This window comes from Arthrobacter sp. UYEF21, from assembly GCF_040546085.1.
GTDB lineage: Bacteria > Actinomycetota > Actinomycetes > Actinomycetales > Micrococcaceae > Arthrobacter.
This window is the reverse complement of record NZ_JBEPNF010000016.1, coordinates 1-90,112: the sequence shown is the minus strand read 5'-3', so window position 1 is coordinate 90,112 and position 90,112 is coordinate 1. Positions and strand designations below refer to the sequence as shown.

At 63.3% G+C, this 90,112-nt stretch carries 85 protein-coding genes, 6 pseudogenes and 2 riboswitches; of the genes and pseudogenes, 36 read left to right on the top strand and 55 right to left on the bottom strand.

Annotation, left to right across the window (positions count from 1 at the left end):
• Nucleotides 1–45 precede the first annotated feature (45 nt).
• Nucleotides 46–822: an IS110 family transposase gene (locus ABIB27_RS15845; protein ID WP_354254235.1), complete on the bottom strand. Its 777-nt coding sequence runs from the start codon at nucleotides 820–822 to the stop codon at nucleotides 46–48.
• A 387-nt stretch (nucleotides 823–1,209) separates the two neighbouring features.
• On the opposite strand from ABIB27_RS15845, the gene ABIB27_RS15840 reads away from it, so the two are divergent.
• Complete coding sequence (locus ABIB27_RS15840) at nucleotides 1,210–1,425, top strand: hypothetical protein (RefSeq protein WP_354217984.1); 216 nt, start codon at nucleotides 1,210–1,212, stop codon at nucleotides 1,423–1,425.
• Between the two features lie 882 nt (nucleotides 1,426–2,307).
• Nucleotides 2,308–2,847 carry an NADPH-dependent FMN reductase gene (locus ABIB27_RS15835; protein ID WP_354254234.1) on the top strand — a complete coding sequence of 180 codons (540 nt, stop codon included), beginning with the start codon at nucleotides 2,308–2,310 and terminating at the stop codon, nucleotides 2,845–2,847.
• Nucleotides 2,848–3,121: 274 nt separating this feature from the next.
• Here the strand turns inward: ABIB27_RS15835 and ABIB27_RS15830 are convergent, their stop codons facing one another.
• A complete protein-coding gene (locus ABIB27_RS15830) occupies nucleotides 3,122–3,682 on the bottom strand; it encodes a flavin reductase family protein (protein WP_354254233.1) in 561 nt (186 codons plus the stop codon).
• A gap of 29 nt (nucleotides 3,683–3,711) precedes the next feature.
• Between ABIB27_RS15830 and ABIB27_RS19490 the strand changes: the two are divergent.
• Nucleotides 3,712–3,801, top strand: a pseudogene (locus ABIB27_RS19490) (DUF8370 family protein); the annotation flags it as partial.
• A 103-nt stretch (nucleotides 3,802–3,904) separates the two neighbouring features.
• On the opposite strand, the gene ABIB27_RS15825 reads toward ABIB27_RS19490, so the two are convergent.
• Nucleotides 3,905–4,039, bottom strand: coding sequence for a hypothetical protein (locus ABIB27_RS15825; RefSeq protein WP_354254232.1), 135 nt, complete (start codon nucleotides 4,037–4,039; stop codon nucleotides 3,905–3,907).
• A 285-nt stretch (nucleotides 4,040–4,324) separates the two neighbouring features.
• Between ABIB27_RS15825 and ABIB27_RS15820 the strand changes: the two genes are divergently transcribed.
• The 3 genes from ABIB27_RS15820 (at nucleotide 4,325) to ABIB27_RS15810 (ending at nucleotide 7,261) form a co-directional block, all read left to right on the top strand.
• A complete protein-coding gene (locus ABIB27_RS15820; RefSeq protein ID WP_502909236.1) occupies nucleotides 4,325–5,299 on the top strand; it encodes a site-specific integrase in 975 nt (324 codons plus the stop codon).
• The gene (locus ABIB27_RS15815) at nucleotides 5,296–6,174 is read left to right on the top strand and encodes a tyrosine-type recombinase/integrase (RefSeq protein ID WP_354217988.1); all 879 of its coding nucleotides are present in this window, start codon (nucleotides 5,296–5,298) and stop codon (nucleotides 6,172–6,174) included. Before ABIB27_RS15820 ends, ABIB27_RS15815 begins: the two co-directional genes overlap by 4 nt.
• A 79-nt stretch (nucleotides 6,175–6,253) precedes the next feature.
• Complete coding sequence (locus ABIB27_RS15810; RefSeq protein WP_354217989.1) at nucleotides 6,254–7,261, top strand: tyrosine-type recombinase/integrase; 1,008 nt, start codon at nucleotides 6,254–6,256, stop codon at nucleotides 7,259–7,261.
• 273 nt (nucleotides 7,262–7,534) lie between these two features.
• On the opposite strand, the gene ABIB27_RS15805 is transcribed toward ABIB27_RS15810, so the two are convergent.
• The 3 genes from ABIB27_RS15805 to ABIB27_RS15795 all read right to left on the bottom strand — a co-directional run bounded on the left by ABIB27_RS15805 (nucleotide 7,535) and on the right by ABIB27_RS15795 (nucleotide 9,925).
• Entirely contained in the window at nucleotides 7,535–8,929 is a 1,395-nt protein-coding gene (locus tag ABIB27_RS15805) for an IS1380 family transposase (protein WP_354254231.1), read from the bottom strand.
• A 115-nt stretch (nucleotides 8,930–9,044) separates the two neighbouring features.
• Complete coding sequence (locus ABIB27_RS15800; protein WP_354217410.1) at nucleotides 9,045–9,260, bottom strand: DnaJ domain-containing protein; 216 nt, start codon at nucleotides 9,258–9,260, stop codon at nucleotides 9,045–9,047.
• A 239-nt stretch (nucleotides 9,261–9,499) separates the two neighbouring features.
• Entirely contained in the window at nucleotides 9,500–9,925 is a 426-nt protein-coding gene (locus ABIB27_RS15795; protein WP_354217409.1) for an Hsp20/alpha crystallin family protein, read from the bottom strand.
• A 133-nt stretch (nucleotides 9,926–10,058) separates the two neighbouring features.
• Between ABIB27_RS15795 and ABIB27_RS15790 the strand changes: the two genes are divergently transcribed.
• From ABIB27_RS15790 to ABIB27_RS15765, 6 genes are all read left to right on the top strand, one after another.
• A complete protein-coding gene (locus tag ABIB27_RS15790) occupies nucleotides 10,059–10,355 on the top strand; it encodes a MerR family transcriptional regulator (protein ID WP_354217408.1) in 297 nt (98 codons plus the stop codon).
• Nucleotides 10,356–10,715: 360 nt separating this feature from the next.
• On the top strand, nucleotides 10,716–10,985 hold the full coding sequence (locus ABIB27_RS15785; RefSeq protein WP_354254230.1) for a hypothetical protein: 270 nt from the start codon (nucleotides 10,716–10,718) through the stop codon (nucleotides 10,983–10,985).
• A 1,544-nt stretch (nucleotides 10,986–12,529) separates the two neighbouring features.
• The gene (locus ABIB27_RS15780) at nucleotides 12,530–13,189 is read left to right on the top strand and encodes a GntR family transcriptional regulator (protein WP_354217405.1); all 660 of its coding nucleotides are present in this window, start codon (nucleotides 12,530–12,532) and stop codon (nucleotides 13,187–13,189) included.
• A 42-nt stretch (nucleotides 13,190–13,231) separates the two neighbouring features.
• Entirely contained in the window at nucleotides 13,232–14,860 is a 1,629-nt protein-coding gene (locus ABIB27_RS15775) for a BCCT family transporter (RefSeq protein ID WP_354217404.1), read from the top strand.
• Nucleotides 14,861–14,862: 2 nt separating this feature from the next.
• Nucleotides 14,863–16,002, top strand: coding sequence for a mandelate racemase/muconate lactonizing enzyme family protein (locus ABIB27_RS15770; protein WP_354217403.1), 1,140 nt, complete (start codon nucleotides 14,863–14,865; stop codon nucleotides 16,000–16,002).
• Entirely contained in the window at nucleotides 15,999–17,114 is a 1,116-nt protein-coding gene (locus ABIB27_RS15765; RefSeq protein ID WP_354217402.1) for an enolase C-terminal domain-like protein, read from the top strand. Before ABIB27_RS15770 ends, ABIB27_RS15765 begins: the two co-directional genes overlap by 4 nt.
• 1,203 nt (nucleotides 17,115–18,317) lie before the next feature.
• Here the strand turns inward: ABIB27_RS15765 and ABIB27_RS15760 are convergent.
• Entirely contained in the window at nucleotides 18,318–19,397 is a 1,080-nt protein-coding gene (locus ABIB27_RS15760; RefSeq protein ID WP_354217400.1) for an ABC transporter permease, read from the bottom strand.
• A gap of 95 nt (nucleotides 19,398–19,492) precedes the next feature.
• Here ABIB27_RS15760 and ABIB27_RS15755 point away from each other — a divergent pair, with 95 nt between their 5' ends.
• Nucleotides 19,493–20,086 (top strand): TetR/AcrR family transcriptional regulator, encoded by a 594-nt coding sequence (locus ABIB27_RS15755; protein ID WP_354217399.1) that lies wholly within the window; start codon nucleotides 19,493–19,495, stop codon nucleotides 20,084–20,086.
• A gap of 232 nt (nucleotides 20,087–20,318) precedes the next feature.
• Nucleotides 20,319–20,894 (top strand): recombinase family protein, encoded by a 576-nt coding sequence (locus tag ABIB27_RS15750; RefSeq protein WP_354217398.1) that lies wholly within the window; start codon nucleotides 20,319–20,321, stop codon nucleotides 20,892–20,894.
• A gap of 381 nt (nucleotides 20,895–21,275) precedes the next feature.
• Here the strand turns inward: ABIB27_RS15750 and ABIB27_RS15745 are convergent, their stop codons facing one another.
• From ABIB27_RS15745 to ABIB27_RS15675, 15 genes are all read right to left on the bottom strand, one after another.
• The gene (locus ABIB27_RS15745; RefSeq protein ID WP_354217397.1) at nucleotides 21,276–22,751 is read right to left on the bottom strand and encodes an NCS1 family nucleobase:cation symporter-1; all 1,476 of its coding nucleotides are present in this window, start codon (nucleotides 22,749–22,751) and stop codon (nucleotides 21,276–21,278) included.
• A gap of 54 nt (nucleotides 22,752–22,805) precedes the next feature.
• Nucleotides 22,806–24,236: a dihydroorotase gene (locus ABIB27_RS15740; protein WP_354217396.1), complete on the bottom strand. Its 1,431-nt coding sequence runs from the start codon at nucleotides 24,234–24,236 to the stop codon at nucleotides 22,806–22,808.
• Between the two features lie 106 nt (nucleotides 24,237–24,342).
• Nucleotides 24,343–24,987, bottom strand: a complete 645-nt coding sequence (locus ABIB27_RS15735) for a GntR family transcriptional regulator (protein ID WP_354217395.1) — start codon at nucleotides 24,985–24,987, stop codon at nucleotides 24,343–24,345.
• Nucleotides 24,988–25,633: 646 nt separating this feature from the next.
• Entirely contained in the window at nucleotides 25,634–25,816 is a 183-nt protein-coding gene (locus ABIB27_RS15730; RefSeq protein WP_354217394.1) for a transposase, read from the bottom strand.
• Between the two features lie 46 nt (nucleotides 25,817–25,862).
• Complete coding sequence (locus ABIB27_RS15725; protein ID WP_354217393.1) at nucleotides 25,863–26,357, bottom strand: peroxiredoxin; 495 nt, start codon at nucleotides 26,355–26,357, stop codon at nucleotides 25,863–25,865.
• Nucleotides 26,358–26,405: 48 nt separating this feature from the next.
• The gene (locus ABIB27_RS15720; protein ID WP_354254229.1) at nucleotides 26,406–26,981 is read right to left on the bottom strand and encodes a winged helix-turn-helix domain-containing protein; all 576 of its coding nucleotides are present in this window, start codon (nucleotides 26,979–26,981) and stop codon (nucleotides 26,406–26,408) included.
• 73 nt (nucleotides 26,982–27,054) lie between these two features.
• Complete coding sequence (allB, locus tag ABIB27_RS15715) at nucleotides 27,055–28,398, bottom strand: allantoinase AllB (RefSeq protein WP_354217391.1); 1,344 nt, start codon at nucleotides 28,396–28,398, stop codon at nucleotides 27,055–27,057.
• Nucleotides 28,391–29,587 (bottom strand): glycerate kinase, encoded by a 1,197-nt coding sequence (locus ABIB27_RS15710; RefSeq protein WP_354217390.1) that lies wholly within the window; start codon nucleotides 29,585–29,587, stop codon nucleotides 28,391–28,393. The genes allB (ABIB27_RS15715) and ABIB27_RS15710 overlap by 8 nt, the downstream gene beginning before the upstream one ends.
• 60 nt (nucleotides 29,588–29,647) lie before the next feature.
• A complete protein-coding gene (gcl, locus tag ABIB27_RS15705; RefSeq protein WP_354217389.1) occupies nucleotides 29,648–31,426 on the bottom strand; it encodes a glyoxylate carboligase in 1,779 nt (592 codons plus the stop codon).
• 55 nt (nucleotides 31,427–31,481) lie between these two features.
• Complete coding sequence (locus ABIB27_RS15700) at nucleotides 31,482–32,513, bottom strand: 2-hydroxy-3-oxopropionate reductase (RefSeq protein ID WP_502909234.1); 1,032 nt, start codon at nucleotides 32,511–32,513, stop codon at nucleotides 31,482–31,484.
• On the bottom strand, nucleotides 32,402–33,202 hold the full coding sequence (locus ABIB27_RS15695) for a hydroxypyruvate isomerase family protein (protein ID WP_354217387.1): 801 nt from the start codon (nucleotides 33,200–33,202) through the stop codon (nucleotides 32,402–32,404). Before ABIB27_RS15695 ends, ABIB27_RS15700 begins: the two co-directional genes overlap by 112 nt.
• 197 nt (nucleotides 33,203–33,399) lie before the next feature.
• Nucleotides 33,400–34,212, bottom strand: coding sequence for a bifunctional allantoicase/(S)-ureidoglycine aminohydrolase (locus ABIB27_RS15690; protein ID WP_354217386.1), 813 nt, complete (start codon nucleotides 34,210–34,212; stop codon nucleotides 33,400–33,402).
• A 15-nt stretch (nucleotides 34,213–34,227) separates the two neighbouring features.
• Nucleotides 34,228–35,499 (bottom strand): DUF6986 family protein, encoded by a 1,272-nt coding sequence (locus ABIB27_RS15685; protein ID WP_354217385.1) that lies wholly within the window; start codon nucleotides 35,497–35,499, stop codon nucleotides 34,228–34,230.
• Nucleotides 35,500–35,502: 3 nt separating this feature from the next.
• Entirely contained in the window at nucleotides 35,503–37,101 is a 1,599-nt protein-coding gene (gene aceB, locus ABIB27_RS15680) for a malate synthase A (RefSeq protein ID WP_354217384.1), read from the bottom strand.
• A gap of 26 nt (nucleotides 37,102–37,127) precedes the next feature.
• Nucleotides 37,128–38,537: an NAD-dependent malic enzyme gene (locus ABIB27_RS15675; protein WP_354217383.1), complete on the bottom strand. Its 1,410-nt coding sequence runs from the start codon at nucleotides 38,535–38,537 to the stop codon at nucleotides 37,128–37,130.
• Between the two features lie 204 nt (nucleotides 38,538–38,741).
• Here ABIB27_RS15675 and ABIB27_RS15670 point away from each other — a divergent pair, with 204 nt between their 5' ends.
• On the top strand, nucleotides 38,742–39,497 hold the full coding sequence (locus ABIB27_RS15670) for an IclR family transcriptional regulator (protein ID WP_354217382.1): 756 nt from the start codon (nucleotides 38,742–38,744) through the stop codon (nucleotides 39,495–39,497).
• A 132-nt stretch (nucleotides 39,498–39,629) separates the two neighbouring features.
• On the opposite strand, the gene ABIB27_RS15665 is transcribed toward ABIB27_RS15670, so the two are convergent.
• From ABIB27_RS15665 to aceE, 3 genes are all read right to left on the bottom strand, one after another.
• The gene (locus tag ABIB27_RS15665) at nucleotides 39,630–41,138 is read right to left on the bottom strand and encodes a nucleobase:cation symporter-2 family protein (RefSeq protein ID WP_354217381.1); all 1,509 of its coding nucleotides are present in this window, start codon (nucleotides 41,136–41,138) and stop codon (nucleotides 39,630–39,632) included.
• A gap of 167 nt (nucleotides 41,139–41,305) precedes the next feature.
• The gene (gene pucL, locus ABIB27_RS15660) at nucleotides 41,306–42,214 is read right to left on the bottom strand and encodes a factor-independent urate hydroxylase (RefSeq protein ID WP_354217379.1); all 909 of its coding nucleotides are present in this window, start codon (nucleotides 42,212–42,214) and stop codon (nucleotides 41,306–41,308) included.
• A gap of 1,009 nt (nucleotides 42,215–43,223) precedes the next feature.
• On the bottom strand, nucleotides 43,224–45,965 hold the full coding sequence (gene aceE / locus ABIB27_RS15655) for a pyruvate dehydrogenase (acetyl-transferring), homodimeric type (protein ID WP_354217378.1): 2,742 nt from the start codon (nucleotides 45,963–45,965) through the stop codon (nucleotides 43,224–43,226).
• 269 nt (nucleotides 45,966–46,234) lie between these two features.
• Here aceE and ABIB27_RS15650 point away from each other — a divergent pair.
• Nucleotides 46,235–46,699 (top strand): annotated as a pseudogene (locus tag ABIB27_RS15650) (SDR family oxidoreductase); the annotation flags it as partial.
• 1 nt (nucleotide 46,700) lies between these two features.
• Here ABIB27_RS15650 and ABIB27_RS19485 read toward each other — a convergent pair.
• A pseudogene (locus tag ABIB27_RS19485) lies at nucleotides 46,701–47,782 on the bottom strand (IS630 family transposase).
• A gap of 291 nt (nucleotides 47,783–48,073) precedes the next feature.
• Nucleotides 48,074–48,769 carry a maleylpyruvate isomerase family mycothiol-dependent enzyme gene (locus ABIB27_RS15635; protein ID WP_354217376.1) on the bottom strand — a complete coding sequence of 232 codons (696 nt, stop codon included), beginning with the start codon at nucleotides 48,767–48,769 and terminating at the stop codon, nucleotides 48,074–48,076.
• Between the two features lie 180 nt (nucleotides 48,770–48,949).
• Between ABIB27_RS15635 and ABIB27_RS15630 the strand changes: the two genes are divergently transcribed.
• The gene (locus tag ABIB27_RS15630; protein ID WP_354217413.1) at nucleotides 48,950–50,113 is read left to right on the top strand and encodes a LysR substrate-binding domain-containing protein; all 1,164 of its coding nucleotides are present in this window, start codon (nucleotides 48,950–48,952) and stop codon (nucleotides 50,111–50,113) included.
• Between the two features lie 193 nt (nucleotides 50,114–50,306).
• Here the strand turns inward: ABIB27_RS15630 and ABIB27_RS15625 are convergent, their stop codons facing one another.
• Entirely contained in the window at nucleotides 50,307–50,483 is a 177-nt protein-coding gene (locus ABIB27_RS15625; protein ID WP_234754158.1) for a CsbD family protein, read from the bottom strand.
• Between the two features lie 609 nt (nucleotides 50,484–51,092).
• Here ABIB27_RS15625 and ABIB27_RS15620 point away from each other — a divergent pair.
• Complete coding sequence (locus ABIB27_RS15620) at nucleotides 51,093–51,278, top strand: hypothetical protein (RefSeq protein ID WP_354217375.1); 186 nt, start codon at nucleotides 51,093–51,095, stop codon at nucleotides 51,276–51,278.
• A gap of 266 nt (nucleotides 51,279–51,544) precedes the next feature.
• On the opposite strand, the gene ABIB27_RS15615 is transcribed toward ABIB27_RS15620, so the two are convergent.
• The 4 genes from ABIB27_RS15615 to ABIB27_RS15600 form a co-directional block, all read right to left on the bottom strand.
• Entirely contained in the window at nucleotides 51,545–52,153 is a 609-nt protein-coding gene (locus tag ABIB27_RS15615) for a recombinase family protein (RefSeq protein ID WP_354254228.1), read from the bottom strand.
• A gap of 589 nt (nucleotides 52,154–52,742) precedes the next feature.
• On the bottom strand, nucleotides 52,743–53,516 hold the full coding sequence (locus ABIB27_RS15610) for an alpha/beta fold hydrolase (protein WP_354217373.1): 774 nt from the start codon (nucleotides 53,514–53,516) through the stop codon (nucleotides 52,743–52,745).
• 128 nt (nucleotides 53,517–53,644) lie between these two features.
• Nucleotides 53,645–54,472: an enoyl-CoA hydratase/isomerase family protein gene (locus ABIB27_RS15605; protein WP_354217372.1), complete on the bottom strand. Its 828-nt coding sequence runs from the start codon at nucleotides 54,470–54,472 to the stop codon at nucleotides 53,645–53,647.
• Nucleotides 54,473–54,482: 10 nt separating this feature from the next.
• Nucleotides 54,483–55,319, bottom strand: a complete 837-nt coding sequence (locus tag ABIB27_RS15600; protein WP_354217371.1) for an SDR family NAD(P)-dependent oxidoreductase — start codon at nucleotides 55,317–55,319, stop codon at nucleotides 54,483–54,485.
• Between the two features lie 72 nt (nucleotides 55,320–55,391).
• On the opposite strand from ABIB27_RS15600, the gene ABIB27_RS15595 reads away from it, so the two are divergent.
• The 4 genes from ABIB27_RS15595 (at nucleotide 55,392) to ABIB27_RS15580 (ending at nucleotide 58,440) form a co-directional block, all read left to right on the top strand.
• A complete protein-coding gene (locus tag ABIB27_RS15595) occupies nucleotides 55,392–55,976 on the top strand; it encodes a TetR/AcrR family transcriptional regulator (protein ID WP_354217370.1) in 585 nt (194 codons plus the stop codon).
• Nucleotides 55,977–56,058: 82 nt separating this feature from the next.
• Nucleotides 56,059–56,862, top strand: a complete 804-nt coding sequence (locus ABIB27_RS15590) for a maleylpyruvate isomerase N-terminal domain-containing protein (RefSeq protein WP_354217369.1) — start codon at nucleotides 56,059–56,061, stop codon at nucleotides 56,860–56,862.
• A gap of 65 nt (nucleotides 56,863–56,927) precedes the next feature.
• Entirely contained in the window at nucleotides 56,928–57,506 is a 579-nt protein-coding gene (locus tag ABIB27_RS15585; protein ID WP_354217368.1) for a TetR/AcrR family transcriptional regulator, read from the top strand.
• 82 nt (nucleotides 57,507–57,588) lie between these two features.
• Nucleotides 57,589–58,440, top strand: coding sequence for an MBL fold metallo-hydrolase (locus ABIB27_RS15580; RefSeq protein WP_354217366.1), 852 nt, complete (start codon nucleotides 57,589–57,591; stop codon nucleotides 58,438–58,440).
• 317 nt (nucleotides 58,441–58,757) lie between these two features.
• Here ABIB27_RS15580 and ABIB27_RS15575 read toward each other — a convergent pair whose 3' ends face one another.
• The 3 genes from ABIB27_RS15575 to ABIB27_RS15560 form a co-directional block, all read right to left on the bottom strand.
• Nucleotides 58,758–59,648, bottom strand: coding sequence for an AAA family ATPase (locus tag ABIB27_RS15575; RefSeq protein ID WP_354217365.1), 891 nt, complete (start codon nucleotides 59,646–59,648; stop codon nucleotides 58,758–58,760).
• Nucleotides 59,649–59,667: 19 nt separating this feature from the next.
• On the bottom strand, nucleotides 59,668–60,633 hold the full coding sequence (locus ABIB27_RS19480; protein ID WP_502909237.1) for a transposase: 966 nt from the start codon (nucleotides 60,631–60,633) through the stop codon (nucleotides 59,668–59,670).
• 478 nt (nucleotides 60,634–61,111) lie between these two features.
• Nucleotides 61,112–61,693 (bottom strand): recombinase family protein, encoded by a 582-nt coding sequence (locus tag ABIB27_RS15560; protein WP_354217363.1) that lies wholly within the window; start codon nucleotides 61,691–61,693, stop codon nucleotides 61,112–61,114.
• Nucleotides 61,694–62,161: 468 nt separating this feature from the next.
• Here ABIB27_RS15560 and ABIB27_RS15555 point away from each other — a divergent pair, with 468 nt between their 5' ends.
• Nucleotides 62,162–63,658, top strand: coding sequence for an NCS1 family nucleobase:cation symporter-1 (locus ABIB27_RS15555; protein WP_354217362.1), 1,497 nt, complete (start codon nucleotides 62,162–62,164; stop codon nucleotides 63,656–63,658).
• Between the two features lie 292 nt (nucleotides 63,659–63,950).
• On the opposite strand, the pseudogene allB (ABIB27_RS15550) reads toward ABIB27_RS15555, so the two are convergent.
• The 6 genes and pseudogenes from allB (ABIB27_RS15550) to ABIB27_RS15525 all read right to left on the bottom strand — a co-directional run bounded on the left by allB (ABIB27_RS15550) (nucleotide 63,951) and on the right by ABIB27_RS15525 (nucleotide 69,810).
• Nucleotides 63,951–65,337: pseudogene (gene allB, locus ABIB27_RS15550) on the bottom strand (allantoinase AllB).
• Nucleotides 65,330–66,094 carry an aspartate/glutamate racemase family protein gene (locus tag ABIB27_RS15545; protein WP_354217360.1) on the bottom strand — a complete coding sequence of 255 codons (765 nt, stop codon included), beginning with the start codon at nucleotides 66,092–66,094 and terminating at the stop codon, nucleotides 65,330–65,332. The pseudogene allB (ABIB27_RS15550) and the gene ABIB27_RS15545 overlap by 8 nt, the downstream one beginning before the upstream one ends.
• 83 nt (nucleotides 66,095–66,177) lie before the next feature.
• On the bottom strand, nucleotides 66,178–67,761 hold the full coding sequence (locus ABIB27_RS15540; RefSeq protein ID WP_354217359.1) for an NCS1 family nucleobase:cation symporter-1: 1,584 nt from the start codon (nucleotides 67,759–67,761) through the stop codon (nucleotides 66,178–66,180).
• Between the two features lie 646 nt (nucleotides 67,762–68,407).
• Nucleotides 68,408–68,731: a transposase gene (locus tag ABIB27_RS15535; RefSeq protein ID WP_354254227.1), complete on the bottom strand. Its 324-nt coding sequence runs from the start codon at nucleotides 68,729–68,731 to the stop codon at nucleotides 68,408–68,410.
• A gap of 90 nt (nucleotides 68,732–68,821) precedes the next feature.
• Nucleotides 68,822–69,414, bottom strand: a pseudogene (locus tag ABIB27_RS15530) (DinB/UmuC family translesion DNA polymerase); the annotation flags it as partial.
• A 180-nt stretch (nucleotides 69,415–69,594) separates the two neighbouring features.
• Entirely contained in the window at nucleotides 69,595–69,810 is a 216-nt protein-coding gene (locus tag ABIB27_RS15525) for a hypothetical protein (protein WP_354217357.1), read from the bottom strand.
• A gap of 243 nt (nucleotides 69,811–70,053) precedes the next feature.
• Here ABIB27_RS15525 and ABIB27_RS15520 point away from each other — a divergent pair, with 243 nt between their 5' ends.
• Complete coding sequence (locus tag ABIB27_RS15520) at nucleotides 70,054–70,362, top strand: hypothetical protein (RefSeq protein ID WP_354217356.1); 309 nt, start codon at nucleotides 70,054–70,056, stop codon at nucleotides 70,360–70,362.
• A 102-nt stretch (nucleotides 70,363–70,464) separates the two neighbouring features.
• Here the strand turns inward: ABIB27_RS15520 and ABIB27_RS15515 are convergent, their stop codons facing one another.
• Together ABIB27_RS15515 and ABIB27_RS15510 are read right to left on the bottom strand one after the other, a co-directional pair.
• Entirely contained in the window at nucleotides 70,465–70,668 is a 204-nt protein-coding gene (locus tag ABIB27_RS15515) for a hypothetical protein (RefSeq protein ID WP_354217355.1), read from the bottom strand.
• On the bottom strand, nucleotides 70,638–71,123 hold the full coding sequence (locus tag ABIB27_RS15510) for a transposase (RefSeq protein WP_354254226.1): 486 nt from the start codon (nucleotides 71,121–71,123) through the stop codon (nucleotides 70,638–70,640). Before ABIB27_RS15510 ends, ABIB27_RS15515 begins: the two co-directional genes overlap by 31 nt.
• A gap of 329 nt (nucleotides 71,124–71,452) precedes the next feature.
• Between ABIB27_RS15510 and ABIB27_RS15505 the strand changes: the two genes are divergently transcribed.
• The gene (locus ABIB27_RS15505; RefSeq protein ID WP_354217353.1) at nucleotides 71,453–71,749 is read left to right on the top strand and encodes a putative quinol monooxygenase; all 297 of its coding nucleotides are present in this window, start codon (nucleotides 71,453–71,455) and stop codon (nucleotides 71,747–71,749) included.
• 824 nt (nucleotides 71,750–72,573) lie between these two features.
• Nucleotides 72,574–73,020, top strand: a complete 447-nt coding sequence (locus ABIB27_RS15495; protein ID WP_354217351.1) for a GNAT family N-acetyltransferase — start codon at nucleotides 72,574–72,576, stop codon at nucleotides 73,018–73,020.
• Nucleotides 73,021–73,051: 31 nt separating this feature from the next.
• Here ABIB27_RS15495 and ABIB27_RS15490 read toward each other — a convergent pair whose 3' ends face one another.
• Nucleotides 73,052–73,555: a GNAT family N-acetyltransferase gene (locus tag ABIB27_RS15490; protein ID WP_354217350.1), complete on the bottom strand. Its 504-nt coding sequence runs from the start codon at nucleotides 73,553–73,555 to the stop codon at nucleotides 73,052–73,054.
• 194 nt (nucleotides 73,556–73,749) lie between these two features.
• Here ABIB27_RS15490 and ABIB27_RS15485 point away from each other — a divergent pair, with 194 nt between their 5' ends.
• The 4 genes from ABIB27_RS15485 to ABIB27_RS15470 are packed head-to-tail and all read left to right on the top strand — an operon-like array spanning nucleotide 73,750 to nucleotide 76,563.
• On the top strand, nucleotides 73,750–74,364 hold the full coding sequence (locus ABIB27_RS15485; protein WP_354217349.1) for a recombinase family protein: 615 nt from the start codon (nucleotides 73,750–73,752) through the stop codon (nucleotides 74,362–74,364).
• A 6-nt stretch (nucleotides 74,365–74,370) separates the two neighbouring features.
• Nucleotides 74,371–74,895 (top strand): helix-turn-helix domain-containing protein, encoded by a 525-nt coding sequence (locus ABIB27_RS15480; protein ID WP_354217412.1) that lies wholly within the window; start codon nucleotides 74,371–74,373, stop codon nucleotides 74,893–74,895.
• Nucleotides 74,888–75,754: a TnsB C-terminal domain-containing protein gene (locus ABIB27_RS15475; protein WP_354217348.1), complete on the top strand. Its 867-nt coding sequence runs from the start codon at nucleotides 74,888–74,890 to the stop codon at nucleotides 75,752–75,754. The genes ABIB27_RS15480 and ABIB27_RS15475 overlap by 8 nt, the downstream gene beginning before the upstream one ends.
• Nucleotides 75,751–76,563, top strand: coding sequence for an AAA family ATPase (locus ABIB27_RS15470; protein ID WP_354217347.1), 813 nt, complete (start codon nucleotides 75,751–75,753; stop codon nucleotides 76,561–76,563). The genes ABIB27_RS15475 and ABIB27_RS15470 overlap by 4 nt, the downstream gene beginning before the upstream one ends.
• Before the next feature lie 449 nt (nucleotides 76,564–77,012).
• Here ABIB27_RS15470 and ABIB27_RS15465 read toward each other — a convergent pair.
• A pseudogene (locus ABIB27_RS15465) lies at nucleotides 77,013–78,259 on the bottom strand (IS256 family transposase).
• A 789-nt stretch (nucleotides 78,260–79,048) separates the two neighbouring features.
• Nucleotides 79,049–79,357: a recombinase family protein gene (locus ABIB27_RS15460; protein ID WP_354217346.1), complete on the bottom strand. Its 309-nt coding sequence runs from the start codon at nucleotides 79,355–79,357 to the stop codon at nucleotides 79,049–79,051.
• On the opposite strand from ABIB27_RS15460, the gene ABIB27_RS15455 reads away from it, so the two are divergent.
• From ABIB27_RS15455 to ABIB27_RS15445, 3 genes are all read left to right on the top strand, one after another.
• Nucleotides 79,280–79,645 carry a bifunctional hydroxymethylpyrimidine kinase/phosphomethylpyrimidine kinase gene (locus tag ABIB27_RS15455; protein WP_354217345.1) on the top strand — a complete coding sequence of 122 codons (366 nt, stop codon included), beginning with the start codon at nucleotides 79,280–79,282 and terminating at the stop codon, nucleotides 79,643–79,645. The two genes, ABIB27_RS15460 and ABIB27_RS15455, sit on opposite strands and share 78 nt — an antisense overlap.
• A 209-nt stretch (nucleotides 79,646–79,854) precedes the next feature.
• Nucleotides 79,855–79,957, top strand: a riboswitch (TPP riboswitch).
• A gap of 56 nt (nucleotides 79,958–80,013) precedes the next feature.
• Nucleotides 80,014–80,778: a 3-oxoacyl-ACP reductase gene (locus ABIB27_RS15450; protein ID WP_354217344.1), complete on the top strand. Its 765-nt coding sequence runs from the start codon at nucleotides 80,014–80,016 to the stop codon at nucleotides 80,776–80,778.
• Nucleotides 80,779–80,789: 11 nt separating this feature from the next.
• Nucleotides 80,790–82,106, top strand: coding sequence for an LLM class flavin-dependent oxidoreductase (locus ABIB27_RS15445; protein WP_354217343.1), 1,317 nt, complete (start codon nucleotides 80,790–80,792; stop codon nucleotides 82,104–82,106).
• 164 nt (nucleotides 82,107–82,270) lie between these two features.
• Here the strand turns inward: ABIB27_RS15445 and ABIB27_RS15440 are convergent, their stop codons facing one another.
• From ABIB27_RS15440 to ABIB27_RS15400, 9 genes are all read right to left on the bottom strand, one after another.
• Nucleotides 82,271–83,098, bottom strand: coding sequence for an ABC transporter ATP-binding protein (locus ABIB27_RS15440; RefSeq protein ID WP_354217342.1), 828 nt, complete (start codon nucleotides 83,096–83,098; stop codon nucleotides 82,271–82,273).
• On the bottom strand, nucleotides 83,091–83,840 hold the full coding sequence (locus ABIB27_RS15435; protein ID WP_354254225.1) for an ABC transporter permease: 750 nt from the start codon (nucleotides 83,838–83,840) through the stop codon (nucleotides 83,091–83,093). Before ABIB27_RS15435 ends, ABIB27_RS15440 begins: the two co-directional genes overlap by 8 nt.
• Before the next feature lie 162 nt (nucleotides 83,841–84,002).
• The gene (locus ABIB27_RS15430) at nucleotides 84,003–85,052 is read right to left on the bottom strand and encodes an ABC transporter substrate-binding protein (RefSeq protein WP_354217340.1); all 1,050 of its coding nucleotides are present in this window, start codon (nucleotides 85,050–85,052) and stop codon (nucleotides 84,003–84,005) included.
• Between the two features lie 163 nt (nucleotides 85,053–85,215).
• Entirely contained in the window at nucleotides 85,216–85,878 is a 663-nt protein-coding gene (gene thiE / locus ABIB27_RS15425) for a thiamine phosphate synthase (protein ID WP_354217339.1), read from the bottom strand.
• Nucleotides 85,875–86,678, bottom strand: coding sequence for a hydroxyethylthiazole kinase (gene thiM / locus ABIB27_RS15420; protein WP_354217338.1), 804 nt, complete (start codon nucleotides 86,676–86,678; stop codon nucleotides 85,875–85,877). Before thiM ends, thiE begins: the two co-directional genes overlap by 4 nt.
• Nucleotides 86,670–86,766: riboswitch (TPP riboswitch) on the bottom strand. It overlaps the preceding gene by 9 nt.
• Before the next feature lie 9 nt (nucleotides 86,767–86,775).
• Nucleotides 86,776–87,009, bottom strand: coding sequence for a hypothetical protein (locus tag ABIB27_RS15415; protein WP_354217337.1), 234 nt, complete (start codon nucleotides 87,007–87,009; stop codon nucleotides 86,776–86,778).
• A complete protein-coding gene (locus ABIB27_RS15410) occupies nucleotides 87,006–87,335 on the bottom strand; it encodes a hypothetical protein (protein WP_354217336.1) in 330 nt (109 codons plus the stop codon). Before ABIB27_RS15410 ends, ABIB27_RS15415 begins: the two co-directional genes overlap by 4 nt.
• Before the next feature lie 94 nt (nucleotides 87,336–87,429).
• Nucleotides 87,430–87,588 carry a hypothetical protein gene (locus ABIB27_RS15405; protein ID WP_354217335.1) on the bottom strand — a complete coding sequence of 53 codons (159 nt, stop codon included), beginning with the start codon at nucleotides 87,586–87,588 and terminating at the stop codon, nucleotides 87,430–87,432.
• A 146-nt stretch (nucleotides 87,589–87,734) separates the two neighbouring features.
• Entirely contained in the window at nucleotides 87,735–88,034 is a 300-nt protein-coding gene (locus ABIB27_RS15400; RefSeq protein WP_354217334.1) for a hypothetical protein, read from the bottom strand.
• A gap of 215 nt (nucleotides 88,035–88,249) precedes the next feature.
• Here ABIB27_RS15400 and ABIB27_RS15395 point away from each other — a divergent pair, with 215 nt between their 5' ends.
• The 3 genes from ABIB27_RS15395 (at nucleotide 88,250) to ABIB27_RS15385 (ending at nucleotide 89,972) form a co-directional block, all read left to right on the top strand.
• Complete coding sequence (locus ABIB27_RS15395; RefSeq protein ID WP_354217333.1) at nucleotides 88,250–89,335, top strand: DUF8462 domain-containing protein; 1,086 nt, start codon at nucleotides 88,250–88,252, stop codon at nucleotides 89,333–89,335.
• 71 nt (nucleotides 89,336–89,406) lie between these two features.
• Entirely contained in the window at nucleotides 89,407–89,682 is a 276-nt protein-coding gene (locus ABIB27_RS15390; RefSeq protein WP_354217332.1) for a type II toxin-antitoxin system Phd/YefM family antitoxin, read from the top strand.
• A complete protein-coding gene (locus ABIB27_RS15385; RefSeq protein WP_354217331.1) occupies nucleotides 89,679–89,972 on the top strand; it encodes a type II toxin-antitoxin system RelE family toxin in 294 nt (97 codons plus the stop codon). The genes ABIB27_RS15390 and ABIB27_RS15385 overlap by 4 nt, the downstream gene beginning before the upstream one ends.
• Nucleotides 89,973–90,112 lie beyond the last annotated feature (140 nt).

Below are 90,112 nucleotides of genomic sequence, written 5' to 3'. Positions count from 1 at the left end.
GCCTTGGTGATCGGGCCCTGGCGCCGGGATTGGCCGGGGGATTCCTCACCGGGGGACCAGCCCGAGGTAGGAGCCGATGGACGGCCCGGTGAACCGGGTCCAGTCCCCGCTCTGCACTGCCAGCCCATACCCGGTCGTGATCTGGATTCCCCGCAGACACATCAACGCATCGATCACCGGCCCGTAGCGGCATGCCGCGGCCGTTACGGCGACCTGCTTATCGATCCGTTTATGATGCTCGGCGAGGAGCTCGGCCTGCTCGACATCGGCCTGGTAGGTGAACTGCAGCGCAGGCTCGTCAAAGCGCTGGCGGTGTAGCCACGGGCCGTGTTCCTGCGTCCAGCGGGTCTCTTTGGGGTAGCGGATGCCGTGGCGCAGCAGGATGGCGTTCACGTGCTGGCGTGCGTGGGCGAGGTCTTTGGCCGTGCCGGAGCGCAGCCGGGACAGGTCCCGCAGCGCTTCCTTCTCCGGGTCCGGGATCCGCACCTCGGTGACCGAGCCGACCGCGAGCATCTCAGCCAGCACCCGGGCGTCCCGCTGATCGGTCTTGATCCGGTCCCCTGGAGCCCGCAGCAGTTTCGAAGACGCCGCGACCACGCAGTTAATCCCCGCGTCCCGCAGGTAACGGGCCAGCACGAACCCGGTCGGGCCGGATTCGTAGACGACCTTGACCGGCGGGGCGAACCGGCGGACCCACTCCAGCACCACAGCCGGGTCAGAAGCCATGGTGTGGTTGCTGATTTCTCCGGTGGCCGGGTTCAGTGCATGGCCCGCGACGTTGACCGCGTGAACATCCAGCCCGGTAAAAGTATGCGCAAACATAGCCGGGACCTCCCAAACTTCACATGTGGCACTACCATTGCACCCCGCGACGAGCCGTCAGGCCAAGGGAGCCGTCAATGGCAACCCACGAACCCTGTGAAACAGAAGGCCCCGGCCTCTTGGCCGTTACCTGGCCCGTGCGGGATAAAGGACATCACCGCCGCGGGATCAGGCCCCGCAGCGCCGCCGAACCGCACAAACGGCACGGATTACACCCCAACCCGGCGCTCCGGGACCGCCCCGGCGATAATGCCCGCCCCGAACGGGCCAGAACCTGCACCCCTCACTTCATATCGTTTAGAACCAGACATGAACACTTGACTTGAACGCGTGTTCATGTCAGAGTAGTTGCGACCTAGTGAGCCACGTCACAAGAAAGTATTGACCATGAGTAGTCAGAAAATCGAGTCTTTGGAAGTCCTCGTCGACAGGCCTGAGGAACTTTACGAGTTGCTTAACGAGGCAGAGGCCTTGCTCCGGCAAGCAGCAATGGCCCATGGGTCTGCCGGGATTAGGGTCACCCGGCATGACCCTGCCCGGTACACCTTCGAACTCAGCGACACGGTCCCGTTTGGCGAGACCTGGGAGCAGACAGCCCGGTGACCTTCGTCGCGGGCTTCGCTGCCAGTTTGGTCCGTGCGGCAACAATGACTCCCTCCCACCGGAGACGCGGGACCGGGCTGTGTCCCGTCCGCCCCTCGAGCCATCGTCATCGAACTCAAAACAGGCAAGTCCAGGCTTAGTACGCGGGCTGACTCAACATTCGCTCTCAGCGGGACGGTCGGTGGCACAGCCACAACCCATTTCACCGTCAACTCCTGCAGTGAGAGGTTCACTGCCGACTGCTTGAGGCAGTCCATCAGATGATGTGCTAAACAAACAACGAGGAGAGCATTATGACTTCAGGGACGAATCGAGCAGGAGGGTCCGGCTGGAAGAATGTCCAAGTTGGAGACAAGGTGCAGCTGGTCGGAAGCGGGCGCCCAGAGTATGTCGGACTGGTAGACGCCCGGACAGCGGACGGTGACATCATTTGGGTGCACGACCCTGTTGATGGCCGCCGCCTGTTCCACATTCAGGATGGCTACGAACTACAGCTGGCCGCATCATGACCGAACCGTTTTCCAATGGCTGTCACAACTGCTCAGGACCCGGAAACCGACCAGATGCCAAGCCGTAACGGAATGCCTCTTTCCAAAACTTCATCGCCTCAGCAGCTATCTATGGAGACATGAATCGGTCCGGACTCTTGAACCGGGGCTTTAGGAACACCTTTCTGGGCGATTTTGGGCGTTCCTCGCTTCATCTCCTGACGTTCCCCTTCCCAGTATCTGAGACACCGCAAACGTGCTGTGCAGTCCGCCGGGTCCGGTGATGGCTCCAGCGACCGTCTCAGGGGAAGAAGCGCCCTTCCCACAGTGTTTTAACGGGCACAGGTTGCCGTGGAAGCAGGGGAGATGAGGTGCCATGGTGAGGATAGCCATCGTGCTGGGAAGCACCCGCCCGGGCAGGGTCGGGAAAGCGGTCGCGGACTGGGTCTATGAGCAGGCGAAGAAGCGTTCTGATGCACAGTTCGAACTTGTCGATGTGGCCGACTTCGGTCTGCCGCTGTTGGATGAACCGCTCCCGCCCTCCCGCGGGCGGTACCGGAACGAGCATACGACGGCCTGGGCGCAGGTCATCGCCTCCTTCGACGGATACATCATCGTCACCGGCGAATACAACCACTCCGTGCCGGGGGCACTGAAGAATGCCATCGATTACCTCTACCGGGAGTGGAACAACAAAGCCGTCGGTTTCGTCAGCTACGGCGGTGCCGGCGGGATCCGGGCGGTGGAACATCTGCGGCAGATCGCCGCCGAAGTGCAGATGGCCGATGTCCGCTCCCAGGTCTCCCTGCCAATGGCCACGGAGTTCGAAAACTACACCACGTTCACCCCCTCGGTTCGGGCGGTGCAGGGCCTGGGACCGGTCTTCGACCAAGTCATCGCGTGGGCCGTCGCCCTCAAAACGCTGCGCCCCTGAAGGAAAAAGCGGCTAAAACACGGCAGGAACCTCCCGGATCATCCGCCGGCGGGATGCGGTCGGCAGGTAGCAACGGTTCCCTCGTCGGCGCCGCCTGCCACGACGACGGGAAGTCACCACTGGACGCGCTGTAACTGTGGTTTCGGCGCCGCCCCCAAGCGAGGGCTTCTCGAGCACTACAATCGCCACATCCCCCACACGACGCTCAAAAAGGCGCCTCACCCACCAAACGCGTCACCAACGCACCGGGTTAGTACCTCTGGGCGGGCAGCTTCTAACGCGCTAGGCGGTGGTAGGCGGAGGCAAAATGTATGAGCGGGTCCGGTACCTCCGACCCCGGAGCGTCACCGCCCAACGCAACTACCTCTCCTACGACGAGCAGATGTGTAGCCGCCGGATGGATGGCAACCGTTCTCAGCTCGAAGTACGCGATCGATCCGTCGAGGATCACCGATCCGGTGGCCGGCCCACGGCGGTACGGGACCTGGGCCAGCAGGCCCTCAACCGGGGTCCCTGGACTGGCCAGCCAGTCCGCCGCGCCTTGGTGCTTGCTGCGCAGCACACTCAACGCCCATGTACCCGTCGCAGCGACCGCTTCGCCGATGCGTGAGCCCGCGTAGAGACTGACCAGCATCGTAGGAGGGTCATCGGAGACAGAGAGAAAAGCAGTCACCGTTGCCGCGTAGTCGCGCTTGCGCAGGGATGTGGAAACCACGGCGACGCCGGCGGAGATGTCCGCGCTGAGCACGCGGTACAGATCGATGTCCGCCTGGGAAGGCTGTTCGCCGTCAAGGCGGTGCGCGTCCAACGTCCCCGGACTCTCCATAAAGTACATCGTTTCACGCTCCGAACCATAGGAGTGCTGTGTTCCTTCCCGGCATCGACCGTGATCTGGTATCAGACATGGTCACGCGGATCGTGATGGATACCTTCATCGAATACACCCAGGACATGATGCGGCAATACACGGCTCGCCCATGGCGATGCCGAGGGCTTTGGCTTCGGGGGAGCGGGTGACGGCGCAGCCATCGTTATTCGAGTTCTGTGGCCTGTGTGGTTATGTGGCCTCAACCGCGACGTGGTGGACGCTGGCGGCTGTTTCTGGCTCTGAGCCGGTGTTCCATGGCACATAACGGTTGGCTGGGGCGATGGTGGTTACTTCATTTTCTTTGAAGAGAAAGGAAGTTGCCATGTTGGAGGAGTATTTCGTTCAGTCGTCCACCATCGATCGGCTTCGGCGCTCATGGATGGGCGCGCAGATCGAGACTTACGTTGATTGGCTGGCCGCGCACAAGTACAAGGACAGGTGCATCTGGAAGCGGGTCCTGCTCGTCTTCGCATTCGGTGAATTTGCCAGTGCCCGGGGTGCCACCACCATTGGGGAGTTGCCTGCGCACGTGGACGCGTTCGTCGAGCACCGGGTTGCACTCCACCGCGAGCACACGGGCTCGACTCGTTCGATGGCCAACGAAGTCCGGTGCCCTGTGGAACACATGCTCTCGGTTGTTCTGGCCGGGTACAAGCCGACCGGGCGGAGGCGCGAGCTTCATCCTTTCACCGACACTGTCCGGGCTTCTTCGACCACCTTGTCCATGAGCGAGGCCTCCGTCCGTTTACGGTGCGTGGCTACCGCATCCACCTCGACCACTTCGAAACCTACCTGCGGCAGATCGGCGTGGAGTCGATTCGGGAGATCTCCCCGACGATCCTTAGTGCCTTCCTCGTGGAGCGCGCCGACACCGGACTGGCCAAGACCACGGTGCGTGATGAAGCGGGTTCGTTGAAGGTTTTTCTGCGTTACGCCTACCGTCAAGGCATCCTTTCCACAGACCTGAGTTCAGCCGTCGGATGGCCCCAGGTCTATCGGCTATCGGACATTCCCCGCTCCATTTCTTGGGCGGACGTCAATAAGGTTCTGGCCAGCGTCGACCGTCGGACCGAGACGGGCAGGCGCGACTATGCCATTCTGCTGTTGCTGGTCACCTACGGGCTGCGCGGCCGGGAAGTCGCTGACCTAACCCTTGATGACATCGACTGGAAGCATGAACGCCTGGCGGTCCCCGAGCGCAAGGCAGGGCACTCAACAGCATTTCCGCTTTCAGTGGTGGTCGGCGAGGCTCTCGTTGCCTATCTTCAGCAAGGACGGCCGACAACCACTGACCGACATGTCTTCCTTCGTGCCGTGGCGCCTCGTCGGCCACTCAGCGCGGCCGCTGTTTCGTCCTGCGCCCGCTTTTATTTGCTCAAGGCGGGGATCAACGTCCGTCGGCCGGGGTCTCACACCTTGCGCCACTCGGCGGTGCAGCGCCTCGTCGATGCGAACTTTGCACTGAAGACCATAGGCGACTTCGTTGGGCATCGCTCCGCGCGTCCCACCGAGGTCTACGCCAAGGTCGCGGTCGAGGCGCTGCGCGAGGTCGCCTTGGGTGACGGTGAGACGGTCCTGGAATGAGCACGAACCTTGCGGCCGCCGTGGCTGACTTTCTGGCCTACAAACGGGCATTAGGCAGGAAATACCTGACCGAGGAAGCCACGCATCTGCTCGTGGATTTTGCCGAACAACGTGGCGTGACCGATCTGGCCGAACTCACTCCATCGCTGCTCGATGAGTTTGTTGCTTCCCGGCGAAGAGAGCGGTCCCGTAGCTTCAACCATCTCATTGGAGTAACCGGAAGCTTCCTTGACTGGGCTACCACCCAGCAGCGCCTGGATGCATTTCACTGGCACGCTGGCCATCGTCGCGAGACGGACCACCGACTGCCTTTCCTATTTGATCCCTCCCAGGCCCGTCAACTACTCAAGGCCGCAGCTGCCCTTCCCGACTACTCCCGGGGGAACGGCCGGGGCCCGACCTACCACGCCATCTTCGCCCTGTGCTACGGACTCGGGCTCCGGGTCGGGGAGGCCTGCAACCTACACCTGGAGGATATTGATACCGCCAGGCAACTCCTCATCGTGCACGGCGGCAAATTCGGCAAGAGCCGCCTGGTCCCTTTCGGACCGCGCATCGGAGAGCTGCTGGCCCTCCAGCTCGAGCGCCGACGCGAGCAAGGTGGAGCCGAACAGGGTGGACCGCTGTTCACTTTCGACGGCCGGCGCTGCGTGCACACGGGCAGCGCGAGCGAAACGTTCAGCCGCCTCGCGGCCGGCCTGGCGTTCCCTGTTCCTGAGGGCACCACAGCGCCCCGCTTGCACTGTCTGCGTCATTCCTTCGCCGTGGGCTGCCTGCTGCGCTGGTACCGGGAAGGCGTGGATCCATCGGCGAGGCTCTTTCAGCTCTCGACGTTCATGGGCCACGTGGACCCATCCTCGACCGCTTCTACCTGACTATCACCCCGGAGCTTCTCTCCGAGGCAAGCCGGCGGTTCGAAGCCTATGCCGAATCTGCCTGGTCGGAGGCGGAGCCATGACCGGGACGCAACAGCTGGGGCCGCTGATCCACTCCTTCTTCATCGACCACCTCGTCACCGTCAAGGGGCTGCGCCCGGCGTCAGTGCACAGCTACAGCGACACCGTCCGGCTGCTGCTGTGCTTCGTGGCCGAGCAAAAGGGAACCAAGATCACCAGACTTACGCTCGAGGACCTGAGCCTCGATCACGTCCTTGGCTTCCTGCGCTACCTGGAAAACGACCGCCACAACCACGTGCGGACCCGCAACCAGCGTCTGGCCGCCCTGCACACCCTTTTCGAATACATCGCCAGCCGGGAACCGGCGATGCTCGAAACGTGCCAACGGATTGAGGCCATCCCCATGAAACGGGCGGCACCGGGGCGCGGGCACAGGAAGTCGCCGAACTGCGGGTCGGAAACCCTGCAGTTGGTCGAGCCTTTCCTCGTCCGGCTCCACGGTAAGGGAGACAAATGGCGGACCTGCCCGCTATGGGACCAGACCGCGAAGCTGATCACCGCCCTGATGGACTCATCGGGTGAACCACCAGCGACAAACGCCCCGGTCTTCTGCTCGGCTACCGGCGAAGCGCTCACCCGCTTCGGCATCTATAAGGCCGTGCGGCGCCTCGCTGGACACCTCGACGATCCCGGCATCGACCGCACGGTCAGCCCGCATGTCTTCCGCCACACCGCAGCGATGCACCTCCTTGAATCCGGAGTCGAAATCAACGTCATCCGCGGCTGGCTCGGGCACGCCGACCTGACAACGACGAATCGCTACGCTGAAATCAACACCAGGACAAAAATGGAAGCCCTGCGGGCAACCGAGCCGCCCGATCCTTCGGCGGCTCGCCGCCCCACCCCCGTCTGGAGGTCCGACGAATCACTGCTCAACTGGCTCTCAAACTCTGATCGTTATGTGGCCCGAATTAAGCAAACCGGCCCGGCCAGAACCGGGCACCGTCGGCTCGGGCCACATAACCACACAGGCCACACAACCCTGATTATGTTCCGCGGAACATAATTGGAGAGCAGGATGACGGGCAGGCCCTCCAGGGCCGGGTTGAAGGCCCACTCGGCCGAAGCGTAGAAGCAGTTCACGTCCACGTGCGCGATCTGCGGCATCCGCCGCATGACCGCCGGCTTAGCCTTGATCCACCGATCCTGGGTTGGTCTTGATGGATTTCGGGGTCGGCCGCGGATTCTGGTTTCGGGCGTGGCAGATCACCGGCCTCGCTGTCGGTGGTGTTCCACTGGATGTTCCTGGTCGGGCCGTTTCCGGCGGGCGGGCCGGGTTCTATGCCGCTTCCGGTGGGGCCTGGACGGTGGTGAAGAGCTCTTCCCAGGCGGTTTTCCAAGGCCAGGCTTCGGGCAGGTGAAGGCGGATACGTCGGGCGCTGGTCGCGATGCGGGCCGGGACGTGGATGAGTTTGCGGCGGATCGTGCCGGTGCGGGCCTTGCTGAAAGGCCCGGCGGCAAGGAGCCCGGCGGCGCGGGTGAGGTTGTAGGCCATGACCGCAGCAACCAGCCAGGCCGAGTTCGCGGAAAAAACACCTGAGGGCAAATGGGCCAGTGCACTGTCTTTCAGATCGGCATTCACCTGCTCGATCTGAGCGTGTTTGCGGTGGGTCTTGTCCGCGGCGACCGTGTCCAAAACGGCGGCGTCCACGGTGGTGAAGAACGCGTGGTGCCGGTGCGTGTCGAACAGGGTGGGTTGTCCGTCGCTGGCTTTCTTGTTGAGTTCCGGGATGCGGCGCACCACCAGGCGGCCGGTGATCTGCTCGGCCTTTTTGCGGGAGCTGAACGCGGTGAACACCGCTTCGGCGACCTCGGCCCGGGAGACCCAGGTGTTGGTGGTTTCGTCGAAGACCGCTTCGGTGTATTCGATCGTTTTCCATGCCGTTTCAGGGATCCCGGCGATGGCGCGTTTGACGGCCGGGTCCATGCGCACGGTCACCGAGACCTCCGCCGCGCCGGCCAAGGCCGCGGAAACCGCCGCATGGCCGTAGAAGGCCGAATCGAAGCGGCGGAGCACCCGCCCGCCCGTGTTGAGCCGTTTGAGGGTGGAGAGGGCATCGGTGATCAGGCGTTTGGCTCCGCGGGCCGAGTTCGCCGCGCCCTTGCGCCGCCGCTGGGCCAGGATCACAGGGGCGGTGTCCTTCGCCGAGGCGGTGGCCAGCAGCGCGTTCAGCCCGCGGACCCCGGAGTATCCGTAGCCGGAGCCCTGCTTGGCGTAGCCGTGGACCTCGATGGTCGTGTCATCGACATCGACGAACACGAAGTCAGCGGCGGTGGGTGATCCCAGCAGCGGGGCCTGACCGGCCAGGTTTCCCAGGAAGCGGGACGCGACCGCGTCCAGCTGGCGGACGTGCCCGAAGGTGAAGGACCGCAGGAACGATCCCAGCGTGGAAGGCGCGTAGCAGGCTTTGAAGAGCCGTTTCATCCCGCCGCGGCGGAGCACGGCCATGTCATCGATCGAGTCCGCGCCGGCGACCATCCCCGCCACCAGAGACGCGACCTTCAGCCCGGCATTGGCACCCTTGTCCGTCGGCAGCGACAGCCATTCATCGGCCAGCTCGTGCAGCCCGGCGTCCCGGGCCAACACCATCACCGGCAGCAGCCCGGCCGACGCCACGAGGTTCGGCTCGTCGAACGAAACTGACAACACGGCAGGCCTGTGGGAAACTTGCATCTACGAAATGCCTCTCTTTTTGGCGAAAATGAGTTCTAGACAAGCTTCATTTTCCGTGAAAAGACAGGCATTCACGGTTTAAACCGCCGTCAGGATCCCGATCCACATCGGTGGATCAAGGCTTAGCGGGGTCGCCCACCACGGTATAGGCGGCCATGATCTCCTGCAGTTCCTGTGCCCTGGACTCCCGTTCTGCGGGCACAGCGTCGGGCGGGGTGGTGTCGGGATGGTGGGTGCGCATCAGTGCCCGGTAGGCGCGTGTTACGTCACCGGCCGTCGCTGCAGGACCCAGATGAAGAACGTCGTAGGGGTCCGGGCTGTCTTCCTTCATGGTCGCGGTTTTTCGTCTCTGCTGTGCTTTTCCTGTCGGGCCCCGGGGCCCGGGTGGGGCAGGGGTGGTGGGGATGGTCCCCGGCCCGTGGGGGTCGGGGACCATCGGTGCGGGAGGCATCGTCGGGGGCCGCTTTTTTTGGTGCGCAACTGGCGCGGTGGCGTGGCTACTGTGGTGCATCGCCCTTTACTCTTCCGGCGGCCGGTCCAATGCCCGGTCCTGCAGGCCTGACCCTGGGCTCAGGCGTTGATTTCCTGACGCTGGTTCTTCTCCGATGCAATTTCGATACGGCGCGGTTTGGCCTTTTCGGCCACGGGGATCCGCAGCGTCAGCACCCCGGCGTCGTAGCTGGCCTTGACCGCGTCGGCATCCAGGGCGTCTCCCAAAATGAGCTGGCGGCTGAAGACGCCGCGGGGCCGTTCGGCGGCGATCAGCTCCGTCTTTTCCCCGGCCGGGTCCTTGCGCTCGGCCTTCACCGTCAGGACGTTGCGTTCAATGTCGATGTCCACCGAATCGACGGCAACGCCGGGCAGGTCGAACGCGACAACGAATTCTTCCCCGTCCTGCCAGGCGTCCATGGGCATGGCCGCCGGCCGGGCTGCGGTGCCGAGGACCTGCTGGGCGAGCCTGTCGAGCTCGCGGAACGGGTCGGTACGCATCAGCATGGTCGTCTCACTCCTTAGAGATCGTTCCTTATCACTTACCCCAGCCGCTTATCTATTGTGGCCGGTATAGATTTTTTATATCACTGGTGTGACACTGGAGCAAGGGTTTTTTCAGGGTTTTGAGGAGGATCTGGTGGAGCCAAAAACTGGCAGAACTACCGCGGTGTATGCGATCTCGGTGGCCGCCGAGCTGGTGGGGACAGGTCAGCAGAACCTCCGGCTGTATGAGCGAAAAGGCCTGCTGGAACCCGGGCGGACCATCGGAGGAACACGCCGCTACAGTGAACAGGATCTGGACACCCTGCGCCGGATCAGCGCACTGCTGGAGGACGGGCTGAATCTGGCCGGTATCCGCGTCGTCCTTGAACTCGAAGCCGTTAACAGGGGGCTGCAAAAGCAATTGGCTGCCGCCCGGGTCCAACGGCACTGAGTCGACTGCGGCCCGCGACGGCACTCTTTTCTGGAGAGAGGATCCGGCGTCCGCCGGCGGGAGTCAATGCCGGCGAAGTCCCGCATCCCGAGGTTCGCATGGGTGCGCTGTCCTCAGGGCCTCGAGCGCCGATCCGGCTCACACAGTCAGTGGCGCTCCCGCCCACGGCGGGCTGTCCTGCTGTCGTCTGCCTCGGGCCGCGGCCAGGGGCCGCTTCGGGGGGAGGGCCCCGGGGTCAGGTTCGCGTCAGATGAGACTGGTAACATCCCGGGGGCAGAATCCCCTCTGCCGGTGATGAGAGGAGAAGGTGTGGGTCCGATAAAGAGTATTTGGGCAAGCGTGCAGGGGGATCCGGTTTTTATGAGGCGGGTCAATGGATGGCTGGCGATCCTGTGGATCCTCATGATCCCGATTTCCCTTGTGATGGGGTGGTTGGACTCGGTCGTATATGTCTCGGCACTGTCGTTGTGGGCTCTCGTGTCCGGTCACTGGTCCGCCTGGCAGGCGGCACGGGTAGAGGTAGCGCAGCTTGAAGACGCCAAGATGCGTGAGAAGGAAGACCTCGTTGCCGAGGTAGTTGAAGCACTCCTGGCCCGAACCAATGTGGAACCGGCCGAAACGGGCCGGTAAACGGCAGGAAATCGCCGGTCGCCCCGGCGGGTGCCCCCTTTACGGGACGACTCGATGCTTCCTTGCGGGAAACCCCTGAGGGCCGGGCTGGCGGCGAACTCCTCAACCAGCCCTTTTGAGACGCTCCTCGGACAGCCTGGGAACATTTTTCCCGCCGGGGAGCGCAGGGCAAAACCCCTGGGGTGCACCAACGCGGTCACGGCGCCGCCCTTCTTCCCGGCGGCGGCCCCGGACGCCGGCAGACCCCGCCGGGGTCAGCGGCTCCTGGTGGTGGGGCGATCGCTTGACAGGGTCCGCCCGCGAGTTAGGAACAGCCACCCGAGGACGAGGACCGCGGCGAGGACGTTGAGGTACCCCAGGAGTGAAGCCACGAGCAGCACGACGTCGTCGCCCGCCAGGTCGCGCCCTGCGGCTCCGGAGACGTTGTGGACGAGCTAGAAAAGCGCCTCAACCGCAAGGAACGACGCCATGACGGGAACCCCCGCCACGGCGTCGGGTCCTCAGAAGAACCGTGGCCACAAGGAACCAGACGAAGGTCAACAGCAGGGGAACCGTCAGGCCACCGGGGCTGGCGCCGAAGCGGCCGTAAAAGTGCAGGTAATACGCGACCTGCCAGACATAGTTGGCGATCGTGACCACGACCAGAGCAACGACCTGCCAGGGAGCCCACAACGACGAGCCACTGGCTTTCTTGGCCCTCGGCCGCCGTTCTCGTCTGACAAACACCGTGCCCCCCCGTTTGTGTGGCCTCCGGTTGGACACCTACCCGCCATACTGCGGGCCTGTCGCGGTCAGGACGGTCCGCCCGGCGGGCGCCCCGCATGAACCCTCCCGGGAATCATGCCCGCCGTTATGTTGGCGGCGTAGCCGGGTGACGAGCGGGCTCCCGGGCGTCGGTGCTTGGCTCTCAACCCGTACGGGTGTCCGCAGGGACTTGCGGTACCTCAAGCCTGAACCTTCTCGCCGAACGATGCGAGACTGGTCGTCCCCCAAGGACACAACCAGGCGCCGAAAATTCCGGGTCATATCGCTGGACGATCAGCCGGGTCATTTATTAGAGTTTCTAACTACGAAAACCGGCAGGGGCGCGAACAGCGCCCGGGGAGGAGGAGCGCATCACCGCTGACCAATACCAGACATCAAATGCCCAACCCGCTGAAAGCCCCTCCCGAGGGGCTTTCCCTATTTTATCCGCCAGTTTTATCCGCCGGCGGCTGGAGATTTTGTCTTCGAAGATCCGGCCGCAACCGACCGTTTCCAGGGCATCGCGTTGGAGTTGGGTCTTGTCCGTTGGTTGATACACGGGTAGAGGGCGACGCCGTCGATGTTGTCTGATTCATCCAGGTTACGCAGGACACTGTTGGTGTCAGACGCGTTCGCTAATTCCGGTGCCTCCAGAAGGCTTTGCGGGCGGTTGGCCCCGTCAGGTTGGTCATGCGTCCCCAGGAACTGTGAATGTGACGATTGCCACTGTTCAAGTGTGGGGATAATCTCTATAGTCAGATAGTCGACAATCGACCGTAAGTGTTTGAGGGAGTGGGAACATGGGCAAGTTGGAAAGAATCTCGATGAAGGACCGTCTCGCGACGGAGCTTCGGCGCAAGATCCTTGCTGGCGATCTTCCTCCTCACGCGCGCGTTGTGGAACAGGATCTTGCCGATGAGTACGGGGTGAGCCGGGCGGTGGTGCGGGAAACGATGCTGGTCCTGGAGCTGCAGGGTCTTATCATTTCCACGCCGTATAAGGGTTCGGAGGTCGCTTCGATTTCGAGAACAGAAGTCGAGGGGCTGCTGTTGCCGCTTCGTATTCACATCGAACAGTTTGCCCTCGCGGAGGGCCTGGCCCTTTTTGATGCGGACACGTTTGAAGACTTCGGACGTGTTCTCGCGGACATGGAGCGGGCGATCTACAACAAGGACATCAACGCTTTCAACGAAGCTGATATGCGGTTCCACGCGATCATTGTCGATGGCTGCCCGACCGATTCCGCGCGAAGCATCTGGGATTCCATCCATCCCCGGATCCGGATGCACTTCGCCATGCAAACCGGACGCACGGGCGCGCTCTCGGAATTCCTTGAGGACCATAAGCGGCTGGTGGATGTGTTCCGGACCGGAGACGTCGCGGCCAGCCGTGAGGCGATCGCGGCCCACATCATCGGGACGAATGAGCCCCATCTGGGTCTGCTCGATGAATCCGCGTAGTCATACCCCCATCTGTATCAAATCACTGCCAAAGGAGACGTTGTGATTGAAACCCAGGCTGCCGTAGAGGCGCCAAACACGAACCAGAAGCACAGACCCACGGTTGACAGGGTGCTCGTCGTCGGGGCCGTGATCGTAGTGGGCATAGTCGTGGCAGCCCTGCTGCTGTGGCCCAACGAGGCCCAGGCCTCGGCAAATGTCCTCTTCGACGGGTCCACGCGCATCTTCGGGGCCCCCGTGCAGGTACTGGGTCTGGGCTGCTTCCTGTTAGCGGTCCTGCTGGCCGTATCCAAGTTCGGGCGGATCAAACTCGGTGAAGGCAAGCCGGCCTATTCCACGTCCAGCTGGCTGTTCATGTTCATTTCCGCCGGCCTCGGATCGGCCACCATGTACTGGGCTTTCATGGAATGGGCCTATTACTATCAAACGCCAGGACTCAATATCACCCCTGAGTCCCGGGAGGCTCTGGACGTCAGCATGTCGTATGCCTTCTTCCATTGGGGTCCCATCCCGTGGGCAATGTATGTGGTCGCAGGAATCTCGATGGCGTATTACATCCACGTTCGGAAGGGCAAACGGCTCAGCTACGCCGGAAACGTCGAGGCAGTAATCCCGAAGGTGAAAGCTGCCGGCCTTGGCGGACGTATCATCGATCTGTTGTTCCTGTTCGGCACGTTCGGCGGGCTGATCCTGACAGTCACGGTCACGGTCAACACCGTCTCTGCCGGTGTGGCAGGACTGATGGGCATCCAGAACGCTTTTTGGCTCAAGGCCATCATTCTCACTTTATCTACCGTGGTCTTCGGACTCAGCTCCTTCATTGGCATCGACAAGGGATTGCAGAAGCTCGCCAAAACGGCCGTCCTGGCGGCGTTCGTCTTTGCCGCCGTGGTGTTCCTGATCGGTCCGTCTGAATTCATCGTGGCCAACGTCGTTAATGCGGCGGGTCTGGAGGCCCAGAACTTCCTCCACATGAGCCTGTTCACGGACCCCAACGGCGGGAGCTCTTTCTCGCGCGACTGGACTGTCTTCTACTGGCTCTACTGGATTTCCTACCTGCCCGGCGTCGCCATCTTCATCACCCGCGTTTCCAAGGGCCGTACCATCCGGCAGACCGTCATCGGCCTGATCGTTGGCGGATCTGCCGGCATCATGTTCTTCTTCGGCATTCTTTCCAGCTACGCGATGAACCAGATGAACCATGGAACCGTGAACGCCCCACAGGTGCTGACCGATAACGGCGGGGACAACGCCGTGGCCCAACTGCTCAACACGTTGCCACTTGGCACTGTCTTTTCCGTCGTGTACTTCCTGATCATGCTGGTCTTTTTGGCCTCGCATATGGATGCGACGTCCTACACGGTGGCAGCTGTCAGCACCCAGAATCTCCCCAACGGCACGGACCCGTCACGAAGCCTTCGACTGTTTTGGGTCATCATGCTGGCGGCGGTGCCGATGGCCATGCTTGCCATCAACGCCAATCTGGGCACGTTGAAAACGGGGCTGACGCTGACAGCCATCCCGTTCCTGTTCCTGCTGGTCACCCAAATCTGGGGCCTCATCCGGTGGTTGAGACAGGATTCAGACCGCATCGACATGAAAACCGGCCTCATCCTCCCGGTGAAGCCGGAAGACGCAGCAGAGCCCGCACCCTCGGAAGGCACCCGCTGACCATGAAAATTATTGACGTCGAAGCGATCTGGCTTCGGATCCCCTCCTTCGGTGAACGGTGTGAGTGGGGCGAGGACGCTTTCCTGGTAAAGGTCCACACCGATACCGGCCTGATCGGCATCGGTGAATCCGACAGCGCCCCGGCCGTTCTCAAAGCCTTGATCGAGACGCCCTCCTCTCATTCCACAAGTCGAGGACTGCGGGAAATCCTGCTGGGGGAAAACCCCCTCGATATTGACCGGCTGTGGAACAAAATGTATGACGAGTCGTCCTACATGGGGCGGCGGGGCGCGGCCATCCATGCCATCAGCGCCATCGACATCGCCTTGTGGGATATTGCGTCACAGCACTACGGCGTGCCGATCCACACGCTGCTCGGCGGCAAGGTCCGCAACGAGATAGCCGCATACGGGACCTTCATTCCAAAGGACAACCCCGCCGACAACGCGACCCTGGTCGAAGGGCTGCTGGAGGCTGGATTCTCCAGCCTGAAGCTTGGCGGGGGCCTGTTCGGTAACGATCCAACCCATGACCACAAGGTCCTGCAGGTCGTCCGGGATACGGCAGGGGACAACATCGACCTCGCCATCGACCTGGTCTACCGGTGGAAGAACTACCGCTACGCCAAAACCCAAAGCGACCGGATGAGCGAGTTCAGCCTCAACTGGATCGAAGAACCACTCCCAAGCGATGACCACCTCGGGCTCCGGCGCCTGGCCGAAACATCCGAAAGCAGGATCTCCGGAGGTGAAGGACTCTCCACCGTGGCCGAATTCACCGAATTTATCCGCGAGTCACGACCGGACATCATCCAGCCGGACATCACCCGGTGCGGCGGCATCAGCGAGATTCGGAAGATCCACGACGTCGCCACACGCTACAGCACACAACTCGTCCCGCATGGATTCAGCACCGGCATCCTCATGGCAGCTACGGTGCAGTTCCTGGCCAGCATCCGGGACGGTGAACTCATTGAATTCTCGCAAAGCACCAGCCCGCTCTCCCTTGACCTGGTCACCAATCCCATCGTCCTGACCAACGGCAAAGTCACCGTGCCGGACACACCCGGCCTGGGGATCGAGCTGGACGAAGACCTCATTGCCAAATACCGCGTTGAGATGACGTTAGGAGCCAGGCCATGACTAGCACGATCGACTCCGTCGACGTGTTCGTCCTGACAAACCCCGAAGCACGGTACCGGACCTCGGCCCACTACGACGAGCTGCAGATCACCAACACCGTGGTGCGAATAAACGCCGGCGATACGTTCGGCGTCGGCGGTGCCATCTCATGGACCGAAGGCGGCGTCGATACGGCCTTGGGCAAGGCCATCGAACACGTGGGAAGCGTCCTCATCGGTCAAAACGCGCTGAACCGGGAGCGACTCCACGGGCTGATGTCTAGCAGGTGCGCCTCCATGTTGCCGCTCTCGCTGGCACCGCTGGACATCGCCTTGTGGGATTTGGCCGGAAAAGCATTCGATGTCCCCCTTTACCAGCTCCTGGGTGGACACCGGGATACGATCCCGGCCTATGCCAGCACCCCCTTCTTCGACACCATCGAGGAATACCTGACCATGGTCGCCCAGTACCTCGACGAGGGGTACCAGGCGATCAAGTTCCACACGTGGTGCTACCCGGACAAGGACCTGGAGCTCGTCAACGCCGTCGCGGAAAAATTCGGCGGGCTGGATATCACCTGGATGTTCGACGTGGAAGGACGCTACAACAGGCACGACGCCCTGCGCGTCGGACGCCGGCTCCAGGAACTCGGATACACCTGGTTCGAGGCACCCTTACCCGACAGCGACCTGGAAGGCTATCGCTGGCTGCGCAGCAAGCTGGACATCGAGATCATCCCGGCCGGCAACGAACTGGTGACCCTTGGCCTGATCCAAACCGGCATGTCCCTGGGGAGCTGGGACCACGCACGGGTTGATGCAACACTCGCCGGGGGCATCACCGGAACCCGGCACATCATGTCAGCCGCCCGGGCTCATTCGATGAATGTCGAATTGCAGTCCTGGGGCTACACCCTCTCACAAGCCGCCAACCTGCACCTGATGCTCGCGTTCCCCAACTGCCGGTACTTCGAACAGGCCATGCCTCAAAAGCCAATGGAATTCGCCGCACTAGACCCCATCCGCATTGACTCTGCCGGAGATGTGCGGGCCTCAGGCAAACCAGGACTGGGTGTTGATCTGGACTGGGACCTGATCGAAAAGCACGCCCTGGTCAAATACACCCTCAAGTAGAGCTGCGGCACGCTAAAACCGGGGCCCTTTCACACGCTGGCGGGGCCCCGTCAAGCAACCTGAACGGGGTAGAGACACAGCACACCGGCAGATCATCGCTGATGGGCGGCGGCGGGGGTTCCCGCGCAGAAAATCATACCCACCATACTGACGGATCCCCACCACCGGGGCTGAGGTCAAAACGCCGTCAACTCTGCCCTCACGATGGCTCGCATTCGTCCGAGATCTGGACCCGTCCGGTGAATTGGCCATAGTCAGCATATGAAATGGGTGTCGGGATGACGTCCCAGTTCCCAGGAAAGTAGACGCCCAGGGCTGGCACTTCGAAAAGTCGCGACACGCTCCAGATTTTCGTTCTACATTGTTTCCCTCGGCGCGTCCCGCGGAGACCGATCGGAACAACTTTCGGGACAGTGAAGACCTGGTGGGCTGTCATGCTCTGACGATGGCTGTCTCCTTCGAATGCACTACCCGGACACGCATATCCAGGCCGGAGTTGTTTGATCTTGCCCGCAGCATCGATGTGCACAAGGGCTCGATGGCGCGGTCACGGGAGGAGGCCGTCGCTGGGGTCAGGACCGGCCTTGATCTCTTTGGGGCAAGAGGTCACCTGGCGGGCCTGGCACTTCGGTGTCCCGATCCGGATGACGAGCCGGATCACCGAGATGCAGGGCCCGGACTACTTCGTCGATGAACAGGTCAAGGGCCCGTTCCGGCTCTTCCGACCCGTCCATGAATTCAACGAGGATAGTTCGCGGCCCTGTTCGGTCCAATCGGGCGGGTGGTTGAGAAACTGGTGTTGGCCGGCTACCTCCAGAAACTCATCGAGACAAGGAACCGGTACCTCACCGCAGACCAGCAGCACGGATAACGCCTCCTCTGTACTGGGCCCGGCCGCCTGGCAGCCAGTTGCCGATTTGGGACTGGGCGGTGAAAGCCACTTCGCTCGCTGGCCGTCTCAGTAAAGGATCCTTTGCTGAGATGGCTGTAGCACTAGCTATCCTGCACGCCTCTCACGGCACCTCGGAAAGAAGATAGTTATGGAACGGCTTTCTTCGACGTGTCGCCGCCTTTCGATGGACCGGACCTGGCGGTTCGCTCCTAGGAACTGGGACGCCCGGTCGGCGGCATTGAGGTCATTTTCCCAAGTCACCTGCACGAGATGTGCGAGGGGCTTGAGGACCAATGCTCGGGAAAGTCACGCTATGCCGGTGGGCCCGGCGTGTGTTCGGCGTCGAGGGAGCCGCCGATGTGGACGACTTCCTGGTTGCGGAAGTGTCCGGCCAGGGTGAACATAACCCCGGCGATGGTCCATGCGGCCAGGACCAGCCAGGGGAAGAGCACGTTTGCGTCAGGGAAATAGGACAGGTCCCGCAGCAGAGTGGTCGAGGCGCCCGGGACGAACCATTGGCCGATGGCACCCCACGGTTCGGGCAGGAACTGCATGGGTGCGGTGGCGGCAGAGATCGGGTTCGCGATCAGCATGGTCGTCACGGCCCCGACCGGGATTCCTGCCGTGCCGATCAGAGCGTTGAGGCCGACGATGAACGAACTCGTCCCGAGCAGCGCCAGCGCGGCGCCCAGCCCGTTGAGCACGGCGTTGCCCTGCAGCACGCCATAGAGCCCCTGCATCACCAGCACGATCAGGCCTCCTGCCAGGATCGAGTAGAGCGCCAGGGCGCCCAGCCGGCGCTGGTTCCCCACCACGACGAGCGAGACGAGGATGCCGCCGATCATGCCGCCAAAGGCCAGCGGGAAGGCCGCCAGCGCCAGGCCGGTGCCCTTCGCATCTGACGCGGCCAGCGGGACGAGGTCGGTCAAGGTGACCTTCGGGGCAACCGGTGCCGGGTGCCCGGCGGCGGTCGCAGGCCCGGCCGCGGCCGCCGTGGCCTGGTTGATTTGGTTCTGGAGCTGCTGTGCGACGCCGGTGAGGATCTGGCTCACCACGGTGCCGTTCGCGGAGGCGGTGAGCACCTCGGGGGCCTGTCCCAGCACCACCGCGCCGTAGGCGTCCCGGAAGCGGATGAGCGTCGTGGCGGCGTCCCTGCTGTCCACCGTGGTGATCGTGAAGGTTCCGCCGGCCTTGTCCTCCAACGCCTTTTCCAGTGCCTGGACCTGCGTGTCCGGGCCGGTGACGGCCACGGGGATGTTCTTCGCCGAGGAGGTGATGCCCGCCCAGGTGAAGGCCAGCAGCACCACCCCGACAATGGACGCGGTCGCTATGGCGATCAGGACGACGCGCGACCATTTGGTGTGCGGCACGGCCGCGGGAACGATCGACATGGTGACTCCCGGCTAGTAAAACGAATGATTGTTCTTTATAGTGGGTGACTGCAGGGGATCCTGCCAAGAACAACCATTCTTTTTGAGGTGGACGCATGCCAAGAGTGACCGACGCCCACCGCCAGGCCCGCCGCTTGGAGATCGCCGGGGCGGCACTGCGGTGCTTTGGCCGGAAGGGGTTCCAGGGAACCTCTATGGCGGACATCATTGCCGAGTCCGGGCTGTCGGCGGGCGCGATCTACGGTCATTTCAAGAGCAAGGACGAACTCATCGAGATGTCAGTCCGCGAAATCCTGGACCACCTTCTGGATGAGATCGACGCGGTCAGCTCCTCCGATCCATTGCCCGAACCCCACGAGGTCCTGAAGGCATTCCTGCGGAGCATCCGCGAGGACATCGTTGACCGCGGCCTTCTCCTTCAGGTCTGGGCCGAGGCAATGACCGATCCCGGCCTGCGCCGTATAGCGGCCGGAACGGTCACCGGGCTCAAGAAACTCTTCGCCGAGTACCTCACCACCTGGTACACCCAGTCCCGGGGGCTCACGCCCACGGAGGCTTCGGCCCGGGCGGACAAGTATGCTGCGGTCATGCTGGGGGCGTGCCAGGGCTTCATCGTCCAATCCGCGCTACTACCGGGCTTCGACGCCGAGGAATACCTCGCCGGGCTCGACGTGATCTCCCCGCACTGAGGGGCAAAACACGTCCCGCGCTTGTTGGGGGTCTGAGTAGCAGTGGAACGGAATCGTGCGGTAGTCGGGCACTTATGCGTGATTGCATGCTATTTGTCGGAAAACGACCATCTACCGTCCCCCGACACTGCCGGCGACACGCCGCGAAATCCATGTCTAAAACCCGCGCCGGAAATCAACGTCGTCAAACCCCGTGGCACAGGTATTATCGACACATGTTGATCGGATAGGCGTGTGCGTCTCCACCACCGACCAAAACCCCGACCACCAAACAGACGCCCTCGCCCGCGCCGGCGTCGACCCGGCCAACGTCTACCGCGACCACGCCAGCGGCGCCAAAGCCAGCAGGCCCAAGCTCGACAAGGCCCTCGCCTCCGCCAACCGGGCCGGTGACCAGCTCGTCATCACCCGCCTCGACAGACTCGGACGCTCAGTCCTCCACTTCGTCACCCTCGGCGCAGCCCTCCGGGAACGCGGTGTGGGATTGCGTGTCCTCGAGCAAGGCATCGACACCACCACCGCGGAAGGACGGGCAACCTTCGGGATGCTCTCCGTCCTCGCCGAACTCCAACGAGAACTCATCATCGCCAACACCCGCGACGGCCTCGCGGCCGCCCGCGCCCGCGGACGAACCGGAGGAAGACGCCCCAAACTCACCCCCGACCAGGCCCACCACGCCCAACAGCTCTACGACGCCGGGGACCACGCCGATCAGCGCATCGCTGATCTGCTTCAGGTACCGCGCTCCACGATCTACGGCCACCTCAACAAAACAAGCATCGGACGACGCCCCACCCCGGCGCCGTGACCCGGGGTAACAGCGGTGCCTACCAGAACCTCTGCTACCTGGCCCCACCGGCTTAGCGTGACTTTCCCGAGCATTGGTCCTCAAGCCCTAGCGAAGCCTGTGCTCTGCGTCTTGCCGGGAGTTTTAGCCGGAAATGTGAGTGCGAGAGTGTTCAGTCGCCGGGGTGGGGAGACCCCTCCCGGTGAGATTGACCCCAGTTAGTGACATGCTCGACCGTGGCCGTATCGGTTTGCTATTCCGGGCTGGCGCTGCGCGAACGAAAGAAGTGAAGAGAGCCGGGACAACCCAGTGTCCCGGCTCTCTGCTGTTTAGGCCTCGATTGGTTACCTCAAATAGTCCCGGACATATCTCTCGAAGCACTCGAAGGGGGCGTTCAGCTCATCACTCTGCCGGCTCGAGCAGTGATTCTGCTTCCGGGGCGACTGTGGAGACTTTCTTCTGGCCACCCATTACGAAGAAGTAAGCGAACCCGGCGGTGATGAGCCCGACGGGCCAGGCAAAGGCTGCAACCGCGCCAAGGGCTGGCACGAGTGCCATGGTGGCTGCGATCGCGGCTGTCGGGACGAATACGCCGACGGCTTTCGGGTTGACTCCCTTTCGGAAGAAGTACTCTCCGTTTTCGTCTGACCGGTAAAGGTCTTTGATGTTGACGATGCCGCGGTTGATCAGGAAGTAGTCGGCGGCCATGATGCCGAACAGGGGTCCGAGGAAGGCGCCCAAGCCGCCGAGGAAGTAGTTGACGACGACCGGGTTGGAGTACAGGTTCCAGGGCATGACGAGCAGTGCCAGGACTGCGCTGATGATGCCGCCGCGGCGGAAGGTGATGTGCTTGGGCCAGACGTTGGCCAGGTCGTAGGCGGGGGACACAAAGTTCAGGACGACGTTCACTCCGATCGTGGCCACAATGAACATCACTGCGCCGACGACCAGGATGAAGGTGTCGGGTACCTTAGCGAGGATCAAGGCGGGGTCGGTGATGGCTTCGCCGAAGGCGACAACCGTTCCAATGGTCATGGTGATGCTGATGGCAGCGAATGCCGCGAAGTTCACAGGGATTCCCCAGAAGTTGCCGCGGACAACCGACTTCGCCGATTTCGCGAAGCGGGTGAAGTCGCAGTAGTTCAGGAGCATGGTGGCGTAGGTAGCGACGAGGAGGAAGGCGCCGGTCAGTACGCCCCGGAATGCGTCGCCCCCTGCCAGCGGGTTGATCGAGAGGTCCATGGGGATGTTCCATCCTGCCAGGCTGAAGAGCCAGATGGCCATGGCGAGCATGACGGCCCAGACAATGGGCCCGGCCCAGTCCTGGAAGCGGCGGACAGCTTCCATGCCGCGGGTGATGACCAACAATTGCAGGATCCAGAGCAGGATGAAGCAGGCCCATCCCAGGAGTGACAGGCCAAGGAAGCTTTGGTTCTGCCACTGCTGCAGGTCAGGATCGATCCTCAAGAGAAGGACGACGACAGCCATGGAGGCCAGATAGGTCTGGATTCCGTACCAGCAGATGGCTATGACGGCTCTGATGAGGGCGGGGATATTGGCGCCCCAGATCCCGAAGCTGATGCGTGCCATGACGGGGAAGGGGACGCCTGTTTGTTGTCCCATTTTCCCGGCCCAGTTCATGCCGAAGAAGAGGATCGCGGTGCCGATCATGATTGCTGCCAGGACCTGCCAGCCGGTGAGGCCGATGACGAACAGGCCAGCTACGAACGTGTAGGTGCCGATGTTGTGGATCGCCGACATCCAGACGGCGAAGAAACTGTAGGAGGTCCACTTCCGCTCTGTTGCGGGGGCAAGGTCCTCGTTGTAAAGCCGGCCCGATGGATCGAGCGCGGCCAGGGACTCGTGGCTTGCGTCCATGATGACTCCTTTGTCAAACATCTTTGGTGGGTTCGGTTGGGGTGATGCGGTTTGTTAGGCGGTGTGGTTCACGGCCTCGAGTGCTGCCGGGGCTGCGGGGGTGTCCCGGAATCCGTGGCGCTTGATGAACCGGCCGACCGGGCCGGGGTCGTGGAATCCGTTTTCATCCACGACGATCCGTCCGGCTGAGACCACAAGCTGGGGCCAGCCCCGCAGAGCCTTCCCGTCGAACGGGGAGAAATCGGTGCCCATATGCAGGGCGGCGCCGGAGACGGTCCGTACTTCGGTAGGGTCGACCAGGACAAGGTCTGCGTCGAAACCGGGCGCTACGACGCCCTTTCCCGGAACGGCGTTGATGCGGGCCGGCCCGGCGGAGAAGACCTCCACGAAGCGTTCAGCACCATGGCCTTCGGGCGAAACCATGGTCGTGAAGGTGACAGGCATCCTGGTTTCGACACCCGGAAGCCCGTGCGGCATCTGCCGGATGTCGTCACTGCGTTCGCGTTTCTGTGACAGGTCGTAACAGGAGTGGTCCGACGCGACGGTGTCGATGGCGCCGGCGAGTACCCGTTCCTTGAGGGCGGCGACCGTTTCCGGGCTGCGCATCGGCGGGCAGCAGGCGTACCATTCCGGAAAGTCTTCGCCGTAGACGGTTTCGTCCAGCGTCAGATAGTGCGGACAGGTCTCCGAATAGGCCCTGAGCCCGTCCATTCGGGCTTCGGTCACCAGGTCGACAGCTCCCGGGGTGGACTGATGGACGAAGTACACCGGCGCTCCGGTGTACTCGGCCATGGCCAGGGTTTCTTTCACGGAGATTTCTTCGGCGAGCTCCGGCCGGGTCCGGTGCAGGTGACTAATGCCGATGTCACCGGTGGCTGCGTGCTCTGCGGTGCAGTCGGCGATGATCGCGTCGTGTTCAGCATGAATGTAGGTAAGCCCGTCGAGCCGGACCATTTGCTTCATGACGCGCAGGATGGTGTCGTTGTCCGCCATCGTGGAGCCGCGATTCGTTGTATACATCTTCACGGACCGGATTCCCAGCTCAGCGAGCTCGTCCAGCTGTGCCGGCACCGTTGCATCCCACGTGACCACGGATGCGTGCAGGCCCACATCGCAGCGCGACTCCCGGGCCAGGGCAATCTTGTTGCGGGCTGCCTCCAACGGCGTTTCGGCGTCGTCCCGCGGGATGCCGAAATCAATGATTGTGGTGGTGCCACCCCAGAGTGCTGCCGTCGACGTCACCGAATAATCGTCGAGGGTGCGGTGTTTGCCCGTAACCTGGGCGACGTGACAGTGGCCGTCCACCCCGCCGGGGAGTAACAGGCGCCCGCGAGCGTCGACAGTGGCGGCTGCTCGGGGCACCCGATGAGCGGCGTCAACGAGTTCCGCGATCTTTCGGCCCTTGATGAGCACGTGTGCGTTCTTGCGGCCGTCGGCGTTGACGACCGTCGCATTGGAAATGACAAGATCTGGCAAATCTTCCATTGGATACCCTTCTGTGGAGTTCGGCTTCCGCCGAGTGACGATTTTTGGGTGCACTAAATAGAGCGACGGCAGGCCGATGGCAGCGAACCGTCTCGAGTACCCGGGGTCAGTGGTGCAGGTAATAGTCCTTGCGGTACTTCTGGATGTGTTCCCTGGACGCAGCGCCGGCGCGATCAGGGTCGCCGCTGGCGATGGCTTCGTAAAGTTGGCGGTGTTCCCGGATCAGCTCGGGAAGATCCGTTGCGTGCCGGAAAAGCCAGTGCATCCGACCTTGAAGCGGCTCCAACGCCGCCCGCAGGAACTCGTTCCGCGCGATACTGGTGATGGCGTCGTGGAACTGATTGTTTGCTGCATGGGCTTCGAAAATTGATCCTGTCGCCAAGCAGCTTTGCGCCGTGTCCAGCAGAGAATTCAGATGTGTGAGCTCCGCGCGGGTGGCCCGTGCGGCTGCCAGTTCACTCGCCAGGACCTCCAGGGCAAGTCTGACATCGAACAGGTCGGCGACCTGCTCGGGCGTCAGGCTGCTGACCACTGTTCCCCGCGAGTTCGCCCGGTCGCTAACGAGTCCCTCCTGCCGCAGCATGCGCAGAGCCTCTCTAACCGGCAACCTGGAGACGCTGAACTCATCCGCAAGGTCGCGCTCGACAAGCCGCGTGCCCGGAGCATAGTGGCCCTCGAAGATCCGGTTGCGGATCGCATCACGCACGCTCTCGCGCAATGGCCGGTCATCAATGCCTGCCGAACTGTCCATGATGTGTACCTCTGATATGGGTGCGAACCGGGGGATTGATCCTCACCGGACACGACCGTCGTCAACGTTGTCCATACCGGCAGGTGGAGAGACGGCAGGGGCTGTTCTTCGGACCTAAGTGATGAATCCCTTTTGGGATACCTTCTTGGGATACCCGTTTGGGATCCCAAAAACCAGTGTGAGGTCTCACACTTGTCGACGTCAAGACTTTTCTTGAAGCGGTCCTTAAAAGAAAAGCTGGGCCCCAGCAGCGGACTGCTCCCGGGGCGATTCAGCATGCAAAAAAATGCTCGTTCGGCGACGATCTGGTTCGTGGGCTCGGGAACGACGGCCTTGATCTTCCGGGCCCGCAGGAGCTAACGGTTGGCCCCGGGAGGAGTAGGCCTTGTCACCCGTCACCGCGTCGGGGCGGGTCCGCGCCCCGTCCCGTCCCGTTCCGGGGCGCGGGACGTTGATGGCGTCAATGATGCGGGAACACCCGTGAGTCCGAGCCCTGGCCCGGTCCAATAATGAACGCCAGAGGCCGGCCTTTCCCGTCGCAGGCGTGGTGGATCTTTATGCTCAGCCCGCCCCGGGAACGCCCGACGGCGTGGATCCGGTCCCAGATCCCGTCTGCTGCGAAACGGCGGCGGCGCTTCCACACCGTCTACCACAGACCGAACTGCTCCGGCAGGTCCCGCCGCGCAATCCCGCACCGGTACCGGTAGGCAATGCCCTTGACGACCTGGCGGTGGTTCCGGAACGGGCGACCGCGCTGGCCGTCGGAACTGGGCAGCAACGGCTCAACGCGGGCCCACTGGGCATCGGTAAAGACCTGGAAACGAGCCACGCTCCAAGTTTTCCAGCCGGGGATCAACCTATTTGGGAGACAGGCCCTAGAGGCCCAGGGCTGCTTTCAGTTCCGCCACGTGGCCCTTCGCGGTGACCTGGTACTGCGCGAGGGAGACGTCGCCGTCGGGATCCACGACGACGGTGGAACGGACAAGGCCCTCGGTAACCTCGCCGTTCACTAGTTTCTCGCCCCACGCGCCGTAGGCAAGGGCCACGGCGTGATCTTCGTCGGCCAGAAGCGGAAAGGTAAGCCCCTGGTCGCCGGTGAAGTGGGCCAGGTCCGTAGGGGAATCCGGGGAGATGCCCAGGACTTCATAACCGGAGTTCTTCAGGGAGGCCAGGCTGTCGCGGAAATCGCACGCCTCGGTCGTGCAGCCCGGGCTGGCAGCCTTCGGGTAAAAGTACACGATGACGCTCCGGCCGCGGTAGTCGGCCAGCGACACCGGGCCGCCGCCGGCGTCGACCAGGGTGAAGCCCGGCGCAGGCGTACCGGGCAGCAGCTTTACGGAGGTGGTCTGGGGTGTCGGGTTCAGGTTCATGATCTTCCTATGCAGGTCGTGGAAATCGGGTCTTTCGGGCTGAACGACTTAGATGGAGTATTCGGCAGGCCCACGCACTTTGGCGTAGGGCCCGGGGACGAACTGGTAGCCGCCCCCTCGATTGGTGGCGATCGTGTACCGGGCACCACCCAGCTTGCGCCGTACGCGGGCCACATAGGCGTCGATGGATCGCGGGGCGCACCCCGGGAACTTGAGCGACTCAAGGAACTCCTGGAGTTCACTGCGGGCTATCGGCCGCGAGCAGTTTTCCACAAGGTACCGCAAGAGCCTGAATTCGACGCCGGTCAGCGGCACAGGTTGTTCATCAACCAGAACTGATTCGGTGGCAAGGTCCACAGCCATCCTGCGGAGGCCGGGCCGGGGCCGGACTCCGGCGTCGTCTCGTTCAGCGGCATCTTCATCGATCCCCGAATTGGGGCGGGGGCCGGGTTGGGCTGTTCCGGTGGCAGACCGATGATGGACTTCCGCCTCCGGAACAATTCTCAGCACGCGCTCCAGCAGAACCTCCGCCGCGTGAACCATGGCAGCTTCATCTGCGCAGGACGATTCAACCCAGATCGCCAGGCCCTTGGGCGCGTTTTTGGGGCCCGGGCGTTGCCCCACCGAGCCCGGACTCTGTTCCTCATGTGCCCTCAGGCGGGGGGGCAGGGGCATTGACAGCCACTGGCGCTGCGGGTTAGACGCCGCCGCGGCGCAACAGGGTGCCGTGGGGGGTGTGGTGGTTGATTTGCTGGCCGCGGAGGTAGGTTTTGCGCACGACGCCGGAGAGCGCTTTGCCGTCGTAGGGGGTGATGGGGTTCTTGTGCTGAAGTTTGGTGACGTCCACGACGTAAGCGTCGTCGGGGGCGAAGATGGCGAAGTCCGCGTCGTAGCCGAGGGCGAGCCGTCCCTTGGTGGACAGGCGGGCGAGTTCGGCGGGTTTGGCGGCCATCCAGGAGATGACTTGTTCCAGGGTGATGCCGCGGTGCCGGGCCTCGGTCCAGATCAGGGACAGTCCCAGCTGCAGGGAGGACACTCCGCCCCAGGCGACGGCGAAGTCGCCGTTCTCGAGGTCTTTCAGGTCCAGGGTCGAGGGGGAGTGGTCCGAGACGATGCAGTCGATGGTGCCTTCCTGCAGGCCTTTCCAGAGCAGTTCCCGGTTGGAGGCCTCCCTGATCGGCGGGCAGCATTTGTAGGCGGTGGCGCCGTCGGGGATTTCCTCGGCCATCAGGGTCAGGTAGTGCGGGCAGGTCTCCACGGTCAGGTGCACGCCGTCGCGTTTGGCCGAAGCGATCATCGGCAGCGCGTCCGAGGAGGACAGGTGCAGGATGTGGGCCCTCGCTCCGGTCCAGCGGGCGCGTTCGATGACTTCGGCGATGGCCTTGTTCTCGGCCCCGCGCGGGCGTGAGGAGAGGAAGTTCGCGTAGTGGTCTCCGCCCGGGTGCGGGGCGCGGTCGATCGCGTGGGAGTCTTCGGCGTGGACGATCATGAGCGAGTCGAAGGACTTGAGCTCGGCCATGTCCTCCTCCATCTCGTCCGCTTCGAGGTGCGGGAACTCGTCCACCCCCGAGTGCAGCAGGAAGCACTTGAACCCGAAGACGCCCTCGTCGTGGAGGGGGCGAAGGTCCGCCTTGTTACCCGGGACCGCGCCGCCCCAGAAGCCGACATCCACAAACGCCTGGTCCGCGGCGACCTCGCGCTTGAGCTTGAGGTTCTCCACCGTGGTGGTGGGCGGGATCGAATTCAGCGGCATGTCGATGATGGTGGTCACGCCGCCGGCTGCGGCGGCCCGGGTCGCGGACGCGAAGCCTTCCCACTCCGTGCGGCCAGGTTCGTTGACGTGGACGTGGGTATCGACCAGGCCCGGGATCATTGTCTCGTCATCGGCCAGATCAATGAGCTCCGCCCCGGCCAGGGCATTACCTAGCGGTTCGATCGCAACGATCCGACCGCCCCGGATCCCGACCTCACGTGCCGCGATCCCGGCCGTCGTCAGCACACGCCGGCCGCGAACAACCAAGTCATAGCGTTCTTCAGGCACTAAGGGACTCCTTCGAGGATGAGGTTTTCTTGGGCTGGAACCAGGGGGAATCGGGACCGAGCTGATTGCCGATGATGGTGCCGATCTGCTCGAGGAGACGCCCGGCTTCGTTGATGCACGTTTCCACGTTGTCTTCAATCGCGGTCAAGGCAAACGTCGCCTGGAACCCTGCGGCGCTCAGCTGGTCGGCCGTCAGCGTGGTGCGTCCGCAGACGGCGATGATCGGGACGCCGGCCAGCGCCGCCGCCCGAGCTACTCCCATGGGGGTTTTGCCGAGCAGGCTTTGTTCGTCCAGGCTGCCTTCGCCGGTGATCACGAGGTCCGCCCCGACCAGCCGGTGCGCGAGGTCGGTAAATTCCAGGACGACGTCGATTCCCGGCCGGCGGGAGGCGGCGAGGACTGCAATGGCGGCATACCCGACACCGCCTGCGGCGCCGGCGCCCGGGGCTTCCGCAGCCTTCAGCGCCCGGGAGCCCAGCTCGTCGCCGAGCACCTGCACGTAACGTGCCAGTGCGGAGTCCAGCGTGCGGACGTCCTCAGTGGCGGCCCCCTTTTGCGGGCCAAACACCGCCGCCGCGCCGTCCGGGCCAAGCAGCGGATTGTCGACGTCGCTGGCCAGCACGAACCTGGTGTCCTCCAGCCGTGGATCGAAATCGGAGAAGTCAATCCACTTCAGCCGGGCCAGTGCGGCCCCGCCAGCCGGAAGCTGGTTTCCGTCCGCATCCATGAAGCGCGCACCCAGGCCTTGCAGCACCCCGGCGCCGCCGTCGGTGTTGGCGCTTCCGCCGACGCCGAGGATAATCTTGCGGCAACCAGCGTCCAGGGCCGCCCGGATCAGCTGCCCGGTGCCCAGGGACGTTGCCCCCAGTGCGTCCTTCGTGCCTCCGGGCAACACGGCGAGTCCTGACGCCGTCGCCATTTCAATGACTGCCTCGCGGCCCCGCACGGCGAATTCGGCCTCAAGCGGCTCGCCCGTCGGGCCGCTGACGACGGCGCTGCGGCGGGTGAAGCCGGAGCCGACGGCGGCGTCGAGGGTGCCCTCGCCGCCGTCGGCCACGGGGATGCCATCCACGTCCAGGACCTGCCCGGCAGTCTGTTTCAAGGATTGAAGACCCTTTGTGAGGTGGGTGACAATGTCCGGGGCCGATAGTGAGCCCTTGAACTTGTCCGGTGCTATGACCACTCGCATGCCGGGGTTTCCTTTCGATGAATCAGACGTGCCGGGTTGGCGCGCGGGAGGCGGCTGGTACTAGTCCAGCAGGGCGATGATGGCCGTCGGGGCGTCCTCGCCCTGTGCGGCGAGGTCCTCGAACTCGTTGACCGCGTTGATCTCTGTGCCCATGGAGATGTTGGTGATCTTCTCCAGGATCACTTCGACCACGACCGGGACGTTGAACTCGCTCATGAGCGCCTTGGCCTTGTCGAAGGCTGCCGGCAGGTCCTTGGGGTCTTCCACCCGGATGGCTTTGCAGCCCAGGCCTTCGGCGACCTTCAGGTGGTCCACGCCGTAGCCGTTGGTCTCCGGGGAGTTGATGTTATCGAACGCCAGGGACACGTTCTGTTCCATCTTGAAGCCGCGCTGGGACTGGCGGATCAGGCCCAGGTACGAGTTGTTCACCACCACATGCACGTACGGGAGGTTGAACTGGGCGCCAACGGCGAGTTCTTCGATCATGAACTGGAAATCGTAGTCACCGGAGAGGGCGACGACGGTCTCGCCCGGCTTGCCTCGGACTACGCCGAGCGCGGCGGGTCCGGTCCAGCCCAGCGGGCCGGCCTGGCCGGCGTTGATCCATTTGCGCGGCCCGAAGACGTGCAGCATCTGCGCGCCGGCAATCTGGGACAGGCCGATCGTGGTCACGTAGGTGGTGTCCTTGCCGAAGGACTTGTTCATTTCCTCGTACACGCGCTGGGGCTTGATCGGGACATTCTCAAAGTGCGTCTTGCGCTGCAGCGAGCCCTTGCGCTGGACGCATTCGGCGACCCAGGTGCTGTAGTCCGGCAAAGTGCCGGCGGACTTGCGTTCCCGGGCGAGCTCCAGGAGCCCGTCCAGTGCCGCGCCGGCGTCGGAGGCGATGCCCAGGTCCGGGGAGAAGACGCGGCCGATCTGGGTGGGCTCGATGTCGATGTGCACGAACTTGCGGCCGGCCGTGTAGGTGTCCAGTCCGCCGGTGTGGCGGTTGGCCCAGCGGTTGCCGATGCCGATCACGAAGTCCGAGGCCAGCATGGTCTCGTTGCCGTAGCGGTGTGAGGTCTGCAGGCCCACCATGCCGGCCATCAGGCGGTGGTCGTCCGGGATGGAGCCCCAGCCCATCAGGGTGGGGATGACCGGGACGCCCAGCAGTTCGGCCAGTTCAACAAGCTGCGCCGAGGCCGAAGCGTTGATCACGCCGCCGCCGGCCACGATCAGCGGGTGCTTCGCTGCGGTGAGCATGTCCAGCGCCTTTTCCAGCTGCTTGCGGCTGGCCTTGGGCTTCTCGACGGCCAGGGGCTCGTAGGTGTCGATGTCGAACTCGATCTCGGCCATCTGCACGTCGAACGGCAGGTCCAGCAGCACCGGGCCGGGGCGGCCGGAGCGCATCAGCTGGAAGGCCTTCTGGAAGGCACCCGGGATCTGGCCGGGCTCGAGCACCGTCATGGCCATCTTGGTGACCGGCTTGGCGATGGATTCGATGTCCACGGCCTGGAAGTCTTCCTTGTGCAGCTTGGCGACGGGGGCCTGTCCGGTGATGCACAGCATGGGGATGGAGTCCGCCCAGGCAGCGTACAGTCCGGTGATCATGTCGGTGCCGGCGGGCCCGGACGTGCCGATGCAGATGCCGATGTTGCCGTCCTTGGCCCGGGAATACCCGTCGGCCATGTGGGAGGCGCCTTCCACGTGCCGGGCGAGGGTGTGGCGGATCCCGCCGTGCTCCCGCATCGCGGAGTAGAAGGGGTTGATCGCCGCGCCTGGCAGGCCGAACGCCTCAATGGCGCCCTCCTTTGCCAGGATGGCGACGGCTGCGTCTACGGTGCGCATCTTCGTCATGGTGTTCTCCTTGAAAGTCTGTTGGGTGTGCTGGTGCGGCTGATGTGCGGCAGTGTTACTTGCGGCCGCTGAGCTGGAGGGTTTGCTTGAACAGTCCGGAGTGGTCGAGGCCGCCGTCGCCCTGGTTGACGGTGGCGGCGACAAGCTGCGCGGCGAGGGCGCCGAGGGGAAGTGAGACGTTGGCCTCGCGGGCGGCCGAAGTGACGATGCCCATGTCCTTGTGGTGGAGGGCGAGGCGGAAGCCGGGCGCGAAGTCGCGGTCCAGCATCTTCTGGCCCTTCTGGTCCAGGACCTTGGAGCCGGCCAGGCCGCCGCCGAGGACCTTGAGCGCCGCATCGGTGTCGACACCGTAGGCCTCGAGGAAGGCGACGGCTTCACCCAGGACCTGGATGTTGACGGCGACGATCAGCTGGTTGGCTGCCTTGACCGTCTGGCCGGAGCCGGCCGGGCCCACATGGACGATGGTCTTGCCTACAGCGTTGAGTACGTCCTGTGCTGCCTCGAAGTCTTCCGCGCTGCCGCCCACCATGATGGAGAGGGCGGCGTTGATGGCACCCTGCTCGCCGCCGGACACCGGGGCGTCCAGCGCGCGGATGCCGGCTGCCCGGGCATCGTCCGCGAGCCGCTTGGCCACATCCGGGCGGATGCTGCTGGCGTCAATCCAGAGGGTGCCCTGCTTCGCGTTCGCGAACAGGCCCTCGGGTCCGGAGACGACGCCTTCGACGTCCGGGGAGTCCGGCACCATCGTAATAACGACGTCCGCTTCCTTGACGGCATCAGCGATGCTCGTTGCACCCTGGCCGCCCTCGGCGATCAACGCGTCAATCTTGTCCTGGCTGCGGTTGAAGCCGGTGACGCTGTGGCCGGCCTTGACAAGGTTGACGGCCATGGGGAGGCCCATGATTCCGAGACCGATGACTGTTACGTTGCTCATGACGTTTTCCTTTGCTGAAATGTGTGGGGCCGGGTACGCGGTCAGTTTGCGGCGGGCTGGCGGATTGCCCAGTTGAAGGCCGTTGCGGCCGGTTCCTTGTATTCGAGGCCGATGTAGCCCGTGTAGCCGAGTTCGCGGCTGCGGGAGATCCATTCGCCGAGCGGAAGGTTGCCGGTTCCGGGGGCTCCGCGGCCGGGGTTGTCGGCGATCTGGATGTGACCGAAGTCCCTGGCGTGCTGCTCGATGACGGCGGCAACGTCGTCGCCGTTGACGGCAAGGTGGTAGAAGTCGGCGAGGAGCTTGACGTTGTCCGCGCCGGATTCTTCCTTGACCCGGGCGATCACCTTCAGGGCGTCGGCGGCGGTGAGCAGCGGGTACCGCGGCGCTCCGCTGACCGGCTCCAGGAGGACGGTGCCGCCGATCCGGGCGACGCCGGCGGCTGCTGTCGCGAGGTTCTCGGCGCCGACGGCATCCTGCTTCTCGGGGGACTCCCCATCGACGCGGTTGCCGTAGAGAGCGTTGAAAGCTTTGCAGCCGAGGCGCTCCCCGATGCCGGCGACGACGTCGATGTTGTCCAGGAACTCGGCCGAGCGGGCCGGCCAGGACACCAGGCCGCGGTCACCTCCCGGCATGTTGCCGGCGTTGAAGTTCAGGCCGGAGAGCTGGACACCGGCGTCGGTGATGGCCTTTTCGAACGTCGCAACCTCGGTGTCCGAGGGAACAGAGGTGTCAAACGGCCACCAGAATTCGACAGCGTCAAAGCCGGCCGCCTTGGCGGCTGCGGGCCGTTCCAGGAGCGGCAGTTCCGTCAGCAGGATGGAGCAGTTCACGGTATACGTCATTGGATTCGTCCTTAGCCCTCTGAACCGCCAACAACCGGCAGGTTTCACGTTCTCGATATTCCGCTTTGTGGAATCTTTATTTTGCTTTATGAAAAGTTTAGGGCTTCGCGGCACGCACCGTCAACCCAGATACGCCCGGGCGGCGATTAAACGACGGCGCCCCGGCCAGAATGTGCCGGGGCGCCGTTTACGGATAATTAGGTCAGGCGAATCTGACGGTTGACATCCTTGTACAGCAGATATCGGAAGTTGCCGGGGCCACCGGCGTAGCAGGCCTGCGGGCAGAAGGCGCGCAGCCACATAAAGTCGCCGGCCTCCACCTCCACCCAGTCATTGTTGAGCAAGTACATGCCCTTGCCCTCCAGAACGTACAGTCCGTGCTCCATCACATGGGTTTCGGGGAATGGGATCACACCGCCGGGCTTGAACGTCACGATGTTCACGTGCATATCATGTGCCAGGTCGTTGGGGTCCGCGAAACGCGTGGTCTTCCAGACGCCGTCGACATCCGGCATTTCGCCCGGCTCGACCTCCTGGTCGCTCGTGACGAAGGATTTCGCCTCGTAGCCTTCCAGCCGCTCGTAAGCCTTGCGGATCCAGTGGAAGGACACGACATCGTCCGAAACATTTTCCAGGCCCCACTGCGCGCCGGCAGCAATGTAGGCGTAGCCGCCTTCCTCGAGCTGGTGCAGTTCACTGTCAAGGGTCAGGTTGACTTTGCCCCTGGTCACGAAGATGACGCCTTCAACGCCTGCCTCGAATTCCGCCTTGGGCGCGCCGCCGCCAGGACCAATCTCCACGATCAGCTGGGAGAAGGTAGTGGCGAACCCGGAGATGGGGCGGGCGATGATCCAGGAGCGGGTGTTCGAGAAGCCCGGCAGGTTGCTGGTCACGATGTCCGTCAGCACACCCTTGGGGATGACCGTATAAGCCTCCGTGACGATCGCGCGCTCGGTCGTGAGGTGGGTCTGCGGCGGCAGGCCGCCTTCGGGAGTGTAGTACTTGCCCATCGGTTAGATCCTTACTTAGGAGGTGGAAGCGATGGCCAGCCGCGGGTGGGCCAGTGCGGTTAGCGTCGGGACTCCGACGCCGGCAAGCCCCTGGACTTCGCCGGCACCGACAGCGCCGCACTGGACGCCTCGCAGCACGAACGCTGCCAGTGCCCGGGCGGTGGCCGGCTCGTCCATGACGCCGCCTTCGGTTTGTTGCACATAGTTTCGCAGACGGGCCGCGGCGGCCGGAAGGCCCTGCCGGTAGAAGGCATACGTCGCCGCAAAACGGCTGGGCAGCTGGGCCGGATGCAGGTCCCAGCCCTGGTAGTAGCCCCGCTCCAACGAGCGGCGGACCAGCCGGCCATGGATCGCCCAGGCATTTTCAACGCCATCGCCCACCGGGATGATGTTGGTCGAGCCGTCGGAGAGGCGGATGCCCGTGCCGGCGACAGCCAGCTGCATGACCTCTTTAGCGAAGTCGGCCACGGGGTGCTCCATGGACTGGTACTCGGCGGAGATCTGCAGGGAGGCGGAATAGTCGTACGTTCCGTAGTGCAAACCGCTGATCCGGCCCGGGACGATGTGTGCCAGCTGGGCTACCGGCGAGGTTCCCTCGGGGCCCAGGATCAGCTGGGGTGTTTCCACCTGCACTTCAAACCTGAGCCGTCCGTGCGGCAATGAGTGGATCTCCTCAAGCCGGGAGACGGCATAGTCCATGGCCTGCACCTGGGCCACCGTGGTGACCTTGGGCAGGGTAAGGATCAGGCCCTCCGGGAGCTCGCCGCCTGAGGCAAGCGTGGAGATAAAGAGATCCAGCGTGCGCAGCCCCCGGTTCCGGGTGGGGGCTTCAAAGCACTTGAAGCGGATGCCGATGAAGGGCGGTGCGGTGCCGGCTGCGACGGCGGCCGTCACGGCCGAGGCGGCCGTGACAGCAGCGGAGTCCTCGGCGGTGTCTCCGCGGTCCCCGTAGCCATCCTCGAAGTCAAGCCTGAGGTCCTCGATCGGTTCGCTGCGCAGCTTCGCCTCGACCCGGGAAGCCACCGACTCTGCCAGTTCAGCGTCCTGGCCCAGAAGCGAGCCAAGGCGGACCAGCCCGCCGTGGGCGTCCGCGGCCTCCAGCGCCTGGGTGCCCCAGTCCGCGGCGAATGTCGGCGTAAACCGGTCGGCCGGGACATAGACCGTGTGCACCGGCTGGCGGGAGCCGTCGTCGCCCGGGTAGTTCTGCTCCAGCAGCCGGTCGGTCGCTGCCAGTTGCGATTCGATTTCGGCCAGGTCCCTTGGACTCAAGGAAGCGTTGATGCCCATATATCAGCCGACCAATTCGTAGGCGGGCGTGGTGAGGAAGTCCGTATAGTCCTCGGACAGGCAGATATCACCGATCAGCTTACTGGCAGGCAGGTAGAACTTCTCGAAGGTCTCATGACCCACTTCGCCGCGCAGTTTCTCCGTTTCTTCACCCAGGATCGTCTCGACCAGCTCGCGAGTGACCGTGTTGCCAGTATCCGAGAGGACCACTGCGTTGCGGATCTGCTGCCACACCTGGGAGCGGGAAATTTCGGCCGTGGCCGCATCCTCCATGAGGTTGTGGATGGCCACCGCGCCGTTGCCCGAGACCCAGACCGCCGTGTAGGCCACGGCAACATAAAGGTTCAGGCGCAGGCCTGCCTCGGTGACCTGCCCGTCTGCTGATGCGACATCCAGCAGTTGGCCGGCGGTGACCGACACCTCCGGCCGCTGCTTGTCCAGCTGGTTGGGGCGTGCGCCGAGGACGGAGTCAAAGACCTCGGCACAGATCGGAACGAGGTCAGGGTGCGCCACCCAGGAACCGTCAAAACCGTCGTTCGCCTCGCGGGTCTTGTCCGCCCGGACCTTTGCGAAGGCCTGTGCTGTGACTTCGGGTTCACGCCGGTTGGGGATCACCGCGGCCATACCACCCATGGCGAATGCTCCGCGGTGGTGGCAGGTCTTGACCAGCAACTCGGTGTAGGCGCGCATGAACGGAGCCGTCATGGCCACCGTGGCCCGGTCCGGGAGAACAAAGCTGGCACCGGCGTCGCGGAAGTACTTGATAATGCTGAACAGGTAGTCCCAGCGGCCGGCGTTGAGCCCCGAGGCGTGGTCGCGGAGTTCGTAAAGGATTTCGTCCATTTCAAACGCAGCAGGAATGGTTTCGATCAGCACCGTGGCACGGACGGTTCCCTGCGGGATGCCGAGGTGGTCCTGGGCGAAGACAAACACGTCATTCCAGAGCCGTGCTTCGAGGTGGCTCTCCATCTTGGGCAGGTAGTAGTACGGGCCGTGGCCGTTGCTGATCAGCTGCCGGGCGGTGTGGAAGAAGTGCAGGCCGAAATCGACGAGGGCACCCACGGCCGGCTGCCCGTCAATGAGCAGGTGGCGTTCGTCCATGTGCCAGCCGCGGGGACGTGCGACGACGACGGCGAGCGGTGCGTCTGTCCGGAGGGTGTATTCCTTGCCTTCCGGGGAGGTGTAGCGAAGGGTTCCGGCGGCGGCATCCCGGAGGTTAAGGAGTGCGTCGATGACGTTGGGCCAGGTGGGTGTGCTGGCATCCTCGAGATCTGCCAGCCACACCTTGGCGCCGGAGTTCAGTGCGTTGATGGCCATTTTGGCGGGGGTGGCTGGGCCGGTCATTTCCACGCGCCGGTCCTGGAGCGCCTTTGGTGCCGGGGCCACCGCCCATGTGCCCTTGCGTACGTCTTGGGTCTCCGGCAGGAAATCAAGTTTCCCGGTCCGGGCTACTTGCTCGCGCTTCGCGGTGCGGGCCTTGAGGAGGTCGGTACGGGTACCGGCGAAGCGATTGTGGAGTTCCTCCACAAAGGCCAGCGCCTCCGGCGTCAGGATTTCCTCTGCACGTGCGATCGGGTGCGGGTCAGTGACTATGTGCGCCATTGTCCGGTCCTTTCCTTGGCTGTGTATCAGGCTTTGACGGAATTTGCGGCTGAGGCGGCATGGGCTGCGTGGGCGACCGCGGACGCTACGTCGGCGGCAACGTGGGGATCGAAGACGCTGGGGATAATGTAGCTGGCATTGAGCTCATCGTCAGCCACCCGGTTGGCGATTGCCTCGGCGGCCGCCACCAGCATCTCCGGGATGATGTCCGACGCTCCGGCGTCCAGCAGGCCGCGGAAGAAGCCGGGAAAGGCCAGCACGTTGTTGATCTGGTTCGGGAAGTCGCTGCGGCCGGTTGCCACGACTGCCGCGTGCCGGGACGCGCTGACCGGGTCGATTTCCGGGGTCGGGTTTGCCATGGCGAAGACGATCGCGTCCTTGGCCATGGCGGCGACCTGCTCCTCGCCGATCACGTTGGGGGCGCTGACGCCGATGAAGACGTCGGCGCCCTTGATCGCCTCGTGCAGGGTCCCGGAGAAACCGTCCTCATTGGTGTTGGCCGCGATCCAGGTTCGGTGTTCGTCGTCGTAGTCCACGCCGGAGTGGATGGCACCGGAGCGTCCGGCGGCGATGATGTGCCGGGCACCCTGGGCCTTGAGCAGCTGGATGATGGCCGACCCGGCGGCGCCGACCCCGGAGACCACGATCCGGACGTCACCAAGCTTTTTGTCCACGACACGCAGTGCGTTGGTCAACGCGGCCAGGGTGACGATGGCGGTGCCGTGCTGGTCGTCGTGGAAGACCGGAATGTCCAGTTCTTCGCGGAGCCGGTTCTCGATCTCAAAGCAGCGCGGTGCCGCGATGTCCTCCAGGTTCACGCCGCCGTAGACAGGGGCGAGGGCCTTGACGATCATGATGATCTCCTCGGTGTCCTGGGTATCCAGGCAGACCGGCCACGCGTCCACGTTGGCGAACTGCTTGAACAGGGCCGCCTTGCCTTCCATCACCGGAAGAGCCGCCGCGGGACCGATGTTCCCCAGGCCCAGGACAGCGGAGCCGTCGGTGACAACCGCGATAGTGTTGCGCTTGATCGTCAGGTTACGGGCGGCGTCGGGGTTCTCTGCGATCGCCAGGCAGACGCGGGCAACCCCGGGAGTGTAGGCCCGGGAGAGATCGTCGCGGTTGCGCAGCGCCACCTTGGGGACAACCTCGAGTTTTCCGCCCAGGTGCATGAGGAAGGTGCGGTCAGAAACGTTGCGGACGGTGACGCCCTCAAGTGCGTTCAGCGCATCCTTCACGCGGCCCGCATGCTCGTCGTCGGTCGTGTTGCAGGTGACATCGACCACGAGTGTCTCATGGTGGGACTCGGTGACGTCCAGGGCGGTGATGGCAGCGCCGGCAGCGCCGACGGCGGCTGCAAGTTCGCTGGTGGCGGTGAAGCTGGACGGTGCGTCCACGCGCAGGGTGATCGAATTTCCGGGGCTCGGGTTCGCCATTGAATGTTCCTCCAGTTCGGGCCCAGGTCTGGGCTGCTGTGCTAAATCAAAAAGTTTCGTATTATGGATATTATTATCTACTTTGTGGAAATACAAGTCTTAGAGTGCCGGTTCCATCTTCGGGCCGTACTGTTAACTCTTGCACCCAAGTATTTTCACGATGTGGATACTAATTGCCACATCAATCCCGCAGGAGACCCCGTTATGGCTGAAAAAGCCCCCGGAGGCGTGCAGTCCGTTGAGCGCGTCTTCGAACTCTTGGAACTCATTACCGACGCCGGCGGTGAGGTCACGCTCAGCGAACTCTCGTCCTCCACGGAGTTGCCGCTGCCCACGATCCACCGGCTCCTGCGCACGCTCGTGACGCTGGGATACATCCGCCAACTGCCGAACCGCCGCTATGCACTGGGCCCCCGGCTGATCAGGCTGGGCGAAGGGGCCAACCAGCAGCTCGGCGCCCTGGCCCGGCCGCAGCTGAAATCCCTCGTGGACCAGCTCGGCGAGACAGCCAATATGGCTGTGCTCGACTCGGACATGGTCATCTATGTGGCACAGGTGCCCTCGTTGCACTCCATGCGGATGTTCACCGAAGTGGGCCGCCGGGCCCACACCCACGCCACGGGCGTGGGCAAGGCCATCCTGTCCCAGCTCGATGACGAGACCGTCCGCGGCATCGTCCACCGCAGCGGGATGCCTGTTGCCACCTCGAAGAGCATCGGCGATATCGACACCCTGCTGCAGGATCTTAAACTGATCCGCGAACGCGGCTACTCCATTGACGAGGAGGAACAGGAGATCGGCGTCCGCTGCTTCGCCATGGCCGTCCCCAGTGCACCGACACCGTCGGCTATTTCGGTGTCCGGCCCGGTCTCGCGCGTGGATCAGTCCTTCGCAGAGCGTGCCGTACCGCTGCTGCGCGCTGCTGCCCAGGTCATCTCGGGTGAGCTGAACCACCGGTAAGCCCGGGCCGCTCTATCGCAGCGCGCCGCGAGATGTCAGCGGCGGAAACCCCTGAAGCCCATGTTCCTGGTGAACATGGGCTTCAGGGGTTTCCGCTGCTATAGACCTCAGCGGGGGGCTCCGGCCGGCGGGTCAGTGCTCGGCAGGGTCGCCCAACGGTGCCACGGGCACTTCCTTGCCGTCGCAGTCGATCAGTTTGCCGTTTTCAAAGTGGTCGCCGTCTGCTAGCAGCTTCAGGTCTTCGTTGCGGATGACCCGTCCGGTGCCGGCCACGAAAACTGACTGATTCTCGGAGTTGCCGGCCTTAAGGTGGTTGAACAGGAGGTTCAGCAGGATCGCCATCACGGCCGCGGAGCTGATGCCGGAGTGGAAGATCGTGCCAAACCAGGCCGGGAACTTGTCATAGAAAGTCGGTGCGGCGATCGGGACCATGCCGAAGCCGATCGACGCCGCCACGATAATCAGGTTCATGTTGTTCCGGTACTCGACCTTCGCGAGAGTCCTGATACCACTGGCAGCCACGGTGCCGAACAGCACGATACCGGCGCCACCCAGGACGGCCGTAGGAACGGCAGCGACAACGCGACCCAGCACCGGCAGCAGGCCCAGCAGGACCAGAATCACGCCGCCCGCCGCCACCACGTAGCGGCTCTTGATCTTGGTGACGGCCACCAGGCCTACGTTTTGTGCAAAGGCGCTCTGCGTGAAGGAACCAAAGACGGGGGCAACCATGCTGGAGACCATATCGGCACGCAGACCCGCTGCGATCCGCTTGGAGTCGGTCTTCGTGCCGACGATTTCGCCGACGGCCAGAATGTCGGCCATGGTTTCGGTCAGGATCACCAGGACAACGATCACCATTGAAATGATTGCTGCAATTTCAAAGGTGGGGACACCCAGGTGGAACGGGGAGGGGAAGGCGACGATGGGGCCGTCGCCGACTTTGGAAAAGTTGGCCATGCCGGTGACGACGGCGACGATCGTGCCGATCACCATGGCCAGCAGGATCGACAGGCGGGAAATGGTGGCGCTGCCGACCTTGCTCAGGACCAGCACCAGGGCGAGGGTGATGGCAGCGAGTCCGATGTTGGCCATGCTGCCGTAGTCCTCGGACTTCCGGTTGCCGCCCATGGCCCAGTTGGCCGCGACGGGCATCAGGGTCAGCCCGATGGTGGTGATGACGGTGCCCGTCACCACGGGCGGGAAGAACCGGACGATCTTGGAAAAGACCGGGGCGATCAACAGACCGATTGCCGCCGAGACAATGACGGCGCCAAAGACTGACGGCAGTCCGCCGCCACCGGTGACGATCGCCACCATCGTGGCTACGCTGGCGAATGAAACGCCCTGCACGAGAGGCAGTTGCGAGCCGAAGAACGGGAGTCCCAGGGTCTGGAGCAGGGTGGCCAGGCCGCCCATGAACAGGGCGGCGGCGATCAGGATCCCGATGTCGGCCGGCGCCAGGCCGGCTGCCTGGCCCACGATCAGCGGCACCGCGATGATACCGCCGTACATGGTCAGGACATGCTGGAATCCGTAGGCGAAGCTGCTCCCGACGGAGAGCCGTTCGTCTTCGGGACGAGCGGGAGCTGTGCGGCCGCCGGTCACCTCTTCGGCATTCTTGGCGTTCTTCTTGTTCATGGCAGACTTTCTTGGTTCATGGCAGACGTCGTCGTCTGGCTAACAGGTGTCTGGCTAACTGGGCTGCGGTTAACGCGGTGCTGCTGTGCTGCGGATAGCTCGGTGAGGCGGTGACGCGGTCGGGTAGGCAGGCCGGTGGGTGCGCCTGCGCCATGCGACGTTTTTCCTTAGCAGAAGCCCGCGATTCCCGACCATGCAATGGCTGCCGGGGCGGATTCTTCACGCTGGACGGTGGCCTCGATCAGGCCATACGGCCGGTCGGCGGCGAAGAAGACTTCGTTGGGGTTGTCCAGGCCGAAGGGTGAGAGATCCACCAGGAAATGGTGCTTGTTCGGCATCGAGAACTTGATTTCATCGATCTCGCTGTGGGCCTCAAGGACCTTCTTGCCCATGTCGAAGAGCGTCTGCTGCAGGGCATGGGAGTAGTTCTCGGTGAAGCCCTCCAGCAGAAGGCTCTTGACATCTTCGTAGCTCTTGTTGAAGTCGAGGCCGCTGAAGTCCGTTCCGGTCTTGAAGCGCCAGCGCGCCGCGACGTCCGTGGCGAGGATCCGGTCGGTGGTCTCCTGCAGGGTCGTGTACTTGTCCTTGGGGTAGTCGACGAAGCCTGACTGGGTCGTCTTGAGCACGGTCAGGTCCCGGAGCCCGGAAATGAGGTGGTTCGTGTCACCGTCGCGGACGAGGACGGCGGTGCGGACTTCCTGGCCGTTGCGCACGAACGAGTGGTCGTGGGCGGTGCCGTGGGACTGGATCCGGTCCCAGCTGTAAGCCTCAGCCTCCCAGCGTCCGCCCGAGACCCAGTCGAAGCTGGACGTGAAGTGATCGCCCAGACGAAGCAGCAGGGCTTCCGGCGAGCCGATGCCCTCACGAGCAAAGGCATAAACCGTGTTCTTCTGGGTGTCGGTCGGTACAACGTGGCTGTTGTCGCCCTCGAGGTGCGCAGCGGAAAAATCGCCGCGAAGCTGTGAGGTGACGTTCAGGTCCTCGATTTCGTGACGGTCCGAATCCCGCGTGATCCTGACGACCCGGACTTCGGCCTTGCCGAACTGGTTTTCACCGAGGATGATCTTGCTGCTCATGGTCTGCTCCAAACTTCCGTGATGTGAAAAAAAATATTCACATTGAAAATAGGCACGCTTTTCGCTGCGCCACAATGGCTGTCGACCCAACAAAAAAGCCGACATCAATAGATGTCAGCTCATTACAACCCTGCCTGCTGCTCCCAGGTCTCGTGACTTGCACCACGATGTCCTTGAACAGTAGACCACTTTATCCGTGTTGTACATCACAATCTGAAAATTTCCTCGATGACCGCCCCGTGGCCGATACGGCGCCGCACCTCTTGACCCGTCCGTCGGATGCCCGTTATATTTTCATAAAGCAAGATAAGTTTTTCATTATACGGACATTGGAGACCATCATGTCACGTGAGACGGAACGGGAACCCGCTCAGACGGAATCCGCGGCGAGGTCGGCAGAGTCAGCGCCGGAGTTGTATTTTCCTGCCGGCGGCGGAACGGATCCGGATTTCTCCCCCCGCACAGTCCGGGAGGATACCCCGGGCCGCTTTTCACGCTGGCTGCACAGTCACCCGTTTGCCGGCCGGCGTACGCGCTGACGCTGAAAATGGGGGCGGGTGTGCGCAGCGCGGGTTGATCACCACCAGGACCGATCCGCCTCCGCCTTCCGCTTCCTGCAGAAATAAGGTGTCTGTGTTCCGTTGAGGGCGGATAAACAACAAATCTGACATTCGTGCTCGACGGCAACAATCCACGGTCCCGCGGACAAGAAACCGTGCCCTCACCAGAAGACTAACCAGTGGGCTTACCGGCACCATAGAGCGACCGGAACGTGCTCCTTAAGTCTGCTCCTGCACGCATGGACAGCACCTGACCCACCAGTGTCCTGTACGGCTCCGAGGGCCGGCCGTGTATCTGCTTCCGAGGCAGCCGGGGATCCCGGATCCCGTGCCCAGGCTCTCAACGACTGCACAGCAGATGCCCGGCTGGGATATCCCAGCCGGGCGCCTGCCTGGTCGAGCACTGAATCATCAGCGGCCCTCAAAGCTGCAGGGGCCCCTAAAGTCCGTCAGGAATCCCCGCCGGACCCTCCGGTGGTGCCGGCGTTGACGTTGTGCAGCTTGTACTTCTCGATGGCGTGGGCCGGAGCCTGGGCATCGACCTCTCCTCGGCGGGCCAGCATCTGCAGGGAACGGACCACTACAGAGTGGATGTCATTCTTGAAGAAGCGGCGTGCGGCGGCGCGGGTATCCGAGAAGCCGAAGCCGTCCGCACCGAGGGAGGCGAACTCGTTCGGGAGGAACTGGCGGATCTGGTCCGGCACGGCCTTCATGTAGTCGGTCACGGCCACAATCGGACCCGTCGCGCCGGCGAGCTGTTCGGTGACGAACGGGACGCGGGCGGGCTGGCCGGGGTTGAGGAAAGCCTCCTCCTCGGCGGCCATGGCGTCGCGGCGCAGTTCGCTCCAGGACGTCACGGACCAGACGTCGGCGGAGACGCCCCAGTCCTCGGCGAGGACCCGCTGGGCTTCCAGAGCCCAGGGGACAGACACGCCGGATGCGAGGATCTGCGTGCGCGGGCCGTCAATTTTGGCCGGCGCCAGTAGGTAGATGCCCTTGATGATGCCCTCGACGTCCATGTTCTCCGGTGCCGGGGGCTGGATGATGGGCTCATTGTAGACCGTGAGGTAGTACATCAGGTTCCGGTCTGTTGAGGCGGGGCCGTACATCCGGTTCAGGCCGTCGCGGATGATCACGCCGATCTCGTAGCCGTACGCCGGGTCGTAGGTGACGACGGCGGGGTTGGTGGAGGCCAGGAGCGGGGAGTGCCCGTCGGCGTGCTGCAGGCCTTCGCCGGTGAGGGTGGTCCGGCCCGCGGTGGCGCCGATGATGAACCCGCGCGTCATCTGGTCCGCCGCGGCCCAGAAGGAGTCCCCGGTGCGCTGGAACCCGAACATCGAGTAGAAGACGTAGACCGGGATGAGCGGTTCGCCGTGGGTGGCGTAGGAGGTTCCGGCGGCGGTGAAGGCTGCCACGGCCCCGGCCTCGTTGATACCAGGGTGGATCAGTTGACCCTGTGCCGATTCTTTATACGCCAGGACGAGCTCGCGGTCCACGGAGAGGTAGTTCTGGCCGTCCGGGCTGTAGACCTTCGCCGTCGGGAAGAAGGCGTCCATGCCGAAGGTCCTGGATTCATCCGGGACGATCGGCACGATCCGCTTGCCGAACTCCTTGTCCCGCATGAGGTCCTTGAGCAGGCGGACAAACGCCATCGTGGTGGCCGCCATCTGCTTGCCGGAGCCGCGGTTGGTGAACGCGTAGGTCTTCTCGTCCGGGAGGGTGATCTCGGCGTGCTCGGAGCGGCGCTCGGGGACGAAACCGCCGAGTTCCTTGCGGCGGCCCATGAGGTACTGGATCTCCGGGGAGTCCATGCCGGGGTGGTAATACGGCGGCCGGTACAGGTCCGCTTCCAGCTGCTCGTCCGTGATCGGGATGCGCAGGTGGTCGCGGAAGGCCTTGAGGTCCGCCATCGTGAGCTTCTTCATCTGGTGGGTCGCGTTGCGGCCCTCGAAGTGGGTGCCCAGGCCGTAGCCCTTGACCGTGTGCGCCAGGATGACCGTGGGCTTGCCCTTGAACTCGGTGGCGGCCTTGTAGGCGGCGTAGACCTTGTTGTAGTCGTGGCCGCCGCGCTTGAGGTTCCAGATCTCGTCGTCGGAGAGGTCCTGGACCATTTCCTTGGTCTGCGGGGTCTGGCCGAAGAAGTGCTCGCGGACGAACGCGCCGGACTCGGCCTTGTACGTCTGGTAGTCCCCGTCGACCGTCTCGTTCATGATCTTCACGAGCGAGCCGTCCTCGTCCTTGGCCAGCAGGTTGTCCCACTCGCGGCCCCAGACGACCTTGATGACGTTCCAGCCGGCGCCGCGGAAGAACGCCTCGAGTTCCTGCATGATCTTGCCGTTGCCGCGGACGGGTCCGTCGAGGCGCTGGAGGTTACAGTTGATGACGAAGTTCAGGTTGTCCAGCTTGTCGTTCGCGGCGAGCTGGAGCAGGCCGCGGGACTCGGGCTCGTCCATTTCGCCGTCGCCCAGGAACGCCCAGACCTGCTGGTCCGAGGTGTCCTTGATGCCGCGGTTGTGCAGGTAGCGGTTGGACTGCGCCTGGTAAATGGCGTTCATCGGGCCGATGCCCATGGAGACCGTGGGGAACTCCCAGAACTCCGGCATGAGCCGCGGGTGCGGGTAGGACGAAAGCGCGTGCCCTTCCTTGGACTTCTCCTGGCGGAACCCGTCCAGGTCCTCCTCGGACAAACGGCCTTCCATGAAGGCGCGGGCGTACATGCCGGGGGAGGCGTGGCCCTGGAAGAAGACCTGGTCCCCGCCGCCGTGGTGGTCCTTGCCGCGGAAGAAGTGGTTGAACCCGACCTCGTACAGGGTCGCGGCCCCGGCATAGGTCGAGATGTGCCCGCCGACGCCGATATCGGCCCGCTGCGCCCGGTGCACCATGACCGCGGCGTTCCACCGCAGCCAGGCACGGTACTTCCGCTCGATCTCCTCGTCCCCGGGGAACGGCGCCTCCTGGTCCACCGGGATCGTGTTGACGTAGTCCGTGGTGGTGACCATCGGAACACCCACGCTCTGCGCGCCGGCCCGCTGGAGCAGGCTGCGAATTATGTACTGGGCACGCTCGGTGCCCTGTTCCTGAATCAGCGTGTCCAGGGACTCCAGCCACTCGGCGGTCTCTTCCGGATCACGATCAGGCAGCTGGTTTGTCAACCCGCTGAGGATATGGGAGGTATCTTCTCCTGCAGCCATGGCCAGTCTCTCTTCATCGTTGAATGTTTGGCAAGAAGTTTCATATTGTGAGAAAACTTTCTTGCTATTCGAGATTAGCGATGAGGATGGGGGCCGTCAAGCGGCCTTGGCCGATAACGCCTCAAGGCGCACGCTTGAGGAGGAGTGGGGCTGTCAGCACGGCCCCCGGCTGACAGCCCTACCCGCTGCATTGCGGGCTCCTTCTCGGCGGGGTCCGTTGTCCCGTTCCAAGTCAGAAGGAGTTTCGTGACCACCACCCCGAGCCAAGGATCAAAGTTGCCTTTGTGACCGGATCCGGATCCGGATCCGGCTCCGGTATCGGCAGAGCGGTTGCCCGGCTAAGGCTTGCCGAGGGTCAGCGGGTTGTCCTGGGAGGACGCCGCCGGCAACAATTGATCGAGCCTGCAGGGGATCACCCCCAGGCGCACTCGGTGGTGTGTGACGTCACCGTGCCGATCGATGTCGAGCGTCTCTTCGCCGAAGCTGTCCGGCGCCGGGGCAGGGTGGACGTCCCGTTCAGCAACGCGGGAACCTTCGGGGCCGCTGCCTCAGTGGATGCGATAAGCGCGGGGGAGCGGGGATGCAATCGTGGCCGTCAGCCTGACCGGTTCGATGCTGTGCTCCGCAGCAGCGGTCCGGGTCATGAAAGTCCAGTTGCCGCTGGGCGGCCGCATTACCAACAACGTTCCATTGCCGAGCATTCACCTCGCCCCCGTACCGTGGCATACACGGTCGCTAGTGTTCCGTGTTAATGGTTTGTTTGCGTTTCATCTTGCCCAGGAGATACTCCGCTGATTTGGTCCAGATGAATGGTTTGGCGTTCTGGTTGTAGTTCTCGATGTAGCGTTCCATGGTTTCTTCCAGTTCTTTCACGGAGCTGAATGCCCCGCGTTTGAGGCACTGGCGGGTGATGATCCCGAAGAAGATCTCCACCATGTTCAGCCAGGAACAGCTGGTCGGGGTGAAGTGGAGGGTGACCCGCGGGTTGTCGGCCAGCCAGTCCTTCACGTTCTGGTGCTTATGCGTCGCGTAATTGTCGCAGATGACATGGAGCTCAACCCCGGGGTGGGCGTCGGCTGCCCGGCTAAGGAAGTCGACGAACTCGATGTTGGTGTGCTTGGGATAGAAGGCGTTCGCGCTGAGTTTGCCCGTGAGGACCTCGAGGGCGGCGAACAAGGTGGTGGTGCCGTTGCGCTTGTAATCGTGGGTCTGCTGCAGCGGGTGCGTCGAGGACAACGGCTGATCCGGGCCGGTACGGGACAGGGCCTGGATTGGGGTTTTCTCATCTGATGCGAAGTCACATCAGATGAGTCATGCGAAGCTTCGCATAACTCATCGATACTCACCACCACCGCGTTTTCCGGCGGGGACATGTACAGGCCCACCACGTCCCGGAGCTTGGACTCCAGGGCGGGGTCGGTGGAGAACTTGAACTTCTCGAGCCGGTGCGGCTGAATTTTCCAACGGCGCCAGATCCGGGCCACAGAGGAAAAGGAGACTCCGTGGCGTTCGGCCATGATCCGGGCGGACCAGTGCGAGATCCCCAACTCTGCCGGGGGCTTCCCGTCGTTGGTCAGGGTGTCCGCGATCAGGGCCAGTTCGTCTATCTCCCGCTCCCTGCCCGGGCGCTGGACATCGGACAGGGCCTCGATCCCGCCCTCGGCATAGCGGTTGCGCCACTTCAAGACCGTGGGTGCCGAAAACCCGGTGATTTGCTCGATCCGGATATTCGGCATCCCGTCGGCAGCCAACAAAACCGTGCGCGCCCGCAACGCCAACGTCGCGGAGGATGCCTTCCCGCGGGTCAGCGCCTCCAAAGCCCCCCGGTTCGGTTATCGGACGGCTGCAGGCCCTACTTCGGTGGCTCGAAGCCGCCGATCGTCCGCCCGAGAAGCCAGTGGTAGCGGGGTACGGTCCTCGAACATCGGACTGATGAGCTGCACTCCCACCGGCGGCCCCTCCGGGGACCGGCCGGCAGGTATGACGGTGGCAGGCAGTCCGGGCATGGTGGCCAAACCGGCCCATGCGGACTGGCCGGCGGACGGGTACTCGACGCCGTCGATGTCGATCCGTCGTTCTGGTACGGAAGCCGCCGGCTCATCCAGGCCTCACGGCGTGAGCGGGCCGCGGATGACACGCAATGCAAGGTCCGCGTTGCCTTTCAGGACGGCGGTCTCCGAAAGGCTGGAGCGTCCCCAGAGGCCCAGGTACATCTCATGGGGGGCCGCGATGACCGTCGCTGCGATGTCCCCCTCGCCGACATTCCAGGCCGTGCCGTCGGGCAGGGCGAAGGTCACGGCGTTCCCCGGGTCGGTCATCCGGCCAAGCCGGAGCTGTCTCGGGGCGAACACGGCCAAGGCCTCGTCGATCCCGTCGAGCAGGAACTCTTCACTGAACACCGGGTCGGCCAGGCCGGCTGTCTGGTGGGCGTCGACCAAGTGGACGGCGTGTTCGTGTGCCTGGCGGCGAAGCCAGAACCCGGCCGTCCGCGGGGGAGGACCGAAGTTCCAGCAGGGCGCCACAGGGTCCACTGATGCCATCGCGGCCAGAAAGCCTGGTGCCCCTTCGAGGAACCAGGGCGCGGCCCTCCCGGTGGGTGCGGCCGGCTCCTCTACGAACTTGCCTGCCCGAATCACCCCTGCAGCCCATCGTTCTATCGAACCGAGATGCCCGAAGAGGACATCAAGTGTCCATCCCGGACAAGCCGGAACGGGTCGGTCCAGAATGTCCTCCGGCCGGCTGGCCAGGGCACCAAGGGCGTCGAGACTGTGGGCGAGCTCGGCAAGGTGGCGTTCAGGCAACATGGGTCGAGCCTATCCGAAGGCACAGCCGGCTGGCGCTGGTGCCTGGCAACTCCTAGCCAGCACCCTTCCCCCTGGTGCGCCTGCTTGCATCCCACGGCCCGTCTGCTTGCATGGAGGCATGACTGAGCAGCCGCCGGCAGCAGTAACCGAAGACTTGGACCGGCTGCAGGCAGCGCTGCCATCCCCGCCAGAACAGCGTCCAACCTCCTGGTCGGGACCTGGAACATCCGCGCGCTGGGGGATCTGACCGCCCAGTGGCTGGCCGGGCCGAAAGACTCACCCAAGCGGGACTGGCATGCCATCGCCTGCCTGGCCGCAATGATCTCCCGGTTCGACGTCGTCGCCGTCCAGGAATCCCGCCGCAACCCGCTGGCCCTGAAGCGGCTCGTTTCCAGCCTCGGACCGGACTGGCGAGTCATCATCTCGGACGCGACCGAAGGAGCCGCCGGCAACGGCGAACGCATTGCCTTCCTGTATGACAGCACACGGGTCCAGCCCTCGGGCCTGGTCGGGGAGATCGTGCTGCCCCCGATCGGGGAGGACCCGCAACGACAGTTCGCCCGCACCCCCTACACCGCCAGCTTCGCCAGGAACGGGGTGGAGTTCACCCTCGCGTCCGTGCACATCCTCTGGGGCAGGAGCCCCGCGGAGCGGCTGCCGGAGATCACGGCCTTCGCGCAGTGGATGCATGACTGGGCGGCCCGGCCCAATGACTGGAACTCGAACCTGATCGTGCTTGGCGACTTCAACCTGGACCGGATCGGTGACCCGCTCTACGAAGCGTTCATCTCCACGGGACTGTGGCCGCCGGCCGAGCTGAACATCGTCCCGCGGACGATCTTCGATGACGACAAGACCAAGCACTTCTACGACCAGCTCGCCTGGTTCTCCAAGCCGGACGGCACCTCCCTGCTGAAGGGCCTGGCCTACGGGCAACGCGCCGGAACGTTCGACTTCATCCCGCACGTCTTCCAGGGCTTGAGCCGCAGCGAGGTGTCCTGGCGGATCTCAGACCACCCGAAGCATGTTGCTCCCGCAATGTCGCGGACGATTTCCACACTCTGCCACCAGGCAGGCATTGATCTAAGCGACGCGATGGAGGTGCTGGCCTTCCCCACGACACTGGGGCTGGTCGCCAGCGGTATGGGTCTGGCCATCGTTCCAGCCTCGATGCGAGCCACGGTGCTGCCGGGGCTTGTCTACGGCGACCTGGCAGACAACGACGCAACATCCCAACTATCTGCCGTTTTGCCGGACGGGGAAGTTGACGGGTTGACGCGACAATTTCTGAAGACCGCCAACGCGGTGCTAACAAAGCTGACGCATCACGGACTGTCAGGATGAGTCTGGTGTGTGACTGTTAACTTCGTTGGCGGCTCACATTTTCGGCCGACGCCAACACCACGTCGCCATTCCGGGAGCACCGCGGCCGCCGTGGCATGGGCGCGTGAAAGGCGCTGCGCAGATGTTTTAGCCGACAGTCGTTTGCGCGGCGGCGGTGTGAACCGTCCGCCGCACTGTTGTCCGGCTGTTTGTGTTAGTGCTTCTTGAAGGCGTCTTTGACTTTCTCGCCGGCCTGCTTGAGGTCGGCTTTGACCTGATGGCCTTTGCCCTCGGCCTTGAGCCGGTCGTTGCCGGTGGCGTCGCCGGCGGCTTCTTTGCCCTTGCCGTGGAGCTTCTCGGCAGCGTTGTGGATCTTATCTCCCAAACCCATCGCGGTCCTCCTTATTTGGACGCTCCCGCGACGTGAATGCCGCAGAAGCCGACAACTAATTGTAGGGATGAAACCGACACGAATGGCTGCCCTAGACAACCCGAATATCCGGTTGTCCAGGGCCTCACCGGGGGTCGTTGCCGCCCGGAGGATCCGGGCCGAGATTGCCGGAGGGGGTATTCGCTGCCGTCTTGAGGGCAATAGGCGATCAGGGTGTGCAGATCGACCCCGAAGGTGGCCATGAGGGGCCAGAGCACGATCGCGACCAGGCCTTCGAGGATGTTGCCGGGAATGTTCCATGCCACAAAGTAGCCGTGGGTGGCGGCGACGACTACTCCGATGGCCAAATAAACGAATCCGACCAGGCCAATTCCGCGCCTGCCTGTTGGACGTCTGCGAATCCGCGCCTCATCGCTTATCTTCCTACGCGGGTGTAAACAAATTATAGGTGCGTCCGACTCATTCGGGGAGACCAGCCGGGAGGACGTCATGGGCGATCGCGTCGTTCCCGAGCTGCCTGATCCCCGAGGTAGCCCAGCTCGGCAGAACACCCTCAATCATGTCTAAATGCGATGAGCCGCCGGGCATTCTTTTAGGCTGCGGTGTCTAATGACGGGCATGAACTACTACAGCCTGGCGGCGCAGGAACGGACGAAGGACTTCGCGTACGATGCAATCGAAAAGGTACTCGGCAGCATGTTCGAACCGCCGAGCAGGCAGGCACTGACAGTGCGGTGGAACCAAGCCGTTGAAGCCATCGCCAAACACCTTGAAGTACAGGACAAGGGCACGTAATAGGCAGCACGGCCGCTGCGCCTGTTGCGATACGAACATGCCGCAGCGAATACCTCCACCGGATCCGGGGATGCGGCCACTTGGCACTGCAAACACGGCCATTTACCGATGCAGGCCACACGAAGAGTCACGACACGCCGTGGCATTCTGAACCACAACTAACCCTCTTAAGACGTCTCCCAGCGACCGAACTGAACAAGTGCGTTCTGCGCACGGGGCATGGGCTGACGTGACCGACTTTGCGCCCGGTATTTGGGGCGTTCTGCTCAAGTAATCTGGGAGGAGATCCACTGGCGGGCGTCGAGTTCGCTCATGCGCCGGTACAGGGTCGCCCGGGACATGCCCAGGTCACGGGCCACCTGGGTGGCGGGCTGGCCGGCGTCGATCAGGCGGCGGGCGTTCTGGATCTGGCTGTCGGTGAACCGTTCCCGGCGCCCGCCCAGGTCCCTGCCCGCGGCCCTGCGCTTGGACACTGAATCGGTGATCCGTTCCCGCTTGATCTCCAGTTCCATCTGCGCCAGGGCTGCCATCACGGTGAAGACCATGCCGCCCATCGGCGTGCCGGTGTCCACGTCCCCGCCGCCCAGGTTCAGCACCCGAAGACCGATCCCTCGCTTTCGCAGCACGGTGGCCAGCTCCAGCATGTTGGCGGTGGAACGCCCCAGCCGGTCCAGTGTGGTGATCACCAGGGTGTCGCACCCCTGCAGGGCATCCAATGCTTTGTCGAATTGCGGCCGGGCTGCCCTGGCGCCGCTGACCCCATGGTCAACGTAGAGGTCATCCCGCCGTACCCCGGCGGCCAGCAGGTCCGCGATTTGCCGGTCGGTGTCCTGAGCCCGGGTGGATACCCGGGCGTATCCGATCAACTTGCCCATTCCCGACTCCAGAGTGTCCCGCAACAGTAGTTGACTATCGCAATTTTACTTCCTACTTACGGGACATAGTAGCAAGACAGCACATTCATTGAAGCGTCAAGGGCATCGATGTGGATTTGATCGCTATGTGGCGGCGTTTTGTGATCGCTCGGTGTCGCACCAGCGCCCGTAAGCCGGTCCTCCACCGGCCGCGGCAGCATCACCTGGTGCGCTTTTCCAAAAGGCCGCCGCCCCGGCCTGTGGTGGTTAACGCTTCTTGGCGGTGTTTTGTGATCGCTGTTTGGCGCTAGGTGCTGATGACGGGGTGGGCGTGGACAGAATCACTCGTGCTACCAATTGCAAGTCCCTTGCAAAGTGCGGGTTTTTGCACGCGAACTTTTAGCACGGGACCGGCTAACTCATATAGCTGACAGTCGGAAGGACTAATTCGAGGAAGCTCTCCCTCTGTGGGCCAGAGCCGAAGATAGTTCGAGAGCTACTATGGCCTCGGTCGGGGCGCTGGGATCCGGAGCATGTTGGCCGAAGTGCAGGGCACGCGGCTTCGCCTCGATGGCCCCCTTCCTGCATTGCCCCGACTCCTGTGTGCCGTTCAGTTCGCTAGGAACATCTGGACTTCACGGAGGAACTCTTCGAGGTGCTGGAACAGGAATGCGTGCCCGGCGTCGCTGTAAAGAACCAGCTTGGCGTTGGGTAGTTCCTGCACCGCCGCATAGGAGCTGTAGGCGTTAATCATGACGTCGTGGGCGCCGCCAGCGTAGAGCACTGGGGCGTCGATGGTGGCCAGATCCCGCGCCACGTCCTCCCAGGGAGCGGAGAGTGTTGCGGTGATGGCTTGGAGCTGGCCCATGGCTGCATCCTGCGTGACTTGCGGTGCGTCTGCGGGCATCTCCGCCTGGACGCGGCCAAAGTGGTCCAGGCCCTTGGCGCGGGCCTCCGGGGTCTCCGGGTAGAAGAGGTACAGCAGGTCCTCGAGGTCTGAATCTCGCTTGGTCATGATGGTGGCCACCCGGTCCGGCATGGCCACCATGCCGGGGGCCGTGCCTGAACCGCTGCCGGCGATGACCAGCTTGCGGACCAGATCCGGGCGCTTCAGTGCCATTTTCTGGATGACGACGCCGCCGAAGGACCAGCCCAAGAGATCCACCTGATGCAGTCCCAGGGCTTCGGCCAGGGCGATGGCACCTTCCGCGAAGCCGTTCACGGTGGTCAGCGGGGAGCCTTCGGTGTAGCCGATTCCGACGTTGTCGAAGAGGATGACGTCGCGTTCTGCAGCCAGGGACTCGATGAATCGCGGGTCCCACCAGTCAATGGTGGCGCGGAACCGGTGCAGCAGAAGCAGGGGTACCCCGCCGGTGGGTCCCAATCGGCGGTACGCGAAGCTTGTTCCGCCTGACTCGATTTACTGCGTGGTTGCGGTTGCTGCTGAGTAAGTGGTGCTGCCCATGATTTTCTCCTGCTCTGGTGTCCGTTGTTTCTTGGGGAGTGGGGTGGTCATGCCTGGGCGTTGGCCTTGGCGACGTATTCACCCATGTTGTATTCGAAATCGAGGCCGACCTCGGCAGCGATTGCCTGGGTGGCTGCGGCCCGCACCTGGAATCCCGGAAGCGCCAGTGACCGTACGAACTCCGAGAACGCCGTGACAAGGTCGCCCACCGGCGGCAGGGTGGCGCGATTGACGGCGGCCTTGGCGGCGGCGAGTGAGGCCTTGTCGAAGCTGGCCAGACGGGCCACCATGGCATCGACGAAGGCGTCGAGCTCGGTGTCGGGGAGGGCGCGCGTCACCCAGCCCCACCTCTCGGCCTGCGCGGCGTCGTAGTCGCCGCTGCCGAGGATGGCTTCCAATGCGCGGTCACGGCCCAGGAATCGGGGCAGGCGCTCAGTGCCGCCACCGCCGGGCAGCAGCCCGGCGCCGACCTCGGGCTGTCCGAAGATGGCCTTCTCCAGGCTGGCGTAGCGCAGGTCCAGGGCCAGTGCCAGCTCGTTTCCGCCGCCGCGGGTGCGGCCCCGGATAGAACCAACGGTGATGAAGGGGGCATTCGTCAGGCGCACCACCAGGTCCGTCCAGATGGGCAGTTCGCCGGGGTTGGGCACCGGCAGCTCGTCGACGGCGGCAAGGTCGAAGTGGTTCAGGAAGAAGTCAGGCACGTCGCTTTTGAAGAGGACCACCTGGACATCCGCGTCGTTTTCGAGATCCTCGACGATTTCGTGCAGCCGGATGGCGGTCTCGGCGGCGACCACGTTGGCCGGCGGATTGTGGAAGGTGATAGTGGCGATCTTGGGGGTGGGGCGTTCCAGGATGACGGTGCTTGCAGTGTTCATGATGATGCTCCTAACGGGCGTGCTGGATGGATTGGTGGGGCGTGGTGGATGAGTGCTTGCTGCGGCGGATGGTGGCGCCCATGAAGTGCACGACGGCGCGTCGCGGGAGGAAGCGGGCGGCGATGGCCAGGGGACGCCCGTTGGTGATGACCGAGGGGCGGTGCCTGGGCTTGTCCACGGTGTCGATGGCCGCCTTCACCACGTCTTCAGGACGCGCGCGGCGGGTTCCGTAGTCCGCTGCCTGGCTGCCGGCGGCGTCGAAGAATTCCGTGGCCATGGCACCGGGTGAGATGGCGAGGACCCGGAGGCCCGTTCCGCGGGCCTCTTCCCAGAGGGATTCGGTGAAGCTGAGCACGAAGGCCTTGGAGGCGCCGTAGACGCTGAGGTAGGGCGTGGGCATGAAGCCGAGGAGGCTGGCGACGTTGATGAGGATACTCGTCTTTTGCTTGGCGAAGACGTCGAAGTAGGCGTGGCTGAGGTCGACCAGGGCGCCGATGTTCAAGGTGATGAGCTGCTGCAACCGCTGGGGGTCTTCTTCGCCGAAGGGGTTGTGCGTTCCGAAGCCTGCGTTGTTGACCAGGCCTGTTGCGAAGATCCCCCGGGACTCGAGTTCTGCGCGGAGTGTGCGGCCGGCGTCGGGCCTGTCCAGTTCGCGGGCAATGGTGGTGACCTTGACGCCGTGCTTGGCGGTCAGTTCCTTCGCGAGGGCAACCAGCCGGTCTTCACGGCGGGCGATCAGGACGAGGCTGGAGCCGCGGGCGGCGAGCTGGCGGGCGAATTCCGCGCCGAGGCCGGAGCTGGCGCCGGTGACGATGACGGTCTGTGTGCTGTAGTCAATAGTTTTCATATGCACACTCTATGCAGGGTTCTGCACAAAGTGCAAGTTCTTTCTAAAACTGTACCGTTGTACTATGGGTGCATGCCCACTCCTTCCCCCCTCCGCCTTCAGACCCGGGCTGTCGTCCGATCTCTCCTTGCCCAAACCGCGATGGCACTGTTTGCCGAGAAGGGATACAGCGAAACCACTGTCGATGAGGTCGCCGCGGCGGCGGGAGTGTCCCGGCGCACCCTGTTCAACTACTTCCGCACCAAAGAGGACCTCGCGCTCAGCGGCCTGTCGGAGCAGGGGGACGTTATTGCCGAAAGGCTCAGCGGTCGTCCTGCCGATGAAAACGTCTGGGTATCGCTGCGCTACGCGTTCCAGGTTCTCGACGAGATAGAGGCCACCCCTCAGCACAGGCTTGAAATCACCTCGATGCTTTTCGACAACGAAGCGCTCCGGGCCGGTCATGCTGAGAAGCAGGCGCGGTGGACCGATCTGCTGGCACCTCTGGTTGAGGCGAAGATCCCCGACTCGGGCGACAAGACTTTTCAGGCGAGGGCGATCGTGGGCACCGCCATCACCTGCCTCCAAGGCGCCACGGAGGAATGGCTTCGACGCGAGGGTGCAAAGCCATTGTTCGACCTGTATGACACCGCAATAGCAGCAGTGCGCACCCTGTAACCCGCTCCGCTTGCATTTCACCAGTCGCTAGGCCATCCGCAGCCACACTCATTCAGGCCCACCTCACGAAGGCAGATTCGTCATGACACGCACGCTCCCCGCCCCTGACTTTAAGAATCTCCAGGACGCCTACCGTGCAGAAAGGGTTGTGATGCTTGATTTCGTGGGCGGACTGACCGATGCCCAGTGGAACGCGCCCAGCAAGGCGGCCGGCTGGAGCATTGCGGACATGGTGGGGCATATCGGCTCCACTGCCCACAACATGTACATCCCCGCCGGCGTCCTCTCCTCCCGCAAGCCCAGTCTTGAAGCAGCCAACGAGGGCCCGGTGGAGGTTCGCCGGAGCTGGGGCAGGGAACGGGTCATGGCCGAGTTCACCACCTCGACCCGGACGGCGGATCGCATGCTCAGCATGGTCCGGCGCACGCCGTTGCGGAACGTGCCCATGCAGCTCAACGAGCTGGGCAAATACCCCATGGCGCTGCTGGTGGGCGGGGCCCTAGTGTTCGATCTCCACACGCACCTTCGCCACGACATGGCTCCTGCCCTGGGGCTGCCCACCCCACCCTCTGACAGCGAACGGATGAAGGCTGTGCTCACCTGGATGACAGCGGTCCTGAGTAACCAGACGGCCACGGCTCCCGTGCCGGGTCTCGACGCAGGTCTCACCCTGACGCTGACAGGACCGGGCGGCGGCAGCTGGTGGATCGATTCCCACGGCCTCTCGAAGCCCGGAACCAGGGCTCCTGCGGCACGCATTACGGCTTCCGCAATTTCCTTCCCGGATTGGGGGACCCAGCGCTCATCCTGGCGCGACGCAGAGGTTTCGGTGGAGGGCGACGCCGGCCTGGCCGCCCAATACCTGGACACTGTCAACATCATCTGAGTGGTCGGCAGTGGGACCGTCGGAGTATATTTGACCTGTAGGTACAAAATAGGTAGGTTTAGGTAATGGGCAGAGCCAAGCAGTTTGATCCGGAGGCAGCCATCGTTCAGGCGATGGACGTCTTCTGGCGTCAGGGCTATGCCTCGACAACACCCCAGGGGCTCGCCGATGCGCTCGGCATCGGCAAGGGAAGCCTCTACAACGCCTTCGGTGGCAAGCGGCAACTCTACGACCTGGCACTGCAGCATTACCTCGAAGCCCAGAGGGCCGTTCTTGCCTCATGGTTGGAGGCCCCCGGGCCGGTCAAGGAACGCCTCCGCAGCGCGTTGACGTTCCTGGTGGAGACCGACCTTGCCGACCCCCACCAGCGGGGCTGCCTCGCCACCAACAGTGCCGTGGAATTCGGCACTGCTGACAAAGAGGTTGCCAGCCGGGTGGGCAACCTGTTCGACTACACCGAGCAGGCCTTTGCCTCGGTCATCATCGAGGGCCAGGCCACCGGCGAACTGCGCTCCGACCTGGATGCCGGCGCCGTAGCCAGCATGCTGCTGAACACGGTCACGGGACTCCATGCCCTGGCCCGCGTCGATCATGGCGACGGGCGGTTGCAGCGGGTTGTTGGCGCGACGGTCGACCTGCTTTAAGGGACTCCGGGGCTGGTCCGCATTATTTTTTCAGCTTTTTCTGTACCTGTAAGTCAAATAAATCGACATAGGAGACACTGCAATGACTGCACCACTGACCCTCGCTATCTTCACCGCACCGGCCCAGCCCGTGAACATCCCCATGCCGGCACCCGAGGGCGGGTGGACCTGGCCGTCCACCTCTGTGACCCTCGTATGTGGTGAGCGCGAAGCGATCCTGGTGGACACTGTCCCCGGCGTTGCGGACAGCCATCGGCTTGCCGACTGGATCGAAGCTTCCGGAAAGGAACTGACCTCCATCTACATCACGCACGGGCATTTCGACCACTTCCTCGGAGCCGCAGCACTGGTGCAGCGCTTCCCTAAGGCCCGGGTACTCGCCACCCGGCCCACTGTGGATCTCATTGCTGAGGAAGCCGAAACCCGCAAGGAACTGGCGAACTACACTCCAATGTTCGTCCAGGAGATCGGCTCCGAGATTGTTGTTCCCGAAGCTGTCGTTAATGGCCGGATCGAGCTTGAGGGCCACGAGATCCTTGCCGTTCCCACCGGACAGTCTGACGTCAGCGACTCCTCCTATGTCCACATCCCGGAGCTGAAGGCTGTCATCGTCGGCGACATTGCCTACGGCGATGTGCACCCAACCCTCGTCGACAGCACCCCCGAAACGCGACGGAACTGGATCAAGACCCTCGAGGCCATCCAGCTCCTCAAGCCCGAGACCGTCGTGCCTGCCCACCGCAGCGCCGAATCCGCCCTCGGCGGCGAGGTCCTCGACGCCACCATCGCCTACGTCCGCGACGCCAACGAACTGCTCGCCACGAACCCGACCGCTGAAGAGTTCACCACTAAGATGCTCGCTGCCCACCCGGACAGGATCAACCTGAGCACACTGCTCTTCGGCACGGCTCTCCTGGGCCTCCGCCAGGCATAGGAGCGAAGTTAGGTCCGAACTACCGGCAGCAGGATGCCAGCCGGACCGGCCTCGGCGACCGGCTTAAGCTGACACCGGGGCCGGCTACCTTTTGCATTCCATAGGTCACGGGAGGCGAAAGAGATCACCCGCAGTGCTCAACATGTGTAGCCCCTCCGAGGAAAATGCCAGCAGAGTGCTCTTTGTGACTCACGGGTGGCGTCTCGAAATACAAAAGCTTTTCGAGACAATTCGCCCGCCCGAAAATCTCAGCCGGTGCCTGCACCTGTAATTCTTCACGCTATTTGGCGCGAATATGGCGGCGATATTTGGCGCGGTCAGGTGCCGATGAGCAGAGTCTCCCGGGCTGCTTCGACGACTTCCTTCGTGATGCTGTTGAGCTGGTTAATGTCGCGGATGCGTGTGATCTGGGTAAAGAGCCGCTGGATGAGTCGGAAGTTCCCGTTGGTGATGCGTGCGATGGAGGCGATAGCTTCGGCGTCAGTGAAGTCCTCCGGGTCGATACTTAGGCCGAGTTCCTGCCAGCGATTCGTCAGGACGAAGGTGAGTTCTTCGGTGCTGAGGGTCCGGTAGTGGTGGGCGAAGCCGATGCGGCTGTAGAGCTGGGGGTAGCGGGCGAGGCGTTTTTCTATGCCTGGCATGCCGATAAGGATGACCCCCATGGTGTGGCGGTCGAAGTAGTCCCTGACCTGCTCCAGCGCCGGAGGTTTGAGTCGGTCTGCCTCGTCAATAATGAGGAGTTCGGTCAGGCCGGACGCTCGGGAATCGCGGTGCTCGAAGACATTGATGTTGCCTTCCCGGGCGTATTCGATTGCCCAGGAGATTCTCTGGCAGGTCCGGGGCAATTGCCGGTCGATCTCTCGGGGACTGATGGTCACTGTGGGTGTCCAGAATGCTGTTCTGGCTTCGAGGGCGCGGGCTGGAATGGGATCGGTGTTCGTTTCGCCGGTCCGCTGCCATTGTTCCCATTCGGTCACGCCAGCGTAGGCGCGTGCGGAGAGGGTTTTGCCGACGCCGGGCGGGCCGTAGCAGACGCCGATGTGTCGGTTGGTGCGCACCGCGGTGGCAAACTCCGTGAAGCGCCGGTGCTCCTTGGTGATAAGAAATGCCGGCGTGTCGGGCGGGACCGGTGGTGGTGCGGCCGAAATCTCGCCGAGATCGGCGGACAGGATGCGGCGTCCATCGTCGTTCTCGTCTTTGGCGGGCATGGGCGTTCCTCTCCTTGGGTCACTCTTCGGCGTAGATGCGGAGCCGGTGCTCCTGCGCACTCATGGGTTGCTGACTGGCCTCAGTGGGTTCGGCAGGTGCCGGCGCCGTGTAGCGGTAGTCGGCAGGGAGGGCATCGGCGAGGCTGAGTTTGGTGCGCAGTTGCTTCTTCAGGTCGTTCCGGCGGCCTGATCTGGCCGCCTTGAGTTGCTTGAAGGTGATGGTTCCTGCGGCGAGTTCCGGGGTAATGGCACGGCAGAGGAAGGTGTCCTGGTGCCAGACGCGGATTTCGGCGATGTCCCGGGGGTCGTAGCGGATGGTGACGGCTTCTCCGACGAAGGCGGAAAGTGTGAGGTCCAGGTAGCGCAGGCCGTTGAAGTGGATGCCGTCGCGGTGGACGATGCGTTGGTGTGCGACGGTCAGGAGCAGGTGGTCAAGGTCTTCGGGCCGGGCGGGCATTCTGGGGATCCAGCCGCCGGCCTGCCATCGCGCGCTGGGGACCTCTCCGGTTTCGGAGTGTGTGCGGTGGTTGTATTCGTCAACGATGAACTGCTCGAGGTCGGTGTCGAGCTGTTCAAGGGTCATGGTCGGCGCCGTTGTGGGAGTCCCGTGGGTGCCGTGGGGGATGAAGCCGGGCAGATGCGGCAGGAGTTCGTCGGTGATGGTGCGGTAGAACCGTTCAATCTTTCCGCGGCCCTGCGGCACGCCGGGGAGGGGATGGATGAGGCGGATGTGGGTGTCAAGGCAGACCCGTTCAAGGTGGGTGCTGGTGAAATCGGCGCCGTGATCGCTGTAGAGGACATCGGGCAGACCCATGACGGGCCAGCCCGGATGTTTCTTGCGCTGCACGGCCTGGTGGAGGGCAAGTGCGGTCTGGATTGCGGTCGGGGCACCGGTGAAGGCGGTGTAGCCGGCGATGGCGCGGGAGTAGTCATCGAGTACGACGGTCAGCCACGGGCGTGCGCGTGCGCCGGCGGCGTCGACGATCTCGATGTCCAGCTCGGTGTGGTCGCACTGCCACTGCTCGTTCGCGCGGCTGGCGGTGCGCCGGTAGACCAGCTCGAACCGGTCGGGGTAGGCGGCGTCGCCTTCGAGGGCGATTGTGCGCAGCCCCGGATCGATCGCGGCACCGCCCGGACCGTTGAGTAGCTGGGGGCGGAAAGGCCCCGGTCGAGCGTGACCGCACAGATCCGCCGGTGGATGAACGCGATAGTCGGTGCCGGCCGGCGGAGCGCGAGGCCTTCGATGACGCCAACGATCTCAGGCGGAAGTGAATGGTTCCCGCGGTCCGAGCGTGATTGGCGGCCCAGGGCCCTGACCGACCCGCCGGCGCGGAGTGCTGCCGTCCACCGTTGCAGCGTGCGGAGGGGAATCCCGGCTTGACCGGAGATTTTGGCGAGGGGAACACCTTCGTCGAAGTGCTGCCGGAGCAGTGCAGCGCGTTCTTAGGCCGACAGCCGATGCTTCATGACCGGGCAGCCGCCTGCTGGTGGCGGTAGAGCGTTGCCCGGCTCCAGCCAACGAGTCGGGCCGCGTCTTCGGCGGTGCGCCCTTTCGCGCGTGCATCCTGGGCAATGGACAGTTTGTCTGCAATGACGATCGGGTCGGACGTTGGCCGACCAAAACGGGTGCCGCTTTTTCGGGCGGCGGCGATCCCGGCGTTGACACGCTCAACAATCAGTTCGCGTTCGTACTCGGCCAACGTGGCAAGCATGTTCAGCATCATCCGCCCGGTCGATGTCGCCGGGTCGATTCCGTCAGAGATTGACCGGACATGGATGTCGCGTGCCCGCAGCAAGTTCACCGTGTTGAGAACATCGATCAGCGACCGGCCCAGCCGGTCGACCCGCCAGACCACGACGGTGTCGCCTTTCTCTGCATATTCGAGGAGTTTCTTCATGCCGGGCCGCTCGACCGCGGTCCTGCTCCCGGACGTGACATCGGCGAAAACATCCCGTTTTTGAACCCCGGCAGCAACCAGCGCATCAAGCTGAAGCTGTGAGTCCTGGCTCAAGGTACTCACGCGCGTGTATCCGAGATGCCTCATTTGGCCATTTTGCCTCATAAAGTCCAAGAGTGCAGCGGCTCAAGACAGTTTTCGTCGAGACGAGTTCCTGAGACATGGGAAGGGCCCAAGCGGCGGAGACGCCGGTCAGGATTTTTGGGACGAACGAATCGTCTTGAAAACCTTTGGGTTTCGAGACGCCAGCAGCATTTCAGTTGGAGCACGTTCTCCAAGGTTCGAAGTTGTCGTACTCCGCACCATGTGCGCGAGCTAATCCCGAGCGCCTGCACGCTGTATCACCTCGAGGGCTGGTCGCCGGGCCCGGTCGGGGACTGTCCAGGGCCGCCAACAATTCGCCGCGGCCAACTCTGGCCATGCGGGGCACAATGGGAGTAAGTCATCGATTGAGACCGGCCCGGCCCTGCGGAAAAGCGTTGAGTCGGGGTCAGCCAGATCATTGAGTTATTTCACTGTTCACAACCTTGATTCCACAACATGCAAGTTTAGGGAATGGAGATTACGGTGTCTCAAACAATTCCAGCGGGCGCAAGTCCGCGTCTCTACAACGAAGACCTCGCGCCGACCGAACACCGCACGTGGGGTTTCTATTCGCTGTTCGCGATGTGGATGTCCGACATTCATTCACTCGGCGGCTACACCTTCGCGGCCGGCCTCTTCGCGTTGGGTCTCGGTGCCTGGCAGGTGTTCCTGGCACTGGTCGTGGGGATCATCATCGTCTTCTTCCTGATGAACCTCTCCGGCTACGCCGGCCAGAAGACCGGCGTTCCCTACCCCGTGCTCGCGCGGGTTTCCTTCGGAACGTTCGGCGCCAACCTGCCCGCGCTGCTTCGTGCGCTCGTGGCAATCGCCTGGTACGGTATCCAGACCTGGCTCGCCTCTCGCGCCGTCATCATCATCACCCTGAAGATCTGGCCCGATCTGAAGGGCCTGACGGAGAACAACTTCCTCGGCGAATCCACCCTCGGCTGGCTGGCATTCCTGTTGATGTGGTCTCTCCAGCTTCTTCTGCTTCGAAACGGCATGGAGACGATCCGGCGGTTCCAGGACTGGGCCGGCCCGGCCGTGTGGGCGGTGATGGGCCTGCTTGTCGTCTACATCTTGATCAACGCGGGCTGGAACATTTCCCTGGACTTGCCGGGGGGAAAGGCGGAATGGGGCGTCACACATGCGTTCTTTGCGGCCATAGCGCTGACGGTGACGTACTTCTCCACCCTGATGCTCAACTTCTGCGATTTCTCCCGCTTCGCGCCATCTCGCAAGGCGGTGCGCACGGCGAACCTGTGGGGGCTGCCGGTGAACTTCATTGCCTTCTCCGTGGTCTCCGTTGTCGTCACCGCCGGCACATTCAAGGTCTACGGGGAGCACATCTACGACCCGGTCCAGATCGTCGGGCGGATCGACAGCATCTGGGCGCTTCTGCTCGGGGCCGTCACCTTCGCTGTCGCAACGCTGGGAATAAACGTCGTGGCGAACTTCGTCTCGCCGGCCTACGACCTGGCGAACGTCTGGCCCGCGAAGATCGACTTCAAGCGGGGCGGCCTGATCGCCGCGATGATCGCGCTCGTCATCACGCCCTGGAACCTGTTTAACAGCCCCGTCGTGATCAACCTTTTCCTCGGAGGGCTCGGAGCGCTGCTCGGGCCGCTGTTCGGGATCATCATGATCGACTACTACGTGCTCCGCAAGCAGCGCGTGCTGGTTCGAGACCTGTTTAGGGAACAGGGGTACTACACGTATACGGGCGGCTGGAACCACAAGGCCGTCATCTCGTTCCTCGGCTCGGCCGTCCCGGCGGTGATCTTCGCGCTCGTTCCCGTCTTTGGCGCTCTCTCGGCCTTCTCCTGGTTCATCGGAGCAATCGTGGCGGCCGCGGTGCATTACTTCATCTCGCGCAACGACACGAGTCTGGCTGAATCGATCGTAGCCGCGACGGCCATAGAAGCTGAGCCCGGTGCGACCTCGACGCAGGTTGTCGCCGGATCATGACCCCAGTGGGCGAGGTCGCCCACTAGGACACGGGCGGCACGGTCGGCCTTCGTGGACGTTGGCTTCAGGGGCAGCCAGACGCACCGGCGTGGTCTGCCGCCGCACCCGCGCCATCAACCGGTTACGGGCGCAGCCGCCGGAGTCATGCCACGGAAAGTGCATTCGGCTACTCCAATAGCAAGGCCGTGTTAGCGGCCACGAAAAACTGCCCACAGGCGGCCAGCTCGTTTTCGGTGAGGGCAATCGCGGTGGCCACCGCCTGACTCCGCCGCTCGCTCTTCGGCTCTTTGTTTCAGGCGTAACTGACCGAGGTCTCCTCGTTCTGGCGTTTTTCGATCCCGCCGCGGCGGATCAGTTTGCCGGTCGGTGTCCGGCCGTCGATCAGTGTGCCGCGGAGGTAGGTCTGCCGGATGACGCCCGAGAGCGGGCGGCCGTCGTAGGGGGTGATGGGGTTTTTGTGCTTGAGTTTGGAGACGTCCACGACGTAGGCCTCGTCCGGGGCGAAGACGGAGAAGTCGGCGTCGTAGCCCAGGGCGAGCCGGCCCTTGGTGGTCAGGCGGGCGAGTTCGGCGGGTTTGGCGGCCATCCAGGAGATGACTTGTTCCAGGGTGATGCCGCGGTGCCGGGCCTCGGTCCAGATCAGGGACAGTCCCAGCTGGAGGGAGGACACTCCGCCCCAGGCGACGGCGAAGTCGCCGTTGTCCAGGTCTTTCAGGTCCAGGGTGGAGGGGGAGTGGTCCGAGACGATGCAGTCGATGGTGCCGTCCTGCAGTCCCTTCCAGAGCAGCTCGCGGTTGGACGCCTCGCGGATGGGCGGGCAGCATTTGTAGGCGGTGGCGCCGTCGGGGATTTCCTCGGACATCAGAGTGAGGTAGTGCGGGCAGGTCTCCACGGTCAGGTGCACGCCGTCGCGCTTTGCACTCGCGATCATGGGCAGCGCATCGGAGGAGGACAGGTGCAGGATGTGGGCGCGGGCCCCGGTCCAGCGGGCGCGTCGATGACTTCGGCGATGGCCTTGTTCTCGGCGCCGCGCGGGCGGGAGGCCAGGAACGTTTCGTAGTGGTCGCCGCCGGGGTGCGGGGCGCGGTCGATCGCGTGGGAGTCTTCGGCGTGGACGATCATGAGGGAGTCGAAGGACTTGAGCTCGGCCATGTCCTCCTCCATCTCGTCCGCGTCCAGGTGGGGGAACTCGTCCACGCCGGAGTGCAGCAGGAAGCACTTGAAGCCGAACACGCCCTCGTCGTGCAGCGGGCGGAGGTCCTGCTTGTTGCCTGGCACTGCGCCGCCCCAGAACCCGACGTCTACGAACGCCTGGTCCGCGGCGACTCGCGCTTGAGCTTGAGGTTCTCCACGGTGGTGGTGGGCGGGATGGAGTTCAGCGGCATGTCGATGATGGTGGTCACGCCGCCGGCTGCGGCGGCCCGGGTCGCGGACGCGAAGCCTTCCCACTCGGTCCGGCCCGGCTCGTTGACGTGGACATGGGTGTCCACCAGGCCCGGGATCAGGGTCTCATCATCGGCCAGCTCGATCACTTCGGCACCGGTCAAGCCGTTGCCCAGCGGCTCGATCGCCGCGATCTTGCCGCTGCGGACGCCGACCTCGCGCGCGGCAATCCCGGCGGTGGTCAGGACCCGCCGGCCCCGGATCACCAGGTCATAGTGTTCTGTTGTGTCAGTCATTGGTGCTCACCTTTTCTGTGACGGCGGTGCTCTGAACGGCGGGAAACGGCCATCCGGTCACCACTTTGGGGCGCGGCGGCGCGAAGGTACGGACTTTCGAAGTGGACAGCCCAAGGCGCACCAGCGATTCGGCGATCGTGACCGCGGCTGCGACGCCGTCGACGACGGGGACGCCGAGGCGGGTCCTGATTTGTTCATCAAGGCCGGACATCCCGCCGCAGCCGAGGACGATCACCTCTGCTTTGTCGTCTTCAACAGCGTGTTGGGCCTGGTCGAGGATGGCTTCAATCGCCCGTTCCGGAAACTCTTCGAGCTCAAGAACACCTAGGCCGCTCGCGCGGACGGAGGCGCACCGGGCGTCCAGTCCGGCCAGTTTCAGCCGGTCCTCGATGAGCGGCACTGTCCTGTCCAGGGTGGTGACGACCGAATATTTGTGGCCCAGGAACATGGCCGTGCTGGCAGCCGCTTCGGTGATGTCGACGACGGGTACGTCCAGCAGCTCCTGCAGCCCCTCCCGTCCGTGTTCACCGTAGCCGGCCTGGATGACGGCGTCGTAGGGTTCCGGATAGGCGATGACTGCGTCCATCACTGCGATGGCCGCGAGGTAGCTTTCAAAGTTGCCCTCACAAGAGTCGGCTCCGAACCGGGGTGTCAGGCCGACGATTTCCGTCCCGGCGGCAGCGGCCGCGCGGGCCTGTGTGGCAATTGATTCGGTCATGGAGGCTGTGGTGTTGACGTTGGCGACGAGGATACGCATGGTGTCTTTCGGGTTGGCGGCTGGGAGAGGGGCGGCCGGTCCTCCGTGTCCGGGAGGACCGGCCGGCCGATGGCTGGGGGGTTCTAGTGGAGGCTGGGGACGGCGATCGGCTCTCCGGATACGTCATGGAAGGTCCGTTTGCGGTCGGCGGCGACGAAGTAGGCGATGGCTCCGATGCCCGCGCCGATAAACCAAGAGAACGCGGCGACCGGTTCCAGTGCCGGGATGAAGGCGATGAGGAGCGAGATGATCGCGGCCGGGATGAACGCGGCCACCGCCCGCAAGTTGACGCCGTTGCGGTAGAAGTAGGATCCGTGGCTGGCCTCGGTGTAGAGCTCGGGGACGTTGATCCTGGTCTTTCGGATGAGCCAGTAGTCGGCCATGATGACGCCGAACAGCGGGCCGAGGAGGGCGCCGAGGCCGCCCAGGAAGTAGACGATGACTGCGGGGTTGTTGTAGAGGTTCCAGGGCAGGATGACCAGTCCGACAATTGCGCTGACGAGGCTGGCCCGGCGGAAGTCAAGCCGCTTGGGCATGAGGTTTGTCAGGGCGTAGATGGGGGCCACGAAGTTCGCCATCAGATTCACTGCGATGGTCAGCACGAGCAGCGCGAGGGCGGCCGCCACCAGGAGGAAGGTGTTGGGGATGGATTGGACGATGTCTGACGGGCTGCCGATCACGACCCCGTTGATTTTGAACTGCGCACCGGTGATGACGATGACGATGAGGCCGAAGAAGAGCATGTTGACCGGGATGCCCCAGAAGTTGCCTTTGATGATGGATTTGCGGGTGGTCGAGGCGCGGGTGAAGTCGCAGAAGTTCAGCACGAACGTGGCGTAGATGGAGACCCAGAGTGCGCCGCCGGCGAAGATCTCGAGCCACATGGCACCGCCGGTCAGGGCATCGGGCGTGGAGAGGGCAATGGAACCGCCGGCCTGGATGAACATCCAGATGGCGAGGGCTGACATGGTGATAAGGATGATCGGACCGGCGAAGGCCTCGTACTTGCGGATCATGTCCATGCCGTAGCGGACGATAATGACCTGCACGATCCAGAGGAAGAGGAACGAGGCCCAGCCCAGGGTGGAGAGGCCGAGGATGGAGTCCTTGTCGAGCTCACCGAGACCGGGAGCCAGTGCGATGAGGAGGACGCGGAGTACCAGCGAGGCCAGGTAGGTCTGGATTCCGAACCAGACGATGGCGACGCCGCCGCGGATGAGGGCCGGGATCTGCGCGCCGTGGATGCCGAAGGCGATGCGGCTCATGACAGGAAACGGGACACCTGTCTTGTGGCCCATGAAGCCCGAGAACGTCAGGAGGAGGAAGAGCAGCACCGCACCGACGCCGAGCGCGAGCAGGATCTGCCAGGCGCCAAGGCCCAACGCGAAAAGTCCTATGGCGAACCCGTAATTGCCCAGGCTGTGCACATCGTTGGCCCAGAGGGTGAAGATGCTGTAGGCGGTCCACCGCCGCCCCTCCATCTTCGTTGGCGCGAGATCCTGGTTGTAAAGGCGGGCACTGGTCGGCGCCAGCCCTAGGGCCCGGGTATCGACCGGAGGCTCGTGAAGGATCGGGTCGTGGTGAACGTGATGCGCATGATCCGCGGCGTTGGCCGCATCGATCGGTGGGGTATCAATCTGTGGGGTGGTCTCCGGCTCCGGATTCATGGAAAAGCCTCTCTGGCAATGAAGAAATTTGGTATGCGAAATAGTCCATACAGGTACTGGGGACTGCGGCTCGGAGCTTCCGGCGGGTCAGAGCGTCGGGGAAGCGGAAGGCTCTCGAAAACCGGTAGCCCGGGATGAGCGTTGATCGCGCGGGTTTTAGCACGATGGCGGAGGCAGTGCCTCCAAATGACACAAACCGGTCAGCTGCGGGGATCTGCCCACGGCGGTCGGTGTCTGAATGCGCCGCCGGGGCGATCAGAGCTGAACGGGAGGATGCGCAAAGGCGCCGTGTCCCTCCCGGCAAGGGCCGAACTCGCTTTCAGCCCAGCAGGTTGTGAGATGTACATGAATCCAGACCAATCTCTTGGAATTAATCCTCATCGTCGAGGATGTCAACAACTGTAAGCCGAATCATAGTATTTCACAATAGGATAATTAATTTCCGCATCCCGGAATCCGGGACGCCAAGTCGGGGACCTGGTACGCGAGCGGAAACGGATGTTCGGGTATTTGCCCGGTCCCAGCTCGATCCGAGCCCACTGGGCATCAGTCAACGGCAGTACGAGAGGCACCTCAGTCGTCCCAAACCGGCTACGCAGAGATTAGGAGAGACGCCCTACTGTTTGACGCCCTACTGTTTGACGCCCTAGTGTTCTGCGCCGGAAATCCGTGAGATATATTTGGCGAGGGAACCGAGGATCTCCTCGGCGGTCGTCTTCCAGACGAAGGGTTTGGGATCGCTGTTCCAGCCTTCGATCCAGGCGCTGACATCCTTTTCCAAGGGCCTACACGCTTTTATGGACGCCGCGGGCAGCAGCTGGTCGGTGAGGAAGCCGAACCAGCGTTCGACCTGGTTGATCCAGGAGGAGCCGGTCGGGGTGAAATGCATGTGGAAACGCGGGTGTTCGGCCAGCCAGTCGTTGACGGCCGGGGTTTTGTGCGTTGCGACGTGGCCGCACACCAGGTGCACGTCGAGTTCAACCGGGACGGCATTCGATCGCGGTCAGGAATTTTTTGCTCATGGGTGTGGTTCTTTCGTGGTGCTGTCGTGCGGGGTGTTTTAGGCGGCTTTGACGAGGGGGAGTTCATCCCAGTGGGTGGTGTAGCGGGGGGAGAGCATGTCGCGTTTTATGGTCCAGTCCGGGCCGCCGCGGATGCCGCCGTGGCCCAGGTCGATGGAGCCGCGCCCGTACTTCCGGGTGACGTCCTCCAGGAGCGTGCCGATGTGGCGTTCCTCGTGCGGGTTTCGAACAGGGGCAGGGGTGCCTGGTTGCCGGTGGGGCGGAGGTCGGTGACCATGATCCCGGCCCTGGCGTACCGGATGCCCTCGCAGATGCGGGGCAGCAGCGCGTGGGCGGCCTTGGCGAGCAGCACCGGGTCCGCGGTCGGCATCGGGACGCACACCGAAGGATAGGAGGTGTCGTTCGGGTTGAAGTGTGAGGTGCCGGCGAACGCGGTGAGGACTTTGGCCTGGAGGCCGTGTTTGGCCAGCCGGGCGGAGGCTTGCTGGCCGTAGACGCTCATGACCTGCCGGATGCCGGCGGCGGTGGTGATGGGGGTGGCGAAGGAGCGGGAGAAGATGAGCTGGTCCCGGCCGATGCGTTCTTCCTCCATCGGGATGCACGGTGTGCCTTGCAGTTCCAGGACGGTGCGCGCTGGCCGGAGGGGCGCAGGTCTCGGTGACCGTCCGCATGGACCCGGCCGTCAAACGCGCCATCGCCGGGATCCCGGAGACGGCATGGAAAACCATCGAATACACCGACGCGGTCTTTGATGAGACCACCAACACCAGCGGTCGACCCGGGTCACGGCCCGGAGGCATCGGAGGTCTCCTCAGCGGGTATCTTCGATGTCCTCGGCCGCTTCGGCGGTTGCGTCCGGATCCTCTTCCGGCTCGAAGGTGTTCGGCTCCGTGCCCGCACCGAGTCCCACACCATCCGGTGAGCCGGGAATGGTGCCATCCCGGCCAAGGCCAGCAGGGCCTGTCAGCTTCCGGTCACTGGTGGAATCGTCGCCGCGGGGCTCTTTCCCTGCCTCATTCACGCTCATCGTCGTCTCCAAGATCCGCCTGCGGGTGGAAGTTCACGGTAGCATTCCCGCGATGGAATAGTAAGCGTACTTCCGGTCCCCGTTCACCGCAGGCCTCGAAAACGCAGCCATCACCGAAGCAGCGACTATCCTGGGCATTCCGTATGGCCAGGGCTACCATCTCGCCCGGCCCATGGAAGCTGCCGCGATTCCCGGCTGGGCGCGGGACCTCCGCCGTCCCGGGGTGAGAAAACTATCCACACCATGCTCCGGGCGCTGGCCTACCACTGGCAATTCGCCCGCCGCGGTTCCCCCCACCCCGGCACCCTCGAAGAATGCCTGTTAACCCCTGTCCTGAACAATGCGCCCTGCACCGAGGCCGGGCCATGGGTTGGCACCAGAAAACAACACGCAGGATTTACCGACCACCCCGCCTGCGCCACCAAACTCACCCGCTGGCTCACCCAACAGAGCACCGACACCACCGCGGACGAGGACCTCCAGAGCACCGGGGCATCAACGTACCTCGCGCAGGGACTGCACTCGTTCCTGACCTTCCCATTCGACGCATAGCCCGGAACCCCCACACAAGGACGTCCTATGGGCTGCGCCGCGGTCGTCGCTGCCGGAAAACGGCAGACGCCGGAAAGCAACCGTGCGGGGACGTTGATGCCATCAGGGACACGACAGTGCACTTGTCGCCGGGACTGGAGTGTAGGTGGTCCCGTCGCGGAGCATGGCCCAGAGGACGTTCAGGCGGCGCCGGGACAGGAAGAACATGGCCTGGATATGGGTTTTACCTTCGACTCGTTTGCGGTCGTAGTAGGCCCGGGAGGCGGGACAGCTCTTCAGCGCCGAAAGCCCGGAGAGGTAGAACACCCGGAGGAGTCTGCGGTCGTAGCGCCGGGGCCGGTGGTGATTACCGGTGATCCTGCCCGAGTCCCTGGGTGCGGGGCGAGTCCGGCGACCCCGGCAAACCGGTCCGCGGTTTCAAAGACTGTCAGGTCTCCGCCGGTGGCGCCAAGGAACTGCGCGGCGAGGACGGGACCGAAGCCTGGCATGCTCAGCAGGATCCGGGTGTGCCGGTGCTCGGCGACTTTCTGACCGATCAGCGCGTCCAGCTCTGCCAGTTCCTCGTTCAGGGTGAGGACCTCCCGCGCGAGAGCGGCGACGATCGACTCCCCCATGTGCTGGGCCGGAACGATGGTGTGCTGGGACTCCGCGGCCTCGACGGCGGCTGTGGCGACAGCGGCCGAGGAGCGGGCACCCTGTTTCTTCAGCCAGGCGTGGATCCTGGCCTGGCCGGCGCGGCGGATTCGGGGCGTGAGGACCAATGCTCGGGAAAGTCACGTTAGTGATTGGTCTTCCTTGATTTGGCGGCAATTTTGTTCCTGAGTTGAGGATGTCGGTTCTGTTGCGTCCAGGGTTTTCCGTCGTTGTTTCCCAACACGGCTTATCGACGTGGATTTCGCTGTAATTCGCTCTTTGAGGACAGGTGTCGGCAATCCCTCGTTTCTCGACAAGATGCTTATCGTGACTTACGCGAGCATTGGTCCTCAACCCCCTCGTTCCGGCACAGCCTTGTTCTGGTCCGGGCATGTTCCTAGACTCTGGAATAGGCCCGCAGGCGGCCGATTCCGCTGATGTTATTGAGGAGACTGCAATGGCGCTTAACTTTGGAGTACTGGCACTGGTCGAGGCCAAGCCAGGCAAGGAGCAGGACGTCTGGGACTTCCTCAGCGGCAGCCGTGACATCGTGGCCACCGAGCCGGGCACTAAGACCTGGTACGCCTTCCGCGTCGACGAAAACACCTTCGGCATCTTCGACACCTTCGAGACCGAGGAAGCGCGACAGGAGCATCTCAACGGTGCCATCCCGGCGGCGCTCGGCGAACACGGCCCGAGCCTCCTGGCCAAGGATCCCAACATCCGGCTGGTCGAGCTCATCGCCGTGAAGTAGACCAGAACCGGGACAGCACCGAATGCGACGTCCCGTTACCTTACGTGAACTGGTGTTTCCGCCGCCGTTGTTGGTGAAACGACGCGGCCCTACCCATGATTCATGGCAATTCAGGATATTCACGGCAAACGGGCCGGTAACCGGTCTCTCTTTGCCGATGCCGGACGCACGGGCGGGAGGAGGGTTTTGAGACCATTTCCTAGACTAATCGAGGCCTTAAATCCTATACCTGCTAGAAACGTCGAAGCCAAATACAATATGAATCACCTTGAAATAGGTGTTGCTTCGATCGACAGAATCCCCCCTCAGAGGCACCTTCTTCCTTTAAAACACGCCCCTGGACTCCGCTCCTCATGAAAGGGCGAGGTTAGCGTGAAGTTCCGGACCGATCCTCAGACCCCCGACATCATGCCCCGGGAGATTAGTGTGTTTCGTCAACTTTAAGTCGGCCATTTCGGCGCTAAGAATCAGGCCACGTGGGCTCGGTTTCCTGCCATTGCGGCGGTGTGCCTATTTCATCAGGGCATTTTTGACTCTGTAGGACTCCCCGCGGAACTGCAGGAGCCGTCCGTGGTGGACCAGCCGATCGATGATGGCCGCGGCGGCCCATGTTGTCGTCCCCCAACACGGTTCCCCAGCGGGAGAACTCCAAGTTGGCGGTGATGATGAGGCTGCGTTTTTCGTAGGAAAACAACAACACTGGGCAGCGCCAGGTGTGTTTGATGGGTCCCCCCTGACGGACCTAATCCAGAGTGGCGATTCGAACCCAAGTTTCTGTTGCGGACGGCATTGTTCGTGCGGATCGGGCATGCCACGATTGAAAAGTGACTACTCTCTGGACGAAGCGGCTCGTCCGAGGCGATCTGACAGTGGCGCGTGACATGTTCGCGATGATGGCTGCTGTATTGGCAGAGGATGCCGAGCCGCTCACCGACGACTATCTTCTTTGGCTTCTCGATCGAGATTCGTTTTGGGCCATCGCCGCATTCGCCGGTGACGACATTGTTGGCGGCATCACCGCCCACACTCTGCCCATGACGCGATCCCCATCGTCAGAGGTATTCATCTATGACCTTGCAGTGCGCCAGGATCACCAGAGACAGGGCGTTGGAAGCAGGCTGGTTCTCGAACTACGCGACGCCGCAGCCGCAGCAGGCTTCGGCGAGGTATTTGTGCCAGCCGACAACGAAGACAAACACGCTCTCGACTTCTACCAGGCACAAGGAGCCGCGGCGTCCCCTGTGACCATCTTTACCTTCACCGCCCGGTAAAGGATCCTCCAGCGGGCGGCCTGGGACGTGTCTACAGCTGCATGCTCAGCACTGTTCGGACGGGGATGTTCCCGTCTCGATCATCAGCTACGCGGTGCATTCCCACTTTCTCAGCTACCCGCTCAGAAGCTCGGTTATCCGGATGGATGATAGCTATCAGTTCGGTGGCTTCAATATGTTCTCGGGCGTAGTCGCGACAAGCAGTGGCTGCTTCCGTCGCGTACCCCTGGCCGTGCAGGTCGGAACTCACGTGGTACCCGACCTCAAGCTTCTGCGCGCCGTTCACTTGCTGCCAGGTCAGCCCGCAGTCGCCTATGAACTCTCCGTCATGCGTCTCGATAATCCACAGGCCGTACCCGTGCTCCGCGTAGTTCTCCAGGTTCCAATGAATCCAGCTTGCTGCTTCTCCCTGAGACTTGGGTGCAGGGTAGAAGCGCATCACCTCGGGGTCTCCGAGCAACGCGGTCATGTTGTCGAGGTCGGCATCAGTCATCTCACGGAACTGCAATCGATCAGTCGGTTGTGGCGTTAGCATCCAATGACTCTATTTCCAGTGCATGCCTAAGGCCCGCAAACCGATCCCCTTGCGGGCCGCGGGGTGACAAATAACGCTGCGAAAAGACCGCCATTTATCGCTGAGATTCACAGCCTGCACCGTTTCGGCCCTTCCCGTGTCTCAGGAACTCGTCTCGACGAAAACTGTCTTGAGTCACTCCACTCCCGGACTTTATGAGGCAAAATGGCCAGGTGAGACATCTCGGATACACGCGCGTGAGTACATCGAGTCAGGACGCTCAGCTGCAGCTCGATGCGCTGGTCGCGGCCGGGGTTCAAAAACGCGATGTGTTCGCCGATGTCACCTCCGGAAGCCGGACCGCAATTGAGCGGCCCGGAATGAAGAGGTTGCTCGCTTACGCCGAGCCTGGAGACACTGTGGTTGTGTGGCGGGTGGACCGTTTGGGCCGGTCCCTGGTCGATGTCCTGAACACGGTGAACGTGCTGCGTGAGCGCGGTGTTCATGTCCGTTCCATTTCGGACGGTATCGACCCTGCCACTTCCACAGGCCGGCTGATGCTGAATATGCTCGCCACTCTCGCTGAATACGAACGCGAACTCATCATTGAGCGAGTCAACGCCGGCATCGCGGCGGCAAGGCAGAGCGGCACACGCTTTGGCCGGCCAGCGTCCGATCCACTGGTCATCGCGGACAAGCTGGCCATTGCCCAGGACGCCCGCGCGAAGGGGCGCACCGCTGAAGACGCGGCCCGCCTCGTGGGCTGGAGCCGGGCAACGCTCTACCGCCACCAGCAAGCCCTCGCTGCACGCCAGGGCCACAAGGTGTAGGCACTCCTGGACGGCGATGAGCGTTGGCAGGTTCTTCGACTTCACGTTGAGGACCGGATTCCGCTTGCGACCCTCGCCCTCGAGATGGGCGTCAGTCCTCGCACACTTCAACGCTGGCATCAGCTCTATCGCGCCGGGGGCGCCGGCGCCCTCGACCCTCAACCACGGGCCAACACGGGCACCCGGCGCACAGACTCAGCGATGGTCACCTTCATCGAAGGCCTCGCGCTGACGAAGCCCCGCCCGAGCATGGCTACCCTGCACCGACTCACCGCCGCAGTAGCACACCAACGGGGCAACCGGGCACCCAGTTACGCCACCGTCCGTGACAATGTCCAAGCTCTCGACCCTGCCCTCGTCGCGCTCGCCCTCGAAGGCCCCTCGTCGTATCGGGACCGACACGAACTGGTGCTGCGTCGGCGGGGGCCGACCGCCCGAACCGGATCTGGCAGGCAGATCACACTGAACTCGACATCCTTATCAGCGGGGCAATGGAAAACCCGAACGACCCTGGCTAACGACGGTGATTGATGACTATTCCCGGGCCCTTTGCGGCTACATGGTCTTCACCGGCGCGCCTTCGGCCCTGAACACAGCCCTCGCACTCCGGCAAGCGATCTGGCGCAAGAGCGACCCGAGTTGGGCGATGTGCGGCATTCCCGACATCCTGCACGTGGATCACGGGTCAGATTTCACCAGCCACCACCTTGAACGCACAGCCGTCGCACTTCATATCCGCATCATCCACTCAACGGTGGCCAGGCCCCAAGGCAGGGGAAAGATCGAGCGCTTCTTCGGAACCGTCAACACGGAATTACTCTCTACGCTCCCCGGGCAACTCGGACCGGGCAAACTCCTACCGAAGCTCGACCTCCCCGGCTTGGACCAAGCCATTGGTAGTTTCATCGCTGACTACAACGCCCGAACCCACCGCGAGATTGGCACCTCACCCCGGGACGCATGGATCGCTGACGGTTGGCTGCCACGGATGCCCGAGAGCTTGGACGAACTCGACGGGCTCCTTCTGACCGTTCCCAAAAACCGAACCGTGCAACGCGACGGCATCCATTTCCAGGGCCAGCGGTATCTCGCGCCCACTCTCGCTCCCTTCGTCGGGCACACCGTGACCATCCGCTACGACTCCCGAGACGTCTCCGAAATCCGGGTCTACGAGAACGACACCTTCGTATGCGTCGCCATCGATGAAGCCCACCCCAATCTCCGCCTCAGCCTCCGCGACATTGAAGCCGCGCGTAGAGCCCGCCGACGCGAGCTGCGCCGCGCCATCAACGAACGCATACCGGCTCTCGCTGACCGCGAGGAACCCCGGCAGAGCAGTCCAGCACCGCGCCGGCGTCGGTTGCGCACCTACGAAGAGGACGAACCATGAACAAGGACTTCATCATCACCAAAGAGCACCGGCGCTTCACCGAATTCGCCAACGCCGTCCGCAAGGAGCAGACCATCGGCATCTGCCATGGTGACGCCGGCGTGGGCAAGACCCAATCAGCACGTCGGTACGCGAACTGGGACGCTCTCGAGCCCTACATCACAGAATGGGGCCCGCGGGGCGACCACGACGCCAAGCACTACGCCCTCGCCAACCGCTCCCGCACCGTCTTCTACACACCTGAAGTGCTCCCCAGACCAAAGGACCTCATGCACGAGATCGACCACTTGCAAATCAGAATCGGCATCTGCGCAGACGAACACCAACGCCTCATCGGCAAGATCACCGGAGTCCATGTCGGCAATACCAACAAATGGGTCGAACTTCTGATCATCGACGAGGCCGAACGACTCACGCCAACGGCCCTGGAACTCCTCAGAGACAAACACGACCGCACCCAAATCGCGATCATTCTGATCGGCATGCCAGGCATCGACCAACGCTTCCGCCACTACCCGCAGCTCTACAGCCGCCTGGGCTTCTCGCACCGATACCTTGCCCTTGGGCGGGATGAACTCCTCTTTGTCCTGGACCGACACTGGAAACGCCTCAACCACACCCTGGACCCTGACGATTTCACCGATGCCCAAGCCATCGCCGCAATCGAACGAATCACCCGCGGCAACTTCCGACTCCTCGAACGCCTCTTCCCTCAAATCCAGAGAGTACTCAAAATCAATCAACTCGAGACCATCACTGACGACGACGTCGTCGAAGCCGCCGCAAGCATCCTTGTCATCGGCAACTAGCGACATGGAACGATCAAAAAAGGCCGCCACAAAGCGGTCAAATCCACAGGCATCGAAATGTGTCGATGACCAGTCTTGCAACCCTGGGGTTGAGAGACGACCTGAAGTGTAGCGTTCGGGGCTCGCGGATGCTCCGGGCAGTTTCGCGGGCGAGTCTCTACCCGCGAGGGTCGTGCTCATCAGCGGCGACAAGTCCTAAACCCTTACTGCTGTTTCCACTCGTCTGCTGCCTTCACCTGTCCAGGGGATCGCCGGTGGGACGGACGATGTTGAACGAGTCCATCACCACGGTGCGCGCAAGGCACTAGGGTCATCACTTGCAGGGTCTCCACGGCGAGATCGGCTATATACCGCCGGTAGAAGCCGAAACCATTTTCTGCTCAAATCTGCCGGTTACGTCCCGCTGAGTGGTGGAGTTTGCCTCGACACCGTGCGGGTCAGTTCTCTGATTATGCTGCAGTGAGTTCGGGGAGCAAAATCGCCTCCTCTACGGGTTCGGCGGGTGCCGTATTCATGGCCTTGAGTTCGGCCATGGAGGCCTCGGAGAGGTAGCGGCGGTCTCCGGCTTCCCACTCGTCATGTTGCTCGACGAGAACCGCGCCGGCGAGCCGCAGGAGCGCTGCCGGGTTGGGGAAGACCCCGACGACGTCGGTTCGTCTTTTGATCTCTTTATTGACCCGCTCCATGGGATTCGTGGACCAGATCTGGCGCCAGTGCCTGGCCGGGAACCCGGCGAATGCGAGGACGTCGTCGCGGGCGTCGCCGAGCATCGCGGCGACCTTCGGATGCGATTTGTGCAGCATCCGGGTCACCTCATCGAACTGGGTGTTCACGTGCCCGGTATCGGGCTGGGCGAAGGCGGTGCGGATGATCGAGGCGACCATCTCCTGGGACCCCTTCGGCACGGTCGAGAGCACGTTACGCATGAAGTGGACCGGCAGCGCTGCCATGCCGTGCCCTGGAATACCGTCCCGATGGCTTTCTTCAGGCCGCTGTGGGCGTCGGAGATCACCAACTGCACCCCGTCCAGCCCGCGGGCCTTCAGCGACCGCAGGAACGCGGTCCAGAATCCCTCGTTCTCGCTGTCGCCGACGTCGAAGCCCAGGACTTCCCGCCGCCCGTCCGCGGCCACGCCGAAGGCGACCACGACCGCCTGGGACACCACACGGTGCCCGACGCGGGCCTTGCAGTAGGTTGCGTCCAGGAACACGTACGGGTAGTCCATGGCGGAGAGGTCCCGGTCCCGGAACGCACCGACCTCATGGTCCAGGTCCTCGCAGATCCGGGAAACTTCGGACTTGGAAATCCCGGTGTCGGCCCCGAGCGCCTTGACCAGATCGTCGACCTTGCGGGTGGAGACCCCGTGCAGGTAGGCCTCCATCACGACCGCGTACAGGGCCTGGTCCACGCGGCGGCGCCGCTCGAGCAGGGCCGGGAAAAACGACCCGTTCCGAAGCTTGGGGATCTTCAGGTTCAGGTCCCCGGCGGTGGTCGTCAACGTCCTGGGCCGGGACCCGTTGCGTTGGGTGGTGCGTGCCTCGGAGCGTTGGAACGGGGCGGCGCCGATGAACGCGGTCGCCTCGGCCTCGATGAGCTGCTGGTACAGCGTTTCGGTCGCGGTGCGGATCCGGTCGGAGACATCGGTGAGTTTCAGTTGTCCAAGAAGGTCGAGCAGGGCAGACTGGTCTAGAGCCATCGTGTGTTTGTGTCCTTTGTGAGTTCTTTGATCGGTACTCACTGACCATCGCACGATGGCTCTTCACGTCGGAAATCCGATGCTCAGAAGCCGGGAACTACACCACTCCACGGGACGTAACCAATCTGCCCACCATCAAAACGATGGAACGGGTCTAACAAACCCTCCACCAAACCCGGGGCTTGACAGTTCAATAGCCAAGACGGCACTCCCGATCCGAGATCACGAAGACGACTTCGTAACAGGAAAGCTAACGGCGTCACGGTAGGTTGTCAACGCTCTGGGGGTGGTCCCCGGCCAGGGCGCGGTTTCCGCCCACTAGGCTCAATTGACAGTGACATTCTCACAGTCGGTTCCCGTGCGGGCGGTCGATTCCTTCTCCTGATCCGACGCGGTGTCTCGAAACCTCTGTGTCTTGAAACGGGCGGATTCAAGACGGCGCAAAGCCTGGGCGGCGACACCGAGCGATCACAGAACACCGCCACGAATATTCATCCGCGCACTGTGCCGAATGTTGACAGTGTGATGGGCGACTGTGGGGGATTGTCCCATCAGGAGTGTTCCGGTTTCAAGGAACTGAGACGGCCGGTCAGCGGCCTCGAAATAAATACGACACGCCATCCGATTCCTTTGCATTGTGAATGGCAGCGATATCTGGCGTCGTTCTGTCAGCGCAACGTGGCGGTCCAGCTCAGTGCTCAGTGCTTTTCCGTGGCCGCGGCCATCATCATCGCGGGTGTCCGGCAAGAGTGCCCCGCAGAAACGTAAATCGCGGGCCACGCACCCATTTCAGCCGTCTGTGGCGTCGCATTTGGTCCTCATCAGACCAGTTCGTTGCTTCCTATGCTGAGGTAGCGGTACGGGTGTTGCGCCCCCAGCTTGGTCCAGCTTCCAGACCACCACCTCGTCACCGTCCCGCAGGTGATCCCGCATCTTGTCCAGTTCGGGCCGGCTGGCGCTCGTTCCGCTCACGCCGTGACCGGTGAAGATCCGGTGGCAGCCGGCGGCATTCAACCCCGCATGCTGCCTGACGGCTGGCCGGGAACCGGGAGTTTTACGAGGGTCACTGCCCGGCGGGTGGAGACGGCCAATACTCATGGGACGGGATGCTCCATGTCCTCCGCCATGGCGACCCTGCAGGTGCGCTTTGGTGATTGGACAGAGGCCTTGACGGTGACCAAAGCGTGGCTGCAGGACAGTCTGCTTCATGCCTGGGAACTGCAGGTCGGTTCAGGCGCAGGTCCGATCCATCATTTTCACCAGTTATGGAACCCAACCGTTCCTGTCCCGGGTGAGCACCCGGTCCCGGGGCCTTCCCCGGGGTACCGGGCTCTGACGGTTCCGACGCTGCCGCACCAACGTTGCACCTCTGAGGGGGCGCTGTAGGTTGATGCGGACATTGGAGGTGTCTATTTTGGTGGTTTTAAGGGCCGTCCGGTCCACCCGGGGGAGACCGGTGCCCGCAGGTACGGGAGGCCCGGCGGTCGCGCCGTGGTGTCCGGCACGACAGCCGTTTGGGAATCAGGTCGGGCAGGGCACGGCGGCAGCACGGGCAGGTGAGGGCGCTGGTTTGGCCGGGGGTGGGTATAATCGGTCCCAGTGACACGGGGTGCCGGGCGGCTTGTTGGCCCGGCTGAGATGACACCCGTTGAACCTGATCTAGTTGACACTAGCGAAGGGATGTCCTGCAACGGTTCGCACGGTCCTGGCGCCCGGATCGCATCCTTTCGCCTTATCCGAAGGTGAAGAAACTGATGGAACTGGCAAAACAAATCGTTCTTGTGACCGGCGGTGGCCGCGGTCTGGGCAGCAATATTGTGCAGGCGTTCGCGGCCCGGGGGGCGCGGGTGGTCATCAATTATCGCCGCAGCGCCGAAGCCGCCGGGGAACTGGCCGCCGGTTATGGCCCTGAGCACGCTGTTGCACTGCAGGCTGACGTCACCGACTCCGGTCAGGTGTCGGTGATGCTGGAGCAGGCCCGGGCCCATTTCGGTTCCGCCGTCACCACTGTGGTCAATAATGCGCTGGCCGATTTCTCGTTTAACGGCGATGCCCGCTCCGGCGCCGGGGATATTTCATGGGCGGATTTTGAGGCACAATTCGGCGGCAGTGTCCGGGGGGCTTTGAACACGACCCAGCAGGCTTGGGAGGGGATGCGTGGCCACGGGTTTGGGCGCATCATCAACGTCGGGACCAATCTGTTCCAGAACCCGGTGGTCCCGTACCACGACTACACCGCGGCCAAGGCCGCCCTGCTGTCATTGACCCGCACCATGGCCAAGGATCTGGGGCAGCACAATATTGCCGTGAACATGGTCTCCGGCGGCCTGCTGCGCACCACCGATGCCAGCGCCGCAACGCCGGAGGAGGTCTTTGACTACATTGCCGCTTCGACCCCCCTGGGTAAGGTCACCACCCCGGCCGAGTTCGCCGATGCCATCTTGTTTTTCGCCTCGCCCTGGGCGCGGTCGGTTACCGGGCAGAACCTGGTGGTCGACGGCGGACTGGTCATGGACTAGGCGGCCTCGCGATGAACGGGAAACGGCAACTGCATCTGAACGCTTTCCTGCTGGGAGCCGGCCACCACGGTGCTGCCTGGCGGCGGCCCGGATCGCCGCTGGAGCAGCTCGGAGAGATTGGTTACTATGAGCGGCTCGCACAAAGCGCCGAACGCGGCCTTTTCGATGCCGTGTTCTTCGCCGACGGGCAGTCCGCCGGTGACGTCGGCGCCGGTCCGAGATGGTTTCTGGAACCGTTGACCGCGCTGGCGGCCATGGCCCGGGCAACGGAAAACATCGGGCTTATCAGCACCGTCTCGGCCACCTTTTATTCCCCTTTTCATGCCGCCCGGATGCTCGCCTCCCTGGATCACATCAGTGCCGGACGTATCGGGGCGAACGTGGTCACGTCCATGTTCGATGCTGAAGCCCGCAATCATGGTCTGGAAGCGATGCCCGACCACGCGCAGCGCTATGGCCGCGCCGCAGAGTTCATTGAGGTAGCGCTGGGGTTGTGGGACTCATGGGCTGATGATGCGCTGGTTCGGGACAGAGCCCGGTTCTATGCCGATCCGGCCCTGGTCAGGCCGTTGCATCATGAGGGCGACCACTTCCGGGTGGAGGGGCCCTTAAACGTGCCCCGGGGCCCACAGGGACGCCCCGTGCTGTTCCAGGCCGGTGCTTCCGGGGCCGGCCGGGATCTTGCCGCCCGGTACGCGGAAGGGATTTACGCCGTTGCCTACGATCTTCCCAGCGCCCAGGCCTACTATGCGGATATGAAACAGCGGATCGCTGCGGCCGGGCGTAATCCGGGGAAGGTAGCGATCATGCCCGGATTGGTGACGTATGTGGGCTCCACCGAGGCCGAAGCCCGGGCCAAACAGGACCGGGGGGATACGCTGCTGCCCACCGGAGAATCCCTGACACGGCTGGGCACGTTCGTGCAGCAGGACTGTACAGGCTGGGAGCTGGACGCCCCCGTGCCGTCCCTGCCGTCGGCGGCAGAATTTACTGGGCCGCAGGGCCGTTATGCCACCATATTGCGCATTATTGAAACCGAACGTCCCACCGTGCGGCAGTTACTTGGGCGCCTGGCCGCAGGAGGGGGCCACTGCACAATGGTCGGCACGCCGGAGCAGATCGCTGACCAGATGGAGCTCTGGTTCCGCTCCGGGGGCGCTGACGGGTTCAACCTGATGCCCCCGCTGCTGCCCGACTCCCTGGACGAGTTCGTCGATGACGTCGTCCCTGTCCTCCAGCGCCGAGGACTCTTCCGCACCCGCTACACCGCCTCGACGCTGCGCGGGCATCTCGGGCTGGACCGCCCGGCTGTCGGCGCCCCTGCGTAAAAGCGCCACTACGGCATGGCGGCGGTTCCGATCATCCGATACCGTCCGCGACAGGGTTGCCACAAGCTGGTTCCCCTGACGACAAGGGGCTCCAAGCGGGCGTATTGGATAGCCTTCCGTCAGGAACGTCCCTCCTCCCTGGAGTCCTCTCGGGCTTTGTGCTTTCAGGCCCGAGGCCTTCCGTGGGCAGCATCCGTGGTGTCGTTGAGGTTGCCGGGCCGGTGAAGGGTTTCGAGGAGTTGCAGTTCGTAGTGGGCGAACCGGGCCGATGCCATCATCGACAGTTGACGTGGTCTGGGCAGGTCGATGGGGAGGTTTAGGCGCACGGAGGCGGGCCGGGGGCTGAGTACGACGACCCGGTCGGCCAGGTAGATCGCTTCACGGATGTCGTGGGTGATCAGGACCGCGGTCCAGGAGTTGTGGGACCAGACATCTTGAAGCCACGCCTGCATGTCGGTGCGGGTGAGGGAATCGAGGGCGCCGAAGGGCTCATCCAGTAATAGGACGTCACGGTCCTGGACGACCGTGCGCAGCAGGGCGGCCCTTTGCCGCATTCCTCCGGAGAGCTCGAAGGGATGCGAGTTCTCAAAACCGGCCAGCCCGAAGGCCGGGAAGAGGCTGGCGGCACGTGCCCGCGCGGTCTTTTTGCTTCCGCCGCAGACTTCCAGGCCCAGAGCGGTGTTCTGAAGGATAGTGCGCCAGGGAAAGAGGAGGTCTTTTTGCGGCATGTAGGCAAAGTGTTCACGTTCCCCGGTGACGGAGCGCCCATCGATGAGGATTTCGCCGTCGCGGGGTTTTTCCAGGCCGGCCATGATGTTGAAAAGGGTGCTCTTTCCGCATCCGCTGGGACCGATGATGGCAAGGAATTCTCCTTGTTGTGCGGAGAAATTGACGTTGTTGATGACAGGACGGGATTGTCCGTGGCCCAGCTCGAAGGATTTGTTAATTGCACGTACTTCGACCCTGGGTGCGGCAGCGGTGGGTTCAGACATGGCGGTTCCTGCGTTCCTTGGAGTGCCAGGGGATGATCAGCCGCTCGGCGGCGTAGGTCAGCAGGAACAGGCCCACACTAAGGAAGGCGGTGACTGCGACTGCTGCCAGTACGAGGTCGGTGCGGAACGAGTTTTTCATCGTGGCCATGTAGATACCCAGCCCTTCCCGCGAGCCAATGTACTCGGCGAAAATGGCGCCCGTAACAGCGTAGGCAATGCCGATCCGCAGGGCGGTGAAGAAGGAAGGAAGAGCCGATGGAAGGCGTACATAGACGAATTGCTTCCACCGGTTGGCGCCCATGCTGCGCAGCAGATTGCCCGCGTCACGGTCGGTGAGGTTGAAGCCGTCGATCAGGCCGACGGTCACCGGAAAGAACGTGACCAAAGCGATGACCATGATCTTTGGCATCAGACCGAAGCCGAACCAGATGATCATCAGCGGGGCAATCGCGATGATCGGTATGGTCTGGGATGCCACCAGCAGGGGCATCAGGGCCCGGCGAAGCCACGATGAGAAGTCGATGACGACGGCAAGGACCCAGGCCAGGGTCAGGGAGACGGCGAAACCAAGAAAGGTTTCCTGCAGCGTCGGCACCGTGTTGGCCCAGATGATCTCGCGCGCCAACCAGCCTTGCTCCACGATCCGTTGCGGAGATGGAAGCACAGTTGGTTTCAGGCCGCCGGCAGCGACTGCGCCCTGCCAGGTTGCCAGGAGAGCGAGGACAATCACGGCCGGGGGCACAGCGGTGGTGAGCGTCCTGAACCGGCGGGGAGACCCCGTTTTCCGGGAGCGGCCCGCTTTTCCCCCACACCCCGCTCCGTCTCCCGGACCCCCACTCACAGCGTTGCCTTTCTGCCGTTACGGTCCCGCGGCCCGCGTCCGGGACAGGGGAGGGCGCGGGAGCTATTTGCCGGCCAGATACTCATCGGTGAACAACGCCATGGTGTCAAGGGGTTTGGAGAGGGGTTTGCCGCTTTCATCGGCCAGCAGGGCGTTCTTGTAGAGGAAATCCGCCAGCTGCTTCCACTGATCCGCTGTTTGAGTGCCGACCTGGCCGTTGGCGTCCTTCAGGTAGGAAGCACTCAGTTCTTCCTGGCTCTTGTAGACCAGCTGGTCGTTGGCGAAGATACCGGGGTTGGCGTCAACAAGTATTTTCGCGGCAGCGTCGGGGTCGGCTGCGGCATATTGGTATCCCTTTTGGAGGGCCTGGACGAACTTTTTGGTCACGTCCGGGTGTCCCTTGATCCATTCCCGGTTGCCTTCAATGATCACCGAATACTGGTCCGGCACGCCGTAGTCATGCAGGTTGAAAAACTTCATCGGAGTGCCGCGGAGGGAGGCGTCGATGCCTTCCCAGGTCTTGAAGGCTGAGGTGAAGTCGACCTTGCCGGCGTACAGGGCTTCGTAGGCGGACGTGCCCAGGGTGACGCGACCGAAGTTGCCTGTTCCGCCGGCGTTCCTGATGGCATCTGCGGCTTCGGTAGGGAACGTGGCACTGGGCCCGGCCGTGCCGAAGGTTTTACCATCGAGGTCTTTAGGGCTGGCAATGTCCTTCCGGCTGGCCAGGACGCCGATGGCTGTGGCATCGTGCTGGAGCACCGACATGACCGAGGTGTTGGCCACCCCCGCTGCTGCGGCGAACGTCGCCGTGTTTTGGAAGCTGATTCCGAAGTCCGCCGCACCCGAGTTGATGAGGGTGTCGGTGGAGGACTGGCTGTAGGGCAGTACCTGAACGTCGAGTCCGGCGGCGGCGAAATAGCCTTTGTTGAGCGCCACGTACAGCCCGGTGTGGTTCGTGTTGGGCGTCCAGTCCAGGGCGAAGGTAATGGGCGTGGTCCCGGAAGAAGCCGGAGTGGAATTTTCTCCCGCACCGGCGCAGGCTGACAGGGCTGCCATGGCGGTAAGGGTGAGGGCGCTGGCTGCGCCCACGAGTAAGCGTCGTCGTTTGTTCACGAGAAGTCCTTATCCCCGCGTATGCGGAGCGTTTGCTGGTGCCGGATAGATGGTGGGCCGGTTTTGCCGGGATTATCCGACCGCGCGGTGCCGCGATTTAGGAGCGGCGCCGGAACCGGAAATGGAGAGATGGCTGGGCGGGGTATGTAGGCGGTTGCGGTGTTCAGTGGGTCCATTCCTTGAGAAACTCTTTGGCGCTGCGGGCAGGGTTTTCGGCGGCACAGATGGCTGAGACCACGGCGATGCCGGCCGCTCCGGCGCGCCTCAATGCACTGACATCGGCCGGGGTTATGCCGCCGATTGCGACGCAGGGCAGCAGCGTAGCGGCAGCGATAGCGGCGAACCCCTCGATGCCCAAGGGCGCCGGATGGTCCGGCTTGGTCGACGTCGGACGGATCACGCCCACGCCCAGATAGTCCACCGTCCCTGAAGGCAGGGCGTGCAGCTGCGCGAGATGTTCGGCCGTGTTGGCGCTCAGCCCGATCAACGCGTCCTGGCCAACAATTGCCCGGACCTGGGGTGCCGGAAGATCGCTTTGACCGATATGGACGCCGTGGACAGCCGCACCGCCCGCCCGGGCGGCGAGAAAAACATCCACCCGGTCATCCACCAACACCGTGGCCCGGTCACCGACGGCATCCGCGGTACGCATCACCAGATCGTAGAACCGGGCGGCGCTGGCCGTTTTTTCCCGGATCTGTACCATTCGCACGCCTCCGGCAACGGCGGCGCTGACCGACTCCACCACTCCGCGTTCCCCGCACAACTTATCATCAGTGATCAGATAAATCCCCGGGGTGAAGCCAGCCCTGCCGGCGCCCGTCATGAGATAGCCACTCTGGACCGGATTATTTCGGCATCCACAGACTCCAGCGCATCCAGGAACGCGACCGCGAAACTGCCCGGGCCGCGGGCGCCGTCAGCGGCGATTTCGGCAGCGACGGTATACACCGCGGTGGCTGCAGCCGTCGCTGCCAGACGGTCGCCATCCACAGCCAAAAAAGCTGCGGTGACCGCACCCAGTGCACAGCCACCCCCGGTGACCAGGGTCAGATAAGGGTGGCCGTTACCGATCCGGATCACATCGATGCCATCAGTAATCAGATCAACGGCCCCGGAAACGGCCACGACGGAACCGTGAACACTGGCCAGGCGGCCGGCCGCTGCCAGCGCACTTTCGGGACTATCGACGGCATCAACACCACGGCCACCTGCCCCCAACCCAGCCAGTGCGATAACCTCTGAAGCGTTGCCCCGGATAGCGGTCGGGGCGTAAGAGAGCAGTTCACTGGCAAGGGCAGTACGCACCGGCAGGACACCGACCGCGACCGGGTCAAGAACCCAGGGAGTGCCTGCCTCCTGAGCGGCCGAGGCGGCTTCGACCATGGCGACCCGTTGCTCCGCGTGGGGAGTACCCACGTTGATCAGAACTCCGGAAGCTATCCGGGCAAACTGGCCGGCCTCGGTGGGGACATCAGCCATGGCTGGCGCCGCCCCGACGGCTAGAAGCACATTCGCGGTGAAGTTTGTCACAACCGCGTTGGTCAGACACTGCACCAATGGCCCTGTCTCCCGCAACCGGGCGAGCATCGTGCAGATATGGTCAGGTGTCAGGCGAACAGTCATCCGCAACATCCCTTCGCTAGTACGAACTAGATCAGGTTCAACGGGTCTTATCTCAGCCCTGTTGCCCAGGGCACCCCGTGTCACTCTAGAAAGCCTACTACCACACAGGCACAGGCGCGCACCAACCGGAGAACCGGGGGTTGCCGGGGAGGAACTGGAATCCCGGGCAGAAGGTGCCGTCGTCGATGAAGACGCGGACGAGCTGCTGCATCACGGGTTCGGGGTCTTCCATGAGCTCGGAGAGCCGGCGCCGTACCTGCCCGAGGGTTGGCAGCGTGTATTCTGGCCGAATCCCTGCCCACGTCTGATCGTTGAAGGGTTGGTCGTTCAATTTTCGGTTGTCTCGTCGCCGTCGCTGATGCTTTCGAGGAGCCAGTGCGGGGAGAGCGGGTTCCGGCGCAACGTGAAGGTCCGGAGGGCGGAGCCGGAAGTTCCCTGGCGGACCTGGACCCGCCAGTATTCGATGCTGACCAGGTCGCCGCTGTCGACGGCGGCTGTGCGGCGGGTGTCCCACCATGCGTCCCGTCCGTACCAATGCTGGGAGTCGGTGTCGGGGTCGACCAGCCAGATCTGGCCGTGGTTGCGGATGGCGAGGGGTTTGCCTGCCGGGTCGGTCCCGACCTGCAGGTCGTGGGTCTGGGGCCATACCCGGAACACGTTCGTGGCCTCTCCCCTGCATGGAACGCTCGCTTGACGAAAGATCGTTATCTGCGTTTCAAATGATGGTTTGACGGGGGAGTTAGCATGTCGATTAGCGCACGAACGGCGGGACGGAGGCGTCGTTGAATGGCTCGAACCAGTCCTGGACATTCATCGGTGCAAGGCCCAGTTGCATGTTCAGCGCGATATCGCCTTCGAAGCCGTCCATTGGGTTCTGGTACAGCATTTCACTGTCCGTGTCTTCGAGCATGTGTTGTTCAAGCAGGCCCCGCCAGCCGTCTGCTAGATCCAGGTCGTATAGATCCTGGCTGACTTCGACTTAGTCGACAAGGCAACGCTGCGCCAACTCCTGGGCGACGCATGACGGGCGTGTCCAGCCGCGGATCAGCGCCACGGTCATGTCCGCAGCAATAACCAAAACTGTTGGGCGAAGCGTGCGTCATATCTCTCCGCGTGTCTGGGTGGCAGTCCGGACAGGACGAAAGTATTGGCGATGTCCCGTCGATCGATCCGCTCACGGATCCGTAAGCCGGAAAGATCCTCGAAAAGCTGGTCTATCAGGACCACGGAAGCCTCCCACATGGCCCCGGCCAGAAGCTTAGCCTGGAGCAGGCTTCTGTCGCGCCGCTCCGGAATGATTGAATCCATCCAGTCGAGGTCATCAGGGTCCAGGTGGCTCCGCTGGTCCTCAGTCATATCCTCAAGGCGCGGTTCGAAACCTAACTGCTCCAAGCTCAGGGCCGGTCAGCCCCTCGCCGACGTGCAGCGCGTGCTCGAGACAGTTCTCTTCAGGAGTCATGGCCCGATGCTACCGCTGGACACCGCGCCTTGCTTAGCGTGAGGTGCCGGCATAGGGTGGACGAAGTTTCACCACTTTCACCAGTTTCACCTACTTTCACCCGGGAGATGCCGTGCAAAACCCCTTCAAGCCAACGGCCGGAGCCACGCCTCCAGTACTGGTCGGACGGGCAGGGCTGTTGGACGAGTTCGAGTACGGCCTGCAGCAAGGTTCCGGCGCGCCAGGGCTTTTGACTATCATCACGGGCTCCAGGGGCATCGGCAAGACGGTCATGTTGAGCGCGGCCGAAGAGATCGCCCGGGCACACGGGTGGGCCGTCATCTCCCGGACAGCCACGCCTGGATTCCTTGCCGGGATCGGCGATGACATGCTTCGCCTCCGCGACGAACTCGGGGATGGACAGCCGGCCCGGAAAATCACAGCCTTCTCCGCAGCAGGGTTCGGGTTAACGACCCAGCTCCCTCCGGAACGGGCCGCGGACTGGCGCCGGACCGGGAACGAACTGCTGCGCCTGCTGGACGCACAAGGCACCGGACTCGTCATCACCATTGACGAGATTCATGCCGTCGACAGGACGGAGATCTCGCAACTGGCCGCCGACGTCCAACACTTCATCCGCGACGGGCTGCCCATCGGCCTGATCTTCGCAGGCCTGCCATCGGCCGTGTCCGACCTCCTCAACGAAGGCGTTGCCACCTTCCTGCGACGCGCCGACAGGATCAACCTCCACGAAGCAGCCATCGCAGAAGTAACCGCGTCCTACAGGGATCTCTTCAGCGAGGGAGATATCAGCATCTCCCCCGACCTCATCGACAAAGCAGCCGGTGCCACCGAGGGGTATCCCTTCCTGATCCAACTCGTGGGCTACTACCTCTGGCTCGAAGCCGACAAGGCAGGGTGGAAACTGTACGAGAGCAGCGTTCACCGTGCTATCAGCGCCGCTCAGAGACGGAACACATTGGTGGTCGTTGAGTCAGCGCTCTCGGACATCTCTGACAAAGACCGCGAGTTCCTGGACGCGATGACCGCCCAGGACGGCCCGTCCGCGGCCGGGCAGATCGGCGCCATCCTCAAGGCCAAGCCCAACCTCGTGTCCAAGTACCGGAAAAGGCTTATCGCTGCGGGCCTCATTGAGTCCGCGGGCTATGGCAAAGTCGACTTCGCAATCCCCGGGCTCCGCCAATACCTCCGTGAATAGTTGACAGAATCTTCATTATCGGCTGAAAGTAAGGCTACTGAAAGGCCTGATATTAGGCTATAGTTCTGAGCATGAGAACGGTACCGCTTAGCGAGGCGAAGGACAAGCTGTCCGCCCTTGTTGAGGAAGCAGACGCGACGCACGAGATCATCCAGATCACCCGGCACGGTCACCCGGCAGCGGTGCTGATGTCCGCCGATGACCTGGAATCACTGCAGGAAACCATCCACTGGCTCTCACGGCCAGGCATCCGCGAAGACCTTGACCAGGCCAGACGCGAAATCGCGGACGGAAACACGACTAGCGGCGCAGACCTGCGCCGTGAATTCGGGCTCCCGCCGAGGTGACCGAGGCAGACTCCACCGGCCCCGCACCATGGAACGTCGAGGTCACCAGCCCGGCACTGAAGGGATTCCGGCGGCTGCCGGAGAAAGCAGCAACCGCGATCGTCGAATTCGTAACCGGCGCACTGGCGGAAAATCCCCACCGGCTGAGCAAACCCCTCTCGAACGAACTCCTGGGCCTGCGCACCGCACGGCGCGGCGACTACAGGGTCCTGTTCACGCTCGACATCGAAGAGCACATCCTGTACGTCCACCGCATCGAACACCGATCCGACGTCTACAAGCCCCGCTAGCCGAACTCTCCGGGGAGTTCCCGCTGGCGGGAACTCCCCGGACTCAGCCTTGATCCACCGATGAGGTTGGGATCGGGTCCGGCGTTTTAAACACGAAATGCCCGTCTTTTGGGGGAAAATATGGCTTACCACAGTCAAAA

Excerpts from the sequence above, each read along its gene's own strand:
- ABIB27_RS15725 (WP_354217393.1), bottom strand. The coding sequence starts at position 26,357 with ATGAACCTGAACCCGACACCCCAGACCACCTCCGTAAAGCTGCTGCCC.
- ABIB27_RS15800 (WP_354217410.1), bottom strand. The coding sequence starts at position 9,260 with ATGAAGGAAGACAGCCCGGACCCCTACGACGTTCTTCATCTGGGTCCT.
- ABIB27_RS15490 (WP_354217350.1), bottom strand. The coding sequence starts at position 73,555 with ATGCTAACGCCACAACCGACTGATCGATTGCAGTTCCGTGAGATGACT.
- ABIB27_RS15615 (WP_354254228.1), bottom strand. The coding sequence starts at position 52,153 with ATGGGCAAGTTGATCGGATACGCCCGGGTATCCACCCGGGCTCAGGAC.
- ABIB27_RS15675 (WP_354217383.1), bottom strand. The coding sequence starts at position 38,537 with ATGGCGAACCCGAGCCCCGGAAATTCGATCACCCTGCGCGTGGACGCA.
- ABIB27_RS15470 (WP_354217347.1), top strand. The coding sequence starts at position 75,751 with ATGAACAAGGACTTCATCATCACCAAAGAGCACCGGCGCTTCACCGAA.
- ABIB27_RS15810 (WP_354217989.1), top strand. The coding sequence starts at position 6,254 with ATGACCGGGACGCAACAGCTGGGGCCGCTGATCCACTCCTTCTTCATC.
- ABIB27_RS15545 (WP_354217360.1), bottom strand. The coding sequence starts at position 66,094 with ATGCGTATCCTCGTCGCCAACGTCAACACCACAGCCTCCATGACCGAA.
- thiE (WP_354217339.1), bottom strand. The coding sequence starts at position 85,878 with ATGACGGGCGCCGGCAGGGCTGGCTTCACCCCGGGGATTTATCTGATC.
- ABIB27_RS15755 (WP_354217399.1), top strand. The coding sequence starts at position 19,493 with ATGCCAAGAGTGACCGACGCCCACCGCCAGGCCCGCCGCTTGGAGATC.
- ABIB27_RS15600 (WP_354217371.1), bottom strand. The coding sequence starts at position 55,319 with ATGAAAACTATTGACTACAGCACACAGACCGTCATCGTCACCGGCGCC.
- ABIB27_RS15590 (WP_354217369.1), top strand. The coding sequence starts at position 56,059 with ATGACACGCACGCTCCCCGCCCCTGACTTTAAGAATCTCCAGGACGCC.
- ABIB27_RS15700 (WP_502909234.1), bottom strand. The coding sequence starts at position 32,513 with ATGGATCTCCCGCAGCCGCGAACTCGGCTACACGGGCTACATCGGCCT.
- ABIB27_RS15460 (WP_354217346.1), bottom strand. The coding sequence starts at position 79,357 with ATGAGTATTGGCCGTCTCCACCCGCCGGGCAGTGACCCTCGTAAAACT.
- ABIB27_RS15815 (WP_354217988.1), top strand. The coding sequence starts at position 5,296 with ATGAGCACGAACCTTGCGGCCGCCGTGGCTGACTTTCTGGCCTACAAA.
- ABIB27_RS15605 (WP_354217372.1), bottom strand. The coding sequence starts at position 54,472 with ATGAACACTGCAAGCACCGTCATCCTGGAACGCCCCACCCCCAAGATC.
- ABIB27_RS15625 (WP_234754158.1), bottom strand. The coding sequence starts at position 50,483 with ATGGGTTTGGGAGATAAGATCCACAACGCTGCCGAGAAGCTCCACGGC.
- ABIB27_RS15635 (WP_354217376.1), bottom strand. The coding sequence starts at position 48,769 with ATGTTGCCTGAACGCCACCTTGCCGAGCTCGCCCACAGTCTCGACGCC.
- ABIB27_RS15795 (WP_354217409.1), bottom strand. The coding sequence starts at position 9,925 with ATGCTGATGCGTACCGACCCGTTCCGCGAGCTCGACAGGCTCGCCCAG.
- ABIB27_RS15845 (WP_354254235.1), bottom strand. The coding sequence starts at position 822 with ATGTTTGCGCATACTTTTACCGGGCTGGATGTTCACGCGGTCAACGTC.
- pucL (WP_354217379.1), bottom strand. The coding sequence starts at position 42,214 with ATGAGCAGCAAGATCATCCTCGGTGAAAACCAGTTCGGCAAGGCCGAA.
- ABIB27_RS15505 (WP_354217353.1), top strand. The coding sequence starts at position 71,453 with ATGGCGCTTAACTTTGGAGTACTGGCACTGGTCGAGGCCAAGCCAGGC.
- ABIB27_RS15445 (WP_354217343.1), top strand. The coding sequence starts at position 80,790 with ATGAACGGGAAACGGCAACTGCATCTGAACGCTTTCCTGCTGGGAGCC.
- ABIB27_RS15785 (WP_354254230.1), top strand. The coding sequence starts at position 10,716 with ATGAGGCGGGTCAATGGATGGCTGGCGATCCTGTGGATCCTCATGATC.
- aceE (WP_354217378.1), bottom strand. The coding sequence starts at position 45,965 with ATGGCTGCAGGAGAAGATACCTCCCATATCCTCAGCGGGTTGACAAAC.
- ABIB27_RS15620 (WP_354217375.1), top strand. The coding sequence starts at position 51,093 with ATGACGGGCATGAACTACTACAGCCTGGCGGCGCAGGAACGGACGAAG.
- ABIB27_RS15740 (WP_354217396.1), bottom strand. The coding sequence starts at position 24,236 with ATGGAAGATTTGCCAGATCTTGTCATTTCCAATGCGACGGTCGTCAAC.
- ABIB27_RS15765 (WP_354217402.1), top strand. The coding sequence starts at position 15,999 with ATGACTAGCACGATCGACTCCGTCGACGTGTTCGTCCTGACAAACCCC.
- ABIB27_RS15780 (WP_354217405.1), top strand. The coding sequence starts at position 12,530 with ATGGGCAAGTTGGAAAGAATCTCGATGAAGGACCGTCTCGCGACGGAG.
- ABIB27_RS15665 (WP_354217381.1), bottom strand. The coding sequence starts at position 41,138 with ATGAACAAGAAGAACGCCAAGAATGCCGAAGAGGTGACCGGCGGCCGC.
- ABIB27_RS15760 (WP_354217400.1), bottom strand. The coding sequence starts at position 19,397 with ATGTCGATCGTTCCCGCGGCCGTGCCGCACACCAAATGGTCGCGCGTC.
- ABIB27_RS15455 (WP_354217345.1), top strand. The coding sequence starts at position 79,280 with ATGCTGCCTGACGGCTGGCCGGGAACCGGGAGTTTTACGAGGGTCACT.
- ABIB27_RS15580 (WP_354217366.1), top strand. The coding sequence starts at position 57,589 with ATGACTGCACCACTGACCCTCGCTATCTTCACCGCACCGGCCCAGCCC.
- ABIB27_RS15690 (WP_354217386.1), bottom strand. The coding sequence starts at position 34,212 with ATGGGCAAGTACTACACTCCCGAAGGCGGCCTGCCGCCGCAGACCCAC.
- ABIB27_RS15735 (WP_354217395.1), bottom strand. The coding sequence starts at position 24,987 with ATGGACAGTTCGGCAGGCATTGATGACCGGCCATTGCGCGAGAGCGTG.
- ABIB27_RS15685 (WP_354217385.1), bottom strand. The coding sequence starts at position 35,499 with ATGGGCATCAACGCTTCCTTGAGTCCAAGGGACCTGGCCGAAATCGAA.
- ABIB27_RS15770 (WP_354217403.1), top strand. The coding sequence starts at position 14,863 with ATGAAAATTATTGACGTCGAAGCGATCTGGCTTCGGATCCCCTCCTTC.
- ABIB27_RS15525 (WP_354217357.1), bottom strand. The coding sequence starts at position 69,810 with ATGAGCGTGAATGAGGCAGGGAAAGAGCCCCGCGGCGACGATTCCACC.
- ABIB27_RS15710 (WP_354217390.1), bottom strand. The coding sequence starts at position 29,587 with ATGCGAGTGGTCATAGCACCGGACAAGTTCAAGGGCTCACTATCGGCC.
- ABIB27_RS15830 (WP_354254233.1), bottom strand. The coding sequence starts at position 3,682 with ATGTACTTTATGGAGAGTCCGGGGACGTTGGACGCGCACCGCCTTGAC.
- ABIB27_RS15745 (WP_354217397.1), bottom strand. The coding sequence starts at position 22,751 with ATGGACGCAAGCCACGAGTCCCTGGCCGCGCTCGATCCATCGGGCCGG.
- ABIB27_RS15485 (WP_354217349.1), top strand. The coding sequence starts at position 73,750 with ATGAGGCAAAATGGCCAGGTGAGACATCTCGGATACACGCGCGTGAGT.
- ABIB27_RS15450 (WP_354217344.1), top strand. The coding sequence starts at position 80,014 with ATGGAACTGGCAAAACAAATCGTTCTTGTGACCGGCGGTGGCCGCGGT.
- ABIB27_RS15825 (WP_354254232.1), bottom strand. The coding sequence starts at position 4,039 with ATGGCAACTTCCTTTCTCTTCAAAGAAAATGAAGTAACCACCATCGCC.
- ABIB27_RS15695 (WP_354217387.1), bottom strand. The coding sequence starts at position 33,202 with ATGACGTATACCGTGAACTGCTCCATCCTGCTGACGGAACTGCCGCTC.
- ABIB27_RS15440 (WP_354217342.1), bottom strand. The coding sequence starts at position 83,098 with ATGTCTGAACCCACCGCTGCCGCACCCAGGGTCGAAGTACGTGCAATT.
- ABIB27_RS15595 (WP_354217370.1), top strand. The coding sequence starts at position 55,392 with ATGCCCACTCCTTCCCCCCTCCGCCTTCAGACCCGGGCTGTCGTCCGA.
- gcl (WP_354217389.1), bottom strand. The coding sequence starts at position 31,426 with ATGACGAAGATGCGCACCGTAGACGCAGCCGTCGCCATCCTGGCAAAG.
- ABIB27_RS15805 (WP_354254231.1), bottom strand. The coding sequence starts at position 8,929 with ATGCAAGTTTCCCACAGGCCTGCCGTGTTGTCAGTTTCGTTCGACGAG.
- ABIB27_RS15400 (WP_354217334.1), bottom strand. The coding sequence starts at position 88,034 with ATGACTGAGGACCAGCGGAGCCACCTGGACCCTGATGACCTCGACTGG.
- ABIB27_RS15405 (WP_354217335.1), bottom strand. The coding sequence starts at position 87,588 with ATGCTCGAAGACACGGACAGTGAAATGCTGTACCAGAACCCAATGGAC.
- ABIB27_RS15840 (WP_354217984.1), top strand. The coding sequence starts at position 1,210 with ATGAGTAGTCAGAAAATCGAGTCTTTGGAAGTCCTCGTCGACAGGCCT.
- ABIB27_RS15670 (WP_354217382.1), top strand. The coding sequence starts at position 38,742 with ATGGCTGAAAAAGCCCCCGGAGGCGTGCAGTCCGTTGAGCGCGTCTTC.
- aceB (WP_354217384.1), bottom strand. The coding sequence starts at position 37,101 with ATGGCGCACATAGTCACTGACCCGCACCCGATCGCACGTGCAGAGGAA.
- thiM (WP_354217338.1), bottom strand. The coding sequence starts at position 86,678 with ATGACTGTTCGCCTGACACCTGACCATATCTGCACGATGCTCGCCCGG.
- ABIB27_RS15560 (WP_354217363.1), bottom strand. The coding sequence starts at position 61,693 with ATGAGGCATCTCGGATACACGCGCGTGAGTACCTTGAGCCAGGACTCA.
- ABIB27_RS15585 (WP_354217368.1), top strand. The coding sequence starts at position 56,928 with ATGGGCAGAGCCAAGCAGTTTGATCCGGAGGCAGCCATCGTTCAGGCG.
- ABIB27_RS15555 (WP_354217362.1), top strand. The coding sequence starts at position 62,162 with ATGGAGATTACGGTGTCTCAAACAATTCCAGCGGGCGCAAGTCCGCGT.
- ABIB27_RS15520 (WP_354217356.1), top strand. The coding sequence starts at position 70,054 with ATGCTCCGGGCGCTGGCCTACCACTGGCAATTCGCCCGCCGCGGTTCC.
- ABIB27_RS15575 (WP_354217365.1), bottom strand. The coding sequence starts at position 59,648 with ATGCCCGCCAAAGACGAGAACGACGATGGACGCCGCATCCTGTCCGCC.
- ABIB27_RS15390 (WP_354217332.1), top strand. The coding sequence starts at position 89,407 with ATGAGAACGGTACCGCTTAGCGAGGCGAAGGACAAGCTGTCCGCCCTT.
- ABIB27_RS15540 (WP_354217359.1), bottom strand. The coding sequence starts at position 67,761 with ATGAATCCGGAGCCGGAGACCACCCCACAGATTGATACCCCACCGATC.